This is a genomic window from Exiguobacterium sp. E17S, assembly GCF_057772545.1.
Genome location: NZ_JBYLRU010000003.1, coordinates 162,455 through 261,308 on the forward strand (window position 1 = coordinate 162,455; position 98,854 = coordinate 261,308).

Here is a 98,854-nt window from a genome sequence, read left to right on the forward strand (position 1 = left end):
AAAACGGCGACGATATGTCCGCAAAATGACGTATCCATCGCAAGCGAAGGACAATTGCAGCCGGCGTCGACACCGTGCGCCTTGACGCGAACCGTCACCGTGAATCGTTCTTCACCGTCGACACTCGCTTCGATCAGCTCATCACCCATCCGGTAATTGTGCAATGTGACCTTGCGAGCTGCGACATACTTCTTTCCCCGTCGAAAGGCATAAGCATCAGACATCTGTTTAATTTTGCGTTCACTGAGCCCGTAATTCATGCTATCCCTCCTCCAGTTAACATAATATGATTATCGTTCACCATCAAATAAATCGACGGCGCGCTTTTTCTCGGAATCACCGATATGGGCATAGACTTGCGTCGTCGCGACGGATTCGTGACCGAGTAGCTGCTGGATCGTCAGAACGTCGACCCCACCGGTCGCAAGCCGTGTCGCAAACGTATGCCGCAATTTATGCGGTGTAATTTTTTTGCGCTCTAAAAAGGGTAGGACCGGTTTCAATCGTTCGGTGTGCCGCTGCAAAATATGCTGGACTGCCCGTGGGCTGAGTGGTTTCCCGTGTTTTTGGAAGACAGGCACGGCGCCGCTCGTTGGCATCTGATAATGAATCGCATATTTTCGTAAGGCAATCCGAGCTGGTTTTGCGAGCGGAATCAGCCGCTCTTTGTTGCCTTTTCCGATGACGCGGAGCGTGTTTTCGTGGAAATCGACATCGTTCCAGACCAATTGGGTCATCTCACTCAAACGCATCCCGCTATAGCCGAGTAGTTGGAATAACGTCACGTCGCGGACGCGATCCCGTTCATAATGCGACGCTTCCCGGGCATTCATCTCAACGTTTGACGGTAACAACTGAATCAATTCATCCCATTCGCGTTTCGTCAGGTAAACCGGTTCCCGTTTCGCTTGTTTTGGTCGATTGACTTTTGCAACCGGATTTTCCGACAGTTGACCTGTATCGACTAAATAACGGAACAACGACTGTAATGCTGATAACTTCCGATTGATTACACTTGATGCATTTTGTTTCGTTAAGGCAAGGTACTCAGCGTAAGCTTCGATTCCTGCTGCATCGATCTCGACAAATGCTTCGAGCGGAATATCCCGCGCTGTTACTTCTTCACCTGACGCTACAGCGACAAATTGAAAGAACGCTTCGTAGTCGTAAACGTAGCGACGCATCGTCGCTAACGAGAAATGTTTTGCTGCCAACTGATCCAAATAGGACTGAATGAAGCGTGGCATCCGCTCATAACCCGGAATCGCTGGTGCTGTAGCCGAAACGGTCGTTTTATGTATCGTTTTTCCTAGGTTTTTAAATAAACTCATCCGACAATCACCCCTATAGTGGTAGTATACCAAACGTTGGTACAGCAGACACTTGTTTGCGTGAAATAGTTATTTCACGCAACGTTAAATTGTCAGACAGGGAGCGCTCAGTTGCATCGACAACGCACCAGACGGGTCGTTGATCAACTCGATGCACGTGAGAATTTAACCTATTTTTATCGTTTTTGAGCTACAACATTCTCTTTATTAACAATAATAGTATTATGTCACCTAAATCATCAAAAAAAGAATGAATATTCAATTTCGCTCTCAGTTGCATCGAGAAGTCGTTCGCCGGGTCATTGGTCGACTCATTTGATTTCAAGACGATTTCTGAAAAACGTCGAAAACGTGCTCGATTTCGCATACTTCATCTTGGTTCGGGTATAGAGTGTTAGGTAAGAGTTATTTTCATAAGGGGGAGTTCTAGATGATTACCGATCAACAAGCACGTCAGTATTTGAAGGATGCCAAACGCATTGCCGTCGTCGGTGTCTCGAGTGATTCCGGAAAGACCGCGAACTGGATTGCGGACTACTTAGTCCAACATGGATACGAAGTCATTCCAGTCAATCCGACGTTAAACGAGTGGAACGGTCAAAAAGTCTATCCGAGCGTCGCAAGCATTCCAGGACACATCGATATCGTCGACGTCTTCCGTCGGTCTGAGTTTTTAGCGGATGTCGCCAAAGATGCTGTTGCTCACGGTGACGTCGGGATGATTTGGAATCAGCTTGGTCTCTCGAGTGTCGAAGCAGAAAGTCTTGCACTCGGTGCTGGTATTCCATATATTGAGAATCGTTGCATCAAAATCGAGCATCAATATCTGTGAGTCATCGCACGATTTTAGGCATCTTCACCCGTTCGTGAAGGTGTCTTTTTTCATGCGCTTTACAGGTTATGCTTGTCAGGAAGCAAGAAGATGCCTACAATTAGAGACAGACTACTTGAAATAACGAACGAACGTTTGTAAAAACGACGTCGTAATTTCGAATTTTGAGGTGAAATGAATGGCGACAGACTTAAATAACTACAATGATGATGCCATACAGGTGCTCGAAGGACTCGAAGCAGTCCGGAAGCGCCCAGGTATGTATATCGGTTCAACCGATCACCGTGGACTTCACCATCTCGTCTACGAGATCGTCGATAACGCAATCGATGAGGCACTTGCAGGATTCGGGGAACAAATTGACGTCACGATTCATAAAGATAATGCAATCACCGTCCGTGACCATGGACGTGGAATGCCAACGGGGATGCATGCATCGGGAAAGCCGACTGCTGAAGTCATCTTCACAGTCCTTCACGCTGGCGGTAAGTTCGGTCAAGGTGGATATAAGACGTCCGGTGGCTTACACGGCGTCGGGGCGTCGGTCGTTAACGCCTTATCAACGGATTTGAAAGTAACGATCTTCCGTGACGGGAAACAATATGAGCAAACGTTTGAAAACGGTGGGATGCCGAAGACGACGTTGCTTGAAACGGGTACGACGCGTCAAAAAGGAACGAGCGTTTACTTTAAACCAGATGGCTCGATCTTCAGTACGTTGACATACAACTACGATACGCTCGCAGAACGCTTACGCGAATCAGCTTTCTTGCTGAAAGGTCTGAAGATTACGCTGACGGACGAACGGTCTGATAAACAAGATATCTTCCAGTACCAAGACGGTGTCAGCGAATTCGTCCAGTACTTGAACGATGATAAAGATACGCTTCATCCGACGGTCGCGTTCGAAGGCACGGAAAACGAGATCGAAGTCGATATCGCCTTCCAGTTCACGGATGCGTACTCGGAAAACGTCCTGTCGTTCGTCAACAACGTCCGGACACGCGACGGTGGAACACACGAAGTTGGTGCGAAGACGGCGATGACACGGGTCATGAATGAATATGCCCGAAAGAACACGCTCTTGAAGGAAAAGGATAAGAACCTTGACGGAAATGATATCCGCGAAGGGTTGACCATGATCGTCTCGATCCGAATTCCGGAAGAATTCCTTCAGTTCGAAGGACAAACGAAGTCGAAACTCGGTTCACCGGAAGCGCGGACGAGCTGTGACGCTGTCATCAGTCGTCGTCTCTCGACGTACTTGGAAGAGAACCCGCAAACGGCGACGCTGTTGATCAAAAAAGCGATCCGCGCAGCGCAAGCGCGTGAAGCAGCACGTAAAGCCCGCGAAGAAGCACGAAATGGGAAAAAGAAGAAACGTTCGAGCATCTTGAACGGAAAACTGACACCTGCTGCTTCGAAAAACGCAGACAAGAATGAATTGTTCCTCGTCGAGGGTGATTCTGCCGGTGGTTCTGCGAAACAAGGACGAAACCGAACGTTCCAAGCGATTCTTCCACTCCGTGGTAAGGTCTTGAACACGGAAAAAGCGAAACTCGCTGACATCATGAAGAATGAAGAGATCAACACGATCATTCACGCGATTGGTGGTGGTGTCGGAGCCGATTTTGACTTGTCGGATTGTAATTTCGACAAAGTCATCATCATGACGGATGCCGATACCGATGGCGCGCATATCCAAGTCTTGCTATTGACGTTTTTCTTCCGCTACATGCGTCCGTTGATCGATGCCGGGAAGGTCTTCGTTGCCTTACCACCGCTCTACCGTGTCTCGAAAGGAAAAGGCAAATCGGAGAAGTTCGAATATGTCTGGGACGAAGAGACGCTCAAGAAAACGACGAAGAAGTTCGGTAAAGGTTATATGATCCAGCGGTACAAAGGACTTGGGGAGATGAATGCACCACAGCTCTGGGAAACGACGATGGATCCTGAGACACGGACGTTGATTCGGGTCACGATCGACGATGCTGCTGTTGCCGAAAAACGCGTCTCTGTCCTGATGGGCGATAACGTCGGGCACCGCCGGACGTGGATCGAGGACAATGTCGCCTTCGGTCTCGCGGAAGATCTCTCGATCATCGAGAATGAGCACGTGACGAAAGAGAGTGTGAACGAACATGTCTAATCTACAAAACATCCTGAACCTGTCGCTCGAGCAAGTTGTCGGCGACCGGTTTGGTCGTTATTCGAAATATATCATCCAAGATCGTGCCTTACCGGATGCCCGGGATGGTCTGAAACCGGTTCAACGCCGGATCTTGTATGCGATGCATACGGAAGGCAACCTGTTTGACCGTGCTTACCGGAAATCGGCGAAGACGGTCGGTGTCGTCATCGGTAACTACCACCCGCACGGTGATTCATCGGTCTATGAAGCAATGGTCCGCTTGAGCCAAGAGTGGAAACTGCGTTACCCGTTGATCGATATGCAAGGGAATAATGGATCAATCGACGGCGATAGCGCGGCAGCGATGCGGTATACGGAAGCCCGTTTATCAAAAGTTTCGAGTCTGATTCTCGACGGGATCAACAAACAGACCGTCGATTACACGCTCAACTTCGATGATACGACGGAAGAACCGCTCGTCTTACCGTCACTACTGCCGAACTTGCTGATGAACGGTTCGACGGGGATTTCCGCTGGTTACGCAACCGAGATTCCACCGCACCACGCGGGAGAAGTCCTCGATGCTGCGATTGGTCGGATTTCCGGTACGGTCCAGAACGTCGATGACTTGTTGACGCACATGCAAGGTCCTGATTTCCCGACTGGTGGTGTTGTTCAAGGGCTTGACGGCATCAAGAAGGCGTTCGAGACAGGACGCGGGAAAGTCATCATCCGCTCGCGCTCAACGATTGAGACACTGCGGGGTGGTCGTCAGCAAATCGTCATCACGGAGCTCCCGTATGAGGTCAATAAAGCCAATCTCGTTAAACGGATGGAAGAACTCCGTCTTGATAAAAAGGTCGAAGGTGTCGCTGAAGTCCGTGATGAGACCGACCGCGACGGCTTACGGGTCGTCATCGAGTTGAAGAAGGAAGCGGACGCAGAAGGTGTCTTACACTTCTACCTCAAACAGACTGACTTACAAATTGCCTATAACTACAACATGGTCGCGATCCATGAACGGACACCGCGGCAAATGGGCGTCTTGACACTACTTGATGCGTATCTTGCACACGTCAAGGAAGTCGTCATCCGCCGGACAGCGTTTGATCTCGAACAAGCGAAACGCCGTCAGGAAGTCGTTTCTGCCTTGATGACAGCAATCTCTGTCCTCGATGAGACGCTTGCCTTGATCCGTTCTGCGTCGAACAAAGCGGACGCAAAGGAGAAGCTGATCGCGCGCTTCAACTTCACGGATCGCCAAGCAGAAGCCGTCGTCATGCTCCAGCTGTACCGGTTAACGAATACCGATATCGTCGAGTTGCAGGAAGAAGCAGCGAAACTCGAGAAGGAAATCGCGCGTCTTGAGAAGATCCTCAACGATGAAAAGACACGAAATCGTCTCATCATCAAGGAATTGACGGTCTTGAAGGAACAAGTCGCGGACAAACGTCGCTCGACGATCGAAGCAGAAGTTGAAGAACTGAAGCTGAAGACGGAAGTCATGATCGCTGTCGAAGAAACGATGGTCTTCCTGTCGAAAAATGGTTACGTCAAACGCTCGTCACTCCGTTCATTCGGTGCCTCGAACGACTTGCCGGACTTGAAGGAACAGGATCGTCCGTTGCTCCAAGGGCAAGCGATGACGACCGACCACTTGATCGTCTGGACCGTTCGCGGGAATTACTTGCTGATTCCGGTCCACCAATTACCGGATACGAAATGGAAGGATGGCGGTCAACACGTCGCGAACCTCGTCCCACTCGAACCGGGTGACCGGGTCCTCTCCGCAGATCTCGTTCGTTCGTTCGACGAAGCACAGCATTGCTTGTTCGTGACTCGTCAAGGGATGGTCAAACGCTCGAAACTGAGTGACTACAACGCCCAGCGGAAGTCAAAACCACTTCAAGGTGTCCGTCTGAAGGCAGACGACGAAGTCTTGTATGCTCAGGTCTCAACGGGTCAAACGGAGCTGTTCCTTGCGACACAGAACGGTTTCGGGCTTTGGTTTACGGAAGATGACGTTCCGGTCGTTGGTGTCCGGGCTGCTGGTGTTAAAGCGATTAACCTCAAGGATCAAGATGTCGTCGCGGGTGCGATCGGCTTCAAGGAAGCGCCACAGATCGTCCTCTTGACGCAACGCGGTGCCTTGAAGAAGATGCGTCTCGCGGATCAGTTCCAAGTCTCGAGCCGTGCGCTCCGTGGCTTACAGTTGCTCCGTGATTTGAAATCGAAACCACACCAAGTCGCAGCATTGATCGATGTCACGCAGGCGAAAGAATTAGTCCTTAGCGGCAAAGAACAGGAGAAAACGATCCAAATCGGTTCGTTATCGTTCCTCGACCGCTTATCGAACGGTTCATTTGCCTACGATGAAGAGAAATTTGGTCCCTTACTCGACTGGTATACACGATAAGACGAGGCTCCTCCGGATAACGGGGGAGCTTTTTTAGATCTAGCGGGGCAGGAGAGGGTGATTTTGAGACGAACGCTCCGAACTTTGAGATTTATCGCTATAAATATCGTTTACAAATTGAAACACTGACCAATAACGGCTACAATAGAAGAAATAGTCAGGTCACGATTCGTCACGAACAAGCGTCGGGTCACGCGTCTCCGCAGCTTTGCTTATAGCGTCAATTGATCAAGCAGCTACGGGACCGTCCCTTTAGCTGCTTGTTGTGCAATCTGCCGACCTTGGAGAGGTGATGAAGATGAAATTCAGACGTCGCGAAAAAGTAGCAATCTATATCACTCGGGAAAAACCTAACGGATGGGAACTACTTGTTTTTCATCCACAATCGGCTCCTGAGAGTGATTGGCAGATCCCCGCAGGTACGATCGAAGATGCTGAAATCGCAAAAGAAGCGGCTGTCCGTGAGACGCTTGAGGAAAGTGGTCTCTCGTTAGCATCCGTCCAGTACATCGGCGAAGAAGAGATGCGCTATCCGGAGCGAATGCGGGTGCATTACACGTATTTCTACCATGCGCACATCGAATGCCAAGAAAACCGCTGGACGCATTGTGTGGCTGGTGACGGTCAGGATTGCGGTGATTTCTTTGATTTCGCGTGGTTGCCACTTGATCGGATCACGCAACTTGAACGCCGCCATCATATATTCCTGGATCGTTTGATTCATCGATTGGAACGGACACGTCCGTATGATTGTCGAAAACACGGTTAATTCCGTGTTTTTTGTTTTGTCTCACTATATTAAGTTTACCCTGATTATGAGACAAATTCTTATAACTATTGATAATATATGTTATGTTAACTTGAATAAAAAAATAATCTTTTAGTCAGTGTCATCCATTCCCCCTGTCGTGTAAAAATCGGTCTATCGTCCTGTTGGTCTTCTTCCTCATTCTTTGTTACTCTAATAACAGTAACACCGCGAATGTTACCTTTTTAACGGTAACAAATCAAATGTTTCCATGATTGTGGCAACAAATGAACAGGAGGAATCGTCATGCAAGCTGTTGCCTTGTCGTTTGATGTCAAAGGCTCCCGCGACTATCCGAGCAAAGAAGCATTACTTCAAGCGCTCCGAGAACTCGCGAACAATCTGAATACGGCATTTCCAACGAGTATCGTTCCGTTCCAAATTAAATCCGGTGATAGCTTACTGGCGGTATTTGCGGATTATCCGGTTAGTTATCCGGTCATTCTGCACTTATTGAATCAAGAATTACCAGGTTACATCGGGATCGGATTTGGTCAGTATGAGACGATTTCGACGACCCAAGCTGAAGAAGCCAATGGTAGTGCGATCATTCACGCTTTTGAAGCGCAAGAACAGGCGAAGACGCTTCCGTCACGGATTGCGTTTGCTGGACCGCCCTACTTACCGACCGCCCTGCTGAATGGTTATCTTGAGATGCTCTATCCGGCGTATTTCGGGAAGACGGACCGTCAAATTGAGTTGCACCGGTTGATGGATCAATATCCGGATGATACGTATGAAGAGATCGGTTTAAAGATGGGCTTTAAGGAACAAGATGCCCGCGCGAATGTCGCAAAACTCGTTTCCCGCTCGCAGCGTAAGCAACGGAAGCGTCTTGAAGCTGCCTTGACACAGGCATTGGAGCAATTCCAAGTCTGGGAGGCGATTCGGTGACTGTCTTACTTAGCCTTATCCTTGTCCACTTACTTGCTGATTTTCCATTACAGACGAGACGGATGGCGCAACTGAAACATCGAAATCGACGCATCTTGGTCCAACATCTTGCCGTCCATGCGGCTCTGATGCTACTTGTCCTTGCGTTCTTCGTCGTCCGAGGACAGTTGACCCTCGACATCGCTGGATGGCTTGGAGGCAGCATTCTCGTGTTTCACGCCCTACTCGATGCCTCCCCGCTCAAACGTCGCGTCAAGCAAGCAGCGGCGTACTGGATCGATCAAGCGTTACATATCACTGCCATCATCGCTTTGACATGGGTGTTCGTTCCGATCGATTGGTCGTTGTCGTTCACGCGCCCGGAGCAGGTCCTCTGGATTCTATGTTTTAGTTTAGTGACGACGGAGTTACTCGGTCATGGGATTGCTTTGATGCTCGCACCATTCGCTCCACGCTTGATCGAAGCGCATTTCGAGCGGAAAGTGACACGTAAGGAGCAACTCGACGGCGTTTCACGGACCGTCACACATGAAGTCGAAGATTCTGCCCGCAGTTATACGACGGAATTGAATGGGATCGGGCGTTATATCGGTCTCGTCGAACGGGCGATCATCACCCTGCTCGTCGTCACGAACGCAACCGGAGCGATTGGCTTCATCATTGCTTTGAAGGCGCTGGCCCGTTTTAAACAGTTTGAAGACCGCCGCTTTGCGGAATATTACATCATCGGGAGCTTGCTCAGTATCTTAGGTGCGATTTTATGTGGACTGGCGATTCGCGTCGCATTCTAAACGATGAATGAAAGTGAGGGAGACGGTTTGGACCGTCGCACGAAGTATGAAACAAATTGGATTAGTGAGACATCACCGGGTGACGGAAGGATACCCGACAAAAGGCTGGATCAGCGCCAGTGATATTGAAAAATGGATTGAACGCTATGATACGTCAGACATCGATATTCAACCGGTCGAGCTCGGTCAGATCGACTGGACGGTCTGTTATGCCAGTAGCATGCCACGCGCTGTCCAGACGGCGAAGAGCGTCTACGATCAAGAGATCATCGTGACGGATTTACTGCGGGAAGTACCGTTCCCGACGATTCGCTCGAATCTCCGGTTACCGTTTCTTGGCTGGGCGGTCCTCGGTCGACTGGCAGCCCCGTTCAGCAAACGGATTCAAGCGGAAATCAAGGATGCGAATGAACGGATCGAGGTCCTGTTGAATCAATTGATGTTCGAGGATGACGAACGGGTCTTACTTGTTGGGCACGGCGGCATGATGATTCTGATGCGGGCTGCCTTGAAACGGCGCGGTTATCGTGGACCCCGGTTCGGTCATCCGCGCAACGGTATGCTCTATCTGTTCGAGAAAGAGGAACCGACATGCTGAAATGGGGCTCAACGATTCTGTTAGCACTCTGCCTGATCGTCATCTTCTACACGACCCGGGATGAAGAGCCCCCTGCCCCAACGGCAGGACAGATGGAGGTCTATGGTTTTGACGTCGGTCAAGGAGATAGCACGTTCATCCGGACGAAGGAAGACGCGATCTTGATTGACGGTGGGAATAACGGTAAAGGCGAGGATGTCGTCCGCTACCTGCAAGAACTAGGTGTCAAACGCTTAACAGCGATCATCGCGACACATCCGGACGCCGATCATATCGGTGGACTCGATACCGTCCTCGATGCCTTTCCAGTCGACAGCGTCTATGCCCCGCGTGTCACGCATACGACGGAGACGTACCGCGATTTCCTTCTAGCCGTCAAACGCGAAGGAGTGACGATCAAGTCGGTTAAGGCGGGTCTTAAGATACCGAGTGAAGCCGCACGCTTTACGTTCCTTGCACCCCTAACGGACGGGACACAGGATCTTAACAGTTGGAGTGCCGTCCTGCGGGTCGAACATGGACAGGATCGGTTCCTCTTCATGGGCGACGCACCAATCCGGACGGAACGACAATTGCTTGAGTCGGATGAAGATCTCCGCGCCGATGTCTTGAAGCTTGGGCATCACGGAGCAGACACATCGTCCTCCCTGCCCTTCCTACAAGCCGTTGATCCGAAGCGTGCGTTGATCTCAGCCGGGCAGGATAATGCTTACCGTCACCCGCGTCCCTCCGTCTTACAGGAACTGAAAGCAGAACAGATCACGATTGACCGAACCGATCAAAGTGGAACGATTCAGTATATCTCGACCGGTGACGGTATCAAGGAATCGAACCGGACCGATTTACGACCGGAATAACGAGACGTGGAGGTGCATCAGATGCGATTGACCCTAGCTGATTTTGAAGACGATCTAGCAATTTGCGAAACCGACGACCGCGAGACGATCACATTACCGAAAAGTCGTTTGCCGCGCCAGGCAACGATCGGCGACCGACTTGACTGGACCGGACGCTCGATTCGGATCTTACGCGATGAGACGAAAGCACGTAAAAAAGAGATCACCGCATTGATGGATGACCTCTTTGAGGAATAATGGGACTCCCTCGGTACGCTGAGGGAGCCTTTTTTAACCCAGTAAACTGATGACGAGTCCAGCGATGATGCCTGCTGTGAATAAGGAACCGAGCGTATACGTCAGCAAACGTAATCCGAATGGGAGCCGACGAATCGCGGCAAAGGCTCGACGATTCGGAGGTCCTCCGGCAACAATACGTTGATACTCGTCAATAGGACTGTGAGCAACATCCTGTTGCTGGTTTAGAGTAGAGTTCGATTCGGTAGTGTGTGGTTTCATCTGTCCATCCTCCCTATTCCGATGACTATATCCTTCTATTCGCTAAGTAACTTCATAATCCTGTTTCAATTTTTTTGATATTTCACGAAACTTTTGGATGAAACTGGTAGTATAAAAGATAGACGTATTTCTTTATGCGTGATTCCTGGAAAATCACTAGCGGTTTTTTCTGAATTTTCGTACACTTTAGAAATACGATGCATCTTAAAGGGGGAATCATCCATGTTTCAAACGTTACGTACATCACTCAAACAATCTGTCCTTGGTCAGGACGATGTGATTGATCATTTATTGATGGGCTTGCTCGCAGAAGGTCATGTGTTGCTCGAAGACCGTCCGGGGACCGGTAAGACGACACTAGCAAAAGCACTGGCGCAGACACTCGAAGCAAAGTTCTCACGTGTTCAATGTACAGCGGATACGTTACCGACCGACCTACTTGGGATGGAGCTGTTCAACCCACTGACAGGATCGTTTGAACAACGGTTTGGTCCGCTGTTCGCGAACATCGTCCTCGTCGATGAGATCAACCGGACGACTCCACGGACACAGTCAGCATTGCTCGAGGCAATGGCCGAAGGACAAGTGACGATCGGGGATACATCTTATACGTTACCGCAACACTTTCTTGTCATCGCGACACAAAATCCGTTCGATGGACACGGCACATTCCCACTGCCGCATGCCCAACTCGACCGTTTCTTGTTCAAGTTGTCGTTCGCTCCGCTGACACGTCAGGCGGAGAAGGCATTATTACGTGGAGCACACTTAACCGCGGCCGAACTACAGATTCCGCTCGAACAACTCAATGACTGGAAAGAGGAAGTCGTCGCCGTCTCAATCGAAGATAGCGTCGAAAACTACTTACTCGATGTCTGTGACGCACTCCGCGCCCATCGTGACGTTGAGATCGGACCGAGTCCACGAGCGACGCTCGCACTCTTAAAAGCCGCGAAAGCACGTGCCTGGATGCAGGAGCGGACGTACGTCACACCAGAGGACGTCAAGCACTTGGCGACGCCATTGCTTGCCCACCGTCTCGTCTTGACGCTCGAAGCGACGCTGAAGCTATCGAACGAACGTCTCGTCGAGCAGGTCCTCGATTCACTCACTGTTCCAACTGAGGTGTAATCATGCAATTGATCATACCAAAAGGCTTTAACCTCATCATTCTTACGATGACAGGTGCGAGTGGCGTCATCGTCGGACTCTATGGTCCTGTCTGGATTGCGGCTTTATTACTCGCCTATACATTATATGGCTGGGTGATGCCGTATTATCTCGAATACGTTGCGAAGCGGATTCGCGTCCGCCTCCTTGAGACCGTTCGCGCTTTTCGAGAGGAAACGATCCAGATACCGTTCGAATTGTCGAACCCAACGAAGTTACCACTCGGTCGCATCACGATTTCTGGCTTGCTCGGGGATCAGATCAAGCTTTCTGATGCAAGTAGTCAATTTTGGCGTCAACACTTATATGTCAACAAACAGACGATCGTGCCGTTTTCAATCGATGTCATTGCCGCTCACCGGGGAACGATTCGGATTCAGTCGTTTGACGTCATGATCTCGGATCCGTTTCATTTGATCACAATCTATGTGACGCTTGATATCCAAGAGCTGGGTCACGTCTTCCCTGACTTTGCACCAGCGTCGGTCGAGTGGAATGAACGGATGATTCCCGGTGAGACGATTGATCGCTCGAGTCCGTTCACCGATCGCTCGAGTTTCCACTCCGTCGTCCCCTACTCCGGAGATGCGAAGTCGATCTACTGGTCCGCTTATGCGAAGACGAATGAACTGTACTCGTATCAATATGACCGGAAACGTAACCATGATTATGCCGTCATCGTCGATGGCTTGTCCGCAGACGGACTCGCTCTCCGCTCGGACTTCGAGAAACTATTATCGCGTGCCGCGACGATCATCCGTGAACTCGAGAAACAAGGGGCTTCCTACAGCCTCTGGATTTCGATGGTCAACCGATCCGGGCAGTGGTACCATGTTCCGTCTGGGACGGGAAAACATCAATTCCTACGGACGATGGAATGCCTTGCTCGGATTTCCGAATACGATCTACCGCTCGAACGCCGGTACTTCACGAAACGATTGCAACGTAGTGTACCGTCGACGACGGCGGAGATCCATCTCGGTCACCGGCAGAAAGGAGTGAGCGCATGATTCTCTGGTGGATATTCCTTGCGAGTCTGTTACCGGTTCCGTTCTATCTCGCGCTCGCTCTTCCGGCACTTGCCTTCGTGCCGCATCGTTCGCTGCGCATCGGATTACAGCTACTCGTAGCGGGATCCTTATATTTCCTCTCTCCCATAGCTAGCGTCTTAGCGCTCGTCTTCGTTGCCTGGACCGCGTTTCTTGATACGGTCGATTCGACGTGGCGATACGCTACGAGTACGATGGTCATCGGCGTCGTGATGGTATTGTTCCCAGGAGTGACACCACCGATTGGCGCATTTTTACTTCTGCTCTTCGTCATTGCGTATCCATTCGTCGTCACCTACATGACAGAATGGCGGCGTATCTTCCCGACGATCGCGTTAGTCCTCAGCGCGGGGCTGATCATCGCTGTCGTCTTCCGGCTCACGAAAGAAGCGCTCGTCGGATCCGTCACGAGTGCGATTCGTCCGCTATTTGAAGCATTCGGTTCATTATTCCTTTGGACGGAACCACTTGGTCGGAAAGCGGACACGATGACGAACCGGGCAATGGGGCTAGAGAATATCAAAGGTGTTCAAGACGTGGAGCAAGCTGCCGTCCAGGCAGGAACACCGGATTGGATTTGGATCGCAACGACGCTTCTGACCGTGATCTTAGTTGCGGTTACGCTTTATGTCATCCGGAAGCGAAAAGTCATAGTAATCGAAAGAGAACAAACCGTCAAGCACTCCAAGCAGGTACGGGCGCATGCGCCAAAGCGGCATAGTCATCATCCGCTTCTGAAGATTGCCTCTCAACTCGAGCAAGCCTTCCCAAGACGTCATGAAGAGACGACGCTTGAATGGCTGACACGGATCGAGTTCCCGGATGCGTCACCAAACGCTCGACTGATCGACGGGATTGAGTTCAGTCCAAGTGAACCGGCCTACGACATTCAGACGTTCCGCCGTCAAGTACGAGAACAAATCGAACGCTAACGAAAAGCCCTTGCTCATCGAGCAGGGGCTTCCTCGTCGCATAAGGTGCGCATCAATTGGTTGCGTGGTGTCGTCGCGAGTCCCCAGTCGCAGATCGCATCAAGTAAGGGAATCAAGGAAACACCTTTTGCACTTAACGCATACTCAACACGAGGTGGGATTTCCGGGTAGACGGTCCGCGTAATCAAGCCATCTTGTTCGAGTTGCTTCAGTTGCTGTGTCAGCGTCTTCGGTGAGACGTCCTGGATATAACGCTCCAGTGTATTAAAACGTACCGCACCTTCCTCATGCAGCTCGTACAAGATCATCACTTTCCACTTGCCTTGAATCTGACGCATCGTCGCATCGAACTCATTTAGATACGGCATACCGTTCCCTCCCTTACCAAAAGGTAACCGACTGACCTAAAAGTGCGTACTTCTCGGATTGGTTTCCCTCTGTTATCTTCAATTTATCATATCAAATAAGGAGACGATATCATGAAAACAGGATTCATTGCCATCACAGGTGCCACGTCAGGAATCGGGCATGCGATTGCGCGAACGTTCATTCAGAAAGGGTACCGTGTCTTATTGCTCGGACGACGAATTGATCGTCTGGCGAGCCTTGCTTCAGACGATGTCTTGATTCGCCAAGTCGCAGCCACCGACCGAGTTGCCCTCGATGCTGCTTTAGCAGACGCGACGGAAGCGTTCGGACCGGTCGAAGCCATCATCAATAATGCAGGACGGATGTTACTCGGTCAAATTGAGACACAAGACGCGGAAGAATGGGAAGAGATGTTTGACGTTAATGCGCTCGGTGTCTTACACGGGATGCAAGCCGTCCTTCCCTCGATGGTGGAGCGCAAGACCGGCACGATCATCAATATCAGCTCGATTGCCGGTAAAAAGACGTTCGCAGACCATGCCGCGTACGTCGGTACAAAATTCGCCGTCCACGCGATGAGTGAGAACGTGCGAGGTGAAGTCGCGTCTCACGGTGTCCGCGTCATGACGATCGCACCAGGTGTCGTCGAGACGGAATTACTCGGTCATACAACAAGTGATGCGATCAAGGACGGCTATAACGAATGGAAACAGTCGATTGACGGTGGACTCGATCCGCAAGTCGTCGCGGACACTGTCTTATTCGCCTTTGAGCAGCCGCAACATGTCAATATTCGAGAAATCGTCTTAGCTCCGACGAAACAACTCGATTGACGAATAATAGACCGAAGCGCTCGGAAATGGATGTACTTCCGAGCGCTTCGGTCTGTTTCATTCAAGCGTTACTTTATTAAGTGACTCTGTTCAATCGTTTGAAAGATTGATTGATAGATCTGCAGTTGCTCTGACCGATTCGGTCGTTCGATCCCCTCACCAAATAACCAGGTCGTCTCTTGTGTATCGTCATAGAGCATACCAGCCGCAAACGTCGGATTCGGCACCGAGATGCTTTCCTCATAGGAGAGACTCGGATCAAGAAACGGTTCGACGGATTTTTGAGAGCCGATAAAGAAAAAGGGAATCTGCGCCTTCCGGTAGACGGTAGCATAGTCACGTCCCGCTGCTTGATGTAAGTACTCCGGCATAATCATGACTGCGTCGTATCGTCGTAAATCTCCTTTGATCTCCTGCAGATCAATCGAGTGGAAATCCGGTGATTGCGTAAGAACTGGAGCTGTTCCGACGACGGCGATGGTGAGATCGATGGTACTGGCCTTTGGTGTCAACGTTGGTTTTTTCATCATACATACGGTAAGCAGTAGACTGAGTGCAAGTAAAGTCATGACGGTTCTTTGTCTCATCTGTCCCTCCATGATTTCCTAATATTAGGTCTTTCGCCTAGTTCCTTTATACCATAGAAATGGGTGACATTATGTTTTTGCACAATAGGGAAATCGCGTGAATAAAGTACCAACAGAAGCCAATAAAAAAAGACTCCCTGATTGGAGTCTCCTTACTTTTCAGCATCGATTTTTGAAGCCTTACGTGCAATGACGACAATAAAGACGATGGCACCGACAGGAATCACGAGCGGCATCCAGTCGAGGATATACTGTGCGTTCATCGTATCCCCCCTTACCTAGCAAGCTATAAGCGTAGCATATGCCAATTGCTGGGGAGTTGCAAGTCACAGTCGGGGCAGAAGTTCGTTCACGATCGCGTAATAAATCAAGATACTTGTCGAGAGCGTATATCCGATGAATAAAAGGGGTGTGAATTTAGGTTTCATGCGTCGTTCGATCAAGCGTAACGAGCCGATGGTGACGACAAGAGCGACGACCGGACTGAATCCGAATACGACGATATCTAAGGATGTCACGACATCTTCTGGAAACACGAGATGAAAGACAAAAAGTGAAAATAAGTACCACGATGTATAGGATAGACAAACGAAGAAGAGGAAAGCAGCTAGTTTCCGCATCCCGTTTGATTGGCTTTTTTCCATCTGTTGCATGTCGTTCCTCCTACATAAGTATCAGATACCCTTAATAGTAACTGGAACTATTCGCTTAAAATATTCAAATATGAATATCCGACAAAAAACGACAAAAAGTTTTTTCTCGACAATTTAAAAAAGCAAGATCCACGGTCAAGTGAACCTTGCTTTAGCCCTTAGAGAGCAGGTGTTTCGACTTGGTACATCGTCGCAAGACCTGCCACCTTGTTCTTGAATGTCTCCCGCCGTTCGACAGGCGCGATGATTTCCGCCTGGTTGCCGAACTGAATCAGCCACATCATGAAACCGTCGGAAAAGAGCGCATCGACTTTGACCTCGAACCAGAGGTCATCGAGACGACGGCAGCGGATATCCGTTCCGAATCGGTCGACGACGGTTGGCATCAGACTCTCCTGGAATTTAAGCGTCAATTGCTCGTTCTCTCCCCCGTACATGTTGAACATGTTACTTAAGTAACTCGGCTCGACATGGACCGGTTCTTCCATCGGTTCGAACGCTTTACAATCGACGATTCGGTCGACCCGGTACGTTCGGATCTCTTTGATCCGCTCATCGCGTCCAATCAAATAGTAATTTCCGTTATCCATCAACAGATGAGCCGGAGAAACGAGGTAATGCTCGCCATCCTTCCGTAACTCGAACTTCCGCGTCCGTTCATTAAACTTTCCTTGGTACTGGAAACTGATGACGAACCCATCGCTAATTGCTTTCTGAATCGTATCGATCGAGCGCGACGTCATTCCTTTTGGTTTTTTGACAGTATGTAGCACCGGTTGGAGTGACTCCGCCATCTTGTCACTCGTCAACGACTGAATCGTCTTAACGAGCGACGTCGTCTCACTTTCCGAGATGAACTTCGCACTGGCGATGGCATCGACGAGCAATCGGAGCTGATGATGCTCAAAGGGACGACTGACGAGATGATACGGAATGGCAAGTCCATTCTTCGTCTCTTCCGCCACGACGTCAAAACCTGATTTGGCAAGTGCCGCAATATCATCCTTCAACGATTTTCGGGATAGCTTCTCGATCAGTCCTCGTTTCGAGAGTTCCATGCTCAATTCCTCAAGCGTCAACGTATGGTCTTCATCCGACTGACGTTCGAAGATTTCTCGTACAGCAAGTAAGCGGTCACGGTTCGTTAATTTTTCGTTAGACACTACGCATCCTCATTTCCTAAGTCACAATGGTTTGGTTATACTTTACAGTATACATGAAAATGAATATTAAATTAACAATAAAATGGTAAAAATTAAGAGATAGGAGAATTTGGATGCATTATATCGCAGAATGGAATGGTCAGCGCTTTGATTACCGAGATAGCGGGAGCGGTCCCGTCATTCTTTTGATTCATGGTACGCAGTCGGATTACCGGGAGGTCTACCATGTCGAAAAGTTAATCACGGCAGGATATCGTGTTATCGTACCGTCACGTCCGGGATACGGAAGAACGCCACTTCAGCTCGCAGATAGTCCAGAGGCGCTTGCAACGTTCTACGCTGGGTGGCTTGCTTCCCGCCAGATTGAACAGTACACCGTTTACGGCATCTCTGCCGGCGGACCGACGGCAATTGCACTTGCTGGAATGGATCCAGGCGTTCATGCCCTCGTCTTAGCGTGTGCGATGACGCACCGGATCTCGCTGCCGTATCACCGTCTTTTGATCCAACCGGTCTTACAACGCCCTTTGCAGTTCATCCAGTGGGGGCTTTGGACGTATGTGAAGGATAAGATTCGTAAGTTTCCTGAAGAAGCAGCGGTTCGGATGGTCGAGATGACGAGTCTTTTACCACGCGAAACGATCCGTACCCACATTAGTGAGACGGATGCGTCGTTATTATATGAGGTTGGTCTTCAAAATGGTCCTGGGCGAGGTGTCTTGTTTGATATCACACAAGACTTAGAACGAGAACGGCTTGAAGCCGTCACGTGTCCCGTCTTGATCGTCCATTCGAAGTCAGACCGTGCTGTTCCGTTCGAGCATGCGGAACACGCACGACGGAGCATTCCTCACGCGCAGTTCATTGAATCGAAAAGTCCCGGTCACCTGATTTGGATCGGTCCATCCGCACGTCGGGATGAACGGATGATCGAACGGTTCATCGCCTTCAATCAGATGACTTGAAGGCGGAGCCGCATTTTTAGCTTCTCATCATCCTCCTCGATCGCAATCAGACCACGACGCGTTAGTTCACCAATCGCACGACGCGTCCGGTCTTGATTAAGTCGAGCACAGCGGGCAATCTCAGAGATGCCCATCCGACATGACAGTTGGTTCGCCTTGATCTTTGATGAAGGCTTCGCGACGGAGCGTTGTAAGAGGCGCCAAAAGACATGGCGGGCATCCTCTGATAAAGCATAGGCATTTTTCTCGATCACCGGCGGCATGTAACGAACGTCTTCTCGAATCCGGCGAATCAGATAGAGACTGAGCCATTCTTCGAGCTCCGCTTGAATTCGTGAGAATTCGAACCACCAGAGCTGCTCGAGTGCCTCTTCCTCTTTCGTCGCCAGTTGCCAGCTAGCAGGAATCTCATCAAACTCTTCCTCGAGCCAGTCTTCGTAGTCGAGTGCCGTCTCATACAAGACTTGTGACGGGATCTGCTCGAGTGACGTCCGATGTTTATAGATATCAAAGCTCATCCGTCGAAAATGTTCGACGGATGCAGCCACTTGGCTCAAATGAATCAATTGTTTCGTAATGAGTCGCGCCAGTCCATCCATCTCGAGGTGGATGGCATATAAGTGTTTTTCTAGCGCAATGAGCGTGCTTCTCTCCATTCGACCGTTCCTCCCCTATTTGTTTTTCGTCTTCTTGTCTTTTTCCGCAAAACCCTTATTCAAAACCAATTGTGAGCATATCGGTGTATTGACAGTGCAGTTTGGAATAGAATAGAACAATCGAATTCAAAAGGAGATGCACGATATGTATACGATTTTTGGTAGCTCACGTAAAGGAAACAGTGAATGGCTCGGGGAACAAGCATTGAAAGGAATCCCTCATGTTGCTGTCGATTTGGCGAACGTCTCGATTCAGCCGATTGAAGACCGCCGTCATCATGGAGGCTTTTTGCCGATTGGCGATGACTATCGCCGGATTGTCGAAGAGATGCTTGAACACGATGACATCCTGTTCATCACTCCGATTTACTGGTACTCGATGTCGACGAAGATGAAATTATTCATCGATCGATTCAGCGAGTCACTGCGCGACGAAGAGCTTGACTTCAAAAGCCGGATGGCGGGGAAACGATTCCACTTGATCGCGGTCGGAGGAGACAATCCACGCGTTAAAGGACAAGCGCTCGTCACGCAGTTCGAGCATATCGCATCGTTCCTTGGCGCGACGCTTGAGACAGCGATTCTTGCCGAAGGAAATGCACCAGGTGAGGTCGAGTATGATCAAGAAGCGATTGCCGCAATCGAGGCGTTTCGTGAAAAAATGTCAGGAGCACGTGTTTAAGCACTGTTCGTGAAGGGAAATAACTGAAGCAGAGCGCACGACTATCTAGCGTACGACTCAATTCAGGAGGTGGTCAGCCATGTTCGCATCTAAAAAACGATCGAATCGCAAGTGGAAACAACTGACTTCACGCCAGCATATCCTTCATCTTGAACATCTGTATCAATCACGCGAAGAGACGATTGTTCGTGATCGCCTCTCCTTACAACACATCATGGAACGTGCAGTCCGGACCGGACAGACGGTCCACGTCCGATTAAAACAACTCGATACGGTATCCGGTTCGATCCAAGCGATTTTTCATGACCGCGGAACGATTGAACTCGTCACATCGACAGGTATGCGCCGGATGGTGCGAGCGTCGGACGTCATCGATATCCAGTGGACGACAACCTAACAGCATGTAACCCCTTCTCGACTAGAGGAGGGGTTTTTGGTTTACATGAGTCCTTTGCCACCGAGTGGTTGATCTGTCAGTACAAATCGTAAACGTCGTCCATAACCCATACATTAAGAAGTACCTGATAACGGTCGGACTTCCGCGCGCCACCCGTAAGATTCCCCTTCTGCGACTTGGGTCGTCGGGTGAAGGGAAGCCAGTTCCATCGCATGATCGAAATCACGTGCTTCAAAGACAATCAAACTGCCAATCTGCTCTCCATGCGTTCGATCCGGCTCTACTTTCTTCTGTACGACCCCATCCTGCCAGTAAAATGCTTGTGTTGTAAGACCCGGGTGCCAGTCTGATAGGACATCGACTTGTTCATTGAAGGTGTTCATCAACGCATCACAACGCGACATCAAAGCATCGATCTCTTCCTTCGATAAAGCATCCATCCGCTCAGCATCGTAATAACCGACATATAAGAATTGCATTGTCTCTCCTCCTCTCAACTTTCCCATTCCCTTCCATGAGAAGGCTAAACAAAAGCCTCCTGTCTCTACGCTGAGAAACAGGAGGCTTTTGTATCATTCATCTTTTAACTTGACGTTTTGATCGGCTGGTAACGTCGTCGTCGTTTCCTCGTCTTCAAGTTTTGGTACGCCAGCACCATAATCGGTTGCTTCATCCGTCACGTACGACGCCGCGAACGCTGGATTCAGTAAATCGGATTTCGAACCGACGATGACGATCCGACCGTGTCGGACTTCATCTTCTAGATTCTCAGCGACATCCTTCGTCATGCCAAGCTCGGACAACTGCGCGATCCGGTCATTTCGGTTACTACGGACGGCTGATAATAATGTCTCGAAGAACGACTTCTTCGTCACGCGGTACGGTAACGTCTGTGTGTCATTCGCGATCCGTTCCGCGAGTTCTTCATCTTTAGCAAAAATATAAATCTGTTTATTCGAATAGCCACTTGATTTGAGGCTCGTCACTTCTGCGTCGACAGCGGTCATGTTTCGTACGATGCGTGTTTCAAGCATAAAAATCCCTCTCTTTCATGCAGCAAGCTGCTGATAAGAAGTTATACCCGAAACATAATAGTTGAAACCTGAAATTGAAAAATGGATCAAGCAGCAGTCTGGATTGAAGACGCACGCCGCTTTTGCCAGATCGTAAACAAGGCAATCAGAATCATCAGGACGACTTGCGGGATAAGCGTCTCGAGCGTCGGATAAAAGCCAAGCCACCCGGCAGTTCCGAGTCCATTGAATGGATGAATCGGTAAGATGTTCGTCAGCTGCAACGCGTGCAGACTCGTACCAAGAATCTTGAACGCCATCAGATAGATCAACCACGATGCGACTTGGAACAGACGATGGATCGGTAAACGAACACCGATCTGAATGACTGCGTACGAGACGAGACCGATGATGACGATTGCAAGACCGATTCCGGATAACAAGGCAGTTTTCGTCATCGCTGGTGCCATTCCGATATAGAACAACAACGTCTCGGCGCCTTCTCGGAAGATCGTCAAGAAACTGACGAAGAACAAAGACGTCGTCGAAAGCGTCGACAAAAAGTGTTTTCGTTTGGCGACGGCGCTTTTCGAGTGCAACCAGTAGCCGACGAACAACATGACGACGACGGCGACGATGCCCGTGTAGCCTTCAATTTGTTCCCGACCTGTCGCTGCGAACGAGGCCTGAAAGACCGTCTGCAAGATAAGCGCTAACAGACCGCTTGCGATCAGACCAAGCCCAGCGCCTGCCCAAACCTTTCCTTCTTGTTTCGATCGACTTTTCCGCGCGAAAGCAACAAGCGCGCTGACGATCAATAACGCTTCGAGACCTTCCCGCAGCATGACGAGCATTGCATCAACAAACGTATAATGCGTCTTCGTTTGTAATTGTGCGATAGCATTCTCAAACGACTGGAGTTCTTTTGCCGTCTTTTCCCTCGTTTCCGGCTTCAGGCGGGCAAGTAACAGTGGTACATCGGATTCAAGCTGGATATAGAGACCTTCATTACGTGTCCGAACCTCACCTTCCGCACGTGGCCAAGTCTTCAGAAACGCTTCAATCGCTTCTTTCGCTTGCGGTAAATCATTTGCCGCAAGTGCGGTTTGCGCCTTTTCAAGTGGCGTCAGAAGTGACTGCAGTCCCGTTTTCTTCGCCTGGACCTGCTTTCCGTCGAGGAAGGACTGGACAGCCGTATCGAACTGATCAAGTGCGGCTTTCCAGTCCTTCGTATCCGAAGGTTTTCGCGCTGCCGCGATTCGGATCGACGCAAGTGCCATCTCGATGTTGCCATAGTGACCGACACTGTCATTACGAACAAGACTCTCGTGCGTCGCCCAAGCGGTCAACAACCGTTGCTCCGCTGCCGGACGGTCGCTCGCTTTGACCTGCCGCATCTCTTTCGTCAACGAAAGCAATTGCTTCACCTTTGCTTTTGCGACCGGATCCGTCCTCGGTTTCGTTGCTTCTTCTTGCTTGCGGACGGCAGCAGAGAGTGCTGTCAGTTGCTCGCGGACTTCCGGAAACGTTGCCGACCGTTTCGCATCGACCTGTTTGACGGCTTTCGTGATTGCCGCTTGTTGATCAGGTAAGTCTTGAGCAGCTTGTCTTAGTTCATCAATCGCTTGATTCAGTGCTGCGCGATCTTTACTTGCGACGGCAGACAGGGCTTGTCCGATTGCGACATAGAGATCATCCGTCGATGCAGCATGGACGGGCACCGCGTGTTGACCGGCTATAAGGAGTACAAATAACAGGATAAGATTACGCAAATAACGCATCACCGATGTAGCCTCCTTTCGAGATTCCACCGAAGCAGGCGAAGACGGCACTTCCACGGTGCGTGATGTATTCATTCAATCGGTCCTGTGCGGCAAGACGACGCTGAATCTCGATGAATTGTTTCGGTGAACGCTGATACGATAAAAAGAGTAGTCCAGCATCAAGGGCACCTGTCTTTTCATCGATACCATCCTGATACGAGTAGGAACGGCGTAAGATCGCTGTCTTCCCGTCCCCGTGCGCGACAGCGGTATGCGAGTCAACCGGTAAGGCGGCTTCGCCACGAGCTTGTCGTTTCGCTGGTGTGACGGAAGCGAACTCGTCTGTTGAACCAAGCGGAGCCCCGGAAGCGCGTTCGCGCCCGAAGGTCCGTTCTTGCTCTTTTAGAATCGTCCGGTCCCAGACTTCAAGGTGCATCTGGATGCGACGGACGACGAGGAACGAGCCGTTCGTCAACCATGGTGTTCCGTCTTGCCACTGACAAAAGAGCGATTCTTTCCGGACCTGCTTCTTCGAGACGTCAGGATTCCCCGTACCGTCCTTGAAGCCGAATAGATTACGCGGCGTCCCGCCAGAGGCATCTGCTGCTTTACTGCGCTGGAAACCAGCTTGGGACCAACGCATCGCGACCGTCCCACGTCCGACACGGACGAGGTTACGGATTGCATGGAAGACGACTTGGGCATCATCACCGCACACTTGGACGACGAGGTCGCCTCCGCTCCATTTTTCGTCGAGACGATCGAGATCGAACGTTGGTAACGCTTTAAGAGCATCCGGTCGTTTATGACGGATGCCGAAGCGACCGTCAAACAGACTTGGACCGCATCCGAACGTAAACGTCAAGTGACCCGCCGATAGACCATCCGCTTCCCCCGTATCTTCCGGTGGGACGTAGCGGGAGTCGGAATCACCGTATGGTAATCCGGCAGCAAGTCTGGCACATAACCGCGTCCAGCGTTTTAATAAATCGACCAACTCATCGCGTCGCTCCGTCTTGATATCAAACGCCACGACTTGGACATGATTTTGTGGGGGTGTCAGAATTCCCGCTTGATACGTCCCGTAGAACGGCTCTTGGTCACTGGCTTCAACAGTCAATGTCCGTGGAAGGAACTTTTCAAGACCACTGGCATAAAGGGCAGCTCCGAGACTCGTCAAACCCGCGACCTTCAGGACGTCACGCCGCGTAACACCTTCTTGGATTGGTTTCATGCTTATCCCTCCAGTACGATGCCCATCTTCGAGAGCGGTTCCGCGAGTTCATTGATGGCGACACTCATCTGTTTGACGTCTTGTTTCGAGAGACTCGTATAGAGGACATAGCCGTCACCCTGTTTCTTCGCATCGAGTAACGCGTGGACATCCTTGAAGCGAGCCGCAATCTCTTTTGATAACGCCGCATCTTGTTTTTTCAGCGCTGGGTTCAACAGTTCGTAAATCTTTTCAGCCCCTTCGACGTTTGCTGCGAAGTCATATAAGTCCGTATGCGAATAGCGGTCTTCTTCGCCTGTCACTTTTGAGGTCGAGACTTCGTTTAGCAAATCCGTCGCCCCCGTGACGAGTAATTCTGGTGTCACCTCGACCGTCTCGACCTTCGCCCGCAGTAAATGAACGTCCTTCATCAATTGTTTCGCGTACGCTTCATAACCTTTTGTCGTTCCCTTTTCGAATAACCCTTGCTCAATCCGGTGGTAACCGCCCCACTCCGACGCTTTGACATCGCCTGCTCGGGCATCAATCTTCGGATCGAGGTCACCGAACACTTCCGCGATTGGTTCTGCGCGTTCGTAATACATCCGTGTCGGCGCGTACAACGCTTTCGCTTCTTCAAGCTTTCCCGCTTGTACGGCATTCGTGAACTTTTCTGTCTCACGAACGAATGTATCAATTTCGTTGATCGCGTACGTCCGGTAATCCGCAACGACCTGGTCAAAATTCGTCTTTTTTGGTGCCGGTGTCTCCGCTTGTTTCGCTTCACTGCAACCTGCTAAAACGACGGCGAGCGCCCCTGTCATCAATAATGCTTGTTTCATGTATGGTTCCCCCTGTTACTAATTAAGTCAGTTCCTTAAATAGTATAGACGACAATGATAATCGTTATCAATAAAAATTTTTGAGCAATTAAAAACGCTTGAACCGGTTCATTTCAACCGATTCAAGCGTTTTGTCAGGCTTGTTCTTTACGTTTTTTGAAGTACGTCCGCGAAATGATGAACGTGACGATCCCAAAGCCAATAAAGACGAATGCTTTTTGGAACAAGCTGAGGAACGACAAATCGAATAGCAAAAGCTTGACGGCACTGATTGTCAGTAGCAACAACCCGGACAATCGCCACGTCGACGACGTCCGCATCCGACCGATTGCGACAAGGACGAGTGCGAGGACGATATAGGCAGCGGACAACGTCGTACTACGCGCCGTCTCTTCAAGACCGCGGTAGAATGGTAACTCCATGATGATCAACGTGTAGGTCGTAAAGACACCGATTGCAGCTAAGACGAGGACAAGTTGCCATGACCCTTTCCAAACCGGATCACGATGTGTCTGAACGAGGAGCAAGACGAATGCCGTCGAAGCGATGACCATCGCGAGCACCGTCAAGGCGTAGGAGAGACCTAGGCTTTGATAAGATTCATAATCAACGACGGCTGAAAAGATAAAGACGACATACAAGCCGACGTTAAACAACCGTTGATGCGGCATGCGTGCCTGTGGAACGAACCAAAATGCGGCGATCAACCCGGCAATCAAAAAGTAACGTAGTTGATAGGTCCAGCTGAGGGCATCTGCCGGAATCAAGAGAACGGCGACGAGTAAGGCAACGTGACCGACGCCGTTTTGAGCGGGATCCTTTAATCGATCAGCAAGCACATAAGCAATGCCTGCGAATAGAATTGCGGCAAATGCTCCGAACGACCAATCGAGAATCAGTAACGTCAGTAATACGACACCTCCAGCAAGCCAGCTTGGGACGTTTGGCTGAAACTGGATCCGTCGACCGACGAACGACGTCGCACCGTAACCAAAGAGTGATGCAAGTAAGACCGACCACTCATCAAGTCGTGGTACCTGTTCATCAAGCCAGTAGAGCTCTAACGAGAGTAGACCGAACGCGAGTGCGATCGTAAAGATCACCCAAGCGAAGACAAACGCTTTTTTTGCCTTCAGTCGGTCAACCGCAAAGAAGATCGCTGCGAACAGGACGACTTCGTATAATAAGAAGAGCGGTAAGTTCGGTTCGTCTGATAATTGTAGATATGGTAATAAGAAACCGGTGATGGATACGAGGACGAGCAAGGCTTGCGATCGCATCCAGAGCATCAAACCGTACGCGATGAAGACGACGACGAGCTCAAGTAAGAAAGCTAAAGACGGTGGATAGAATTGATATAAGGCCATCCCGGCGAACAGTGCCGCCAACGCGACGATCGTACCGGTCGCGACGAGTCCGACCCCGAGCTCACGTCGTTTCTTCTCATACTGGTATTCTCCGAGAGCGATGACGAGTAGACCAATCAAGACCCCACTTCCGATGCGGACAGGCGGACTGATCAGACCGGCAACCGAGGCGTAGGAGAAAAGGAATAAAGCCCCGAGTGCAGCGAATATCGCTCCAATCCGAGGTAACCAGACGGTCGCGATGACTTGTTCCCATTCTTCGCGGGAGCGTTTTTCTTTAAATGTTGGTGGAGGAACAACCGGCTTTCGTTTCGTATAAGCAGGGCGCGGAGCTGGGCGAGCGACTGTACTTACTTCTGGTTCGCTCGGTTCAGGTGCGACAGGCGAAGTGTTCTGTCCTTCAAGGGCAGCTACTCGTTGTCGTAACGCCGCAATCTCCTGCTCGAGACGCGTGATCCGTGGATCTTCCATCTCTTCACTTCCTTTCATGGATACATTGTCATTCTTTTACACACCTAGCAGGTGAACTCCTTCATTTTACAGTAGATTTCGTATCGATATGCCTGAAAATGACAAAAATCCGGTCGCGTGGGAGCGACCGGATAAGAGTTTAACGAACAGATAACGCATATTGTCCCGTTTGATTGAAAACGGATGTGAACTGCGAGCGACTGACACTGTACTTGCCGCGGTATGGGTCCGAGACGTAGAACGAACCACTTGAGACACCTGTCACGAGCATGACGTGATAGTTCCGGTAACCTGTGAATGTTTTACCGTCCGGTTTAATCCAAGAGAAGTAGCCATATGGATTCTTGAAATCGACCGTTGCCCAGACGATGACCGGGTTACCGCTGCGGATTTCACGTTCAATCTTCGAGACGCCCATTTTCGAAATATCAACGGCACCACTGCGGTATTTTTTCGCGAGTGGTAGGATCCCTTTCGGATAGATGCCCCAGTTCTTGTAGTAATCAAGCGTTCCGGCTGGATTCCCCGTGAACATTTTTTCTGGATCTGCCCAGTAATACTTCCCGTTCTTATACGTCGCGTTCTTCATGCTTTTCGGCATTTGATTGTAGAGTGACGCAGCAGAGACGGCTTTTTTCTTGTATTCAAGTGCCATCTTCAACGAGACGAACTCACAGCCAGATGGATACCCGAGTGAATATTGGTTGTAGTACGGGACGTTCAGCTTCTTCGTCGTCGTCGATGGTTTCGACTTCGAGACGTATTGTGTCGAGATATAGCGGTAGCTTCCTTTGTAGAGAATCCGTGTCCAGCTCCCTGATGTGCCATATGTCGAAACGGCAACCCCTTTGTTCAGCTGCCCTACGACCTTATACTTCGTTCCAGCACCTGTCCGGACGTTGAGCGTACCGACCGTCGTATACTTCGTCCCAGTCGATGTGTATTTCGACGAGGACGATTTGACGTAGTTCTTGTGTATGTAGCCTGTGCGGGATTTGTAGCTGATTTTATACCAGCTGCCGGACGTTCCCTTTGATGTGTAGACATTCCCTTTGTAGACGTTACCGAGAATCTTACTCGATGTCGACGGTTTCTCGCGGACGCGTAAGACATCCGTCGTCACGGTCAACTTCGTCGCGGCCTCAGCGATCAACGAAGGGCTGAGTACGCCAACGATGACAACCGCTACGAGCAAAGCGGATAAGAATCGTTTCATGATAGACCCCCTATGTTTTGATTTGGTGAGACATTCCCTTATTCCCAACTTTTTGAAAAAATAATCAACATTTCTTTAGAAAAATCTGAAAAATAAGGAATGCACCTGTTCTTTATATCAAAAAAACCGACCATGCCTATGGGCACAGTCGAGTTGTCATCAACCTGCAATCAAATTAAAATTTAATTTTGGATCGTCAAGATATAAGGTGACGGTTGCGCAAAAGCTTGTTCGAGCAGGTGGGCAACAAACAAGGTATCTTCTTCTTTCACGGGAAGCGGTGCATCTTCGACGATACTGCGGTAAAAGGCGCGATACATTTTACCGTAATCACCAACAGGACTCGGGATCCGGACGTCTTGCAGATGACCGTGTTCATCGTGATAGATCAAACGCCCATAATCGTCTTCTGAATCCTCACCGAATCCCTCTTCTCCCGGGAAGTAGTTCGCTTTCAAATCGAGCTCTTGCCGGTCGACGTGTTGTTTGATGAACGTGCCGTTCGTGCCGTGTAACATCCACCGGGGTGCCGGGGCAAGTGCGACATGACTCGTCCGGACGCTGACCTTGAGCTCCGGATAATAGAGATCAATCGCAAACGCGTCGTCTGGATTATGCGGCAGTCGAACACTGCGCACGTCAAAGGCGACCTTGTCCGGTTTTCCGAACAAAGCGATGATTTGATCGAGCGTATGGACGCCGAGTCCGTAAAGCGCACCGTTTTCGTGACGCGCATCAGCCGACGCCGCTTCTGGGCGGAATAGATCAAATTGCGAGACGACCTCGACGAGACGACCAAGTTTCCCGGACCGGATGATTTGCGCGACGACTTGGAAGTCGCTGTCGTAACGTCGGTTTTGATAGGCGAGAATCTTGACGCCTTGCGCATGTGCTTCTGCAAATAGACGCTTCGTCTCCTCTTCCGTCACCGTAAATGGCTTTTCGACGAGAACGTGCTTTTGATGTTGCAGCGCGAGCAACGCGTATTCGAAATGTGTCGCCGGTGGTGTATTGATGACGACGACATCAAGTACCGGGTCAGCGAGCATTTCGGACAGATCCGTCGTAAAACGGGCATCCGGCAGTCGATCCTGATAGGAGGCGAACAGCTCCGGTTTTTCCTTCCGATTGTAAATCCAGGTGACGTGATAGTTGTCCTCGATCATCACGTACGGTAAATGGTAACGGGTCGTACTTTTGCCAAAGCCGATGAAGCCGATATTCAATCGCATCCGATCACTCCTTGAACCGTTCTTTTTCTCTTACCATACCAAACGAAACGACCGTTGTCTTGATTGAACCGCTTCAAGCCGTCGCTTCGATGCGTTCATACTCATAAATCGAGAAGCCGTCCCGTGTTCCTTGATGGACGAATCCGAAGGACGTGTAATACGCGTTGAGAAACTCGTTTGAAGCGACACAGTCGAGTCGTAGGATTTCTCCTTCATCCTCTGTCACTGCAATCGCGTGTTCCAGTAGTTTTCGACCGACACCACGTCCTTTTGCGCGGTCGCTGACGACGATTCGATGGATATACAGACCTTCTACATCATCCCACAAGGATTGATCCCATTCGAGCGAAGGAAGCAGGGCAACGGAACCAAGCAGCTCGTTCTGATCCTCAAAGACATACAGGCGGCCGGCTTCTAAATCTCGCGCGACGAGTTGTTCGATGTCTTGCTCCAGATAAGCAGACCACTGGCTACTACCACTGGCTTTGAGGGAGAGCGCTTTTTGCTCAAGTAGGGTTGCGATGTTTCGAACGTCTTTTGATGTAGCTTGTCGTATCATGTTATTCCTCCTGTTACAAAAAAATTCTTCTCTATCCTAACGAATGTACAGCGAGAAGAAAACCTTTTTGCTTCAAGATTTCATCGTTCCCCATTATTTTGTGATTTTTTTCATATTCCACAATTTTATTTCAATGTAACGTATCCTTTAGGAGTGATCTGACCCCCAGTCGTCACAACGGATAAACGACCGGCTTCCCACGAGCCGGTCGTTTTTTGTCGTTCAGGCGAGTTCAACCCAGCGACGCGACAAATTCCGTGCTTGCGCCCGGTACTCGTCGTCTTCGACAATCGGATTACTGAGTCGTGGAGCGGAATCCGCATAGTAGCCGCCATTATCGAGCGGATCGTCGGTCGTTGCGAGATAGAGTGCCGTCTTCGCGCCGTATTCTGGTGTATAGAGTTTTCCGGTCCAGTATCCGACTTGCGCGACCGGTTTGAGTAACGTCTTCATCACTTTGCCGTACTTGCCGCGATAAAACAAATCCGTATTGACGATCCCCGGGTGGACGCTGACGAACGTGATCCGGTCGCCGTGCTTCTCTGCCAGTTCACGCATATGAATCATTTGCAGGAGCTTCGATTCGCGGTAGGAACGCATCGGGCTATAGTGTTCTTTTTTGACGTGAGCGATCGCCTCGAGTTCGACGTCGGTCCGAATCAAGCCGCCTTCACCTGCGAGCGATGAAATCGAGATGACGCGCGGATCGTTCCCTTTCTCAAGTAACGGCAATAAGCGCTCGATCAAATAGAAATGACTCAAGTAGTTGACCTGGAATTGTGATTCGAAGCCGTCCTTCGTGACATGATACGGCGGTACCATGACACCGGCGTTTAAAATCAAGCGGTCGATGCGACCGACTAAATCAAACAGACGATCCGCGAAGCGACGAACGGAGTCCAGTTGATCGAGTTGGACGATCTCGATTTCGAGGTGCGTATGCGATACACCATGTTCCCGCAGTAGTTGCACGAGTGCCGTCGCTTTTTTCTGCGAACGGACGGTAGCGATGACCCGATCTCCTCGTTCCAATAATTCTTGAATCGTGACCATCCCCATGCCGGAGTTGGCACCCGTGACAATACAGATGTTCATCCCTTTTCCTCCTTGTGTTCCATTTTGAACGCAACTAGTTCTGCTTCTAGTTTTCCTTTTTCTTTTCGTTTGTACACCTCGTTTTGACGTTATTTTTCGAAATTTTCAAAAAGTAACGTATACTAAAAGGAGAACATGTTATCACGAAAGAGGTGGTCGGATGGAAGAAGGGACGATCTTATTCGTCGCAGGAACGTTATTATTGATTGCGATCATCACGACGAAGTTTGCCGTCCGGTTGAATGTACCGACGTTGATCCTGTTCGTCGTCGTCGGGATCGTAGCAGGGTCAGATGTCACAGGAATCATCAACTTTGGTGATTTCGAGCAAGCTCGTCTCTTTGGGACGATGGCGCTCGTCCTGATTCTGTTTGACGGTGGCTTGCATACGAAGTGGACACACTTCCGGAAAATTCTCCCCGCTGCCCTGTCTCTTGCGACCGTCGGGGTCCTTGCAACGACCGGGATCATTGCCATCGTTGCGTATCTATTACTTGATTTTTCTTGGCCGGTCGCGTTATTGATCGGCGCGCTCGTCGGCTCGACTGATGCGGCGGCTGTTTTTTCCCTGCTCAGTGGACGACCGGTCGATGCCAAAGTCAAACATACGCTCGAAGCGGAGTCCGGAACGAATGATCCGATGGCCGTCTTCCTGACGATCTTGTTCACATCGTTTGCGTTAGCGCCGGAGTCGTTCTCGATCGGTGCGGGTATTCTTTCCTTCATCTACGAGATGGGACTCGGGACGCTAGTTGGTCTTGCGATCGGGTATCTCGTCACACAACTGCTGAACCGGATCGAGTTGCCATCGTCCGCCCTTTATCCGACGCTTCTGTTCAGCGGTGCGCTCTTCTCGTATGGTCTTGCGACGATTTTGCACGCCAGTGGGTTTCTCGCCGTCTATCTGACCGGGATTTGGATCAACAATCATGACATGATCTACCGCGAGACGCTCAAACGATTCAGTGGCAGCTTGTCGCATTTAGCAGAGATTGGCATGTTCATCATGCTCGGACTGCTCGTTTTTCCGAAACAATTGCTCGATCCTCGGACCTTGTTCGTCTCGGCCGTCATCGTCCTGACGTTAATCCTGCTCGCTCGTCCACTTGCCGTCGTCTTGTCGCTGCTCCCGTTTCGGTACACGGTCAAAGAACAGAGTGTCATCACGGCAGCCGGATTACGGGGCGCCGTTCCGATCATTCTCGCGACCTATCCGCTTTCGAGTGGTCTTTCTGAAGCGCCGCTTCTTTTCAATATCGTCTTCTTCACCGTCATGACGTCTGCTCTTTTGCAAGGAACGGCCTTGCCGTGGATCGTCCGGCGAATGGGGCTAGAGACACAGCCCGACACGACGGTCGAACCGTTCCTGAAATTCATGACCGTCACCCATCCACAAGCGGAGATCATCGAGGTCCGCGTTTTGCAAGACAGTCATATTGCTGGAAAGACACTACAGGATATCGAGATGCCCCAGGATGTGCTCGTCGTTGCGATCATTCGTGAAGATGAAATTCTGACGCCGCGTGGTCAGACACGTGTCCTCGTAGACGATCAACTGTTGATTTTAACACCTAAACAAGCAGATCAGGACGTGCGACGGTTGATCGCGTCGCTCGGGTTATAGGTCGCTCTTTACACATCCTCCAGTAGGGTGTGTTTTTTGGTGTGGATTGGTATACTCAAACAGGAAAATAAAGGAGGAACTTTAATGTTGAAACGATTACTTGCCGTCATTATGACCACCACGCTCGTTTGCACCGTCCTAGCATACATATCCTATACACCGCTCCGAGATCGGACATCGGATACGATGTATGATTCATTCGGTTCAACATTTTTGTCATACGTCTTATTCGCCTTGCCGATCATCTTGCTGTCCGGCTTCTTACTCGACTTCCTTATCGGCATGATCATCAACCGGTCATCGACGACATTAGCGTATATGCCGACAGTCCTCGGTTACGGAGTGTACGGTATCGTGATCGCGAGTCTTCTGATTCTCTTGACGACGAAGGACGCATTTGACCTGCCGCTTTCTTTTACGATCGCTGCTCTGACAGCAATGATCTATTACAGTCTGTCCGTCGTCTTTAATCGATTGTCACAGCACGCGCACTAAAAAAACGAACAGGCACGTCTGCTTACTCGCGGACGTGCCTGTTCGTGTTATTCTGCTTCCGTTCGTTCAATCGTGACGACACCCGGTGGACGATGCGGGAAGGTCAACGTCAGACCGGCAAAGCGACAAATATCATTTTCGTTCGGTGCCCGGTGCACCCACTCAATCGTCTCTTGTCGTGCTAGCGCGTGACGAATGCGGTTATCGGCTTGTGTACGCGAGATGCCGCGGCAATCGACGTTCGTGATATACGTCGCTTCGTCCGACTCGATCTGTTGCCAAATCCCGAGGATCAGTTGACCAATCGGACTGACGGATTGACCATCCGGTTCTTCACTGCTGACGGCAGCATCGAGCATTTCAATGACAGCGTCACAAGTCTCACCGGAAGCAAGCAATCGCGTCGATCCTTGTTGTAGAATCCGGTATCGCGTCACGCCGTTCTCGAGCCACAAGCGCTGTGCGAATGGATTGACCGGAACACCGTGGAAAAATGTCTGCGTCCCGCGCCAAGCAAAACCAAATGATGGGTCGTACGCCCGAATCGTCGCCATGGCGCGATCATGGAACTTAGCAATCGTCTGTCGTTCCGTTTCCAGTAAGGTCCGGATCGCGTTATCGTCTTCTAACGATACCGTCTTTGGTGTCACGGTGAATAATTCCGATTCCGGTAAGCGGTGTGGGGACAAAATCGTTCCGTCGAAACGATAATCGTTCGCCGGACGTCCAGTACGCCCGACGGATAAGCGCCACGTCCGTTCTTCCGGCATGAAGGCATAACTTTGATGGGCAAAAGGTGGTGCGACGAACAGTCCCGGAAACGGATCGAATGTGTCGACTCGCAGGACGTCACCGTCATACCAGCACTCTTCGATCAGACGGACGAGCCGTCCGACGGGTGCATTACGGTCCGTCAGGTAACGACCGGTATTCGCATGAAATCCGAGCAGGAACTCGCGTTCTTCTTCCTGAAAGGTCACCATCAAGAGTTGGAACAACGACGCAATCTGCTGCTCAACGAGTTGTGGCTCCTCCTCCGTCTCTGCTTCGAAGGCGACCATCTTCCAGCCGGACCGCTCATACAGATGGATCGTCACCGGAAAGAACAGGAAGGCACCATGTGTCGCTTCGAGCTTGACCATATCTTGCGATGCTAATCGTTCCGTCAGTAGGGAAAAGCCCATTCGTTCGAAATGATCTTGCAGCCGTCGTTTCCAATGTGTGAACTCCACGCAATCCTCTCCTCTCGTGAATTATGCGCCGCGCTTTCGTAACGGATTCTTTGACCAGTAAATGTAGAGACCAACGAGTCCCGCGATGCCGATGAGATAAGACGGCGTTCCGCTGACTTGAATCAAGACGTCCGGTGCCGGGAAGACCGTCACGAGCAGTGCCTTGTAGGTTGAAAACAAAATGAAGCTGATGACGAATTGAATCCACACCCGCGGTTTGACTTGTTTAAGCTTTGGTGCCGTGATGACTTGTGACATCGCGTCGATCAAGAATAGAGCGATGATCGAGAAGAATAAGTAGTCAATCAAAGCGAATTGGAACAATCCATCGATCCCTTCGATGAAGATGAACATCAGGATCGACGAGACATAGTTTCGCGTCCAGCGTTTTTGTGTCTCCATCCGGTGTCGTTGTGGTAATTCAGCGATCATCTGATCGAGGCGTGCTTCGACCGGTAGACCGTGAATTTCTTCGAATGGACGCTGTTTTCGCTGGGCTTCATAGATATCTGCCCGCAGACGGTCTTCAATCTCCGTCCGGTCCGGTTCTGCGACATTCAGGTTCAAGCGTGGTAAAACGGTTTCTAATAGACGTGTGTTGGCTTTCGTTAATTTCAATCGATTTCCCCCTTTTTCATGTTTAAGTATACTGGGTTTTTGGGAAAAATACGTAGTGGAAGTAAAAGATTGCTTGACGAAACGATGAAGAATGTTCAGAATTATTAAAATATAGTGTCGGAATCAGACAGAAAGGACGTGTCGGACCATGCGTCAAACATTGACGAGCGCCGCCTTGATCACCTTGCTGACAAGTGCGGGCATCGCCTTCCCGTTGACTGAAGCGAAGCCACCCGTGGACCAAGAACCGGTCGAACTCGATCAGCAACAGGAACAAACGCCTGAAACAGAATAACAATAACCCGCGCTCAAGCAGGAGCGCGGGTTATTTCATGTATCACTAGGTTGGGTGACGCGTTCGTCAATCGTGACTGTCCATGTAACGACCGTCGTACTGTCACGAACACCCTGTGCCTCGATCGTCGAGAGAAGTTCTTTGACACCACCTGATCGTAAAGTTTCCTCGATCTGTATCGCGTCAGCATATGGGGTTCCCGGGCACTCAAGCAAACCATCCGTCGTCACGAACAACTGATTCTCGCCTTGGCGCAATTCGCGGATCCCACGCGCGTAACTCGGGACCGGTAACGCAAACGTGTTCGCGCGTCCAATCCATTCATAGAACTGACGCTGGTTCAAGGCGGCTTGTCCCATCTTCATCAGCTCCGGGTGAAACAGATACAAGACGACGTCACCGACCGAGAACCACCAGATGAAACGCCCTTTCCGGACGGCAATCAGACACGCTGTCTCCCCTTTCAACGTCGCACACGCCGCTAAAAAGTCCGGATCTTGAAATAGATCCAGCACGGTCATCTCGATTCGTTGGAATGCGTCCGTAAGTGGGGCATCAAGATCAGTCCGAATGCGCGACTCGTGTTGTGCTAACTGCTGTAAGACAAGTGCCGCACTATCCGCTGTCTTATGAGCGTCTAAGACGACGGTCATCTCCCAATCGTCGCCGATCAAGATGGCAGCCCCGTCTTCGTTTTTATATTGACCGCTTCTTGAGCAGCCTCCGAATCGCCCGAGCGTTATCCGACCAATCTGGTCAATCTGCTTCGTGTCAACGAATGGTTCGTCGGATCCGACCCAAAAGTAGGATGGATGTGTCGTCTGCATGCATCAGTCTTCCCTTCTTTACATCTCCCGTAAGTACGGTTGCAGGAATAAGCGTAATCGTTTTTCGTAGTTATCCGGGTCCATCGTATACGTCTCGTCATGATCGGCATCTCGAACCGGATACAATTGTTTTAATCCCGTTTTTGCTTGATACAGTTCGTACATCATCCGAACCGGAACGAGTTCGTCCTTCATTCCATGAATGAACATCGTCGGAACCCGACTCTTCGTTGCTTGACGGGTCACCGAGACGTCGCCATAAAAGAAATCTTGCTCGCCTTTGTTCCACATGCTCGCGACCGTCAGAGACGGCAGTGCCGGGTAACGGATCTGTTCGTCCGCAAGTAGACTGAACCAGTCGTCGAGTCGGGCGTAAGCTCCTTCAGCGACGATCGCTCGGACTTGGGTTGGTACGGTCTCGCCAGAAGCGAGTAAGACGGTCGCTGCGCCGACACCGAGTCCGTGATAGACGATTCGTGTATCGTCTCCGTTTTCAGCAAGCAGGCGCTGTGTCCATTGCAAGACATCCAGTCGATCGAGCCAACCGTAGTTCCGGACGCCACCGCTTCGATCCTGCCCACGCCGTTCGATGAGTAGGACATTGAAATCAGCCTCATGGTAATAGCGGGCAAGCGCATAAACACCGGTCTGTGAAAACATCATCTCATCCGGGACGAGGAGGACTGTTTGTTTGCTACCGTCAACCGGTAGATAACGCCCGAAGCGGACGATTCCGTCCTTCGACCATTGCTGCGTCACGCTCGTTTGTTTGAACCATGTCTCGTCGTTCGTCACCTGTCCGTCCGTTCTCGTCGTCTTCAGAATCGGAGAAGCGTCCGACTGACCGATCAATGTTTCTTGCATCCGGTATCCATCATAGACGATGAACAATAGCAGACACGTGACGAGCAATACGATGCCGATTCCCCATTTGCGCATGTACTTCGCTTCCTTTCCGACAGTGAGTCTTTCCTTATTCGTCGTCAGTTTTCACTTCCCCTGCTAACGGGGTCGAAAGGAACGATTGTTTATACCAGCGCTGTAAGGTATCGATATCCGTTCGTTCAAAATAGAGCGCGTTAAAGGCAGTATTGCCCCGCAGTTGAATCTCAATCCGGGCAATCTCCTTTGCTTCGAGCCAGCGGGAGACGGACCAGGTCAGTTCCTCGATCTTCAGTCGTGGCGTATAGACGGTCTCTTTTTGGACCCATTGTTTGCGTAACATCAAGAGATCGTGACCGGTTCCGAAACGGGTCTTTCGGTAACCGCTACGCACAGCGAGATAATAGAACGGTAACCAGATGAACAGAAGCAAGATCAAGAAGCGCCAGGAAGAATCAAGGACGATGATGACGACACTGCTTAGTGCCGTAAACAACAGCGCATAACCGAGTAACGGCCAACGAACCCGGTAGCGAAAGCCGATCGGTGCGACTTCGTGCTGCGGGTGGAACTGACGAAAGCGCGGCAGATATGTCGCTAGGAACGGATCGATTTCGTTCGTCCGGATGAACGGATGGAGCAACAGTCGCTCCTTTTCTCCGGTCGCCGAGATGATGTGCAAGGACAGGCTCGCTCGTCCGATCAACCGCTGAATCCAGCTTTCCTGAATGACGAGGGCTTGAATCTTATCGGCGTGAAACGCGACCTCGGTCCGGTTCAACATTCCGTACCCGATCAATAATCGGTTGTGTTGCAAGACGGCACGGTACGAACCGTACTTCAAGATATAGACGATGATCGAGCCGATATAGATGACGAGTAAGACGATTACGCCAAGTCCCGTCAAGACGAACAGTGATAAATGCGCGAGCTCCGAGAACAGACGGTCGACATAACGTTCAATGAACTGATCGATGAATTGATAGGCGGTCCCGATCCCGACGAGCGCTAGTCCGACGCGTCCCGACAAGGCACCGGCTAATGCTAAATCGCGGACCGGGATCGTATAGGCGACTTCCGCCTGTTGTTCTTCGACGACGGGCTGTCCCTCGTTTTTGATCGACGACTTCAGTTCTTTCGCAAAATCAAGACGGATCCCCTTCAGTTCGACTTCCGGTGTTCCGCTCTCGGACGACGTCTCAACGGTCAACGTCGCAAGACGCAACAGTCGTTCGATGACGTTTTGCTGAATGCCGATCGACTCGATCCGTTTACGTTGCGTCGTCCGTTCACTTTTTTGGAAAATCCCTTTGCGGACCCGGATCGTCTCGGCATCAATCGTGAACGTATAGAAATACCAGGAGGCGATCCCGTATAAGAGAACGAACACAATTCCGACACTGATCCCGATCCACGTATAGGTGTTGATCTCGCCTTTGCGGATTGCATTAAAAATCAAGGCGGCGAATGGAATCAGGAGCGAGCGGATGATCGAGATACTCGACATCACGATGAACAGCGGGTGAACACGCCGGGTCATAACGATTCCTCCTCCCGCTCCTCGAGTTTCGCGAAGCGTTCGACTTGTGTGCGTAGCGCGTCTCCTTGCGCACGATCGAGTCGTGACAACGTGACGAAGCCGGATGCCGTTCGAATATCCAGTGTGATCAAATCATAGCGACGCAGGATCGGTCCCGTTTGGCTATCGATCAATTGCACCTTGACGAGCGGCACGGTGACTTCGCGGCGGAAAAAGATCCCGTTGCGGACGACGAGAAATTCCTCATCGATGCGATAACGCATATACTTCACGCGAAGAACGGGTATGTAGACGATACGGGGAATGAAATAGATCAGCCAAAGCAGACCGACGATGCCCATCCACCAGGGTGTCAGGTCGAGCCACATGACTTGGGTGATTGTCGTTCCGATTAAAATGACGGCGATCAAGCCATGTAACGGCAACAATCCGAGCCGTTCTGCTCGAATCGATCGTTCTGGCAACGTATGCCATTGTACAGTAGACATCAAAAACACTTCCTTTCGTTTCCATTTACGGTTAAAAACGTCGCTTGGTTTCAGACAGCGGTTGACATTTTGTTTGATTTCATCGCATATATAAAAGTGAAGAACTGTAACACCAAGGAGGAACCATGTTAACTTTTGAAGAAAAACTACGAATTATCGAGACCTTCCCACAGCTTGTCCGCAAAGATGTCTCGCTAAAGCGCGTCAATTTCCAATTCCCGGACAGTCAGTATGAGAAGAAGAATCTCGTCTATCATTTGCATCCGAACGGAAACGGCTTCGTCTATGCCGCTGGTCTACCAGGTTATGAAACGGACGAAAAAGGATTCGTCAACATCCGTGAATTCTCAGAGCCTGCTTTAATTCTCTTATTAGAAGATGCAATCAAAGCACTCTCGACGGTCCAATCGGTCGAAACGCTCGAAGAAACATGGGTCAACGATAATCAGTTTGAATTGACGTTGCTCAATGAAGACATCGACACGTGGCTCGTCTACGCTGGTGATCTTTTAGACGGTGCATTCAACTCGTATAAGGAAGCAGCAAACTATCTTGAAGAAGAAGGCTTCCGCCGTAAATAAGACAATGAGCGATCCGGTTAATCCGGGTCGCTCATTTTCATGACGAGACGATTCAGTGCCGCTTTGACGACGCGCAAGTCTTCTTCGTCAACGTCGAGTGTCCGGACGAGATCAAGCGGAACGGTCTCGGCTTGTTTCCGTAATGCACGACCGGCATCCGTCAAAAAGATCTGGATGTGCCGTTCGTCTTCCGGTTTACGGACGCGTCGCAACAGATCTGCCGCTTCGAGTTTCTTCAGTAACGGCGTCAACGTTCCCGAATCAAGATGGAGACGTTCACCGATGGCTTTCAGCGATTGTCCCTCCTCCTCCCAGACGACGAGCATGACGAGATATTGCGGATACGTCAGACCAAGTGGTTCAAGTAACGGACGATAACGACGCGTGATCTCACGCGAAATCGCATAAAACGGAAAACAGAGTTGTTCATCTAAAGCTAATGGGTTCATAAAAAAATTCCTCCTATCGTGAGCAAACGAGTTGCATTTCGATTTAAATTGTATACAATCTAATTGTAAGCTACTTATTTGAATCTAACAACGAAAGGGAGTTACACACATGAAACCAATGTTCACATCATCTGCAACAGCTGTCGGAGGTCGCGACGGACGCGTCGTATCGGAGGACGGAATCCTTGACGTCGCTCTCGCAATGCCGGTACCAGGATCGAAAAAACAAGCAACGAACCCAGAGCAACTCTTTGCTGCAGGATATTCTGCTTGCTTCGACTCTGCCTTGAACATGGTCGCTCGCAAACAAGGAATCAAACACGATGGCAGTGAAGTCACAGCACACGTGACATTAAACGAAGCAGCTGACGGATTCATGCTTTCCGTCGAACTTGACGTTCTCGTCCGCGGAATTTCGGAAGAAGCGGCGGCTGAACTTGCGAAAGTTGCGCATACGGTCTGCCCTTACTCACGTGCAACTGCTGGAAACATCCAAGTCGACGTCTACACACGTACGACTGACGCAGAATAAGTGTAGCATTTTTAGCCAGCCCGAGGTTTACTCTCGGCTGGTTTTTTGTTTTTGATAGTAATTTCGGTAGTTGAAATAATTTTATTCTAGATGATAAACGGTTGCTCTCACGAAAAGAACAACCGCTCTTTTTTATAGTTGATGGACCGATAAGATGACGAGTTCCCCGGACACGGTGACATAATAGGCATCCTCGAACCAATAGCGTTCATTGTGTTCTGCGTCATAGACCGTGACCATTGGTTCCGCGTCGTCTCCGATCGCTTCGTGTAAATAGAAGCGTCCACGTAAGACACGTTCGAACGGCTCCTTATCGAGGAATCGGGCACCGTTACGTAAGTTGATCACTTCATGATGGTGCTCGGACCGGTCATTGACGATGAAGATCGTCGACTCAACGTCATCGTACGTAAAGTCGAGCGGTTCATAGTCACTCCACTGAATCCGGGCAACCTCTTCGACACTCGCTTCCGTGTCGATCCGGTAAAAGATTTCTTCGTTTAGACGATCGGTATAGGCACTAAAGATCAGATGCCCTTCCTGTTCTCCGAGATACTGGACGGTATCCCCTTCCCCTTCTAACTTCAATAAGGTTGCAAACGATAAGTGCTCAACACCGCGTTCGATTTCTTCAATCAAGGTCGGCAGTGGAGCGATCAACAGACTTTCTGAGTGATCGATCGAATCTTCCGGTGAGATGACACCACTCTCAAGGGCGTCATAGAACGAGAACTCATCGAGCCGAGCGTTACAGACGATGTACTCCTTCTCTTCAAGCGTGACGAGAAAGAAATAGAGTTCCCGGTAATTCTCCGTCATTCCGTAGAGCCGTGGATCGCGAATCGTCTGCCGCGATTCATCCTTGACGTCATACAAAAACGCGGACGTCGTATCCGTCGTCTGCAAGAATACTAGATAGTTCTCGTTGAGCACCCAGTAGAGCGTCAAATCCCCTTCGACATAAAACGACGCAATCTGCTCCCGTTTACCGGACAAGAGATCGATGACGAGCACTTCCGTCTCCCCGCCCTGCTCTTGCGTATGTTCATTCAAACAATAGACCCTTCCGTGCCGCACGAACGGTCGGGTTGGTCCGTGATCCGTCAAGGCTTCTGGCGTTAGATCGACCTGTTCTTGATCTTCAAGATCATACCGGCTGATGTGATAACGGGCGTCATCGAGACGACGTCGAAAATAGATCGACGATGGTGTGACATGCAAGACATCCATATGATCGGCGGGTAAAGCACGGGCATCTACTATTTCCATGATTAATCTCCTCCCGGACACGTACTACTTGTCTTTTTCCCACGAATCGTACTGCTTCAAACAGGGTCTTGCTGTGCGTTTAACGAAGCAGAGTGCTACAATATGGCTAGATGACTACAGGATGAGGAAGGTGCGAAACGGTGCAATCACAAGATTTAAATACGATGATGCTCGAATATGTCAACGATAAGGAAGAATATGATGCCTACGCCGACAAGTTGAAGATGCTCTTATCCGAGTTGCTCGACGCGGCAGGCATCAAATACCACTCGATCGTCGCCCGGACGAAGGACTCCGAGAGTCTGTATCAAAAAGTCTTACGGCAACCGAACAAATACCGTTCACTCAAGGACGTCCATGACTTGACCGGGATCCGGATCGTCACTTATTTCCATGACGACGTCCGGGAAGCGGCACGCATCATCGAGAATGAGTTCGCGATCGATCGCGATCAATCGGTCGATAAGTCGACCTTGCTCGATACAACGGAATTCGGTTATCTTTCGGTCCACTTCGTCGCTTCACTGAGCGATCAGCGGCTTGCTCTGAGCGAGTATGGACGTTTTAAGGACTATACGGCTGAGATCCAGATCCGCTCGATCCTGCAACACGCGTGGGCGGAGATCGAACATGATCTTGGATATAAAAACCCGAACAGTGTCCCAGCAGAAGTCCGGCGCAGCTTCAGTCGGGTGGCAGGATTACTCGAGATCGCCGATCAGGAGTTCGTCAACATCAAGAAACAGTTAAAACAATTTGAAGACGAGACCGTTCAACAAATCTTGTCTGACCCCCATCAAGTCCGGATCACGGCAGATAACTTGAACTACTTCATCGATCACTCCCCGGTCATCAACGAGCTCGATAAGCGACTCGTTACATCGCAGATGATGCTCGATTCTGATCAACAGTTGATCAACGAACTGATCCGGATGTTCCATTATGTCGATATCCGGACGTACGGGGAGTTGATTGAAGCCGTGACGACGCACAGTCCGCTCGCCTTACGCTGCGCGAAGGTCATGCCGAATCCGTTCCTGCCTCGTCAAGGAATCGGCATCGCCTATATCTGCATGGCGCTGACGATTGCTGGCGAAGATACACACCGGATCGACTACTTCTTCCGCCGCTTCTACCCGGAACTGCGTAACGTCGAAGAGATCGTCGCTCAAGTCGCCCGCGTCGTCGAAACAGATGATTCAAGAGAAAAATATTGATTAAACTAAAATTTTTCACTATACTAAATCACGAGTGAAAGAAACTACGGTATAGAAAGAGTGAACGATACATGGCAACTACACTAGAAGTAGCACAACGCGATCAGTTGATCGTTGATACGGAAAAAGGATTACGGATGAACTACCGCGCGATCAAGAAGGACGTGCGTAGCATGTTCACGACGTACTTGACACGCAATGAGTTCTTCATCTTGAAGTCCCTTTGTGCGAACAGTCCGCAAATCGCCTCTGCCCTCTCGCAAGAGTTCCAATTCTCAGCGAGCATGATTACGGCATTAGCAGACGAATTGACGAAAAAAGAGTTGATCTCGCGTGAGCGAAGCGAACTCGATCGTCGTGTCGTCGAACTCCGCGCCACTCCAAAAGGCATCGAGCTCTATGAAAAACTCGAATCGATGAAGATGGATTACCTCGCAGACGTCTTCGAGGATTTCTCGGATCAGGAACTCGAACTGTTCCGGACGCTCTTGACGAAGCTTGAAAAAACAATCTAAGCTGTTCAATCGAACGGATCCGGTCAGGACGACCGGGTCCGTTTTTTAGTTTATTCAGGAGGAGGAAACACGATGTTTGATTTCGAATCGGTGCAACAGTTACGACAGACGGGGCAATATGAAGCAGCGAAGGCTGTCGTTCTTCAGTATGTCGAGACGGCACCTAACGACCCGACCGTTCTCTATCAGATGGCGTGGTGTCATGATAGTCTCGGTGAGGAGCAGGCTGCTGTTCCCTATTACGAACAAGCCCTAGCGCTCGGTCTTGCAGGTGAGGATCGCTTGCAGGCATATATCGGGCTCGGCAGTACCTACCGTGTCATCGGTCAGTTCGAAGTTGCGTCAGACGTGTTTCATCGTGCGCTCCGTGAGTTTCCGGACGCCCATGCCCTGCAAGCCTTCCTCGCAATGACGGAGTACAATCTCGGTCAAGCCGATCAGGCAGTCGGTCGGTTGCTGAAGAGTCTTGCTACGACGTCGTCGGACGCCTCGATCCAGACATTTGACCGAGCAATCCGTTATTATGCCGTTCATTTGGACGAGATCGTCAAAGAATGAACGGCAACGGTTGACGAGTGCTCGTTTTGCACAGCATAATGTAACAGCCAAGCGGACTCGCTTTTGGCAGGAAAGGAAGTTAAGAATGTCATCAAAAAAATATGGACAGTAGAAGGTTACGAAGAACAAGGGCAAGAAAAACACGGCAAGGCAAGCAAGTCAGAGACATATACGAATGAAGCCGATGCTAAGAAAGCTGCTAAAAAGATGGCGGATCAGAATGATCATCTCGACGTCTACGTCATTTATACGAGTACGGTAAACGGTAAAACAGAAGAACGATTCTTCAATTCGAACGGCAAGTATAGTGAAGAAGGCTTCGAGTGGTAATCTCTATTTTCATCTTAAGATTCACCGATAAAAACAACGGGTTAGTCTCTTCTTAAAAAGAAACGAACCCGTTGTTTTTTAATCATAAATTTGCCCTTCATACCAAAGCGGGATGTCCCGCTGAAAGCCAGCATGATCCTGAATGATTCGCTGAACGCGTCGTTGCATCGCTTGCATTCCGTCTGCATCGAACCGCTTCGCCCAGACGAGTGCTGAAAAGACGACCATCGCCATGTAAAGACTATACATTCGCCAAAAGTCGGACGGCACTTCGTTCTCGAAATACCCTTCAATCATGTGACGGGCAAATAGCGGACTCTTCTCGACCTGAAACAGACCACATTTGACGAAGTCATGCCACGGATCGCCATAATCATGGTTCCCGTAATCAAGGAAAGCGGAAAGATACCCATCCTCGACAAGGAGATTATCGAGATGAACGTCATCATGTTGCAACCGGTTTGGACGTGTCTGAAGTAACGGAATCCGCTCGCTAATGAATCGATCAAGACGCTCAATCCACGTTGGCTCAAGCAATCCATCAATCGCCGCGCGATAGCGGTCATGTTTCGCCTGACAACGTTCGCTCCAAGACGTCATTTCGCTCGGTGCGGTGACGTCATGAATGCGTCTCAACGCTTGCCCTGTCTCCTGACCAAGCTGAGGCGCAAATTCCGGTGACTCCTCGAGCACGCTTCGAACGGTTTGTCCGGGTAGGTACGGATAGATGCCGTAAGCGGTCGTTGCGGTCCGTCCGGTCGTTAGCGGTAAGGCATGAGACATTCCTGCTTGTTTGGGAATCGCTAAAGCGGCTTCTCGTTCAAATTGACGACTAGACGGATCCGTCACGACCTTGACGATGTAGTGCGCTGTTGCAGTTTTGACGGACCAGACGGCTTGGCGCGATCGACCAGATAACTGTCTTTCACTCACAACGTGCGTGAGTAAGGGATGCAAAGGTAACATGAAGACTCCTTTCTGATATTAAAAAGAGGACGCATCCTGCGTCCTCTTCGTCATGCCTGTGGAATGTAGCCAGCAATGATCTCAAGCAGATCGGCATACGCTGTCTCAAAATCGATGTTTTCAATCATATAATCATAATGATCGCGGTCTTTCCACGCTTCCTCGTAATCGACGAGTCGCGCTTCAAACTCCGGTGTATCCCCGCGCATCAACAGTCGTTCCTTCATCAAGTCGGGTGGGACCGAGACGAAAATCGTGATCACTTGGTCGCCAAATAAACGCTTGAAGTTCGCCGCCCCTTTCGGATCAATGTCCTTAATGACGATTTGATCCTGTTCGAGGACATCGACATACGCTTGACGCGGTGTCCCGTACCACGCCCGGTGGACGTGGGCGTATTCGATGAAGCCGTCGTCTTGGATCAATTGTTGGAACGTCTTGACGTCGACGAAATGATAGCTTGCTCCATCAATCTCCGTCGGTCGTTTCGGTCGGGTCGTCACCGACGGGATGAACCGGACGTGCGCGTATTCCGTTCGCAGACGTTTGATCAGGGAGGACTTTCCGCTGCCCGATCCACCAATCAAGAGAATGATTTTACCTGACATCGTTTTCCCCCTGTTGTTGTGTCGTGAAGTAACCTGTAAAGCGAAGAGCGAACTGTTCCAGTTCACTATCGACGACCGTTCCGTAAATCGGTCGGATGACGATTAAATAGCGTTCGTACGAGATGATCCGGGATGTCTCGTTTCGTGTCATCTGGACTTGTTCTTCCGGATAACTCTCGACGTAATACCAATCGACCGCAATTCGTTCATCGGATGGGGTCTCATAAATCCAGGTCACCGTCGTTCCATCCGCAGGAAGGGTGCTTTTCAAGGTGAAGCGCTGAATCTGCTTCAGTTCCCGTTTCGCTGACGCAAGTCCTGCCTGATAATCCGCAGGGCGCATCTGTGTCGTTGTCACTTGCTTCGGTTTTGGTTCCGGCAAGCGGGCAAAGCCAAGCTGAAGTCCGACGAATAAAGCGACGAGCGACAAACTGATGACGAATACGTATTCCTTGCGCATCCCTTCCTCCTCCTCATCCTTCGAGTGTATCGCGCATCCCTTTTGGATCATTAACGATGACGGCGTCGACGCCGATCCGCTGCATCTGCCGGACATCCTCGACCGTCTTCGGAGTATAAACCCGGACCGTGACATCTTGCGCGTGAGCGAACGCGACGTCCGCTTCCGTCACCCGTCGATAATCGGGATGAATACCGGTCGCACCAATTCGGAGGGCTTGTTCTTCCGGATGATAGATCGGATACGGATAGAGAATCGCCGTCTCAACGCTTGGGTCGAGCTTCCGGATCAAGGCAACCGAATAATGGTTGAACGAACTGAATAACAATCGGTCGGTCGCGATGCCGTGCGCTGCACAGCGTTCAAGGACATACGCCTCGATACCGTCATAGCGGATCGTATCCGTCTTCAGCTCGATGTTAAGCCGCAGGGTCACTGGTGCAAGGATTGCGAGGACTTCGTCAAGCGTCGGAATCTTCGTCTTGATCGGTTCTCCTTTGAATCGTGCTCCAGCATCCAGCGCCTGCAGTTCGGCAACCGTCATGTCGATGACGCGCCCCTTCCCGTTCGTCGTCCGGTTGACGGTCTCATCGTGAATGATGACACCGACACCGTCCTTTGAGAAATGGACATCGAATTCGACCCCATCGACGTCGTCTTCAATCGCAGCAGCGATGGCTTCAAGCGTATTCTCCGGAAAGCGGTCACTGACGCCGCGGTGTGCAAACCACAACATCAGAGTGCCTCGACGACACGCGTGTATTTCTTCGTCAAGTAGTTGACGAGTGGTGCGACCGTGATCGATTGACCCGTTGCTGCTTCAATCAGTTCAGCCGGTGTCTTCGATTTCCCGTGACGGTGGATGTTCTCTTTCAGCCAGCCTTTAATTGGAGCGAGTGTTCCCGCCGCGATTAGACCATCGACGTTATCGACGTCACGGCGAAGCGCTTCGTTTAGCTGTGCCGCATAGACGAGACCGAGCGCATAACTTGGGAAGTAACCGAACGAGCCACCTGACCAATGGACGTCCTGTAAGACGCCTTTTGCGTCACTCGGCACATCCACACCGAGATACTCTTTATAGAGACGGTTCCATTCTTGCGGGAGATCCTTGACTTCGAGCTCTTTCGTCATCAGGCGTTTTTCGAGCTCATAGCGGATGATGATATGAAGCGCATACGTCAATTCATCGGCTTCGATCCGAATCAGTGACGGTTTGACTTCATTGACCGCGGCATAGAAGCGTTCGAACGGAACGTCAGCCAGTGATGGGATCGCTTGTTGTAAGCCATGATAACGTGCGTCGAGGAAGCCTTGATTACGTCCGATGAAGTTCTCAAAGAACAGTGATTGTGATTCGTGAATCCCCATCGAAGCCCCGTCACCAAGACCGAGTGAATCGAGTTCCGGTTCGATCCCTTGCTCATACGTCGCGTGTCCGGCTTCATGCATCGTGCCGAAGACAGAGTTCCGGTAGTCGTTCTCATCGTATTTCGTCGTGATGCGTGCGTCCTTCCGGTTAATCGTCGTCTGGAACGGATGGACCGTCTCATCTAAGCGACCAGACGTGAAGTCGTAACCGATATCGCGGAGCCATTCTTGGTTCAAGGCGATCTGTGTCTCGCGGTCCGCTGACCAATCAAGCGTCGGGAAGTCTTTTCCTTCGAGCTGACCGAGCAAACCGATGATTGCTTGACGAAGTTCTGCGAACAATGGGTCGAGTGTCGCGACCGTCATCCCCGGCTCATAATCATGGAGCAATGCGTCATATGGGTGCGCGTCATAGCCCCAATACTCGACGAACTGGCGCTCCATCGCGACGATTTTCTCGAGGTATGGTTCGAACATCGACCAATCGTTTGCGTCCTTCGCCTTTTCCCAGACGCTCTCTGCCTCAGAGATCAACGTGATGAATGTTTGGTACTCGGCTTCTGGAATCTTCGAGTCGCGATCGAATGCTTCTTTTGCTTTTGCGAACGAGATCGCTTCGATGCCCGTCAGCGTCTCTTGCTCCATCGCTGCTAGTAATTGTTGGTATGTTTCGCCTGTCCGGCGACGGAAGCTCTCCGTCGAGAGGAATCCGATCGACGCGGAACGGTTCGCTGCGCCTTGATCCGGCATGTATGTCCGCATATCCCAGTAAAGTAATGCGACGGCTTCTTCGTACGCGCGAAGACCATCAAAATGGTCGCGCCATTGTTGTGTCGTTGACATGATTAAAAACCCCCTTCAAGTATGTAACAGTGTAGCATTTTTAGCATATCACATAATGTTCAAAACTTTCACACACAAGCGATTTTTGAAACTTTTCCTGTCAGATGAGCGTATAATGGGTATAAGAAATGAAGGAGGAAAGGAAGTGACACCATTGAAAACTGACGCTGAGTTAGCGCAATTGATCCAATTGAAAGAAACAGGCTTCGTTTGTACGATCGAGCATCTTCCGAGTGAACTTGACTTAATCGGGACAGGACGAAGTGCGTTCGTCTTTCGCATCCGCGGCACGGATCGCGTCATCAAGAAATTTTACCCGTCGTTTCGATCGCTCGCTGATCTCGAAGGGAGCATCTACGCACAGTTGACTGATTTTCCGACCTATGCGCAAGTCTACGAATATGGTGCCGATTATATCGTGCTTGAATACATTGAAGGTCAAACGTTATTCGAATGTCTCGTCAGCGGGACGTTCATCCCGGAATCCGTCTTAACGACAGTCGATACGGCTTTAGCACAAGCACGATCCGTCGGTCTGAATCCGTCAGACATCCATTTACGCAATATCCTTTTGACGGCAAACGGAACACGGATCATCGACGTCGCTCGATTCCGTCAAACGGAACCGTGTACACAGTGGGATGATTTGAAGAAGGCATATCACTATGTATATGCAAAACCGTTCTTCCCGAAAAAGTTGAGCGAGACGTTCCTCAATACGATTGCTGACGTCTATAAAGGGCGATTGTTCGAATCGATCCGAAAGACCGGTTAAAAATTTAAAACGCGATGCTCCTCTTTATGAGGAAACATCGCGTTTTTTGACTTGAATTAAAGATTTTTTTTCAAGTCATATGCTTCACGAAGCAGCCCATAGATCGCACAATCCTTATACTCTCCTGCTGCATTGCGGATCATCGCCCGTACCGTTCCCTCTTGAATCATGCCGACCTTCTGCATGATCCGCCCGGAAGCTGGATTGTCGATATTATGGGCGGCTGAAATTTTATGGATATGCATCTCTTGAAAACCAAAGGCAAGGACTGCTGTTAATGCTTCACTACCGTATCCGTTATTCCACCAGTCGTATCCGATACAATAACCGACCTCACAGTGGTCCGTTGTCGCATCGAAAGCAAATAGATCGATGACACCAATCAACGTTCCACTGTGTTTCTCTTCTATCCCCCAATAGCAAAAGGTTTTCTCTTCGTAGGAAGCAAGAATTTCTGTTACGCGTTCTTTCGTCTGCGCGATCGTCTCATGTGGTCCTTTGATCAAATGACGCATGACACGATCGTCCGATAACCAGTTTTGAAACATGGCTTCCGTATCTGACAGTTGAACCTTCCGTAATCGTAGCCGTTCAGTATGTAATGCTGGACTTCCTTGAAATTGAATCATGATGAATTCCTTTCTAAATTAGGTATTTGAAATAAAATCATTTCGAATAAACAAGTCGAAAGACGATCATACTGGCGACGGCTAAGAGACGTTCGTTCGTATCACAGTCAAACACGAGTCGCGCCCCGTGTCGTGACCCCGTCGCGATACAATCCCCGTTTTGATAGACGCCGACTTTTCCCGTAAGCGTCGAGGATCGAATCTGATACTCCTGATCGGCATACGAGACGAGTAACACTTCTTGCAGCTGCAGTTGCTGACGAAGTGCCGCATCGGTGCGAATCGTTCCGACATCGCGTCCGTCTTTGCGAATCACGAAATGTGTCGTATTACGGAGCCACTCTGTTTTCGTCTCTTTAATTTGTAATTGTTCCCCGTCTCCTTCGAATGTTACGTCGAGGAAAAATGATTCGAACTTTTCGAAGCGCGCAAGGATTGCCTGCCACCACGTGGCGTAACGACGTGAGAACGTCAGCCATCGTTCATGCGCGAGAAAGACCGTATTCGTCTTTCGGCTCGATCGGTCCGCTAAGCGAACGGATATCCCCTCTTCTACTCCCCGATAGCGTAAATCGCGCCGGATTTCCCACCATTCAATCCCGCCGGTCAAGAAAGCGACACCCATTAAACCGAGTAAGGCATAGAACTCCCGTGGAGCGAGGTCACCTGCTATCACGTAATTTCCTACAAAAGCGATCATACATACAAAAATCAATCCAAGACTTTTCATCATGAATTCTTCACACCTCCACTTTACATTTTTCCATAAAACGACAAAAAAATCCTCCTTTCCCGTAGAAAGGAGGGATCACTTATAAGGTTGCTGCGACTTCTTGTAAGTCATCCGCCGTCTCAGCAATCGCTTCTGCAATCTTACGCATACCTTCGATCGTCCCGGCGACATCCTTCGTATCGGTCGATAGTTCATGAATTTGCCGCGAGACCGCATCCGTCTGTTCCGAAATACGTGAGAAGGCACGGACGACTTGTTGCATCTCCGTCGTCGTTCGGACAACCGCCGTCTCCGTCGTTCCCATCCGCTCTGAGACGACGAGCATCTTTTGCGTGATTTCTTGGGCGATCCGCGACGTCTCGGCTGCCGACTGTTTACTCTCTTCAGCGAGTTTCCGAATTTCTTGCGCCACGACGGTAAATCCGCGCCCCATCTCCCCGGCACGCGCAGCTTCGATCGAGGCGTTCAAGCTGAGAAGGTTCGTCTGATCAGAAATCGTCGTCACCATCCCGGCGATTCGCTCGATTTCCTGCGACAGACGAGACAGTTCAGCGACTTGTTCGGTCGTCCGTGATAAATCTGCAACGACATGTTCAAAGCGACGTGTCTCCTCTTCGACGAGGACGACACCTGCTTCTGCTTCACTGACCGCTTCCGTCAACTGGATCGAAATTGCGTCTGTCGTCGTCGAGACGTGTTTGGCGTGCCGTTCAATCTCCTGGAAGTTCGCTGACGATTCTTCACTCATCGCAGCAAGTTCTTCCGTTGATTTTTGAACGCCATCTCCGACGTGCCGTTTGGCTGTCGCGATCGCTTGGCGTTCCTCATCGATTTGATCCTCATACATCGTCATGACGATCTGTTGCTCGAGGTTGAAGAGTTTCCCCGCTGCCCGCATGATCCGGACACGTTCTGCTTCCGGCCAATCACTGCCGTCAATCTGTTCACTGAGGACGTTCCAGACTTTTTGAAAGGCGGCGATATACCATTTATTATGCAGCCCGATTTGAACATGCCGTTCAGCGATCCGGCGCCGGGCTTCGATGTAGTCCATCGTCACCTGACCATCGAACATTTGCAGGATGTGCCGAGCGAGAGTGCCTTTCAATCGTTCGAGCGTCGAATGCTGTTCAATCAAATGCCGGAGTGACGGAACACGAACCAGCTCCTCGTAGAACGCGTCGACCATGCTCGGCATCCAACGGGATACATCTTCGCGGATGACCCGGACAATTTGTAAATCGACTGCTTCTAGACCGATTAAACGTAATTGTTCATGTAAGGATGTCGGAACGTTCAACACGACATGAGCGCGTTCGTCTTCGATGCGCGTATCGAAGGACGGTGATGCTGATTTCGCGAACCATTTCATATGCTTCTCTCCCTCATTCATATGTGGACTTCATTCTTTATATCGACTCGATCCTCTGACAATTGAATGGAAAATCACAATAATTAGGACTAAACTAGATTGTTTTATTGAATGAAGGAAACCCTTTCCCGAGCATCTAGTAATATACGTTAGCTTATCGACACATCTTATCGATTCGTGATCTCGTCGGTCAGACTTATCATCAGGCTCATTATTGATCGAATGACACTTTTTTACTTTTTTGATGATTGCCATAAGTCCTCGGTCCATTAAACAAGACCCGTCTGCTTAGTAGATTGAACTACTAAGCAAAACGGGTCTTTCTGTTAGCTTGACGGCAAGGTCAACTTGACATCCTGAATCTGATATTGGGCAGAACGCAAGATCTCAAGCGTAAACGCCTCATCTGTGACGATCGTTCCCTCTTCAAAAGCAGCCGTCCGTGATTGGATATATCCACCGATCGTATCGACCGCCTCTGCTTCAGTGAACCGAAGACCAAATCGTTCTTCGATTTCAACTAATAGGACAGTACCCGCTAAGCGGTACGAGCCGTCCGGTAGCTGTTCGATTTCGGCTTGCTCCGCTTCATCGAATTCATCGCGGATATCACCGACGATTTCCTCCAAAATATCCTCCATCGTAATCAAACCGGATGTCCCACCATACTCGTCGATGACGAGAGCGATGTGTGACCGTGTCTGCTTCATCTTCAAGAGTGTTTCTTGCAGCGGTGTCAATTCCGAGACGACTGGCAACGGTTTAAGGAACGAGGCAAGTTCTCGTTCGTCTTGTACCGCGTGATGGGCGAGCACTTCCTTGACGTTGATATAACCACTGATCCGGTCCTTATCCGTTCCTTCACTGACCGGGTAACGTGTATACGGATTGTCAGACATCGTCTGTAATAGATTTTCCCAACTCATCTCGTCCGAAATGACCATCATGTTCATCCGTGGCACCATGATGTCGCGCGTGACACGCTCATCAAACGCAAAGACGTTTTGCATCAAGGCGAGTTCCGATTGATTGATCTCACCACTTTGAAAACTTTGTGCCATGATGATCTTCAACTCTTCTTCGGAATGGGCTTGTTCGTGACCGGCTGGTTTCACACCGAACATCCGCAAGAGGACACGGGCCGAACCGTTCATGATCCAGATAAACGGATACATGACTTTTCCGAATACATAGAGTGAAGGAGCTAGCAGTAACGTCATCCGTTCCGCATACTGGATCGCGAGCGTCTTCGGTGCAAGTTCTCCGATGACGACGTGGAGAAACGTCACGAAGATGAAAGCGATACTGTATGAGAGAATCGTTGACAGCGCAACGGCGACACCAAGTTCATCAAAGACCGGTGTCAACAATTTCTCGACGGTCGGTTTCCCGAGTGCACCCAGACCAAGTGCAGTAATCGTGATACCGAGCTGACAGGCCGACAAGTAATAATCGAGATCTCCTGCGACCTTCTTCGCAAGTACTGCTCCCTTTTTTCCTTCTTGCACCATCTGGTCGAGACGTGACATCCGGACTTTAACGACAGCAAATTCCGAACCGACGAAAAACGCGGTCAAACCAATCAATACGACGAGCAACAACAAATTCAGTGTTAAGACGATGTCCAACTTGTATCCCCCTAAAAGCGGGGGATCACCTCCTTTTGATTTTAAACTGTACAGTATAACGTGACACTTGATAAGAGTGTACGATGCTTTTTCTTCAAACGCAACCAATATCACTTCGTTGAAGTTCAGACGACCATTAATCATGTACCTGTAATACTAGGTTTCTCTTATTTAGTTACCGGTTATATAAGAGCTATGCGCGTAAGAAACTTGAGATGAAGCTTTTACATTCATGAACATCTCGAACTTGAAAGACCAATTTGGGGAGAGGTAGTGCTTATTATGGAAAAGACAAACAGAGGCTTTTCGTCGCATTTCCGAGCGGAAGCGGACGGAGCAGGTCGTAACATCTCATGGAGCTCGATTTTTGCAGGTGTGGTATCATTTCTATCTTTATTGATCTTATTTAGTTTAATCGGTTCAGCGATCGGACTCGGCGTCACGGACGTCACGTCAAATAACCCATTCGATGGTGTCGGAACTGGCTTGATCATCTGGGCAATCCTTTCATTGCTTATCTCGCTGTTCGTTGCTGGATTCGTCTCCGGTGTGACGTCGGCACGTGCCGGTCTCGTCCACGGTTTCTTGACATGGTCGACGAGCGTCATCTTACTATTCGCTCTCTTGACGTTCACGACGGTCAATACGTTACAATCGGTCGGCTCACTACTCGGTACGGTCGGTGGTGCGGCTGGTAACGGTATCGGATCCGTTGCTTCGACGGCGCAAGACGCTGCGACGAAAGGATTCGATTCGATTACGAAAAACGTGTCACAAGTTGATACGAAAGAACTTGAAGGGAACGTCGATGAAATCTTAAAAGATACTGACATCAAAGAATTGCAACCAGGTTACTTGCAAAACGAACTTGACGCTGTTCAAGAAGACGTCACGGCTGCTGGTAAGGAAGCGATCACGAAACCAGAGAACTTCGATACGATCGTCCAGGATCTCGGTGATTCGTTGACAGCACGAGCTGAAAAAATCGAGAAATCAGTCGATGAAGATAAAATCGCTGATGCTGTTGCGAAAAACACCGATTTGACAGGTGCTGAAGCGGAAGAAGCGACGCAAAACATCGTTGATGGTCTCAACACGGCAACAAAAGAAACGACGCAACAAATTGAGACTGCTAAACAAACGCTTGATGAGACATCCGCTGACCTCAAGAAAACGGTCCAAGATGTCCGCGAGGAAACAGAACAAGCGACACAAACGGCGTCAAAAGTTTCAATCTGGGCGTTCGTCGGACTGCTTCTGACTCTCATCTTTACGTCATTCGCAGGAATCGTCGGCTCACGCGTCGCAACACGCGGTCGTGTCATGAATAAATAATGATTTTTCCTTAACTGATTCCGCCTTCGCGGAGTCAGTTTTTTTGTGCGGTAAGACAATCTGATTGACTACATTTGAAATTTGCTGTTACAGTGTTACCTAACGACCGTTAGGAAGGTGATTCATCTGAAAGCCCAACAATTGTTACAGACGAGCATCCATCATTTTGCTGCGCACGGCTATGAAGGGGCATCGTTGCAAGAGATCGCGACAGAGGTTGGCATAAAAAAGCCATCGATCTATGCGCACTATAAAGGGAAGGACGACCTGTTCCTGCAAGCGACGACGTATGCCCTACAAGAACAAAAGCGCCGCTTTGCGACGTATTTCACGAGTACGCGGCAGCAGCCGCTCGAGCAATCGCTGCACGGCTTCTTCGATTGGTTCATTTCGGAACAGCAAGACGATATCCTGATGCGATTCATCCTTCGGGCTGCCTATTTTCCACCGGAGAAGCTCGAACAAGAAATGACGGACCGCTTCAATCCGTTTTTCGATTCACTGCACGATCTATTGACGCGATTACTACGCGAACGAGACCGAACGGAACAGATTCTCTATTCGACGGATTACAAAAGTGCCGCTCTCGCCTATCTGACGGTTGCGGAAGGTACGCTGACGGAACTCGTCTACAACGGTGTCGACGCGTTTCACGCTCGACAGCAAGCTGTCTGGCCGATCGTCTGGCGCGGTATGTCAAAAACGATATAATTCTATTGAGGTGAACTATGCAAAACAATACATTGATTTTAAGTACACTCCTGCTCAACTTATTCATTGCCTTTTTAGGCATCGGACTCGTCATTCCCGTCACACCGACGATCATGAACGAGTTGAACATCTCCGGGGCGACGGTCGGTTACATGGTTTCCGCCTTCGCCTTTGCGCAACTGATTCTTTCACCACTCGCGGGACGTGCCGTCGATAAGTACGGACGTAAACCGATGATCATCATCGGTTTATTCATCTTCAGTATGTCCGAGCTCTTATTCGGTCTCGGTCAAAGCGTCGAAGTCCTGTTCGCGTCACGGATTCTCGGTGGTGTCAGTGCTGCTTTCATCATGCCAGCCGTCACGGCATTCATCGCTGATATCACGACGAACGAGACTCGTCCGAAAGCGCTCGGATATATGTCTGCTGCCATCTCGACCGGTTTCATCATCGGACCGGGGATCGGTGGGTTTCTCGCTGACCTCGGCTCGCGGACACCGTTCTTCTTTGCTGCTGCGTTCGGTTTGACAGCGATGGTGTTATCCGTCTTTACGCTTAAGGAACCGAAACGTCACTACGAGACAACGACGGTCAAACAACAGACCGGTTTCCGGAAAGTCTTCAGCCCGATCTATTTCATCGCTTTTCTTGTCCTGTTGATCTCGTCGTTCGGTCTCGCCTCATTCGAGTCGTTATTCGCCTTGTTCGTCGACCGGAAGTTCGGCTTCACAGCGAAGGACATTGCGCTCGCAATTTCTCTCGGTGCGATCGTCGGCGTCATCGTCCAAGTTGGACTGTTCGATCGTTTGACACGCTGGTTCGGTGAGATTCGCTTGATCCGGTACAGTTTGATCGGTTCGACACTGCTCGTCGTCTTGATGACGTTCGTGACGAACTATCTCTCGATCATTCTTGTGACGATGGTCGTCTTCGTCGGGTTCGACTTGATGCGACCCGCTGTCACGACCTATCTTTCGAAGATTGCCGGAAATGAACAGGGATTCGTCGGTGGAATGAACTCGATGTTTACGAGCATCGGCAACATTCTCGGACCGATCGTTGGTGGACTACTCTTTGACGTCAATTTGAACTATCCGTTCTATTTCGCGACAGTTATGCTCGCAGTCGGCATTTTACTGACGTATTTCTGGCGTACACCACGCGCTGAAGCAACCGAAGCAGATCGGTTGTCTTCTTAAAAAACAGCCCCGTTTCCATCACTGGAAGCGGGGCTGTTTTTATGTCAGTAACAATTCCTTTAATCGACCGGGCGACGTTATGGTATACGTCGCAACGGTCTGACTCGTATGTTCGCTTATCAAACACGTCTTGATACCGGCACGATGTCCGGCTAAGACATCGAGTTCCCGGTCTCCAATCATGATCGTCTCGTCTCGTGCCATCTGGTGCCGATCGATCAAGTACGTGACAGCTTCCGGATCCGGTTTTCGGGCGAATCCATCCGGTGCCGTCAACACGTCTTGAAAATGATGCGTCAACCCATGTTTTGCAAGCAACGCATGAATCGATGTTCCGCGATGGGTGACGATATGATGCGTCGCACCTCTCGTCGATAACGCCTCTAGCAGTTCACGGATTCCGGGAAACGGTTCAGACTGTTCTTGTTCGATGATCATCTTTTGTTGCTTGTAGTTCAGAATGAACGCTTCGGACACACCAAACGCCTCATACGTCGTTTTTGCCGAGATCGCCATCAGCTCTGCTACTTGCTCGCGTTCAACCGTTCGCCCCTCACGCTCGAGTAATTCCACGAACACATCGACTAACACCGGATATGTATCAAACAAGGTGCCATCAAAATCCCAAATGAAGTGTTTCAACATCTGTCTCTTCCTCTCCCGCTCTCTTGACGCCGACAAAGACGGCTTGCCCGTCCATCTCGACTTTCCATTTGCTGTGATCAAGACCTTCGCCAGAAATACGGATTCCGACCTGACCGGGTCGACCCACCTCGTGTCCTTGTTCGACGATGATCGCTGTTTCCGTTTCAAGTGGCTGGATGAATTTTCGGTAATAGACACCCATCACACCACTCGCCGTTCCCGTAACCGGATCTTCAACGCTCCCTGCTCCCGTTGCTGAGAAGTGACGTCCGTGCATCGTCGCTTGTCGGTCATATGTATCGAGACAAATCGGATGAATCGAGGCTTGTGGGAGATCGGTCAACACGGTGGCAAAACGTTGGTTATCAGGCATCATCTGGTGGAAGTCCTCAAGTCGACGAATCGGGAGGAGCAGTGTCCAGTTCCCAGTACTGCCGTATACGATTGGCCATTGGTCATCGAGATGTGTCAACTCGAGACCAATCGCGGCTAGAACTTGCTTTATGTCACCGTCAAACTGATGTAAACGTGGTTGTCCCTGTTGCAAGCGAAACATGCCGTTCGCTAAACGCATCACAGGCAAGCTGCCTGACTTTGTCTCGATCTGACATGCCGTAGATAAACGGATCTTTGAATCAAGTGCCGTCAATGCAGCGATCGTACCATGGCCGCATAAATCCATTTCCCGTTCCGGTGCAAAGTAGCGCATGCGGTAGTCCGCTTGCTCGGATGACAAGACAAACGTCGTCTCGGTAAAGCCGTTCATCCGAGCAATTCGTTGCATTTCCGACTCAGTCAATTGATCGGCGTCTAAGACGACCCCAGCTGGATTACCGTTTCCTGGCGTCGATGTAAACACATCATAATGTAGCGTCTCGATCATTTTTCTCTTCCTCTCTTTTCTAAATAACGTTCAACGGATTGTAATGCGCCTTCTAAGTGTCCACCATGACTCGGATCGGTCTCTGTCCCAATCAATGAAATCGCTGCCTGCTCCACTCCGAGATTGATGGTATGATACGCCGGGAAATCCACGAGCGGTGCTGCATCGGCTCGTGTTGCTGTCCAACTATCCGTCGACCAGTCTTTATACGCCCAACCAATCGACTGACGTGCTTGTTCACCGAACAGACGAACCAGCTGCGCGAGTACCGTTTCCTTGATTTCCGCCTCGGTCAATAACTGTCGTTCACGTGCCGGCGTCCGGAAAAAACCGAACAACGCTCCCGGTCCATCTTGTGGGGAAGCGTCATGAATCTCTTGCACCATCCCAGTCCAGCTGATTGCCTGACCGGACCAGCCTGAATCACGCCAAAACGGTCTCTCGTAAAGAATAAGGCATTTCGCTTGCTGCGCCATCCAGGTCGGTAATGCTGCAAGTTCACCCAGAACTGCTTCAGGTAAAGCTGGCACAAATGATAGTGTTGCCGCTAGACGCGGTGGTAGTGCGAGAACGATCTCATCGAACGGTTGACTCTTCCTTCCTGAACTGACGACAATTCGGTTCGTGACATCAATCTGGCTGATCGGAGACTTGAGTCGAATCGTTCCCGGTGTGAGTCGTGCAGCAAGTGCCGTAGCAACGGAGCGGATTCCGTCACGAAGGCGAAGCGCCGTCGGTTGATTCATAATCACATGTGACTCGATGCCGTCAGCCCGTTCGAGTCGAAGTGCTCCCGTCGCATATTGTTCCAGTGTCTGTAAATCGAATCGATGGATCAAATCAACCATCAGTGGTTCACTGTCCGACCAAAACCAAGTCGGTCCAAGATCAAACGCATATGATTGTCCTGCTAGGTTGAAATCAATCGTCTCGATTCTACCGCCGATTCGGTCACGTGCTTCATAGATCGTCACGGCGTGTCCAAGTTCCTGCATACGCGTCGCGAGATACAAACCACTGATTCCTGCTCCTATGATGGCAACGTTCATTTCATTTCATCCTCTCGATTTGAGATACTTGTTTTAGTATACCGGAACACGCGAAAAAACAAGGACGAAACGTCCTTGCCTTAGGATGATTGCATTTGCTGCCAGTCGTCTTCTTCATAAATTGATTGAACCCATTCAATCGAAACATATAAAGATCGGGCAATCGCTTCGTCCGTCTTCCCCAGTTTTCGCAACAGATGGACGATCCGAATCCTTCGTTCGAGCTCCCGGTCATCCGGTATCAGTTCAGGCATCATCTTCTCTTCTCCTCTCCACTGAATCGGCGATGGCGTTTTCAAAAGAATACCCGATAATTATCTGAATATTCCGATTGATGTGCAGAAGCAAGGATTTTTGATAAAGTTCAGGGATAGATAACAGAAAGGAATCCCTCGCTTTTTGTAGAAACATATTGAATAGGCGTAACAGTAGGATTTCTTGCGTCAACCAAACAGAATAGGAGCATGCATATGATTAAACGTCAAGCACTATTTCGTCTGTCGATCGGCTTGCTGCTGATGGGTGTCTTTGGCGGTATCCTGTTAGATGCCATCGGCTTCTTTCCGCACACGACAGCTTACTTATTGAGTATCCCGATTGCTTCGAATAGCACGGAGTTTTGGCTAGGATGGATTTTATCCGGTATGACGATCACTGGGCTGGTCACGCTTTTCTTATCCTTACGTCATCATCAGGGATTGACGACGTTCACCTGTCTCATGGCTGTCATTTTGACACCTTACGCATTTTAATGTTCACGTGGGCTTCAGATGACTGCCCCCAAAAATGACGCGTCTTTTCACGCCCTTTCCTCAGGCAAGACACAAGCCCGTTTTCCCGCTCCGTTCGAGCAGGAAAACGGGTCTTGTTTGTCTCTGACAGCGCAAAATCGCGCTTTTCCTGTAGGAGTGGCGTGTAATGCGTCATTTTTTTATATCCGGAAGAAGGATCAAAGAAGCGTTTTGTTCACTCCATATCACTTCCTAGGGAAAACAAGCAAGTGCGACCCTGCAGAGAAGCGATGCTTGTCTCAGGAAAACGATTCGAGATGAACAAAAAAGCGCAAACCTTTTCGTTAAAAAAAATTTACGCTTTGTCTTCAGTCTAAGGAGTTGACTTTTGAGTCAGCTCCATTTTTTACATACATGACGTAAAGTCTACTTTACAAAATGTAAACCTGACTTTACAATGTAAACAACTGGAAAGGAGGTCGTCAGATGAAACTGACGAACCACGTCCGCCTGTATCGTCAACAGCACAAGTGGACACAAGAGCAGTTCGCTGAACGAATCGGTGTGACACGACAAACCGTCATCTCACTTGAAAAAGGAAGCTATACGCCGTCGCTCTTACTCGCGATGCAGATTGGCCGCGTCTTTGATTGCCCGATCGAGGAACTATTTCAATTAGAGGAGGAATCCTGATGAAACGTGTTGTCACTCAATCTTTACTTAATTGTTGTCTCTACTTTTTAGCTGCTTATCTCATTAGTGCCATTCATGCTAATCTGCAGTTATTTCAAGATGATCCTGTATCCGGTACGGGATTGTCGCTGAAATTAGATGTAATGGGTGTCCTTCCAGTGCTAGTGATTGCGATAGTCCTCTCGATCGTCAGCTATTTCTTACGAGAAGATCGTTCGCGTTCGTACGCGACAGCAGAATTTTCCGACTCCGACGAACGTGAGGCACTGATCACCGGTAAAGCGACTCGAGCAGCGTACGTTGCTTTTATGATCAGCCTTCCCGTTCTAATGATTGCCTTTTTGTTTGAGCAACCGTTATTCCAACTGTATCCAGCGTTTCCGTTTTATGCGATTGCTCTTGTCTTATCAATCGGAACACTTACGTACATGACGGCTTGGATCGTGCACGTCCGGCGTTAAAGTCGCTTGACGAAGAAGTATTGAGTTTGTCCAATCGATGGATGATCGGTCAGTCGTCCATACTCTTCATAACCATGCTTGCGGTAAAAGTCTGGTGCTTGAAAATCGAACGTGTCCAAAAGAATTTTCGTACACCTTGCTTCCTTCGCATATCCTTCGATTGCTTGCAGCAGGCGGGTTCCGACACCTGCCTGTCGTGCTGTATCGCTCACCCAAAGGAACTGGACATGAATATGTTGCCAACCGTAAGACGCGGTAATTCCTCCGATGCATTCGCCCTTCTCGTTAGATGCTGTAAAACAAAGTTCTTCCGATTGTTCATATAAGGCTTTAGGAACATGTTGCCGATTGTAGGCAATCAATTGCTCGCGGATGAATGTCCTATCTTCCTTCGTTCCAGTTTGAATTTTTATCTCTTCTCTCCTTAAATTTACAAATGATACCATTCCTGCCATAATGATAGCATATTCCATCTAGAACGGAGGATTACATATGCAGACGATGCACCACTCGTTCGATACACAACGGTACCAGATTCGACCGGCTCGACTCAGTGACGCTGAAGCCCTCGCCGAACTCCGCCAAATACTCGATGCGGAAACGGAATACTTCGACCGAATGCCTGGTGAGGACGTGATGACCGCGACGGATTTCGCAGATCAGTTACGCGATTCCTCGGTTCCGGATCGCATCCTCGTCGTCGAGCGTGATGGACGACTCATCGCCTACGCCCGATGTCGTGGTTTTCATTTAAAACGTTTCGCGCACAAGGCATCATTTGGACTCGGTGTACTTCAATCCGACTGGGGGCAAGGAATCGGTACCCAACTGCTGGAACGAATGATTGCTTGGGCAAAAGCGCAATCCCTGCAAAAAATTCAGCTCGAAGTCGTTGAGACGAACCTCAGCGCCATTCGCCTCTATCAGCGACATGGATTTCAAGAAGAAGGACGACTGCGTCATGACCGGTTACTATCGGATGGTTGCTTTTACGATACGGTGTTGATGGGCTTACAGCTATGAGTCTTTCATTGTCGATTGCGACATATAACATCTGGCATCACCCGCACAAACGACAAGAACGGTTCGAGGCGTTATGCGCGGAGATCAAGCAACACCAACCGGATATTCTCCTCCTGCAAGAAGTCATGTCGACGTTTCATCCGGATGAACCATTCGTCTCGATCGCTGAGCACCTCGCAGAGGCGACCGGTTATCCGTATTGGATGATGGATCCTTACATCGATTCACCGGACGAAGGACTTGCCATCCTGACGAAATTACCGTTTGAACGAACGGATTCGAGTGCCGCTGCGACAGCAAACATCAACCACCACTGTGCGATTCGGATCCCGTTTTCGATTGACGGTATTCGTTTTGCCGTGACGAACATTCATTTCAATTGGCGTGCTTCAGACATTCGACTCGATCAACTTCGCTTCGTCAACGAATGGATTGCCTCACAGACGGATGACACGACGATCGAGTTCTTAGGCGGTGACTTTAATGATGGTCCAAACTCTGCTCTGCATCAAGCTGCGCTTAAGGAATGGGTCGATCTCGCCGGTAGTTTTGCCGCTCGTACAGGACAGATTGCCGCCGCGACGCTTGATTCCGTGATGAATCCGTACGCAAGGAAGAATGACGGCATCACAAGCCTCGTTCGATATGATTGGTTACTCTGTCGGCGTTCGCTTTCACCCGTGACCTTACAGCACGTCCAGCTGATCGGAAATCATCGACTGCAGCATCACCTTGTACCGAGCGATCATTACGGTGTCCTCGCTCACGTGAAGCTACACTAAGACAACAGGTCTACACCCCTTACGGGCGCAGACCTGTTGTTTATTTTTTATATTCTTTTTCGGTTCCATCTGAGAATTCGATTTCAACCTCTAAGCGGGAAGCATCTTGAATCGCAAACACACGCTCAACCTCACTGATGACCTCTTTTTCAGATGTATCCGCATCAATCTTTAAGTTCTTGAACTTCGCGTCGAGTTCCGTCATCGCGTCGTCTCCTTGCTTTTGCTCCCCTTTATAGCGATATTCCGCTTCCGTTCCGTCATTATCCCGATCATAACTAATATCAATGGCATCGTTATCCCCTTCAACGTCCGCTTCAATCGACAGACTGTTGAAGCCATAATCCGTGTCGGCATTTTTCGTTACCGTATCCTTGTCTTGCATCGTATCGTCGGTCGTGTTCGAATTCGTTGATCCTTCTTCGACCTTGTCCGTCGACGCTTCGTCATTTCCGCAACCCGCAAGCATCAAACTCATCGCGAACAACGTTGCGACACCGTATCCTGTTAAACGTTGTTTTTTCATTCCATCACATTCCCTTCTGCTGGAATCGGATGTTCCTTTAACATCTTGGCAAAATGATATAGGTTGGCAGCTAAAAACTGTGCGTGTCGCTTCGTAAAGTCGTTGTTCCGTCCTGCTTCGATGTACGATGGTCCTGGTCCCGCTTCACCGACCCAGTAAGCATCGACGTTCGGCGGAATCGTAAAGCCGATATGCGACAGACCGTACAAGATGGAGGCAGACGCATGTTTAGCTCCATCTTCATTCCCCGTGACAATGACGCCACCGACCTTGTTGTAGTAGATTGCTTGTCCAAGATCGTTCGTCAGGCCGCTCCCTCCGTACAATCGTTCAATGACTTGCGTCGCAACACTACTTTTTTCTCCCAGCCAGAGCGGTGTTCCGATGACAACGATGTCCGCTCGTTTCACCTTTTCGAAAATCACGGGCCATTCATCCCCGTTGCCTTCGTCTTCCGTGACGCCGAACGCCACTTGGTGATCGACGATGCGGACAATTTCTGAAGTGACGTCCTCTTGTTTCCAATATGCAATCACGTCACGGATCAGCGCCTCCGTATTCGATGGTTCACGTGATGCTTTTAAGGTGCAGTTCAAGAATAAGGCGTGCAACATCCATCCATCCTCCTCCGTCATTTTAAGTAACATCATTCGTCTTTAGTACTTTCCTTCTTCCATCAACGGATAAACTAAAAAACCCTCGCTTCAGCGAAGGCAGGTCATGCTAGAAAATTTGAAATGAACAACCAAGCGTGTAAACATCACTTCATTACCTGAGGTCATTTCGTCGCTCCAATAACAACGTGTCTCGCCAGACACCATGATGCTGTGCGATGGCACGTCGTCGACCGACTAGCTCGAACCCAAGTCGCTCATGCAGCCGTCTGCTTGCGATGTTTTCTGGGAACATGTGTGATTGAAGCGTCCATATCCCGTTGGCGTCCGCATAGGTGATCAATGCCTCCATTAAGAATCGTCCACCGCCGAGTCCTCGAGCGGAACGCTCTAGATATATACTGACTTCTCGTACGCCACGGTAGACATGACGTTCAGAAACGCGTCCCAGTTTAGCCCAGCCAATCACTTTTCCACCTTGCTCTAGAATGAATCGTTCAGATTGCGTCAGCGTTGTCCACCACTCTTGCTCATGAATCATCGTTTCGAACGTCGCGTTCCCTTCTTCTACTCCTTGACGATAGATGGCTAACACAGTGCTACGATCTTCCTCTTCCATCGAACGAACAAGCATCCAATTCCCCCTTTCCTTATTTAAAATTGAATATGAGAAAATCATATATTTATTATTTGCAATTTGCAAGTTTATAGCGTATAACTGATTCATAAGCAAAATAGAGAAAGGAGATCTATACATGAATGAAACGCGTGAGTTATTTCAAACGTTCACCCGGCGCTTCGGATTATTGAATAAAAATTGTTGTGCCGTCCTAGATGAAGAGGTATCTCTCGTTCAAAGTCATCTGCTGTATCAGGTTGCCAAACATCCTGACTCCGCAATGCAAGAAATTGCGGATCAACTCGCTCTTGATATCACTACGTTCAGCAGACAAGTACAAACATTGATTAAGCGGGATCTACTCGTAAAGCGTCCCGCGATCAACGATCGGCGAATTCACCTACTTCGCCTGTCCGAGAAAGGGTTACGTGTTGCTCAAGCCATTGACGAAGAGATGAACACGTATCTTGATTCCATCTTCTCATCAATGACTTCCTTCGAAAAAGCACATGTCCTCCAGGCAATCGACTTGCTGAACACGAAGATGGGCGAGAGTGACGTCTGCTGTAAACCATGTCTCTAATACTTGCAACCTACAAATAAAAAGGAGGTTTTATTCATGTCATACGCTTCTTCCCACCCCATCGTCATCATCGGTGCCGGTCCGATCGGTCTTGCAGCTGCAGCTCAACTTGTAGTGGAAGGTCAATCGTTTTTACTATTTGAGAAAGGTCCTTCGATTGCCCACCATATCAAACAATGGGAACACGTCCGGATGTTTTCGACGTGGCAATACAATATTAGTGACGCAGCACGTCACTTGCTCGAGCTGACGGACTGGATTGCACCAGCAAACGATGCTGTGCCGACCGGAACTGAATTGATCAAACAATACCTTGCCCCACTTGCTGCATTACCGGAAATTGCTCCCTCTCTACATTTCCAACATGAGATTCTCTCGATCTCACGGGCAGGTCTAGACAAGATGACAAATGCCTCACGTGAAGTAACGCCGTTCGAATTAGTCATAGATACGCCGAATGGTCGTAAACATATTCTCGCTCGCGCGGTCATCGATGCGTCTGGCGTCCTTGGGCGACCAAATCCTGCAATCAGTTCTGGTCATCGAGTCGAAATTGAGCAGAACTTACCTGTCCGGTATTCGATCGTAGATGCGAAACGTGATACTGTTGTTTTCGCTAATCAATCCGTCGCTGTCATCGGTAGCGGGCACTCGGCTTTGAACTCGCTCCTTGAACTTGTTTCCATTAAAGCACAACATCCTGAAACGGAGATTCATTGGATCCTTCGCAAATCGGACCCAGTTCAAGCTTACGGCGGAGAAGACAAGGATGCACTGGAAGGTCGCGGAGCACTCGGTTCGCGTATCCGTCAGCTCGTTGAACGAGATCAGATTAGGGTTCACTCCAGCTTCAAGACCCAATCCATTGAATCGAAAGGAAAGTCGTTTGACATCACTGCTCAAGATGGTCGGTCCCTTCATCACATTGATCAGTTGATCGTCAATGCAGGAAATCGACCCGACTTTTCGTTCCTCGAGGAAGTACGGCTTGATATCGACCCTGTCACCGAGAGTAGTCGAATACTTGCTCCTCTGATTGATCCGAACCTTCATAGTTGCGGAACTGTCCGTCCACATGGAGAAGTGGAGTTACGTCATCCAGATCTCGGACTTTATCTGGTCGGTGCAAAAAGTTACGGTCGTGCTCCGACCTTCCTGCTTGCGACCGGTTATGAACAAGTTCGATCAGTCGTTGCTTTTCTTGTCGGAGACGAGGCACGTGCGAAGCAGGTCAAGTTATCATTACCGGAGACGGGTGTGTGCAAAGTTTCCCTGCCACAATCATCGACTTTCTGTTGTTCTTAAAAATATACATCGGACCTGTCTTAGATAGGTCCGATTTTTTCTGCCAACTCAATGATCACGCCTTCTGGTCCTCTTACGTAACATAGGCGATACTCATTTTCGTAATTCGCGACGTCGCCAATCGACTGATATCCATTGTCCGCTAAACGTTCGACGAGCGCGGCGAGTGCCGATACTTCAAAACAGAGATGACGCAATCCGCTGGCAGCGAAAAAAAAGTGAATCGCTTCTTCAAAATTCACGACGTTCAGGCTGATATGATCCGTTTATTTACTCGGCATCCGTCACTCCTCCTCAAGTGTGTCAAAATGTTGTCAAACCGTTGATAGACCACACATCAAGAGCGTTTCGACATGGTGTCTGAAGACTGTATCGTCAGTAAAATAAAAGTATGAAAGGTCGTGTCCACTTACGAAAAGGAGTCGAAACAACATGGAAGACGTCAATCTCCTCGTCCTTGCGACCCAGTACATGTTCTGGGTCGGATTCGTCGGAATGGCCGCCGGTACGCTCTATTTTCTCGTCGAACGAAATTCCCTTGCCCCGGAATACCGCTCGACCGCAACAGTCGCTGCACTCGTCACGTTCGTCGCTGCGATTCATTACTATTTCATGAAGCAAGCTGTAGGGGAATCGGGTTTGTTGTCAGAAATCGATGGGTTTCCGACCGAAATCCGCTACATCGACTGGCTTGTGACGACGCCTCTCTTACTGATCAAGTTTCCGCTGTTGCTCGGTTTAAAAGGTGGGAAAGGACGTTCCCTTCTAACGAAACTCGTCATCGCGGACATCATCATGATCATCGGTGGGTATATCGGAGAGTCGTCCATCAATCTAGCGGGTGGCTTCACACAACTCGGTCTTTGGGCATACGTCGTCGGTTGTATCGCATGGTTTTATATCATTTATCTGCTGTTCACGAACGTCACGAAAGCCGCGCAAGATAAACCTGCCCCGATTCGTAAAGCCTTGCTGCAGATGCGCTTGTTCATCTTGATCGGATGGGCGATCTATCCGGTCGGTTACGCGGTCACATTGTTTGCACCCGGCATCGAGGTACAACTCGTCCGCGAATTGATCTATAACTTCGCTGACTTGATCAACAAGGTCGGATTCGGTCTGATTGCCTTCTTCGCTGTCAAAACGATGTCCGCAACGCAAAAATTGAAATCCACTTAATTAAAAGGGGCTGACTCAAAAGTCAGTCTCTACAAAGATAAGGGTGGCAGAATAATGATCTGCCTCCCTTATTTAGTAACAAAAAGAATGACACGTCATTCTTTTTTTGAGTCAGCCTCTTCATTTGAATTCATGCTGTAAATCCTGTGGAAATCCTCCGTTTTTAAAGGTGAAACTTGACAGCCTAATCCGGTTCCCATCCATATCTAGAAAATAAGTTACGTTAGGTTCATTTGCAAATTCGACTTCGATTGAAGCCGGATTCGCAGAAGACTCATACGAAAATTTTTGTGTTTTTGTAGTGTAGACTTCATCAGGGAATTGCCGTGCTAATTCTATCTTAAGCAATTTCTCATCCTCAGCAATCTGCTGATTGACGAGCGTCGGTCGGATGTACCAAAAGGAACTGCACCCGATTGCCACCAACCCAAGTAAAATCAAGCCATACCGCTTCCATCGCTGCGGCAGGAATATCACGCCGCAACCGATTACGAGTAGTGTAAAAACGATCGTCATCCCTTAGATTATGAAATTTGGTACCATCTGAATCGCTCCTTTTCTATGGTTGGATTGAAAACCATGTTATGATCAATTCCTATGACAAAAAATAGGAGGTATTGCATGCGAAAAATCATCTTGATTGGTTCCGGCGGATCCGGTAAATCGACGCTTGCCCGCGAGATGGGCAAAAAATTCAGCTATCCCGTTGATCACCTCGACAGTTTATTATGGCGTCCGAACTGGGAGGCGGTTTCGCGTGAGGAACAACTCCAAATTCAACAAACTCTCATATCGCGCGACACGTGGATCATCGACGGTAATTACGGTGGAACGCTTGATTTACGAATTGATGCCGCCGATACGATCATCTTCCTTGACCTACCACGGACACTCTGTCTGTACCGGGCATTGAAAAGGGCGTGGCGCTATCGCAAGACCGGTCGACCGGATATGGCGGCAGGCTGTCCCGAGAAACTATCGTTTGATTTTCTGAAATGGATTTGGCGTTTCCCAATCGATAAGCGTCCGAATATTCTTTCAACGCTTACAGCGACGTCCGATAAACAAGTCATCCATCTGACGTCCCGTCGTGCTGTCAAACAATTTCTTCAATCACTTTCATAACATCTATCTGCTGCTACTTAACCTGTACATACGACGCCACACGCTTACTCCCCTTCTTGTTTTCCATTCATTACCACAAATAAAAAAAAACGACCATGATGAATTACCTCATGGTCGTCGTTCAATATATTACACGGTGAATCTGCCTGTGACTTGTTTTAAATCATCCGCCATCGTCGCGAGTGACTGCGACGCGGATGAGATTTCTTCCATCGATGCCATCTGCTCCTCCGTCGAAGCGGAGATGTTTTGTGTTCCGGCAGCAGTCCCTTCCGTCACTGCTTGAATCGTTCGCATGACGGAGGCAATCTGCTCACTCGCTGCCGCCATTTCCTGTACGGCACCGGACACTTCTTCGACGTGCCCTGTCACGTCGGTGATCGCTGTCTCGATTTCTGAGAATGAGGCACCGGCTTGATCGACGACGGCAATTCCACTCGTCATCTCGGTTGAGACTTTCTCCATCGAGGCAACCGATGCTTCCGTCTCTTGTTGAATGACCCGAATCAACGACTCGATCTGTTTTGCCGAGACCGCCGACTGCTCCGCGAGCGTCTTGACTTCCGCTGCGACGACGGCGAATCCGCGTCCTTGTTCGCCAGCACGCGCTGCTTCGATTGCTGCGTTTAACGCGAGCAAGTTCGTCTGTGCCGCGACACCTTTGATCGAATCCGTGATTTGTCCGATTTCCTGCGATCGGTTACCAAGACCGTCAATGACGTGGCTCAGTCGAGAAACATCTTCTTGAATCCGTCCCATTTGGGTACCGAGTGTTCCGACGACTTGACCACCGAGTGCGACTTTTTCCATCGCATCCGCTGTGCGTTCCGTCATTTGTTGGGCATTACCGGCGACGTAACGGACCGACGTCGTCAACTCTTCGATCGTCCGTGAGGCATCCGATACTTGATGCAATTGTTGACTAGCACCGCTTGCCATCTCTTCCATCGTCACGGCGACCATTTCCGTTGCTTTCGTCGTCGATTCCGCGTTGACGCTGAGTTCGTCCGACGCAACAGCGACACGGTCAGCCGTACCGGTTAGTTCAAGCACGACTTGTTGCTGTGATGCAATCATTTCATTGAAGGACGTCGTCAACTGTCCAAGCTCGTCTTTTGAGTCGTATGTTCCACGGACGGTCAAGTCCCCGTTCCCTGATTGATCCATCCATCCCTGCAATTGACGAATCGGACGCGTGATGAGACGTGTAATGTACATGGCAAGTCCTGCAAACAAGAGGACCGCGAGTAAAAAGATGCCGAGCATTAAGTAAAAGGCCGTTTGTTTTTCTGCTTGATTCTGAGCGTCTAACGTCTTCGCTTGCTTCGTCATCGAAGCCATCAACGACTTCGCTGAATCCGCGACGTTATCCCGGACTTGTTCCAGACCTTGCGTATACGCCGTATAGGCCTCTTCGGTCTCGTTGCGCGTCGCCGCATCCTGGACGATCGTCATCGAATTATCATAGGCGAGGACGTTATCCTTTAATTCTTCAAGCTGTTTCTTTTCTTTGGCATCGAAATGCCCTGTTTTTTCAACCTTCGTGACCGACGAACGAATCTGCGCTTGACGCGTATCGATGTCAGCTTGCAGTTCCGTGACCCGCGACTCGTCCTTCGTTAACATCATCTCGACTAAAAAAGAATCGAGCGCGCGTGTATCGATCCGGATTTGAGCCACTTCCTGGATCGGTATTAAGTTTTGCTGATACATCGCTCGGGAAGCATTCGACATCTGATTCAAGAAATAGAGTCCTGCTCCCGCAATCAAAAGCATCGCAACGACGGCTGTTGCGATCAAAGCTTGTATCTTCCGTCTGACTGACATATGTTTCATTCCATCCCCTCCCGTTTTTGTTATCGGTTTAAGAATGAAAAAGTTGACTATTTTTTCAATATTCCCATACTTTAGATGTGCTTAAGTAAAGACTTGCCGTACGACTTTCTCCCTCACGTTCGATATAATCAGCATACAGCAGTTGAAGAAAGGATGAATCGTATGCAACGTGTAGCCAATGAGATCACACAATTCCGCGGCAGTCATTATGAGTTCGGTCGCGAACAAGGTCGTTACGTCAAACGAAACCAGTTGCTCCATAACCGGGAGGACAACTGGAAGATCCGTGTTCCGCGCTTTCAAGTCGATCCGGTCGAGACGAAGGAGATGTTTCTCCGCTACGCCCCGCATATTTGGGACGAGTTACTCGGACTTCAGGACGAACTTGAACTATCATTGCCAGATACGTTACTGCATTTCGGGCATTACCGGGTTGAAGGACCGAAAAGCGGTTGTTCGATCATGACCGGTGATAATTTCCTCGTCCGCAACTATGATTACCATCCGATGACGTATGATGGTCGATTTTCTGTCTTTCAACCGAATGATGGCGGATCAGCAATCATCGGTCCGGCATCACGGGTAACAGGTCGGATGGACGGGATGAATGAACATGGGCTTGCAATGGGCTATAACTTCATCAACCGTCGCCGTCCGGGAGACGGGTTCGTCAGTTTCATGATCGGGCGGATCATCCTCGAGATGTGCACGTCGGTCGACGATGCGATCTCACTCGTCAAGGAGATTCCGCATCGCGGATCGTTCACGTACGTCGTCCATGATAAATCCGCGCGTTCGTTCGTCATCGAGGCGACGGCGCGGGATGTGCAAGTGCGCGAGACAAACATGTGCACGAACCACTTTGATTTGCTACAGCATGAAAACCGCTATCACCTGGATGACTCGAAACGTCGGATGATGGAGCTAAAAACGCATCAACATATGATTCAAGATGCGGAGTCCGCTTTTCGACTACTCAACGATACCGATAAAGGCGTCTTCGCTGATTTATATGCCCAGTGGGCAGGAACGATTCATACGTCTGCCTACTTCCCGGAAGAATTGAAGGTCTGGTTCGCGCTTGGTGGTGACCAGGAACCGGTCACGTTCGACTTTGCCGACTGGCTCGCTGGCAATGACTTCACAGCAAGCGAGATCACAGGAGAACTGGAGACGAACATCCAGTTCGCGAATACATTACAGACGTGGCGTTAAACAAAAAGGATTCCTCCTGCTTGCGCAAGAGGAATCTTTTTTAATGGCTGTCATCGAGACGTTTCGACATATAATAATCCGTTTTTTCATACCCAAGCGAGTCATACACATGAATCGCCCGTTCGTTATGCGCGAAGACATGTAAGGAGATTTTCTTGACGTTCATCCGTTTTAATATCACTTCTAGTGATCGGAGCGCTTCCTTGCCGTAGCCTTGGTTCTGCTTGTCGGACGTAATCTTGACGTCGAAGATGAAGGCGGAACGTCCGCGTGATTCTTCTGTCACATGGACCCATACCATTCCAAGATCGTTCCCTGTCTCGTCACGAAACGTAAATAAGTAGTGATCCTTCGTCTTCAGACCTTCTGGCAACAATGTTGCGAACTCTTCAGTCGCCTTCTCGAGCGCCTCGTTCTCTGACCATGTACCGGCACGACACTTCTCTGCCGCATACTCATCGATTGCGACCGGTAAGTAAGCGTCATACGTCGCTTGACTCATTTGCTCGATGCGCATGCTGCCACCTCCTGCGTTTTCGTCCAGTCCCGTCGTAACATCGCATAGACCTGGAGGTCGTGATACGTCTCGTACAATTTTTCAGCGTCCCGTAAGACGCCTTCTTCCGTGAACCCGAGTCGTTCCGGGATTCGTCTGCTCCGGACGTTTCCGGTCGCACACTCGATGACGACACGGTTTAAGCCGAGCGTCTCGAAACAATAGTTCGTGACGAACCGGACGACGTCCGTCATGACGCCTTTTCGTAGTCCCCTTTCTCCTAGATAATAGCCGATCGACGTTTGCCCGAGATGCCGATTAATTTCATGTAAGCTGATCGTTCCGACGAGCTCGTCCTGAAGATAGATGCCACACGTAAAGCCGTTGCCATCGGCGAACTGTTGCAGCCATGCTGGAATGACGATCTCCTGATATGTACTTGCCTCTGTTGCACCATCGACCCAACCGAGCCATTCGCGGAGATGTGCGCGATTAGCATCGACGAGGGCGAATAATCCTTCCGCATGGTGCCGTTCAAACAATTGAAGCGATACGTGATCGGATACTTGTAATCTGAACATGACCTCTCTCCTTTCTAGTACCTGTTGTTTGACATCACGTCGACGTTTCCCTGCTTGACGTCACGTTCCATTCCATTCGTCTCGAGCGGACAGCCATTCCGAGTGCCTCGTAAAAGGCGATCGCTTCCTGATTGGCGTCATCGACGCCGAGTTCGATTTTGTCACAGCCAATCGTTTCCGCGTGCGCGTAAGCGGCTTGCATCAATCGCCTCCCGACGCCTTGTTTTTGATGCGTATCCGCAACGACGAGACTGATGACGCGTAAGTAATGCTTATCGAAGACGAAGCCGCTTCCTTCGACACTGTCTTCCTTTAGGACGATCACACCGGCAAGCCCATCTTGTTCCGCAACGAGTAATGCATAATCCGGATTCTCGAGTTGCGACAGAAATAAGTCTTCCGGAACCGGCATCTCGTGCGGACGGTAATGATCAGGTCGTAAGGCGACGTGTTGATCGTGGATTTGCTGGAACAATGGAATCAATGCCTGAAAATCGTCAGGACGGGCAGTACGGATATTCATTAGAAGTTCGCTCCCTTTTCGTTTTGTAGTATATTAACATATTATTCCAAAGTGTAGGGGGACTTTTTATACAAAAAGGCACTCCGTTTACCGGAATGCCGTCTCTCACTTAAATGGCTTTTGTAAAGTCTCGCGCTGTCTCCGTTAACGTCGATGCCGCACTTTGAACGTCATGGAAGCGATCGACCGTTTCCGCGACGACCGTGACGCTTGCTTGCGCATCCGACGTTGCTTGCGTCATCGCACGGGCAATCCGCTGCAGTTCATCATTCATTCGCTGCGTCGTTTGCCGGACATCGACGACGGCTTGTTCGACGAGCTTTGAGAGATTTCGGACTTCCGTCGCGACGACATTGAATCCTTTGCCGTGTTCGCCAGCTCGCGCTGCCTCGATCGATGCATTGAGTGACAAGAGATTCGTCTGTGACGCAATTGTTTTGATCGTCTCGGTCACTTGAGCGATGTCCTGCGCTTGGTGTTGAAGCCGTTCAATCGTCTGATGGTTATCACGGGTCGTCTCGGCCATCTGTTCGATCGTTCGCCGTAACGCTTCGCTTTCCTGCTCGCCATGCATCGACCGCGTATTTAAATCACTAGCAATCGTGTCAAACGAAGTCGCGAACTTTTGAATCGTCTGCTGACGATCCGTAATATCGGAGGCAATTTTCAAAACACCGGTCACTTCCGTTCCATCGTAAATCGGCATATAGGTTGCTTCTAGCCAAATCGATTGACCATGCGCATCGATGCGTTCAATTTTATCTGCCGTACTGAAGCCACTAAACAGCTTCTGCCAAAATGCTTGGTAACTGTCACTCATTGCAAACTCCGTCGTGCAGAAGAGGTGATGTTGCATCCCGATCATCTCTTCTCGTTTATATTTCATCGTCTTAGCAAATAAACCATTGACGTCGACGACACGACGTTGCCGGTCGAATCGAATCATTGCGACATTATCTCGCAGGGAGGCTAAAATATCTTGGGATCCTAGGTCGGTTGAAAGTTGGGTGGTCATGATTACAAGCTCCTCTCGCCATCTACCTCCTGTTACAGGCTATCCAAGATATTACAAATCGGAATAGTATGAATTAAAGATATATGACTAAAATTTTTTATCTTCTTTTTATATATCCAGACAACGATAGGATGAAACGTTATTTCTCTAAATATTCTTATCCTACACCTCTTTTTTAAACTTGTCTTTTTCTTCCGACCTGCTATACTCAAATCAAAACTTATTAAACTTTTTTAATAAGTGATTTAGATTGGAGGTCTTTGTTTGACTGAACTCATTTCACGTACACGTCACGCTTTTTTAGTCGACCATCTGGATACGATCCCTGCGATTCGTCAAGTCTTGGATGTCAGTTTTCCGACTGCAAGCAAACAGATCGATCAGATGATCGCTGCACAGGAAATTGAAGAGACACCACTTGAATTGGTTCGCGGAGGGCGTCCGGCAAAACGGTATCGCTATCGCGCGGATCGCTTCCACGGACTCGCTCTTTATCTCGAACGCACGTATCTGCAGTATCGCATCCACGACGTCAATGGACATCTGATCGCAACGGATCGCCTGAACTTCGATTCGTCAGATCATGGATCTGTTTTATTGAAAACGCTGACAACATTACTCGACGATCATCCATCTATTCAAACGCTTGCGATTGGTGTCGCCGGTGCCGTTGATACAACCGGCACAATCCTGTTCGCCCCGGATTATCCGTCGCTTGACGGTCGCCCCTTGCAACAAGAACTGACGGAACGGTTCGGGCGACCCGTCATCGTCGAAAATGATATGAATGCAGCGGTTCGTGCCCAAGCTTCTGATAACGAGACGACCGTCTATGTGTATCTCGGAACGAACGGACCGGGAGCCGGTGTCGCCGTTTCAGGTCGTGTCGTCCGCGGAGCGCATCACTTTGCTGGAGAGATCTCGTTCATCCCGTTTGACGACAAGCGAAATGTCGGTCAAGTTCTTGCGATAAGCTCGCCTCACTCTGACGACTGGTATGAGGCGTTGAGCCGGATCATCCTCTCGTTTAGCGTCACCTTGAACCCAGATGTCATCTTGTTTACAGCGTCAGATGTCTCGGATGACGGATTAGCTCGGTTGACGGAACGATGCGCCAAGCGCTTTCCGCTCGATAAATTACCTCAGTTGCGGCAAGGCGACTGGGAAACCGATTATTTAGATGGTTTGATGCAACTGAGCATCCAGTCATTCATTGATCAAATTCCGTTAGGAGGTCTCGCCCAATGACCCGTCTACTATTACCTTTGATTTATCTCGCTTTCATCAGTCTTGGTCTTCCGGATGCGTTACTCGGTACGGCGTGGCCTGTGATGCGGCTCGATCTCGACGCACCGCTCGACATGGCAGGTTGGCTCTTTATGACGATTGCTGCCGGAACGATCGTCTCGAGTCTGTTTAGCGGTCGTCTGATCGAACGTTATTCAACAGGTCCGATCACGGCAGCTTCTGCCGGTTTGACGGCCCTGGCATTGATTGGTTTTTACGTTGCTCCGTCCTTGATTTGGCTCTTCGTCCTTGCGATCCCGCTTGGACTAGGTGCTGGAGTCGTTGACGCCGCACTTAATCATTTTGTCGCCACGCATTATCAAGCGCATCATATGAACTGGCTCCATTGCTTCTGGGGCATCGGTGCGACGGCCGGTCCGCTCATCATGGCTGGTGTATTGCTCGATTCCGGTTGGCGTTTTGGCTACCTCGTCGTCGGCGCATTGCAACTCGTCTTGATGATTGTCTTAATCGTCAGCTTACCCCTCTGGAAGCGGGCTCCAAAACACACGTCTGAACAGGTTCAGACCGTGAACACATCATCCGGAAAACCACGCGGATTGGTCGCCGCTCTCGCAGCGTTTTGCTTTTATTGCGGGGTTGAGGCGGTCGTCGGGCTGTGGGGCAGTAGTTATCTTGTCCAAGTCCGGTCCTTTTCCGTAACATCAGCAGCGACGTGGATTTCCGTCTACTATGGAAGCATCACTGCGGGGCGCTTCATCAGTGGTTTTCTATCGCTACGCTGGTCGAATCGTCGTTTGATTCGTGTCGGTCAATGGACGGCATTCGTCGGAGCCGCCTGTTTCATCCTCGCACCCGCTGCCTGGATGCCGCTTGGTTTCGTACTTGTCGGGCTTGGTCTCGCACCGATTTACCCGGCAATGCTCCATGAGACGCCGGTTCGCTTCGGGGAGGCTGCGGCGCAACGGCTGATGGGGGTACAAATGGCATTCGCCTATACCGGTAGTACCTTCATGCCGCCATTATTCGGATGGCTGGCGACGTCCTATTCCTTATCGTTGTTCCATTGGTTTACGATCAGTCTCATCTTCTTGATGCTGGTCGCTACGGAAGGGTTGAACCGGATGTTATTCAGACAGCGATTGGCAAAAGCGTCTTGAAAAAAGGAGGAATGGAGATGAAGATTGAACATATCGCCCTCTGGGTGGCAGACTTGGAAGGAATGCGTCAATTCTACGAAACACATTTTGATGCAACGGCAGGCGAGCGGTATCATAATCCGACGAAAGGGTTCGCATCGTATTTCCTGACGTTCTCGAGTGGTGCGCGTCTTGAGTTGATGCATCGGACGGATATCACGGAACGGACGATGAATGCGCTCGGGTATGCCCACTTCGCCTTTTCGCTCGGCAGCAAACAAGCGGTCGACGACTGGACGGCTCGGTTACAGGATGCCGGTGTACAACATCTTGACGGTCCCCGGACAACGGGTGACGGGTATTATGAAAGTACGATCACGGACCCGGAAGGTAATGTGATCGAGTTGACGGTCTAATGTTGAAACGAAACAATCCCTCATTCTGATTAGAGTGAGGGATTGTTTGTTGCTCGATGACTGCTCAATGGTTTCCTGCTTGTTGGTATGTTTCGTGACGAGTAGGTGTATGACACGCATTTCAATCAGGCTATCTATAAACGACTTATTAAAAAAACTCTTCCACTGTAAACATTTGTAATGATACGCTTAAAAAAAACTAAATTATTACTATGTGTATTCATTTTACGAGGAGGTAGTTTATGCGAAGGCATTTGGGTTGGATCTCGATCGGCATCGTCGTTTTCACTTTCCTTACTGTCAAGCTCTTACCGTTCAATGGTTTTTGGGGTACGAACTATATGTTAGCTGGACTATTGCCTGCGCTAGTGTGCGCCATCATAAGTCTTAGAAATACGGGAAAAATCCTCTCGTTAACATTGCTCACTTCTCTATTGGTTCTTTTTATTTTTTCAGTGATCGGCTTCTTGGCACTAGCTTGAGTATTTCTAAAAGCGATTAAAATCGATTAGCTGATATCATGACGATATTTCTTCTTGAACATGTCATACGTTGTTGAATCAACGAACAAAAGGAAACAACCGCGATCATCATAAATATTCATGACGATCTTTCGATCCACGTTCACGAAAAAGACTTCCGGATAGTATGTATATGTTTGACGAAATCTTGGTTGCAGCGTCGGGAAATCCTGATGGCAGATCGCTTTGATTAAACGCTTATAATCTAATGCGTTTTTGTTCGGTAATAACACGGCATATTCGGATACCTGCTCTTCTTCATCCATCATTTTCTCTACGAACTTTATGTTGTATTGATCTTCTCTTCTTTTTAAGTGACGGAACACTTTCGACGCTGACTTTTGATACTTACCGCGCTCCCTTCTCACATGCACGACGAAATAAAGAGGCTCCTCTTCTCGGAATAGATCCTTAAACAGTTCGTTCGATTTTTCGTATGCCTGTTTGAAGTATTCCTCATTGATTTCATCTGAATTTTTCTTTAACTGATAAAGATCCTTCACTAAGTCTACGTGAATTACGAAATCCTTCTCGGCAAAGGAACGATTAAATAAGTTCACATTCCCAAAATGTTGTTGTAAGTGTTGTTCTAAGTTCATTCCAAAGCTCCTTTATTCTGATGAGGACAGATGTACTATTTTGAATAACTGTTGCAGGACGAATCGATTTAATGATCGATACAATAAGTGTAGAAAGGAGGATGAGAAGATGATCATTGATACAATATCGAATCATCCTGAACAATTAGAAGTGGTTGCCACAATGATTCATACCGAATTCGTTCAAAAGAAAAAAGGGGCGGCACCCTATGAACAAATAAAAGCATTTTTAGACAAAAAACCAAGTGAACCATATCCTGTGACGTTCGTTGCCTTGGATGATGTCACGTGTACCGGAACCGTCTCCCTCTTTGAAAATGACTTGAACGAACGACCAGCCTATACGCCTTGGCTCGCTTCTTTATTCGTTGAAAAAGTCTATCGGAATCAAGGAATCGCGCAACAACTCATTAATCAATTAATCGTCTACGCCAAATCACGACAGATCACAACAATCTATTTAAAAACAGATAACGCTTCAGCATATTATAAAAAATTAGGATGGACATTAGTCGAAACGATCGAGACGACGGAGTTACCCATACACATTTTTTCATTCACGATTGATGAGGGTTGATATCTTCATATGAACGACGAAAGTCATTTCGATGTTAATCGTCTTAAGGGATTTCTCATTATGGTTTAAATGATGGAGGTCTAGCTGACGTGAACAAAATTATCTCTTTTTCTTGAATCGGTCGCTCGTGTTCGAATAGACGACTGCGAATACAATAAGAAAGAATAGTAGCATGATGCCCAAATTAAACAAAGAGTGATATCCAAACAGCTCGCTCCCAGCGATCAACAGGATGCTAAAACAAATGCCGTACATGATCTTACCCATGAATTGACATAGGGCGACTTCGTCATAATCTTGTTTCTTACTTTCAGACAACGTATTATATCCTGCAAGCAATGATGCGCCTTTTCCTTTCGATAGAACGATAGCAAACACCAGCAGAGGAACAAGGATTACAAAATAAACAATGGATTCGCTCATGACCATCTGCTCCTTTCTCTCGTTTTAATGTATGACGCGTGTCAATTCATTAACGCTTTTACATTCCTTTAAGTTTCATAATCTTTTTGAATTACCCACTGGATAATATGTTTGTCTCTTTTACTATCATTCTTAAGTTGAATGATTAACTCATTTTTCTGATTTTTCTGTTTTTATAACCCGATTTCTCAACTTTCTATTATAATTAGGTAATTATTGGATTTTTTACTTACATATGGAATGAAAAACATTCATTCAAAGGAGGGTTCATCCATGACTGAATCGGTACATATTTTCAGCCAAACTTCACTTCAGTTGATGATTGATGCAAGGTCTATCATAAGACAGTACATCTTACTACGGGAGGGGTTTGCCGATGCTTAAGTTCATCTGGAATTCCTGGTGGCGCAATAAAGAGCGATTCATCCTGCTGCTTGTCGGCGTTCTGATCGTCAGTACTGGACTGAGCTATTTGATCGGAACGACGCAAGCCAATAACGGAACCGTCGTCGATGAACTGCAAAAGCGCTGGGGCTCCTCTTACGATATCGTTGTCCGACCGGAAGGTAGCCGGAGCGTGACGGAAGACTTGAAGTTACTCGAGCCCAACTACATGAGTGGTCTCGATGGTGGCATCACGCGAAAACAATACGAGACGATCAAAAAAATGACTGACGTCGAAGTCGCTGCCCCCATCGCGATGATTGGGTATAACCAAACACTTTCGAGTATCGGTACGCATACGATCGATCAAGAAGGGATTTATAAACTGACGATCAAAGACACGCAAGATACTGGATTACAGAATGAATCCTCGAGTGGCGTCACCTTCTTAGCAGCAGGATGGGAACCTACAGGAGATGCTAAAAAATCAGGTGTGTCGCCCCTCCCACTTGGAAAGCAGCCTCTTTTTGAGTATGGGAGTCAAGTCATGATTGCGGGGGTTGATCCCGAAGCAGAAGCTGCACTCGTCGGCTTGGATCAAGCGACGACCAAAGGAACCTATAGTAACTATTTTTCAAAAGATGATCAAGTCACCTCGTTTGGTGAAGACGGTGTCCAAATTCCGATCCTGTTGAACAATCGTGAATATGTCGATGCGTCGCGCATCTACACGTACGAAAAAGTGGAGCTGCCGTCGAAAGAAACATCCATTAACGATCTGGTACAACAGGTCGAACAAAAAGGCGGAAAAAAATACTTAGACTCCTTACCGACAAGTGGTGCGAAACGTTATACGATCACGACACAAGATGTCCAGAAGAAGCTCGTCAATGATATTTTGAAACATACGTTACCGACCGCTGAAGAGACGAACAGTAATTCCTTTACGTGGATTGCCTTAAAACCGTCTCCGATCGACTACCGCTCAATCAAAAGTCCGTACGCATCACGTTGGCCGTTCACCTACCAAGTCCAACCGAAACAAGTCGAGCAAGATTCCTTACTCGCTAAACGCAGCATGTACCGGGAAGCGCGCATGTTCGGAAAAGAAAGCACGGACTGGCCAAAGGTCAACTTGAACTACATCGGGGTCTTCGATCCGAAAAAATTGAACATCTCGAAAGACCCGCTGACAGAACTGCCGATGGAGACGTACTTCCCGTCAAAAGCCCAGTGGGTGATGGATAAGAATGAACGTCCCGTCAATCCGGTTCGAGACGTTAAACCGACGAATGATCCATATGATTTCCTGACGAAACCACCGTCGATGCTGACGACGCTCGATGCTGCGTTTAAAATTCGTGGTGCCAAAGCGATTTCTGCCATCCGCGTCAACGTCAAAGGTGTCGAGACGATGAATGCTGCTAGCGAGAAAAAGCTCCAACAGGTGGCAACAGAAATCGAACAGAAGACAGGTCTAATCACGGACGTGACCCTCGGCTCGTCACCGCAGCTCGCCTTGACCTATTTACCGGGTCTAAAAGACGAATCAGCGCTCGGCTGGGTTCAACAACCGTGGATTAAGCTCGGCTCGTCGATTGCGATCTTCCAGGAAGCAAAAGTCGGGATGAGCGGCATCATTGCAAGTGTCATCGCTGTCGCCCTCGTCTATGTCTTCAGCTCGAACATCATCCTGCTGTATGCACGAAAGAAAGAATTCGCGATTTTATTATCACTCGGTTGGCGTCCGCGTCAGCTGTCAAAACTACTGTTCCTCGAAGCCACGCTGCTCGGAACACTGGTCGTCTTGATTGCCTGGACGATTCTTGGTTCGTTCTGGGTCACGACGGACAACCCGATTGCAATCAGTCGAATTTTATTGATTGGTCTTGCTGGTTTACTTATTTACTGGGGTGGAACGCTCGTGCCGATGACGCTCATCCGGCGGATCAAACCGTACGAAAGCATGTGTTCCGGTGAAGTCTCAAAAGGTCGCCGTTTCGTTCGTGCACGTAGCGTGCTTGGGATGAGCATCAATCAGCTCGTCACCTACTGGCAACGGACATTTCTTTCGGTCGTCGCGATCGCTTTACCGACGAGTTTGTTCATCTTCTTCCTCTTCATCACGTTCCGACTAAAAGGCGTCTTGTACGCAACGTGGCTCGGCGAATATGTCGCGCTCGAAGTCGGGACGATGCACTACGTCGCGATGGGTGTCGCTCTACTGATTGCCATCCTGACGACGACCGAAATCATGTGGCAAAACGTCAATGAACGGAAAAGTCAGCTCGCCGTCTTTAAAGCAACGGGGTGGCAAGACAAACAAGTTCGTTTACTCGTACTAAGTGAAGGCATGATAACAGGACTCTGCGCTGGTGTGATCGGTCTTCTGACAGCACTTGGAATGATTGGCTTCGTTTACGGACAATTTCCGGTCCAAGAGCTTGGTTTCCTCAGCATCATGCTCTTGATTCCAGTGATCACGGGTCTGTTAGGTGCCTTGCTCCCTGCCGAGCGTGCCGTCCGCATCACACCGAATGCTGCACTCGGCAGTATCGTCGAAAATACGCAAGCGACAGAACGGCGTTTTAAATGGGCACTTGGATCCATCGCCGTTTCCTTGTGTATCGGAGTGGCAAGCCTGTTCTTGTTCGCCTCAACGGAATCCTCAACGACTACAACACAGAGTGCTCCTCAGCAACAGACGAGCGGACAAAAATTAAAGGATTTGACCACTGATCCAAAAACATCTGCTGACAAGAAAACAGGAAATCCAAAAGCACTCAAAAAACTGATGAAGAAAGGGGTCATCCAAACGTATCCGGGCGATCCGGAAGCCACCTCTGAACTGTTCTATGCTAAATCACTCATTCCAACACCGAAAGAACTCGATTTAAAGGAAAAGAGCGGTTATCGGTTCGTTACGGTTCCTGTTGTCATGTACGATCCCGATAATAGAGTAAAAGGCGCTTATGCTATTTACCGACCCGGCACCTTTACATTGACGTCGCTCGACGGAAAAGAATATGAAACCGTTGATTACGTCAATCATAATAAGAAAGCATTCAGAAACAGTTATCAGTATCTCCCACCATATAAGTCAACCGTTGATTTAGTCTATCAAGTTCCTGATGACCAGAAGGTATTCGTTCTCTTTGCGGCGGATGATGCGTTTCCAAAGGATACGACAGTGAAGATTGAACTCGATTAATATGCCGCAATATGAATCTAACCCGAAACACGTAAATGAGAGTCGCCTCGGTTTCATCATCGAAACCGAGGCGACTCTCATTTTTCACTAAAAAACGCTATGTATCGTTGTAACTCACAATGTATCGTGCACGCGCATCCGTTCTAATTCTTTTTCTTGATTCTCTTTAAGCTTCTTTCGACCACGCGACCATTGTTCCCACAGTGAAATCATGCCGACTCCTAAAATCAATACATAGGCTAAAAAACTATTGTATCTACCATCAAAGTAACGCCATGTCAGGAAAATCACTAAAACGATTGGCATGATGATACCGAGATACGGATTATGACGACTCGATAAAAAATATTGTATTCCTAAACAGATGCTGATAATTAGAGCAGAAATGAAAAAGTTCATTCGCTGTTACCCCTCTCAAGTCGATATTTTTCGATGATTTTTTTGGCATCTTCAATCGTGATGCGGTCCTCGATGGCCATTTGTTTAATGTATGCGATGAACGGTTCATTCTCGATTTTCTCATTCACTTCGATTTTCTGAATGATCCGATCGACGCGAATCCGGACTGTGGGATAGGAGACATCATAATGTTTCGCCAGTTCTTTCAAAGAACCCGAGCTTATGATAAATTTTTTAACGAATTCCATCTCTTCCAATTCTAGAGATAAAACCCAATCTGGAACATCATCTTTTCTCATTTACCATTTCCCTCCCATGTCACCATAATAGCATTCATTTAAACAAAGTTAAAGTATTTTTGATATTAATTAAACATTTAACCAATAAACAATTAAAATATATTCATTATTTCGCTTGTCATAGTGATTCGAGTCATGGTAGTTTAGGATTGTCAAATCGGAAAAATAAGGAAAAGGAGTGTTTTACTTGAAAAGAACAACGGAATACATATTTGCTGTCATCGGTATCGTCTTGTTTGGATCATTATGTTTAGGTGGGTTTTTATTGTCTGGATCGATTGCGGATCACGCTGGCATGAAGGAGTTGGTCGATCAATTCATCCAGGATGAGAACATTACGGATGTCACGTCTACCCAAATCCTCACATCCTTCCAACAATTCTTCTTGTACCTTGGTGCCGTCTCTCTCTTATGTACGATTGGCGGAATCGTCTCAGTCGTCCGGATTCGCAAAAACGGTTCAGCTGGAAAGATGTTAATCATCACTGCAATTCTTGGTGGGATCTTCACATTACTCGCCGGTGTCTTTGGTTCAATCGCTTATTTGATCGCCGGTATCACTAACGTCACGAAGAATAAAAAGATAGCACGGCAATACTAAACTCAAACAGAAAGGTGTGTCGATATGTTCGCGATTACACTTCGAGAATTTAAATCGCTTTTCCAAAGTATTCGAGCCATCCTGATCATCGTCGTCTTGTTCGGTGTGTCGATTGGTTCCGCTAAGCTCGTCAGCCAGTTCAAAGGACAACTCAGTGATCTCGGTCTAGGTGACAACGCCTATATCATCGGTTTGATGCTGCTTTTGTTCTTAGCTGCTCCTTTATTCGTGACGAGTATTTCTCATAGTAGCGTCAACAAGGAGATCGAATCAAAGACGATTCGTTTTCTCGCGACGAAAACATCTCGTGAGAACATCATTTTCGGGAAGTTTTTAGGCAACGTATCGTTTTGGGTCCTCTGTCTGACAGTTGCCCTCTTGTTGATCGTCCCGTTTTCAAAATCTTTCCCGATCGTCGATTTGATCCAGAGTATCATCTTCGTCTCTTACTTCATTGGTCTGTCGCTGTTTCTTTCAACAGTCGTCAATAACTCTGCAATGACGATGTTCGTCGGCATCTTCATCTCGATCGCGCTTCCGGTCATCGGGATGTGGAGTCTTATTTCGAAGAATGTCATCGTTGATACGTTGTCTTACTTGACGCCCTATTATTACTACACGCAAGAAAACACTGCTTACACGTACCTTGTCTTGATCCATATCGCCGTCTTCGTCATCGCGAGCTTGATGATCTTTAAAAGGAGAGATTTATGATGCTAGCCCTTCGCGCAACCAATCTAACGAAACAGTACGGCAATAAAACCGTCGTCAACCAGTTGAATCTCGAAATCAAACAAGGGGCCATCTTCGGCTTCCTTGGTCAAAATGGCGCCGGTAAATCAACATTCATCAACATGATCACGGGTCTTGTCCGTCCGACATCGGGAACGTTCGAGTTACTCGGAGCACCGAACGATTCCTTGAAGGACGTCCGAACTCGAATCGGCGTCCTGCCGGATTACTCGACCTTTTACGAGAACTTCACGGCGCTCGATCATTTGAAGTATTTCAGTAAAGTCCTCGGTCTGAAGACGACGACGGACGAGTTAAAACAACTCCTCCGTGATGTCCAACTCGAAGACGCCATCGATGTGAAAACGAAGAACTACTCCTTTGGGATGAAAAAAAAGCTCGGGATCGCCCAAGCCCTGATTAATCGACCGGAAATCCTATTTTTAGATGAACCGACGTCTGGCGTTGATGCCAACTCGATTCTCGGGATTCATACTTTGATTCGTAAGATCGCAGCAGACGGAACGACGATTTTCTTAACGTCTCATAACTTGGACGAGGTCGAAAAACTGTGTACGGAGATTGCGATCATGCAGGACGGAACGATTCAGACGCAAGGCACGATGGAGGAGTTACGGGAACAACATGAGAAGAACATCACCGTTCACGTAAAACATGCGTTGCTCGACAACAATACACAACAACATCTGCAGACCAAGTTGTCGACACTTGCGAAAGACGTCAACGTCTCCTCTACTCACTCGACGTTCATCGTCCAAAGTGAACACGATATTGCTACGATCAATAGCTACCTCGTCTCGCAACAGGTTAACGTGTATCGACTCGAAGTCGAGGAAGCGTCGTTGGAAGAGATCTTCTTGAATCTAGGTTCGGAAGTCCGCTCAGCATAAAGTGAAAACATGCCTCATGATGAGTTAAACAAAAACAATCCCCCTCATTCCAATTACGAAATGAGGGGGATTGTTTTTTTCTGCTATCCGTTCATGAAGCCCGTTCTCTTCGTAAGAGATACAGGAAGTACGGCACACCGATGATCGCCGTGATCAATCCGGCTGGTACTTCAAGCGGCGGATGAATCCCACGACCGAGCGCATCAGCGACGACGAGTACCGCACCGCCGAGTAACAGCGCCATCGGTAAGACGGCGAGATGTTTATGTCCGACGAGACGGCGTGCCATATGCGGGGCAATTAGACCGATGAAGCCGATTGCACCGACTGTTGCGACGGCAACACCGGCTAGAACGACAGCGAGCGCCAAGAAGACGTGCCGCGTCCGCTGAATTGGTAAGCCGAGGCCGATGCTGACTTCCTCACTAAGTGATAAGACATCGAGTTGACGGTGTCGATAGTAGAGAATCGCACCAATCACGACGAGAACCGGCGCTAAGATCAACACTTCCTGCCACCCTTTCCCGAACAGACTTCCAGCAAGCCAGACGAGTGAATCGTTCGTCTGAAGTGGAAATTTAATCAGCAGGTATTCTGTTCCCGATGCACAGATCGCACTAACGGCAATACCAAGTAACGCAAACGAACTGCGGGAGACGTTTCCTCCCCGCTCAAGCATCATCAACGCTAACATGACGAGTGCTGCTCCGATGAAGGCGGCGATCGGTGTCAACAAGAGCGGACCATCCGGCACGAGGGCGATCGTCAAGACAGCGAACAGAGACGCTCCGTTCGTCACTCCGATCACGTCCGGTGAGATCAATGGATTACGGATGACGCTTTGTAAGATGACTCCAGCAAGAGCGAAACTCGCTCCTGCTAAAAAGGCGAGGACCGTTCGCGGCAGACGGTAATTTTGGACGATGAAAGCATCCTTTCCACCAAAGAACGACTGCCATAGTTCCGTTAACGATAACTGAATCGAACCGACCGACAATAAGGCGAAGCTCGTGACAAGAACTAAAACTGCGACAAGTAGAATCCGACGCATCTCTCTCATCGTAATCCCCCTTTCATCTGTCGACGTGCCAAGATAAGGAAGAAAGGTGCCCCGAGCAATGACGTCACGATGCCGACTGGTGATTCATACGGATAGGCAATGAAGCGCGCCAGGACATCGGCGTACGTCAACAACAGACCACCGATGACGGCAGAGACAGGTAAGACGATTCGGTAGTCCTCGCCAACGAGTCGGCGTGTGATATGCGGCACCATCAGACCAATGAAGCCGATTGCTCCGGCAACGGCAACCGTTACCCCTGCGAGTAACACGACACTGATGCCGGCAAGCAGACGGATCCGCGTCACTTTTTGTCCGAGTCCGACCGCGACGTCTTGCCCGAGTTGGAAAACGGCGAGCGACTTCGCGAGACTTGCCGCAAGAATCAAACCGGCGAGCGACCACGGGAGGACGATCCGGAGCTCGAGCCAGCTTGCATCACTGAGCGAACCAGACAACCAGTACAAGACGTTCGTGATTCGATCATTGAACAAGATCAAGCCTTTCGTTAGCGACGTCAACAAGAGATGGATCGCCATCCCGACGAGGGCGAGTTTTAACGCCGTCATCCCGCGAATCGAAGCGAACGAAAAGACGAGCACGCCACCGAGTAAGGCACCAGCAAAAGCGAAGTAAAGCAAGTTCGCCGTTCCGAGTGACGGAAAGATGAGCAGGCTTAAGACAACGAGAAACGACGCACCGGCATTAACCCCAAAGACTTGTGGTGAAGCGAGCGGGTTCCGCGTCACAGCTTGCATGATCGCTCCAGCGACAGCAAGGTTTGCTCCGAGCAACAATCCGAGTAAGAGACGCGGCAAGCGCAGATTCGTCAGGACGAGTCCCGCTTTAGAGGTCGTGCCACTGATCCACTCCTGCACTAAGTGGACCGGATTCATCTGTGTGATACCAAAGAACAAGCTACTATAAACGGCCAAGCAACTGAGTAAGATAAGTACGAAAATCAGACGTTTCCGCTGCACCGGATCTTTCCCCTTTCATCAAGACGAAAAGCCAGATTGCTCCGGCTTTTTGTCGTTCGTTATTTCTGTTTGAGCAATTGAATTGCTTCGTCAACGATTTGTTCAGCAGCGTCCAGTCCACGATAACGCGTCCAGAGGTCACGATTGACTTCGTAGACTTCTCCGTTTTTGACCGCTGTGATCTGATTCCAGAGCGGATTATCCTTCCACTCTTTCAGTAACTTCGGATCGGCTTCCGCCATGAAGATGACGTCCGGATCCCACTTGACCATCTGCTCTAACGTGATCGTCACAGTCGGTTCCGCTGTTTTCGTAACGGCATTCTCGATACCGATCTTCTCGAGCAACTCACCGTCAAACGACGTCTCACCGTGTGCTGTCAGTGAATCGGCGCGGAAGACACCGACCATGACTTTCCGGTCATCTTTTGGATCAACCTTCTTCTTCGCTGCCTGCAAGCGCTCTTCATGAAGCGCAAGGCGATCGTCCATCTGTTTCGTTTTGCCGACCGCTTCCGCAATCGTCTTGAACGAATCGATGTTCTCTTCATACGTCGCATTGCGACTCTTCAAGATGATCGTCGGTGCGATTTTTTGCAATTGCTTGTAAATTCCTTTATGACGGTTGAAGTCGCCGATGATCAAATCCGGTTGCAAGGAACTGATCACTTCAAGATTCGGTTGTTGGCGTGTACCGACTTCCGTGAACTCGATGTCTTTTCCGAGTAATCCAGAGACATCGGTCTTGTTTTCTTGTGCAATCCCGATCGGTGTGATTCCGAGTTCGTCTAACGCATCAACGAACGAGAATTCGAGCGCGACGACCTTCTTCGGCTTTTCCGGTACTTTCGTTTTTCCTGCTTCGTGCGTAATCGTCCGCGTTTTTTCGTTCGATTGCTCTGCTTGACCTGAACAGGCTGCAAGCATCAAACTGCTCAACACGAGGAGCGTCAACGCTGTCATCCAAGTTTTCCGTCTCATGGTGAGACCTCCTTTAATTCGTGATTCGACATTGAGAATCATTCTTAATTAATCCTGTCTCAGCATATCAAAGATTTCCATCGAACAAAAGGGAAATCCTTATTTTCAGATAATATAGGCTAACATTCACATTTTCTGAAGCAATATGGGATAATCAGGTAGTGAACAAAGGAGGGACTAAAGATGGATTGGATGAAAGACTTAGGACAGCGAATTGCGTTTCCGCTCGATGCAATCACGTTTGATCAGTTACCTGACTTACTCGAAGCCTTCGCCTACCAGTTACCGTTCGAGAATACGACCGTCCTTGAGAAGCGAATCCGTCCGTTTAGCGACGAGCGCTTCATCGAGACATTTCTGACAGAGCGACGCGGTGGTGTCTGTTATGACTTAAATGGACTGCTGCACCGGGTCCTGCAGGAACTGAATTGTCCCGTTCGACTCGTTCAAGCGACTGTTTACGATATGAAGTCAGATGCCTGGTCAGCGACCGGACCGACCCATGTCGCGGTCATTTGGAATGAAACACACCTGCTCAATACCGGCTTCGGCGTCAATTTACCGCTCGTTCCTGTTCCGTTGAATGGGGAGACCGTTCATTCCGCTAGCGGCAGTTACCGGATCATCAATAATGACACACTTGAGATGAAGCGAACGGGACAAGCAGAGTTTGTGACTGGATATCGGTTCGACCGCGAGACATCCATTACAACAGATGACTTATCGAAGATGGAACAGATCATCCAGCAGAGCGACGCTTCGCCGTTCAATAAAGGTCGCCTCGTCGCGATGCGGACGCCGCGTGGACAAAAGACGTTGACCGAGCGGACGTTACGGATTGAAGAAGCGACGACGACCGAGTTACCGGTCGCAGGTCCCGCCCAATTCGAGATGCTGTACACACACACTTTTTAGGACGGGAGTCGTAAATCATGGATCGTTATACACTTTGTTTAATCCGCCACGCAGACCACTTTTTACTCGTCAATCGGCAAAAACGTCCGGCGATGGGCATGTGGAATGGTGTCGGTGGTAAGATCGAACCGGGCGAGACACCGGAAGCCGCCGTCATCCGCGAGACGTTTGAAGAGACAGGTATCACGCTCACCTCAGTGACACCGAAAGGCATCGTCCGCTTGCACGGGAAAGAGACATCTGGCATGTACCTCTACCTGGCTGATTTAGAAGATCGTCCATTTCCAACACCGGTCATGACAGTCGAAGGAATCCTCGATTGGAAAGCACTCGACTGGATTTTAAGCGACGATAACATGGGTGTCATCAGCAACCTCCGGCACTACCTACCGATTGCCTTGTCGACCGAACACCCGTTACTGCATGACTTCCATTACGATGCCCATACAATCACGGCATACGAGACACATGAATTAATTGAGACATAACACAACATCCCCGCTCGTCCTTTCGGACAGGCGGGGATGTCTCGTTAGAATAGATGTAATCCCGTCACGATGACAGCAACGATAACGATGCCCGGTAACAAGTTCGCGACGCGGATTTTCGTTATTCCGGCGAGATTGAGACCGATCGCTGCAATCATCACTCCACCGGTCGCCGTCATCTCCAAGATGAATTCTTGCAACGCGGCATCGGGAATGAACTTCGTGATGGCAACGGCACTCAGTGCGATCGCCCCTTGATAGAGGAAAACGGGAATCGCTGAGAACATGACGCCGATCCCGAGCGTTGAACTGAGGACAAGCGCCGTGAAACCGTCAATCAGCCCCTTCGTATAGAGGACGTCGTGATCCTGACGTAAGCCACCATCGAGCGCACCGAGGACCCCCATCGCTCCGATGACGAAAATCAACGTCGCGGTGACGAATCCTTCCGCGATATTCGATGGACGACCGCGACTGATCTTACGTTCGAGCCATGCCCCCATCCGGTCGAGCTTCTCATCGAGACGGAACCATTCCCCGATCGCACCTCCGAGAACAAGACTACCGATGACGATCAAGAAGTTCGTGCTCTTCATCCCCATCTGGATCCCGAGCACGACGACGGCTAGACCAATCGCCTGCAAGACCGTCTCCTTCATCCGTTCCGGAATCCGGTGGAACATCAATCCGAGCAACGTCCCGACGATGATCAGGACGGTATTGACGAGTGTACCTGTTAAAACCATCTGACAGCCTACTTTCTCAATTGATTTTTCTTTTAGCGGGACGGACGACCGTCCGCTCCGCCTGATTCAAGCTATGCAACGTCATCCCGAGCATGACGAGGATGATCCCGAATGTCGCGAGTCCCGTCGGTAGTGCCGCATGGAGAAACAAAATCTCCCCGAGAACGGTAAAGACGATCTCAAACGACTGGGTCGCCTCGATCGCGGCTAACCGGACCGGTTCCGTCCGGACGAGAGACGTCGCGTAGAAAAAGAGCGATGTCGCGATGACGCCTGAGAATAAGGCGACGAAGCCGGACTGGGTTACTTGACTGACACTTGGTAAGCCGACCTGTATGTAAGCAATCACGAAGAGAACGATCCAAAACGGCAGACTGGCGATCGTCATTCCGAGAATCCGCTCAAAAACGTCAAGTTTGTCCCCATACCGTTCCATCATCTTCCGGTTCCCGAGCGGATAGGCAATCGCAGCGACGAGCACCGGCAAGGCACCGAACAGTAAGGATTGTAGCGATAGACTTCCTGCGACGGATAACTGCATGACGACGACCCCAAGGACGATTAAGACGGAATACTTAAGGGCCGACCACGGAATCCGTTGATTGAACAGCGGTGCAAGCAGCGGTCCGGCTAGGATCGTCAATTGCCACGTTCCGGCAATCAACCAGCCTGGCGCATGATCGGCAGCAAGACAGATGCTACCGTAAAACAGTCCGAAACCGATTGTTCCGTACAGTAACCAAAAACCGAAGTCGGTTCGCAGTGCCTGTAAGACGCGACCAATTCCCCGACGCATCAAGACGATGACGACGAAGAACGGCAACATCAAGAAGAAGCGAAGCGACGCACTGTAAATCCAGTGCCCCCCTGCTCCTTGCATCGATTGATTCAAGATGAAGGTGACGGCAAAGAACATCGCCGCCAAGATCCCATAAATGATTGGTCGCATCAGCGCTCCTCCTTTAGTGTCGAGACAAGTAAACGTCCGAGCCCGTTCCAGTTATGTTCCGTCGCCTGGACGAGCTGCTCGACATCCCGTTGTTGACATGCAATCAAAATCGCCGCATGATCGGCAATCGATTGACGACCGAGTCGATCGAACTGGGCGTATTCGAGCCGGCGGATCAGCGGCGTCAATCGGCGAATCGTTTCCCGTAGCTGAGCGTTCTGGCTGCGCTGCACGAAGACATCGTGAAAGGCATCGTCTAGCGTCAGCGCCGTCTCCGTCTCCTGTTGATCGATTGCCATCGTGAACTGTTGGTGAATCGTCTGAAGCTCCGTCAAATCGTCTTCCGTCAAGAGTGGTCCCGCTAGACGCGCTGCTAGTCCGTGCAGCGTCGCGATGATCGGATAGGTTTGCTGTGCCTGTTCAGCGTCAAGCTCCGTCACGATCGTCCGCGAGCCCCGTTTCGCAAAAATCAATCCTTCCTCCTCGAGTCGTTTCAAGGCTTCTCGGACCGGTGTTCGGCTGACTCCGAACATTTCCGCGAGCGCTTGATCGTTCACCTTCTCACCTGGGGAGAGGCGTAAGGTGATGATGTGATGTTGCAAACGTCGATACACTTCCTCACTAAGAGAAAGTCGTGCAATGGCTAAATCATCTGTAGGTTTCATATAAGTAATATATTACATATTAATCATTGATACTACCTTTATTCCAAATAAAAACTCCCCGTCAAAAAACGGAGAGTCAACTATTCAAACGTTACGTGGATTCATCGGTCCATTCAGATGGCTGAGATCATGTCGTTTCAACAAGATTAATTGAATGACGATCGCAACGAGAAGATAGACTTGCGCCAAAAGAACCGTAATTCCTAAATTAACATTCACGACATCCGCAGCGATGCTCGCGAAATCCCACAACGCATGGAAAATGATTAATGGCCAGAGGTTATTCAGCTTCAGTGCGATGATCGCTAAGAACACACCAAAGACGAATGTGTTCGCAAGTTGGAACAACATCGCTGCCGGTGGAATCAAGGCGATTAAATTAAGCAAGTGGAAAGATGAGAACAAAAGCGCACTGATAAGGACGGCACGATACGGATGTTCGTTCGGTTTGAGATAGCGTAAGATGATGCCGCGAAACAAGACTTCTTCATTGAAACCGACGAATAAGGTCGTCAGGAAGACGATTCCGACAAGTTGAAGTGCCGATGATGATATCGAGGACGTGAATAACGCATTGACGATCAATCCGACTTGAACGAGAACGATCAGCAGTAACGGAATGTACCAGATTAGACCCCGCGACTGCAATTTCGAAAACCCAACGGCAGCAAACGTGGCATGACGACGAATGTACCAGACGAGAAAAATCGCTGTTGCGACTTCACCGAAGATCGCGATACGTAACAACTCCGGTTCACCATAACGAATGCCGAAACCAAACGCAGAGACAGCCATGACGATACCCATGATGATGAAGACGACGGTCGCCGAGACAACAGTATTCCGCTTATCCACGATCAATACCTCCCTTTTCTAAACAAGCGACGTATCTACTTTATGATTTGTTTACCTTTTTTTCAGGGAAATGAATCTTTTCCTCCAGCTACCTTGCAATACAAAATAGCTTGGTATATCATTACCTTGTAATACCAAGTAGCGAAAGGATGATGCGGATGTCATCGACGCAAATGTTAAAGGGGATTCTCGACGGTTGTTTACTTGCACTGATCGCGGAAGAAGAGATTTATGGTTATGAACTTGCGACGAAACTGAAAGCATACGGTTTCTCTGACATCAGCGAAGGAACGATCTATCCGTTGTTGATCCGGATGCAAAAACTGGGCTGGATCGAAGCGACTTCACGCGTCTCTCCGTCCGGTCCGAAACGGAAGTATTATTCGATCACGACGAGCGGTGCAGAAGAACTTACCGCATTCAAGGAAAGATGGCAACACCTTTCGACAAGTGTTGAAAGTATTTTAAAGGAGGATGATTGAGATGATTCTATCAACGGAATCAACCCGATTTTTGGAAGACTTGAAGGTCTACCTGCTTGCGTCCGGTAAAAATGAACAAGCGACGAACGAGATCGTCCTTGAACTCGAAGACCATCTGATTGAAGCCGAAGCGGATGGCAAATCGGTTCGTTCCATCACGGGTGACAGTCCGGCTGCCTACATCCAGTCGATCTCACACGAGATGGCATTTGATTCAAAACAAGCCTTTTGGACGATCATGCAAGTGTATCTTGGTGCTTCCAGCTTTCTATACTTACAAAATCTCTTGAATGGCACGACGACTTACAGTATCCTGCTCGTCGGTGGCTTCCTACTGATAAGCGCTGTTTATTTGACGACACTTGCATTGTTGTTCCGCAAAGATGCCTTACGCGATACTGCTCGACCACGCCTCCTGCGTTACGGGATTCATGGGAGTGTTCATCTTCTTCTGATCGTCGGACTGTTGATCGTCAACGGACTCATTGATTCGCCCAAAATCACGTTATCTCCAAGCGTCGGGTGGTTAATTGGCGCCCTTCTAATTGCCTGGATTCTCGTCACGGCATGGAAGACGAAGACATGGATTTTGCCGATTGCATTGCTCGTCTATTTTGTTCCCCAAATCATTCTCCGTTCTGTATTTGATTGGTCGGAATTGACCTCTGTACTCGTCGGATATGTTGTTGCTGCCATTACAATGACAGTCGCTTTTATTCGCGAATCTAAACAAGATCAGTCAAACGTCTCAAAGCACTGAAGAAACGATTTGGTTCTGATACTTAAAATGACCTCAGCGCTAAGATCATTTTTGTATATCATTGAGAAAGAATTGAGGATAGAATTAGAATAAAATATATTAAAAAAGAATAGATGGTTGTAAACGATGAATCAATCTGTGAAAGATATTCAACATTCCATTAAGATCAACAAGTCCATTGAACAGGTATGGGCGAATGTCTCGACGGCTCGCTCTTTATCTAAATGGTTTATGCCAAACGACCTTGTCGCACAAACGGGATGTATGTTTCATATTCAATCTCCTTTTGGTCCGTCTCCTTAAGCGGTATTAAACGTACAACCAGAAAGAGAATTATCGTTTAGTTGGGATGAAGATGGATGGATTGTGACCTTCTCCCTAACTACATTGAACGACCTTACCCTTTTCACTGTGACACACAGCGGATGGAAAAACGCTGATGACCTTGTGCCGAAAGCAAATCAGCCACAAGGTCGTGTCCGTAACTTTATGGACCAAGGTTGGGATGGGATGCTTCAGAAATTAAAAGCAACATTTTAAAGGAAGGCATGTACATTTTTTTACCACAAAATATAGACTGTGATTTTAAAATACATTCTCTTGTAATTTTTTTAGATCATTCAGAGATCAACAAAAATAAAGGGAGTGTCGTTATGTTCAATCGATTTAGTAAAGAACAATAACAAATTATCCAGTCTATTCAAGATTTTTTCTTAGAAGTGCCATCTGAGTTCGTCGCAGAACGTGTTTTTGATTTCATCAAAGAGTCAGTTGCTATTCACTTTTATAATATTGGAAATCAAGACGCTCATGCGGCTGTGTTAAGTCATTCGCGTCACTCGACGATGAATTGTTAACGCTCAAGCGTCCCGTATCTCCATAATATATTTTTAGCAGAGATCTCTTGTCATGCTCTACAAAAAAGTATGCGCCGGCGCATACTTTTTTGCTCTTTAGCGTTCACTTTCAACTATGTTCCATTAAAATGTATCTCATTATTTTTTTATCGAACCATCCATTGTTCATTTTATAGGATGACGGATCATTTCAGTCGAATGTATTGAATCATTTTGTAAATAAAGTATAAAACGACTATAAAAATAAAGACGTTTCCTAGCATACTTATGGCTGCAACCTGATTCATTTTTTCCCACTCTCCTTCTTATTTAGATAAGGACTTTATTTGAATTGAACCGAATTTTAACATACTTCCTTTTCCATACGTAACCCTTGATTTTACATTTTTATGATTCATAAGTAATTTTCATTTTTTTGGTGTTAGCTTCCCGACTTCAAAGTGGTAGCTGTCTTATCGCCGAATAAATTCTTAAAGAAATAGGTCAAAATTACATATTGAATTAGATTTACAACCCATACATATCTAATAAGATAAGGAAAACCACAAAAAGTATGCGCGATGCATACTTTTTTCTTTGGATTTTGATTCAATTCATTACGAAGTACTTTTAAATCTCTCCATAGAACGAATAAATCAATTATACTAAACGTAATTATTTGTATGGAATGACGGTTCAAACTATAGTCGTGCTTAATACAAAGGAGAATTTTTTGAAACTCGAACGATTACTGACTATCATATTTAAGTTACTGCATCGCTCTACGATCTCGGCCGCTCAATTAGCTAGTGAATTAAATGTCTCTCAGAGAACGATTTATCGAGATATTGAAACCATTAGTGCAGCTGGAATTCCCGTTACTTCTTATCATGGAACTAATGGAGGTTTCGGTATTATTGAGAATTATAAATGGGATAAGACCTTTTTAAATGCGTCTTCTATGGTCGATGTTCTATCTTTAATGAAAAGTTTATCAGCGCAATTACATGATCAAGATTTAAAAAATACGCTAGAACGGCTATCGATTCTTACGACAGAAGAACAAAATAACCATTTGCACATTGATTTAGCTGATCAATCCATTGAGCCTACTTTCTTAATTGATCTTCAAAAGAGTATCAAAGAATCAAAAAGAGTTCTGTTTCAATACATCAGTGCTCAAAAGGAACAGACCATTCGAGAAGTAGATCCCATTTTTCTACGATATAAATTTCGTACATGGTACCTTTATGCTTATTGTTATTTAAGAAATGATTACCGCGAATTCAAAGTGTCACATATGCTCAACCTTCAAAGACTTTCAACATCTATTCAGGATAACCATCCCATTCCTGGAGACAGAGCTGTCGTGAAACCCGCACGGGAAAGTATCACGTTAAGAATTCATCCTGAATCCATTCATGTAGTCTTAAATCATTTTCAGCATCAATCGATGGTTTTTGAAGAAGATGGTAGTGTTACGATGACTTTATTGTTACCTTCACCTTTACATGCGGAATGGTTAATCAACATTTTATTAAGCTTCAGATCAGGTGTAGTTGTTATTCATCCCTTGTACTTACAAGACATATTAAGAAATGAAGCCAAAAAAATAGTTAATCTATATGAGGATATATGACACTCAGATGTCATATATCCTTTTTTATAATGAACGTAGTTAGACAGTTCTTACTACAATTAAAGGAGCGATTTGGATGAATGCCGGAAAAACGATGTATGAATATCACAACTGGGCGATGCAGTTGATGTTAGATCATATGGATGCATTACCTGAAAATCTATTAAATAAAGAGGTGAAAAGCTCTTATCCGACAATCGCTAAAACACTTAGTCATATTCTTGCAGTTGATACTATGTGGATTCATGTTTTAGAAAAAGTAGAATTTCAACAAGCGCTACAAGATGCGATGAGTCAATTACCATTAACTGATGCATATACAATTGAAGAATTCAAAACAGCATTCAAAAATATAGCATCAAAGTATCAACTATTTTTAAATCAGAACTCAACTCTTACTATGACGATACATGTGGATAATCCTTGGTCTGGTCCACGGGAAACGACTTTTGAAGAAATTCTTTTACATGTAGCCAATCACGGTACGTATCACCTGGGGAACATTACTACCATGTTAAGGCAGCAAAATGAACCCTCATTGATGATGGATTATTCTCTTTTTTGGTATGAAGATATGAAAGTTAAGCCATAACAGAATGTATTCGTTTTTAATGTCTATTTAGACATCACTATATAAAATAAAAAGCGTGACAGGTGCACGCCTTTTATTTATATTAGTTGATCAATTAC

General features: G+C 48.9%; 115 protein-coding genes and 1 pseudogene (1 of these 116 only partly in view). 55 read left to right on the forward strand and 61 right to left on the reverse strand.

Annotated features, from left to right (window positions below):
* Positions 1–260: the 5' portion of a DEAD/DEAH box helicase gene (locus AC3B4V_RS11830; protein WP_488378542.1), read on the reverse strand. Its footprint begins 2,350 nt before the window's first position; only the first 260 of its 2,610 coding nucleotides appear in the window; its start codon is at positions 258–260; its stop codon lies off the left edge, out of view.
* Between the two features lie 30 nt (positions 261–290).
* Positions 291–1,331 (reverse strand): tyrosine-type recombinase/integrase, encoded by a 1,041-nt coding sequence (locus AC3B4V_RS11835; protein ID WP_055968139.1) that lies wholly within the window; start codon positions 1,329–1,331, stop codon positions 291–293.
* Between the two features lie 430 nt (positions 1,332–1,761).
* Here AC3B4V_RS11835 and AC3B4V_RS11840 point away from each other — a divergent pair, with 430 nt between their 5' ends.
* From AC3B4V_RS11840 to AC3B4V_RS11880, 9 genes are all read left to right on the forward strand, one after another.
* Positions 1,762–2,163 carry a CoA-binding protein gene (locus AC3B4V_RS11840; RefSeq protein WP_023468336.1) on the forward strand — a complete coding sequence of 134 codons (402 nt, stop codon included), beginning with the start codon at positions 1,762–1,764 and terminating at the stop codon, positions 2,161–2,163.
* Positions 2,164–2,341: 178 nt separating this feature from the next.
* A complete protein-coding gene (gene parE, locus AC3B4V_RS11845; RefSeq protein ID WP_023468335.1) occupies positions 2,342–4,312 on the forward strand; it encodes a DNA topoisomerase IV subunit B in 1,971 nt (656 codons plus the stop codon).
* Positions 4,305–6,710 (forward strand): DNA topoisomerase IV subunit A, encoded by a 2,406-nt coding sequence (gene parC / locus AC3B4V_RS11850; protein ID WP_058265960.1) that lies wholly within the window; start codon positions 4,305–4,307, stop codon positions 6,708–6,710. The genes parE and parC overlap by 8 nt, the downstream gene beginning before the upstream one ends.
* Before the next feature lie 298 nt (positions 6,711–7,008).
* Complete coding sequence (locus tag AC3B4V_RS11855) at positions 7,009–7,479, forward strand: NUDIX domain-containing protein (RefSeq protein ID WP_231681758.1); 471 nt, start codon at positions 7,009–7,011, stop codon at positions 7,477–7,479.
* Between the two features lie 285 nt (positions 7,480–7,764).
* A complete protein-coding gene (locus AC3B4V_RS11860) occupies positions 7,765–8,412 on the forward strand; it encodes a hypothetical protein (protein ID WP_050677952.1) in 648 nt (215 codons plus the stop codon).
* Positions 8,409–9,203 carry a DUF3307 domain-containing protein gene (locus AC3B4V_RS11865; RefSeq protein ID WP_488378543.1) on the forward strand — a complete coding sequence of 265 codons (795 nt, stop codon included), beginning with the start codon at positions 8,409–8,411 and terminating at the stop codon, positions 9,201–9,203. The genes AC3B4V_RS11860 and AC3B4V_RS11865 overlap by 4 nt, the downstream gene beginning before the upstream one ends.
* 46 nt (positions 9,204–9,249) lie before the next feature.
* Positions 9,250–9,801 carry a histidine phosphatase family protein gene (locus AC3B4V_RS11870; protein WP_195865045.1) on the forward strand — a complete coding sequence of 184 codons (552 nt, stop codon included), beginning with the start codon at positions 9,250–9,252 and terminating at the stop codon, positions 9,799–9,801.
* Positions 9,798–10,658, forward strand: coding sequence for a ComEC/Rec2 family competence protein (locus tag AC3B4V_RS11875; RefSeq protein WP_488378610.1), 861 nt, complete (start codon positions 9,798–9,800; stop codon positions 10,656–10,658). The genes AC3B4V_RS11870 and AC3B4V_RS11875 overlap by 4 nt, the downstream gene beginning before the upstream one ends.
* Positions 10,659–10,679: 21 nt before the next feature.
* On the forward strand, positions 10,680–10,895 hold the full coding sequence (locus tag AC3B4V_RS11880; protein ID WP_488378544.1) for a DUF3006 domain-containing protein: 216 nt from the start codon (positions 10,680–10,682) through the stop codon (positions 10,893–10,895).
* A gap of 33 nt (positions 10,896–10,928) precedes the next feature.
* Here AC3B4V_RS11880 and AC3B4V_RS11885 read toward each other — a convergent pair whose 3' ends face one another.
* On the reverse strand, positions 10,929–11,156 hold the full coding sequence (locus tag AC3B4V_RS11885; RefSeq protein ID WP_050677949.1) for a hypothetical protein: 228 nt from the start codon (positions 11,154–11,156) through the stop codon (positions 10,929–10,931).
* Positions 11,157–11,378: 222 nt separating this feature from the next.
* Here AC3B4V_RS11885 and AC3B4V_RS11890 point away from each other — a divergent pair, with 222 nt between their 5' ends.
* Genes AC3B4V_RS11890 through AC3B4V_RS11900 form a run of 3 tightly spaced genes read left to right on the forward strand, consistent with a single transcriptional unit; the run spans position 11,379 to position 14,307 of the window.
* On the forward strand, positions 11,379–12,287 hold the full coding sequence (locus AC3B4V_RS11890) for an AAA family ATPase (RefSeq protein ID WP_058265957.1): 909 nt from the start codon (positions 11,379–11,381) through the stop codon (positions 12,285–12,287).
* A 2-nt stretch (positions 12,288–12,289) separates the two neighbouring features.
* Positions 12,290–13,336: a DUF58 domain-containing protein gene (locus tag AC3B4V_RS11895; RefSeq protein ID WP_488378545.1), complete on the forward strand. Its 1,047-nt coding sequence runs from the start codon at positions 12,290–12,292 to the stop codon at positions 13,334–13,336.
* Positions 13,333–14,307 (forward strand): hypothetical protein, encoded by a 975-nt coding sequence (locus AC3B4V_RS11900; protein WP_488378546.1) that lies wholly within the window; start codon positions 13,333–13,335, stop codon positions 14,305–14,307. Before AC3B4V_RS11895 ends, AC3B4V_RS11900 begins: the two co-directional genes overlap by 4 nt.
* 14 nt (positions 14,308–14,321) lie before the next feature.
* On the opposite strand, the gene AC3B4V_RS11905 is transcribed toward AC3B4V_RS11900, so the two are convergent.
* On the reverse strand, positions 14,322–14,675 hold the full coding sequence (locus AC3B4V_RS11905; RefSeq protein WP_488378547.1) for a winged helix-turn-helix transcriptional regulator: 354 nt from the start codon (positions 14,673–14,675) through the stop codon (positions 14,322–14,324).
* Positions 14,676–14,786: 111 nt separating this feature from the next.
* On the opposite strand from AC3B4V_RS11905, the gene AC3B4V_RS11910 reads away from it, so the two are divergent.
* Positions 14,787–15,509 (forward strand): SDR family oxidoreductase, encoded by a 723-nt coding sequence (locus tag AC3B4V_RS11910; RefSeq protein WP_488378548.1) that lies wholly within the window; start codon positions 14,787–14,789, stop codon positions 15,507–15,509.
* Positions 15,510–15,577: 68 nt separating this feature from the next.
* Here the strand turns inward: AC3B4V_RS11910 and AC3B4V_RS11915 are convergent, their stop codons facing one another.
* The 3 genes from AC3B4V_RS11915 to AC3B4V_RS11925 form a co-directional block, all read right to left on the reverse strand.
* The gene (locus tag AC3B4V_RS11915; protein WP_347356194.1) at positions 15,578–16,096 is read right to left on the reverse strand and encodes a hypothetical protein; all 519 of its coding nucleotides are present in this window, start codon (positions 16,094–16,096) and stop codon (positions 15,578–15,580) included.
* 326 nt (positions 16,097–16,422) lie between these two features.
* Entirely contained in the window at positions 16,423–16,749 is a 327-nt protein-coding gene (locus AC3B4V_RS11920) for a hypothetical protein (protein ID WP_050677942.1), read from the reverse strand.
* Between the two features lie 158 nt (positions 16,750–16,907).
* Positions 16,908–17,912 (reverse strand): helix-turn-helix transcriptional regulator, encoded by a 1,005-nt coding sequence (locus AC3B4V_RS11925; RefSeq protein ID WP_050677941.1) that lies wholly within the window; start codon positions 17,910–17,912, stop codon positions 16,908–16,910.
* Between the two features lie 113 nt (positions 17,913–18,025).
* Between AC3B4V_RS11925 and AC3B4V_RS11930 the strand changes: the two genes are divergently transcribed.
* Positions 18,026–18,877: an alpha/beta fold hydrolase gene (locus AC3B4V_RS11930; RefSeq protein ID WP_050677940.1), complete on the forward strand. Its 852-nt coding sequence runs from the start codon at positions 18,026–18,028 to the stop codon at positions 18,875–18,877.
* Here AC3B4V_RS11930 and AC3B4V_RS11935 read toward each other — a convergent pair.
* Positions 18,865–19,533 carry a hypothetical protein gene (locus AC3B4V_RS11935; RefSeq protein WP_064299883.1) on the reverse strand — a complete coding sequence of 223 codons (669 nt, stop codon included), beginning with the start codon at positions 19,531–19,533 and terminating at the stop codon, positions 18,865–18,867. The genes AC3B4V_RS11930 and AC3B4V_RS11935 overlap by 13 nt on opposite strands.
* A gap of 145 nt (positions 19,534–19,678) precedes the next feature.
* Here AC3B4V_RS11935 and AC3B4V_RS11940 point away from each other — a divergent pair, with 145 nt between their 5' ends.
* Complete coding sequence (locus AC3B4V_RS11940; RefSeq protein WP_064299884.1) at positions 19,679–20,215, forward strand: flavodoxin family protein; 537 nt, start codon at positions 19,679–19,681, stop codon at positions 20,213–20,215.
* 79 nt (positions 20,216–20,294) lie between these two features.
* A complete protein-coding gene (locus AC3B4V_RS11945; protein ID WP_029341705.1) occupies positions 20,295–20,612 on the forward strand; it encodes a hypothetical protein in 318 nt (105 codons plus the stop codon).
* 113 nt (positions 20,613–20,725) lie between these two features.
* Here the strand turns inward: AC3B4V_RS11945 and AC3B4V_RS11950 are convergent, their stop codons facing one another.
* The 10 genes from AC3B4V_RS11950 to AC3B4V_RS11995 form a co-directional block, all read right to left on the reverse strand.
* Positions 20,726–21,091 carry a YciI family protein gene (locus AC3B4V_RS11950; protein ID WP_488378549.1) on the reverse strand — a complete coding sequence of 122 codons (366 nt, stop codon included), beginning with the start codon at positions 21,089–21,091 and terminating at the stop codon, positions 20,726–20,728.
* Positions 21,092–21,184: 93 nt separating this feature from the next.
* Entirely contained in the window at positions 21,185–21,646 is a 462-nt protein-coding gene (locus tag AC3B4V_RS11955) for a general stress protein (RefSeq protein ID WP_488378550.1), read from the reverse strand.
* 86 nt (positions 21,647–21,732) lie between these two features.
* Positions 21,733–23,406, reverse strand: a complete 1,674-nt coding sequence (locus AC3B4V_RS11960; protein WP_488378611.1) for an FTR1 family protein — start codon at positions 23,404–23,406, stop codon at positions 21,733–21,735.
* Complete coding sequence (gene efeB, locus AC3B4V_RS11965) at positions 23,390–24,622, reverse strand: iron uptake transporter deferrochelatase/peroxidase subunit (RefSeq protein ID WP_488378551.1); 1,233 nt, start codon at positions 24,620–24,622, stop codon at positions 23,390–23,392. The genes AC3B4V_RS11960 and efeB overlap by 17 nt, the downstream gene beginning before the upstream one ends.
* Before the next feature lie 2 nt (positions 24,623–24,624).
* Positions 24,625–25,443 carry an iron uptake system protein EfeO gene (gene efeO / locus AC3B4V_RS11970; protein WP_488378552.1) on the reverse strand — a complete coding sequence of 273 codons (819 nt, stop codon included), beginning with the start codon at positions 25,441–25,443 and terminating at the stop codon, positions 24,625–24,627.
* Positions 25,444–25,577: 134 nt separating this feature from the next.
* Positions 25,578–27,281 (reverse strand): DUF2339 domain-containing protein, encoded by a 1,704-nt coding sequence (locus AC3B4V_RS11975; protein WP_488378553.1) that lies wholly within the window; start codon positions 27,279–27,281, stop codon positions 25,578–25,580.
* A gap of 139 nt (positions 27,282–27,420) precedes the next feature.
* Positions 27,421–28,497 carry a C39 family peptidase gene (locus tag AC3B4V_RS11980; protein ID WP_488378554.1) on the reverse strand — a complete coding sequence of 359 codons (1,077 nt, stop codon included), beginning with the start codon at positions 28,495–28,497 and terminating at the stop codon, positions 27,421–27,423.
* A 182-nt stretch (positions 28,498–28,679) separates the two neighbouring features.
* Entirely contained in the window at positions 28,680–29,729 is a 1,050-nt protein-coding gene (locus tag AC3B4V_RS11985) for an oxidoreductase (RefSeq protein ID WP_488378555.1), read from the reverse strand.
* Positions 29,730–29,802: 73 nt separating this feature from the next.
* Positions 29,803–30,288 (reverse strand): GNAT family N-acetyltransferase, encoded by a 486-nt coding sequence (locus tag AC3B4V_RS11990; protein WP_023468305.1) that lies wholly within the window; start codon positions 30,286–30,288, stop codon positions 29,803–29,805.
* Positions 30,289–30,510: 222 nt separating this feature from the next.
* Entirely contained in the window at positions 30,511–31,383 is an 873-nt protein-coding gene (locus AC3B4V_RS11995) for an SDR family NAD(P)-dependent oxidoreductase (RefSeq protein WP_023468304.1), read from the reverse strand.
* Between the two features lie 160 nt (positions 31,384–31,543).
* Here AC3B4V_RS11995 and AC3B4V_RS12000 point away from each other — a divergent pair, with 160 nt between their 5' ends.
* Positions 31,544–33,007, forward strand: coding sequence for a potassium/proton antiporter (locus AC3B4V_RS12000; protein ID WP_488378556.1), 1,464 nt, complete (start codon positions 31,544–31,546; stop codon positions 33,005–33,007).
* 84 nt (positions 33,008–33,091) lie between these two features.
* Positions 33,092–33,502, forward strand: coding sequence for a hypothetical protein (locus AC3B4V_RS12005; protein ID WP_488378557.1), 411 nt, complete (start codon positions 33,092–33,094; stop codon positions 33,500–33,502).
* Between the two features lie 47 nt (positions 33,503–33,549).
* Here AC3B4V_RS12005 and AC3B4V_RS12010 read toward each other — a convergent pair whose 3' ends face one another.
* Both AC3B4V_RS12010 and AC3B4V_RS12015 read right to left on the reverse strand, forming a co-directional pair.
* Positions 33,550–34,734 carry a hypothetical protein gene (locus tag AC3B4V_RS12010; RefSeq protein ID WP_488378558.1) on the reverse strand — a complete coding sequence of 395 codons (1,185 nt, stop codon included), beginning with the start codon at positions 34,732–34,734 and terminating at the stop codon, positions 33,550–33,552.
* Positions 34,735–34,755: 21 nt separating this feature from the next.
* Positions 34,756–35,352, reverse strand: a complete 597-nt coding sequence (locus AC3B4V_RS12015) for a hypothetical protein (RefSeq protein WP_488378559.1) — start codon at positions 35,350–35,352, stop codon at positions 34,756–34,758.
* 148 nt (positions 35,353–35,500) lie between these two features.
* Here AC3B4V_RS12015 and AC3B4V_RS12020 point away from each other — a divergent pair, with 148 nt between their 5' ends.
* Entirely contained in the window at positions 35,501–35,647 is a 147-nt protein-coding gene (locus AC3B4V_RS12020; protein ID WP_411211455.1) for a hypothetical protein, read from the forward strand.
* 35 nt (positions 35,648–35,682) lie between these two features.
* Here AC3B4V_RS12020 and AC3B4V_RS12025 read toward each other — a convergent pair whose 3' ends face one another.
* Genes AC3B4V_RS12025 through AC3B4V_RS12040 form a run of 4 tightly spaced genes read right to left on the reverse strand, consistent with a single transcriptional unit; the run spans position 35,683 to position 39,384 of the window.
* A complete protein-coding gene (locus tag AC3B4V_RS12025) occupies positions 35,683–36,474 on the reverse strand; it encodes a PP2C family serine/threonine-protein phosphatase (RefSeq protein WP_488378560.1) in 792 nt (263 codons plus the stop codon).
* A gap of 18 nt (positions 36,475–36,492) precedes the next feature.
* A complete protein-coding gene (locus AC3B4V_RS12030) occupies positions 36,493–37,413 on the reverse strand; it encodes an alpha/beta hydrolase (RefSeq protein WP_488378561.1) in 921 nt (306 codons plus the stop codon).
* Positions 37,414–37,447: 34 nt separating this feature from the next.
* Positions 37,448–38,896, reverse strand: a complete 1,449-nt coding sequence (locus AC3B4V_RS12035) for a PH domain-containing protein (protein ID WP_223040282.1) — start codon at positions 38,894–38,896, stop codon at positions 37,448–37,450.
* Positions 38,893–39,384 (reverse strand): PH domain-containing protein, encoded by a 492-nt coding sequence (locus AC3B4V_RS12040; protein ID WP_290722082.1) that lies wholly within the window; start codon positions 39,382–39,384, stop codon positions 38,893–38,895. Before AC3B4V_RS12040 ends, AC3B4V_RS12035 begins: the two co-directional genes overlap by 4 nt.
* A 125-nt stretch (positions 39,385–39,509) precedes the next feature.
* Here AC3B4V_RS12040 and AC3B4V_RS12045 point away from each other — a divergent pair, with 125 nt between their 5' ends.
* On the forward strand, positions 39,510–39,965 hold the full coding sequence (locus AC3B4V_RS12045) for a hypothetical protein (RefSeq protein WP_023468294.1): 456 nt from the start codon (positions 39,510–39,512) through the stop codon (positions 39,963–39,965).
* A 17-nt stretch (positions 39,966–39,982) separates the two neighbouring features.
* Here the strand turns inward: AC3B4V_RS12045 and AC3B4V_RS12050 are convergent, their stop codons facing one another.
* The gene (locus tag AC3B4V_RS12050; RefSeq protein WP_029341686.1) at positions 39,983–40,414 is read right to left on the reverse strand and encodes a MarR family winged helix-turn-helix transcriptional regulator; all 432 of its coding nucleotides are present in this window, start codon (positions 40,412–40,414) and stop codon (positions 39,983–39,985) included.
* A 109-nt stretch (positions 40,415–40,523) separates the two neighbouring features.
* On the opposite strand from AC3B4V_RS12050, the gene AC3B4V_RS12055 reads away from it, so the two are divergent.
* Positions 40,524–40,946, forward strand: a complete 423-nt coding sequence (locus AC3B4V_RS12055; RefSeq protein WP_023468292.1) for an organic hydroperoxide resistance protein — start codon at positions 40,524–40,526, stop codon at positions 40,944–40,946.
* Positions 40,947–41,078: 132 nt separating this feature from the next.
* Here AC3B4V_RS12055 and AC3B4V_RS12060 read toward each other — a convergent pair whose 3' ends face one another.
* Entirely contained in the window at positions 41,079–42,215 is a 1,137-nt protein-coding gene (locus AC3B4V_RS12060; RefSeq protein ID WP_488378562.1) for a Six-bladed beta-propeller, TolB-like protein, read from the reverse strand.
* A gap of 140 nt (positions 42,216–42,355) precedes the next feature.
* Here AC3B4V_RS12060 and AC3B4V_RS12065 point away from each other — a divergent pair, with 140 nt between their 5' ends.
* From AC3B4V_RS12065 to AC3B4V_RS12080, 4 genes are all read left to right on the forward strand, one after another.
* The gene (locus AC3B4V_RS12065; RefSeq protein WP_231681756.1) at positions 42,356–43,432 is read left to right on the forward strand and encodes a GTP pyrophosphokinase; all 1,077 of its coding nucleotides are present in this window, start codon (positions 42,356–42,358) and stop codon (positions 43,430–43,432) included.
* A gap of 71 nt (positions 43,433–43,503) precedes the next feature.
* A complete protein-coding gene (locus tag AC3B4V_RS12070) occupies positions 43,504–43,947 on the forward strand; it encodes a MarR family winged helix-turn-helix transcriptional regulator (RefSeq protein WP_023468290.1) in 444 nt (147 codons plus the stop codon).
* Between the two features lie 72 nt (positions 43,948–44,019).
* Entirely contained in the window at positions 44,020–44,505 is a 486-nt protein-coding gene (locus AC3B4V_RS12075) for a tetratricopeptide repeat protein (RefSeq protein WP_488378563.1), read from the forward strand.
* Positions 44,506–44,568: 63 nt separating this feature from the next.
* Entirely contained in the window at positions 44,569–44,835 is a 267-nt protein-coding gene (locus AC3B4V_RS12080) for a hypothetical protein (RefSeq protein ID WP_488378564.1), read from the forward strand.
* Between the two features lie 78 nt (positions 44,836–44,913).
* Here AC3B4V_RS12080 and AC3B4V_RS12085 read toward each other — a convergent pair whose 3' ends face one another.
* From AC3B4V_RS12085 to AC3B4V_RS12105, 5 genes are read right to left on the reverse strand one after another with little or no spacing between them, the layout of a single operon-like run.
* Positions 44,914–45,801, reverse strand: coding sequence for a phosphotransferase family protein (locus tag AC3B4V_RS12085; RefSeq protein ID WP_488378565.1), 888 nt, complete (start codon positions 45,799–45,801; stop codon positions 44,914–44,916).
* A 50-nt stretch (positions 45,802–45,851) separates the two neighbouring features.
* On the reverse strand, positions 45,852–46,409 hold the full coding sequence (locus AC3B4V_RS12090; RefSeq protein WP_029341679.1) for a guanylate kinase: 558 nt from the start codon (positions 46,407–46,409) through the stop codon (positions 45,852–45,854).
* Positions 46,399–46,869: a hypothetical protein gene (locus tag AC3B4V_RS12095; RefSeq protein WP_488378566.1), complete on the reverse strand. Its 471-nt coding sequence runs from the start codon at positions 46,867–46,869 to the stop codon at positions 46,399–46,401. The genes AC3B4V_RS12090 and AC3B4V_RS12095 overlap by 11 nt, the downstream gene beginning before the upstream one ends.
* Before the next feature lie 13 nt (positions 46,870–46,882).
* On the reverse strand, positions 46,883–47,605 hold the full coding sequence (locus AC3B4V_RS12100; protein ID WP_251133309.1) for a glycerophosphodiester phosphodiesterase: 723 nt from the start codon (positions 47,603–47,605) through the stop codon (positions 46,883–46,885).
* Complete coding sequence (locus tag AC3B4V_RS12105) at positions 47,605–49,083, reverse strand: carboxypeptidase M32 (protein WP_488378567.1); 1,479 nt, start codon at positions 49,081–49,083, stop codon at positions 47,605–47,607. Before AC3B4V_RS12105 ends, AC3B4V_RS12100 begins: the two co-directional genes overlap by 1 nt.
* Before the next feature lie 145 nt (positions 49,084–49,228).
* Here AC3B4V_RS12105 and AC3B4V_RS12110 point away from each other — a divergent pair, with 145 nt between their 5' ends.
* A complete protein-coding gene (locus AC3B4V_RS12110) occupies positions 49,229–49,858 on the forward strand; it encodes a serine/threonine protein kinase (protein ID WP_244290135.1) in 630 nt (209 codons plus the stop codon).
* A 56-nt stretch (positions 49,859–49,914) separates the two neighbouring features.
* Here AC3B4V_RS12110 and AC3B4V_RS12115 read toward each other — a convergent pair whose 3' ends face one another.
* The 4 genes from AC3B4V_RS12115 to AC3B4V_RS12130 all read right to left on the reverse strand — a co-directional run bounded on the left by AC3B4V_RS12115 (position 49,915) and on the right by AC3B4V_RS12130 (position 54,220).
* Positions 49,915–50,487, reverse strand: a complete 573-nt coding sequence (locus AC3B4V_RS12115; RefSeq protein WP_488378568.1) for a GNAT family N-acetyltransferase — start codon at positions 50,485–50,487, stop codon at positions 49,915–49,917.
* 37 nt (positions 50,488–50,524) lie between these two features.
* The gene (locus tag AC3B4V_RS12120) at positions 50,525–51,187 is read right to left on the reverse strand and encodes a hypothetical protein (protein ID WP_488378569.1); all 663 of its coding nucleotides are present in this window, start codon (positions 51,185–51,187) and stop codon (positions 50,525–50,527) included.
* Between the two features lie 112 nt (positions 51,188–51,299).
* Positions 51,300–52,592, reverse strand: a complete 1,293-nt coding sequence (locus AC3B4V_RS12125; RefSeq protein WP_411211464.1) for a protoglobin domain-containing protein — start codon at positions 52,590–52,592, stop codon at positions 51,300–51,302.
* Between the two features lie 326 nt (positions 52,593–52,918).
* A complete protein-coding gene (locus AC3B4V_RS12130; RefSeq protein ID WP_029341672.1) occupies positions 52,919–54,220 on the reverse strand; it encodes a hemolysin family protein in 1,302 nt (433 codons plus the stop codon).
* A 282-nt stretch (positions 54,221–54,502) separates the two neighbouring features.
* Here AC3B4V_RS12130 and AC3B4V_RS12135 point away from each other — a divergent pair, with 282 nt between their 5' ends.
* The 3 genes from AC3B4V_RS12135 (at position 54,503) to AC3B4V_RS12145 (ending at position 57,465) form a co-directional block, all read left to right on the forward strand.
* Positions 54,503–55,555 carry a YrzE family protein gene (locus AC3B4V_RS12135; RefSeq protein ID WP_488378570.1) on the forward strand — a complete coding sequence of 351 codons (1,053 nt, stop codon included), beginning with the start codon at positions 54,503–54,505 and terminating at the stop codon, positions 55,553–55,555.
* A gap of 117 nt (positions 55,556–55,672) precedes the next feature.
* The gene (locus tag AC3B4V_RS12140) at positions 55,673–56,266 is read left to right on the forward strand and encodes a TetR/AcrR family transcriptional regulator (RefSeq protein ID WP_023468277.1); all 594 of its coding nucleotides are present in this window, start codon (positions 55,673–55,675) and stop codon (positions 56,264–56,266) included.
* Positions 56,267–56,283: 17 nt separating this feature from the next.
* On the forward strand, positions 56,284–57,465 hold the full coding sequence (locus AC3B4V_RS12145) for an MFS transporter (protein WP_488378571.1): 1,182 nt from the start codon (positions 56,284–56,286) through the stop codon (positions 57,463–57,465).
* Between the two features lie 39 nt (positions 57,466–57,504).
* On the opposite strand, the gene AC3B4V_RS12150 is transcribed toward AC3B4V_RS12145, so the two are convergent.
* The 4 genes from AC3B4V_RS12150 to AC3B4V_RS12165 all read right to left on the reverse strand — a co-directional run bounded on the left by AC3B4V_RS12150 (position 57,505) and on the right by AC3B4V_RS12165 (position 60,299).
* Positions 57,505–58,110, reverse strand: coding sequence for an HAD-IA family hydrolase (locus AC3B4V_RS12150; RefSeq protein ID WP_488378572.1), 606 nt, complete (start codon positions 58,108–58,110; stop codon positions 57,505–57,507).
* Positions 58,082–58,993, reverse strand: coding sequence for a PhzF family phenazine biosynthesis protein (locus AC3B4V_RS12155; RefSeq protein WP_488378573.1), 912 nt, complete (start codon positions 58,991–58,993; stop codon positions 58,082–58,084). The genes AC3B4V_RS12150 and AC3B4V_RS12155 overlap by 29 nt, the downstream gene beginning before the upstream one ends.
* Positions 58,990–60,042 (reverse strand): flavin monoamine oxidase family protein, encoded by a 1,053-nt coding sequence (locus AC3B4V_RS12160; protein WP_488378574.1) that lies wholly within the window; start codon positions 60,040–60,042, stop codon positions 58,990–58,992. Before AC3B4V_RS12160 ends, AC3B4V_RS12155 begins: the two co-directional genes overlap by 4 nt.
* Before the next feature lie 80 nt (positions 60,043–60,122).
* Positions 60,123–60,299, reverse strand: a complete 177-nt coding sequence (locus tag AC3B4V_RS12165; RefSeq protein WP_169738094.1) for a hypothetical protein — start codon at positions 60,297–60,299, stop codon at positions 60,123–60,125.
* Between the two features lie 213 nt (positions 60,300–60,512).
* Here AC3B4V_RS12165 and AC3B4V_RS12170 point away from each other — a divergent pair, with 213 nt between their 5' ends.
* The 3 genes from AC3B4V_RS12170 to AC3B4V_RS12180 all read left to right on the forward strand — a co-directional run bounded on the left by AC3B4V_RS12170 (position 60,513) and on the right by AC3B4V_RS12180 (position 61,927).
* Positions 60,513–60,794 carry a hypothetical protein gene (locus AC3B4V_RS12170; protein WP_488378575.1) on the forward strand — a complete coding sequence of 94 codons (282 nt, stop codon included), beginning with the start codon at positions 60,513–60,515 and terminating at the stop codon, positions 60,792–60,794.
* A gap of 465 nt (positions 60,795–61,259) precedes the next feature.
* Positions 61,260–61,466 carry a helix-turn-helix transcriptional regulator gene (locus tag AC3B4V_RS12175; protein ID WP_488378576.1) on the forward strand — a complete coding sequence of 69 codons (207 nt, stop codon included), beginning with the start codon at positions 61,260–61,262 and terminating at the stop codon, positions 61,464–61,466.
* Entirely contained in the window at positions 61,466–61,927 is a 462-nt protein-coding gene (locus AC3B4V_RS12180) for a DUF2178 domain-containing protein (protein ID WP_488378577.1), read from the forward strand. The genes AC3B4V_RS12175 and AC3B4V_RS12180 overlap by 1 nt, the downstream gene beginning before the upstream one ends.
* Here AC3B4V_RS12180 and AC3B4V_RS12185 read toward each other — a convergent pair.
* Positions 61,924–62,373 (reverse strand): GNAT family N-acetyltransferase, encoded by a 450-nt coding sequence (locus AC3B4V_RS12185; RefSeq protein ID WP_488378578.1) that lies wholly within the window; start codon positions 62,371–62,373, stop codon positions 61,924–61,926. The two genes, AC3B4V_RS12180 and AC3B4V_RS12185, sit on opposite strands and share 4 nt — an antisense overlap.
* A 46-nt stretch (positions 62,374–62,419) precedes the next feature.
* On the opposite strand from AC3B4V_RS12185, the gene AC3B4V_RS12190 reads away from it, so the two are divergent.
* Together AC3B4V_RS12190 and AC3B4V_RS12195 are read left to right on the forward strand one after the other, a co-directional pair.
* Entirely contained in the window at positions 62,420–62,950 is a 531-nt protein-coding gene (locus AC3B4V_RS12190) for a GNAT family N-acetyltransferase (protein WP_488378579.1), read from the forward strand.
* On the forward strand, positions 62,947–63,732 hold the full coding sequence (locus tag AC3B4V_RS12195) for an endonuclease/exonuclease/phosphatase family protein (RefSeq protein WP_488378580.1): 786 nt from the start codon (positions 62,947–62,949) through the stop codon (positions 63,730–63,732). The genes AC3B4V_RS12190 and AC3B4V_RS12195 overlap by 4 nt, the downstream gene beginning before the upstream one ends.
* A gap of 40 nt (positions 63,733–63,772) precedes the next feature.
* On the opposite strand, the gene AC3B4V_RS12200 is transcribed toward AC3B4V_RS12195, so the two are convergent.
* The 3 genes from AC3B4V_RS12200 to AC3B4V_RS12210 form a co-directional block, all read right to left on the reverse strand.
* The gene (locus AC3B4V_RS12200; protein ID WP_230088549.1) at positions 63,773–64,258 is read right to left on the reverse strand and encodes a YusW family protein; all 486 of its coding nucleotides are present in this window, start codon (positions 64,256–64,258) and stop codon (positions 63,773–63,775) included.
* Positions 64,255–64,872 (reverse strand): flavodoxin family protein, encoded by a 618-nt coding sequence (locus AC3B4V_RS12205; RefSeq protein ID WP_055968026.1) that lies wholly within the window; start codon positions 64,870–64,872, stop codon positions 64,255–64,257. The genes AC3B4V_RS12200 and AC3B4V_RS12205 overlap by 4 nt, the downstream gene beginning before the upstream one ends.
* Positions 64,873–65,026: 154 nt before the next feature.
* Complete coding sequence (locus AC3B4V_RS12210; RefSeq protein ID WP_488378581.1) at positions 65,027–65,506, reverse strand: GNAT family N-acetyltransferase; 480 nt, start codon at positions 65,504–65,506, stop codon at positions 65,027–65,029.
* A gap of 121 nt (positions 65,507–65,627) precedes the next feature.
* On the opposite strand from AC3B4V_RS12210, the gene AC3B4V_RS12215 reads away from it, so the two are divergent.
* A complete protein-coding gene (locus AC3B4V_RS12215) occupies positions 65,628–66,074 on the forward strand; it encodes a MarR family winged helix-turn-helix transcriptional regulator (RefSeq protein ID WP_058713063.1) in 447 nt (148 codons plus the stop codon).
* 36 nt (positions 66,075–66,110) lie between these two features.
* Positions 66,111–67,379: an NAD(P)-binding domain-containing protein gene (locus AC3B4V_RS12220; protein WP_488378582.1), complete on the forward strand. Its 1,269-nt coding sequence runs from the start codon at positions 66,111–66,113 to the stop codon at positions 67,377–67,379.
* A gap of 20 nt (positions 67,380–67,399) precedes the next feature.
* Here AC3B4V_RS12220 and AC3B4V_RS12225 read toward each other — a convergent pair whose 3' ends face one another.
* A complete protein-coding gene (locus AC3B4V_RS12225; protein WP_488378583.1) occupies positions 67,400–67,621 on the reverse strand; it encodes a VOC family protein in 222 nt (73 codons plus the stop codon).
* Positions 67,622–67,811: 190 nt separating this feature from the next.
* On the opposite strand from AC3B4V_RS12225, the gene AC3B4V_RS12230 reads away from it, so the two are divergent.
* Positions 67,812–68,558: a bacteriorhodopsin gene (locus AC3B4V_RS12230; protein WP_488378584.1), complete on the forward strand. Its 747-nt coding sequence runs from the start codon at positions 67,812–67,814 to the stop codon at positions 68,556–68,558.
* Positions 68,559–68,678: 120 nt separating this feature from the next.
* On the opposite strand, the gene AC3B4V_RS12235 is transcribed toward AC3B4V_RS12230, so the two are convergent.
* Positions 68,679–69,074: a hypothetical protein gene (locus AC3B4V_RS12235; protein ID WP_488378585.1), complete on the reverse strand. Its 396-nt coding sequence runs from the start codon at positions 69,072–69,074 to the stop codon at positions 68,679–68,681.
* A gap of 105 nt (positions 69,075–69,179) precedes the next feature.
* Here AC3B4V_RS12235 and AC3B4V_RS12240 point away from each other — a divergent pair, with 105 nt between their 5' ends.
* A complete protein-coding gene (locus AC3B4V_RS12240; protein ID WP_488378586.1) occupies positions 69,180–69,683 on the forward strand; it encodes a DNA topology modulation protein in 504 nt (167 codons plus the stop codon).
* Positions 69,684–69,812: 129 nt separating this feature from the next.
* Here the strand turns inward: AC3B4V_RS12240 and AC3B4V_RS12245 are convergent, their stop codons facing one another.
* Positions 69,813–71,519 (reverse strand): methyl-accepting chemotaxis protein, encoded by a 1,707-nt coding sequence (locus AC3B4V_RS12245; protein WP_411211483.1) that lies wholly within the window; start codon positions 71,517–71,519, stop codon positions 69,813–69,815.
* Positions 71,520–71,681: 162 nt separating this feature from the next.
* Between AC3B4V_RS12245 and AC3B4V_RS12250 the strand changes: the two genes are divergently transcribed.
* The gene (locus AC3B4V_RS12250) at positions 71,682–72,734 is read left to right on the forward strand and encodes a C45 family autoproteolytic acyltransferase/hydrolase (RefSeq protein ID WP_214723140.1); all 1,053 of its coding nucleotides are present in this window, start codon (positions 71,682–71,684) and stop codon (positions 72,732–72,734) included.
* Positions 72,735–72,774: 40 nt separating this feature from the next.
* On the opposite strand, the gene AC3B4V_RS12255 is transcribed toward AC3B4V_RS12250, so the two are convergent.
* From AC3B4V_RS12255 to AC3B4V_RS12270, 4 genes are all read right to left on the reverse strand, one after another.
* A complete protein-coding gene (locus AC3B4V_RS12255; protein WP_411211484.1) occupies positions 72,775–73,251 on the reverse strand; it encodes a GNAT family N-acetyltransferase in 477 nt (158 codons plus the stop codon).
* Positions 73,233–73,811, reverse strand: a complete 579-nt coding sequence (locus tag AC3B4V_RS12260; protein ID WP_488378587.1) for a GNAT family N-acetyltransferase — start codon at positions 73,809–73,811, stop codon at positions 73,233–73,235. Before AC3B4V_RS12260 ends, AC3B4V_RS12255 begins: the two co-directional genes overlap by 19 nt.
* A 34-nt stretch (positions 73,812–73,845) precedes the next feature.
* Positions 73,846–74,334 carry a GNAT family N-acetyltransferase gene (locus AC3B4V_RS12265; RefSeq protein WP_488378588.1) on the reverse strand — a complete coding sequence of 163 codons (489 nt, stop codon included), beginning with the start codon at positions 74,332–74,334 and terminating at the stop codon, positions 73,846–73,848.
* A gap of 109 nt (positions 74,335–74,443) precedes the next feature.
* Positions 74,444–75,349: a methyl-accepting chemotaxis protein gene (locus AC3B4V_RS12270; protein WP_488378589.1), complete on the reverse strand. Its 906-nt coding sequence runs from the start codon at positions 75,347–75,349 to the stop codon at positions 74,444–74,446.
* Positions 75,350–75,613: 264 nt separating this feature from the next.
* Between AC3B4V_RS12270 and AC3B4V_RS12275 the strand changes: the two genes are divergently transcribed.
* Genes AC3B4V_RS12275 through AC3B4V_RS12285 form a run of 3 tightly spaced genes read left to right on the forward strand, consistent with a single transcriptional unit; the run spans position 75,614 to position 78,152 of the window.
* On the forward strand, positions 75,614–76,597 hold the full coding sequence (locus AC3B4V_RS12275; protein WP_488378590.1) for an ROK family protein: 984 nt from the start codon (positions 75,614–75,616) through the stop codon (positions 76,595–76,597).
* Positions 76,594–77,757: an MFS transporter gene (locus AC3B4V_RS12280; protein ID WP_488378591.1), complete on the forward strand. Its 1,164-nt coding sequence runs from the start codon at positions 76,594–76,596 to the stop codon at positions 77,755–77,757. The genes AC3B4V_RS12275 and AC3B4V_RS12280 overlap by 4 nt, the downstream gene beginning before the upstream one ends.
* A gap of 17 nt (positions 77,758–77,774) precedes the next feature.
* Positions 77,775–78,152 (forward strand): VOC family protein, encoded by a 378-nt coding sequence (locus AC3B4V_RS12285; RefSeq protein ID WP_488378592.1) that lies wholly within the window; start codon positions 77,775–77,777, stop codon positions 78,150–78,152.
* A gap of 508 nt (positions 78,153–78,660) precedes the next feature.
* Here AC3B4V_RS12285 and AC3B4V_RS12290 read toward each other — a convergent pair.
* Positions 78,661–79,272 (reverse strand): DUF3885 domain-containing protein, encoded by a 612-nt coding sequence (locus AC3B4V_RS12290; protein WP_488378593.1) that lies wholly within the window; start codon positions 79,270–79,272, stop codon positions 78,661–78,663.
* A gap of 109 nt (positions 79,273–79,381) precedes the next feature.
* On the opposite strand from AC3B4V_RS12290, the gene AC3B4V_RS12295 reads away from it, so the two are divergent.
* The gene (locus tag AC3B4V_RS12295; protein ID WP_488378594.1) at positions 79,382–79,849 is read left to right on the forward strand and encodes a GNAT family N-acetyltransferase; all 468 of its coding nucleotides are present in this window, start codon (positions 79,382–79,384) and stop codon (positions 79,847–79,849) included.
* 99 nt (positions 79,850–79,948) lie between these two features.
* Here AC3B4V_RS12295 and AC3B4V_RS12300 read toward each other — a convergent pair whose 3' ends face one another.
* Positions 79,949–80,272, reverse strand: coding sequence for a DUF3784 domain-containing protein (locus tag AC3B4V_RS12300; RefSeq protein ID WP_488378595.1), 324 nt, complete (start codon positions 80,270–80,272; stop codon positions 79,949–79,951).
* A 376-nt stretch (positions 80,273–80,648) separates the two neighbouring features.
* On the opposite strand from AC3B4V_RS12300, the gene AC3B4V_RS12305 reads away from it, so the two are divergent.
* Positions 80,649–83,867 (forward strand): ABC transporter permease, encoded by a 3,219-nt coding sequence (locus tag AC3B4V_RS12305; protein ID WP_488378596.1) that lies wholly within the window; start codon positions 80,649–80,651, stop codon positions 83,865–83,867.
* 114 nt (positions 83,868–83,981) lie between these two features.
* Here the strand turns inward: AC3B4V_RS12305 and AC3B4V_RS12310 are convergent, their stop codons facing one another.
* Positions 83,982–84,266 (reverse strand): hypothetical protein, encoded by a 285-nt coding sequence (locus AC3B4V_RS12310; RefSeq protein WP_050677872.1) that lies wholly within the window; start codon positions 84,264–84,266, stop codon positions 83,982–83,984.
* Entirely contained in the window at positions 84,263–84,565 is a 303-nt protein-coding gene (locus AC3B4V_RS12315; RefSeq protein ID WP_488378597.1) for a DUF2089 family protein, read from the reverse strand. Before AC3B4V_RS12315 ends, AC3B4V_RS12310 begins: the two co-directional genes overlap by 4 nt.
* Before the next feature lie 187 nt (positions 84,566–84,752).
* Between AC3B4V_RS12315 and AC3B4V_RS12320 the strand changes: the two genes are divergently transcribed.
* From AC3B4V_RS12320 to AC3B4V_RS12330, 3 genes are read left to right on the forward strand one after another with little or no spacing between them, the layout of a single operon-like run.
* The gene (locus AC3B4V_RS12320; protein WP_488378598.1) at positions 84,753–85,166 is read left to right on the forward strand and encodes a DUF4064 domain-containing protein; all 414 of its coding nucleotides are present in this window, start codon (positions 84,753–84,755) and stop codon (positions 85,164–85,166) included.
* 24 nt (positions 85,167–85,190) lie between these two features.
* Positions 85,191–85,880 carry an ABC transporter permease gene (locus AC3B4V_RS12325; RefSeq protein WP_050677869.1) on the forward strand — a complete coding sequence of 230 codons (690 nt, stop codon included), beginning with the start codon at positions 85,191–85,193 and terminating at the stop codon, positions 85,878–85,880.
* The gene (locus AC3B4V_RS12330) at positions 85,880–86,809 is read left to right on the forward strand and encodes an ABC transporter ATP-binding protein (RefSeq protein ID WP_488378599.1); all 930 of its coding nucleotides are present in this window, start codon (positions 85,880–85,882) and stop codon (positions 86,807–86,809) included. Before AC3B4V_RS12325 ends, AC3B4V_RS12330 begins: the two co-directional genes overlap by 1 nt.
* A gap of 91 nt (positions 86,810–86,900) precedes the next feature.
* On the opposite strand, the gene AC3B4V_RS12335 is transcribed toward AC3B4V_RS12330, so the two are convergent.
* Genes AC3B4V_RS12335 through AC3B4V_RS12345 form a run of 3 tightly spaced genes read right to left on the reverse strand, consistent with a single transcriptional unit; the run spans position 86,901 to position 89,829 of the window.
* Positions 86,901–87,860: a FecCD family ABC transporter permease gene (locus tag AC3B4V_RS12335; RefSeq protein WP_488378612.1), complete on the reverse strand. Its 960-nt coding sequence runs from the start codon at positions 87,858–87,860 to the stop codon at positions 86,901–86,903.
* A gap of 5 nt (positions 87,861–87,865) precedes the next feature.
* Complete coding sequence (locus AC3B4V_RS12340) at positions 87,866–88,849, reverse strand: FecCD family ABC transporter permease (RefSeq protein WP_064300928.1); 984 nt, start codon at positions 88,847–88,849, stop codon at positions 87,866–87,868.
* Between the two features lie 59 nt (positions 88,850–88,908).
* Positions 88,909–89,829, reverse strand: a complete 921-nt coding sequence (locus AC3B4V_RS12345) for an ABC transporter substrate-binding protein (protein ID WP_488378600.1) — start codon at positions 89,827–89,829, stop codon at positions 88,909–88,911.
* Between the two features lie 183 nt (positions 89,830–90,012).
* On the opposite strand from AC3B4V_RS12345, the gene AC3B4V_RS12350 reads away from it, so the two are divergent.
* Together AC3B4V_RS12350 and AC3B4V_RS12355 are read left to right on the forward strand one after the other, a co-directional pair.
* On the forward strand, positions 90,013–90,744 hold the full coding sequence (locus AC3B4V_RS12350) for an arylamine N-acetyltransferase family protein (protein WP_488378601.1): 732 nt from the start codon (positions 90,013–90,015) through the stop codon (positions 90,742–90,744).
* 17 nt (positions 90,745–90,761) lie between these two features.
* Positions 90,762–91,232, forward strand: coding sequence for an NUDIX hydrolase (locus tag AC3B4V_RS12355; RefSeq protein ID WP_488378602.1), 471 nt, complete (start codon positions 90,762–90,764; stop codon positions 91,230–91,232).
* Positions 91,233–91,276: 44 nt separating this feature from the next.
* On the opposite strand, the gene AC3B4V_RS12360 is transcribed toward AC3B4V_RS12355, so the two are convergent.
* From AC3B4V_RS12360 to AC3B4V_RS12375, 4 genes are all read right to left on the reverse strand, one after another.
* A complete protein-coding gene (locus tag AC3B4V_RS12360) occupies positions 91,277–91,978 on the reverse strand; it encodes a DUF554 domain-containing protein (protein ID WP_035397505.1) in 702 nt (233 codons plus the stop codon).
* 16 nt (positions 91,979–91,994) lie between these two features.
* A complete protein-coding gene (locus AC3B4V_RS12365) occupies positions 91,995–92,927 on the reverse strand; it encodes a DMT family transporter (protein ID WP_488378603.1) in 933 nt (310 codons plus the stop codon).
* A complete protein-coding gene (locus AC3B4V_RS12370; protein WP_488378604.1) occupies positions 92,927–93,592 on the reverse strand; it encodes a GntR family transcriptional regulator in 666 nt (221 codons plus the stop codon). Before AC3B4V_RS12370 ends, AC3B4V_RS12365 begins: the two co-directional genes overlap by 1 nt.
* An 84-nt stretch (positions 93,593–93,676) precedes the next feature.
* Entirely contained in the window at positions 93,677–94,447 is a 771-nt protein-coding gene (locus AC3B4V_RS12375; protein WP_195865113.1) for a CPBP family intramembrane glutamic endopeptidase, read from the reverse strand.
* A 158-nt stretch (positions 94,448–94,605) separates the two neighbouring features.
* Here AC3B4V_RS12375 and AC3B4V_RS12380 point away from each other — a divergent pair, with 158 nt between their 5' ends.
* The 6 genes and pseudogenes from AC3B4V_RS12380 (at position 94,606) to AC3B4V_RS12405 (ending at position 98,756) form a co-directional block, all read left to right on the forward strand.
* On the forward strand, positions 94,606–94,929 hold the full coding sequence (locus tag AC3B4V_RS12380) for a PadR family transcriptional regulator (protein ID WP_023468214.1): 324 nt from the start codon (positions 94,606–94,608) through the stop codon (positions 94,927–94,929).
* A gap of 1 nt (position 94,930) precedes the next feature.
* Positions 94,931–95,689, forward strand: a complete 759-nt coding sequence (locus AC3B4V_RS12385; protein WP_488378605.1) for a hypothetical protein — start codon at positions 94,931–94,933, stop codon at positions 95,687–95,689.
* Between the two features lie 318 nt (positions 95,690–96,007).
* Positions 96,008–96,229 (forward strand): annotated as a pseudogene (locus AC3B4V_RS12390) (SRPBCC family protein); the annotation flags it as partial.
* 149 nt (positions 96,230–96,378) lie between these two features.
* A complete protein-coding gene (locus tag AC3B4V_RS12395; RefSeq protein ID WP_488378613.1) occupies positions 96,379–96,546 on the forward strand; it encodes a DUF2164 family protein in 168 nt (55 codons plus the stop codon).
* A 712-nt stretch (positions 96,547–97,258) separates the two neighbouring features.
* Complete coding sequence (locus tag AC3B4V_RS12400) at positions 97,259–98,164, forward strand: helix-turn-helix transcriptional regulator (RefSeq protein WP_488378606.1); 906 nt, start codon at positions 97,259–97,261, stop codon at positions 98,162–98,164.
* 76 nt (positions 98,165–98,240) lie between these two features.
* The gene (locus tag AC3B4V_RS12405) at positions 98,241–98,756 is read left to right on the forward strand and encodes a DinB family protein (RefSeq protein ID WP_064300919.1); all 516 of its coding nucleotides are present in this window, start codon (positions 98,241–98,243) and stop codon (positions 98,754–98,756) included.
* Positions 98,757–98,854: the final 98 nt, after the last annotated feature.

Coding starts and splice junctions, on each gene's coding strand:
- AC3B4V_RS11835 (WP_055968139.1), bottom strand. CDS start 1,331: ATGAGTTTATTTAAAAACCTAGGAAAAACGATACATAAAACGACCGTT.
- AC3B4V_RS11840 (WP_023468336.1), top strand. CDS start 1,762: ATGATTACCGATCAACAAGCACGTCAGTATTTGAAGGATGCCAAACGC.
- parE (WP_023468335.1), top strand. CDS start 2,342: ATGGCGACAGACTTAAATAACTACAATGATGATGCCATACAGGTGCTC.
- parC (WP_058265960.1), top strand. CDS start 4,305: ATGTCTAATCTACAAAACATCCTGAACCTGTCGCTCGAGCAAGTTGTC.
- AC3B4V_RS11855 (WP_231681758.1), top strand. CDS start 7,009: ATGAAATTCAGACGTCGCGAAAAAGTAGCAATCTATATCACTCGGGAA.
- AC3B4V_RS11860 (WP_050677952.1), top strand. CDS start 7,765: ATGCAAGCTGTTGCCTTGTCGTTTGATGTCAAAGGCTCCCGCGACTAT.
- AC3B4V_RS11870 (WP_195865045.1), top strand. CDS start 9,250: ATGAAACAAATTGGATTAGTGAGACATCACCGGGTGACGGAAGGATAC.
- AC3B4V_RS11880 (WP_488378544.1), top strand. CDS start 10,680: ATGCGATTGACCCTAGCTGATTTTGAAGACGATCTAGCAATTTGCGAA.
- AC3B4V_RS11885 (WP_050677949.1), bottom strand. CDS start 11,156: ATGAAACCACACACTACCGAATCGAACTCTACTCTAAACCAGCAACAG.
- AC3B4V_RS11890 (WP_058265957.1), top strand. CDS start 11,379: ATGTTTCAAACGTTACGTACATCACTCAAACAATCTGTCCTTGGTCAG.
- AC3B4V_RS11895 (WP_488378545.1), top strand. CDS start 12,290: ATGCAATTGATCATACCAAAAGGCTTTAACCTCATCATTCTTACGATG.
- AC3B4V_RS11900 (WP_488378546.1), top strand. CDS start 13,333: ATGATTCTCTGGTGGATATTCCTTGCGAGTCTGTTACCGGTTCCGTTC.
- AC3B4V_RS11905 (WP_488378547.1), bottom strand. CDS start 14,675: ATGCCGTATCTAAATGAGTTCGATGCGACGATGCGTCAGATTCAAGGC.
- AC3B4V_RS11910 (WP_488378548.1), top strand. CDS start 14,787: ATGAAAACAGGATTCATTGCCATCACAGGTGCCACGTCAGGAATCGGG.
- AC3B4V_RS11915 (WP_347356194.1), bottom strand. CDS start 16,096: ATGAGACAAAGAACCGTCATGACTTTACTTGCACTCAGTCTACTGCTT.
- AC3B4V_RS11920 (WP_050677942.1), bottom strand. CDS start 16,749: ATGCAACAGATGGAAAAAAGCCAATCAAACGGGATGCGGAAACTAGCT.
- AC3B4V_RS11930 (WP_050677940.1), top strand. CDS start 18,026: ATGCATTATATCGCAGAATGGAATGGTCAGCGCTTTGATTACCGAGAT.
- AC3B4V_RS11935 (WP_064299883.1), bottom strand. CDS start 19,533: ATGGAGAGAAGCACGCTCATTGCGCTAGAAAAACACTTATATGCCATC.
- AC3B4V_RS11940 (WP_064299884.1), top strand. CDS start 19,679: ATGTATACGATTTTTGGTAGCTCACGTAAAGGAAACAGTGAATGGCTC.
- AC3B4V_RS11945 (WP_029341705.1), top strand. CDS start 20,295: ATGTTCGCATCTAAAAAACGATCGAATCGCAAGTGGAAACAACTGACT.
- AC3B4V_RS11950 (WP_488378549.1), bottom strand. CDS start 21,091: ATGCAATTCTTATATGTCGGTTATTACGATGCTGAGCGGATGGATGCT.
- AC3B4V_RS11955 (WP_488378550.1), bottom strand. CDS start 21,646: ATGCTTGAAACACGCATCGTACGAAACATGACCGCTGTCGACGCAGAA.
- AC3B4V_RS11960 (WP_488378611.1), bottom strand. CDS start 23,406: ATGCGTTATTTGCGTAATCTTATCCTGTTATTTGTACTCCTTATAGCC.
- efeB (WP_488378551.1), bottom strand. CDS start 24,622: ATGAAACCAATCCAAGAAGGTGTTACGCGGCGTGACGTCCTGAAGGTC.
- efeO (WP_488378552.1), bottom strand. CDS start 25,443: ATGAAACAAGCATTATTGATGACAGGGGCGCTCGCCGTCGTTTTAGCA.
- AC3B4V_RS11975 (WP_488378553.1), bottom strand. CDS start 27,281: ATGGAAGATCCACGGATCACGCGTCTCGAGCAGGAGATTGCGGCGTTA.
- AC3B4V_RS11980 (WP_488378554.1), bottom strand. CDS start 28,497: ATGAAACGATTCTTATCCGCTTTGCTCGTAGCGGTTGTCATCGTTGGC.
- AC3B4V_RS11985 (WP_488378555.1), bottom strand. CDS start 29,729: ATGCGATTGAATATCGGCTTCATCGGCTTTGGCAAAAGTACGACCCGT.
- AC3B4V_RS11990 (WP_023468305.1), bottom strand. CDS start 30,288: ATGATACGACAAGCTACATCAAAAGACGTTCGAAACATCGCAACCCTA.
- AC3B4V_RS11995 (WP_023468304.1), bottom strand. CDS start 31,383: ATGAACATCTGTATTGTCACGGGTGCCAACTCCGGCATGGGGATGGTC.
- AC3B4V_RS12000 (WP_488378556.1), top strand. CDS start 31,544: ATGGAAGAAGGGACGATCTTATTCGTCGCAGGAACGTTATTATTGATT.
- AC3B4V_RS12005 (WP_488378557.1), top strand. CDS start 33,092: ATGTTGAAACGATTACTTGCCGTCATTATGACCACCACGCTCGTTTGC.
- AC3B4V_RS12020 (WP_411211455.1), top strand. CDS start 35,501: ATGCGTCAAACATTGACGAGCGCCGCCTTGATCACCTTGCTGACAAGT.
- AC3B4V_RS12025 (WP_488378560.1), bottom strand. CDS start 36,474: ATGCAGACGACACATCCATCCTACTTTTGGGTCGGATCCGACGAACCA.
- AC3B4V_RS12030 (WP_488378561.1), bottom strand. CDS start 37,413: ATGCGCAAATGGGGAATCGGCATCGTATTGCTCGTCACGTGTCTGCTA.
- AC3B4V_RS12035 (WP_223040282.1), bottom strand. CDS start 38,896: ATGACCCGGCGTGTTCACCCGCTGTTCATCGTGATGTCGAGTATCTCG.
- AC3B4V_RS12040 (WP_290722082.1), bottom strand. CDS start 39,384: ATGTCTACTGTACAATGGCATACGTTGCCAGAACGATCGATTCGAGCA.
- AC3B4V_RS12045 (WP_023468294.1), top strand. CDS start 39,510: ATGTTAACTTTTGAAGAAAAACTACGAATTATCGAGACCTTCCCACAG.
- AC3B4V_RS12050 (WP_029341686.1), bottom strand. CDS start 40,414: ATGAACCCATTAGCTTTAGATGAACAACTCTGTTTTCCGTTTTATGCG.
- AC3B4V_RS12055 (WP_023468292.1), top strand. CDS start 40,524: ATGAAACCAATGTTCACATCATCTGCAACAGCTGTCGGAGGTCGCGAC.
- AC3B4V_RS12060 (WP_488378562.1), bottom strand. CDS start 42,215: ATGGAAATAGTAGATGCCCGTGCTTTACCCGCCGATCATATGGATGTC.
- AC3B4V_RS12070 (WP_023468290.1), top strand. CDS start 43,504: ATGGCAACTACACTAGAAGTAGCACAACGCGATCAGTTGATCGTTGAT.
- AC3B4V_RS12075 (WP_488378563.1), top strand. CDS start 44,020: ATGTTTGATTTCGAATCGGTGCAACAGTTACGACAGACGGGGCAATAT.
- AC3B4V_RS12085 (WP_488378565.1), bottom strand. CDS start 45,801: ATGTTACCTTTGCATCCCTTACTCACGCACGTTGTGAGTGAAAGACAG.
- AC3B4V_RS12090 (WP_029341679.1), bottom strand. CDS start 46,409: ATGTCAGGTAAAATCATTCTCTTGATTGGTGGATCGGGCAGCGGAAAG.
- AC3B4V_RS12095 (WP_488378566.1), bottom strand. CDS start 46,869: ATGCGCAAGGAATACGTATTCGTCATCAGTTTGTCGCTCGTCGCTTTA.
- AC3B4V_RS12100 (WP_251133309.1), bottom strand. CDS start 47,605: ATGTTGTGGTTTGCACACCGCGGCGTCAGTGACCGCTTTCCGGAGAAT.
- AC3B4V_RS12105 (WP_488378567.1), bottom strand. CDS start 49,083: ATGTCAACGACACAACAATGGCGCGACCATTTTGATGGTCTTCGCGCG.
- AC3B4V_RS12115 (WP_488378568.1), bottom strand. CDS start 50,487: ATGATTCAATTTCAAGGAAGTCCAGCATTACATACTGAACGGCTACGA.
- AC3B4V_RS12120 (WP_488378569.1), bottom strand. CDS start 51,187: ATGATCGCTTTTGTAGGAAATTACGTGATAGCAGGTGACCTCGCTCCA.
- AC3B4V_RS12125 (WP_411211464.1), bottom strand. CDS start 52,592: ATGAAATGGTTCGCGAAATCAGCATCACCGTCCTTCGATACGCGCATC.
- AC3B4V_RS12135 (WP_488378570.1), top strand. CDS start 54,503: ATGGAAAAGACAAACAGAGGCTTTTCGTCGCATTTCCGAGCGGAAGCG.
- AC3B4V_RS12145 (WP_488378571.1), top strand. CDS start 56,284: ATGCAAAACAATACATTGATTTTAAGTACACTCCTGCTCAACTTATTC.
- AC3B4V_RS12150 (WP_488378572.1), bottom strand. CDS start 58,110: ATGTTGAAACACTTCATTTGGGATTTTGATGGCACCTTGTTTGATACA.
- AC3B4V_RS12155 (WP_488378573.1), bottom strand. CDS start 58,993: ATGATCGAGACGCTACATTATGATGTGTTTACATCGACGCCAGGAAAC.
- AC3B4V_RS12160 (WP_488378574.1), bottom strand. CDS start 60,042: ATGAACGTTGCCATCATAGGAGCAGGAATCAGTGGTTTGTATCTCGCG.
- AC3B4V_RS12165 (WP_169738094.1), bottom strand. CDS start 60,299: ATGATGCCTGAACTGATACCGGATGACCGGGAGCTCGAACGAAGGATT.
- AC3B4V_RS12170 (WP_488378575.1), top strand. CDS start 60,513: ATGATTAAACGTCAAGCACTATTTCGTCTGTCGATCGGCTTGCTGCTG.
- AC3B4V_RS12175 (WP_488378576.1), top strand. CDS start 61,260: ATGAAACTGACGAACCACGTCCGCCTGTATCGTCAACAGCACAAGTGG.
- AC3B4V_RS12180 (WP_488378577.1), top strand. CDS start 61,466: ATGAAACGTGTTGTCACTCAATCTTTACTTAATTGTTGTCTCTACTTT.
- AC3B4V_RS12185 (WP_488378578.1), bottom strand. CDS start 62,373: ATGGTATCATTTGTAAATTTAAGGAGAGAAGAGATAAAAATTCAAACT.
- AC3B4V_RS12190 (WP_488378579.1), top strand. CDS start 62,420: ATGCAGACGATGCACCACTCGTTCGATACACAACGGTACCAGATTCGA.
- AC3B4V_RS12195 (WP_488378580.1), top strand. CDS start 62,947: ATGAGTCTTTCATTGTCGATTGCGACATATAACATCTGGCATCACCCG.
- AC3B4V_RS12200 (WP_230088549.1), bottom strand. CDS start 64,258: ATGAAAAAACAACGTTTAACAGGATACGGTGTCGCAACGTTGTTCGCG.
- AC3B4V_RS12205 (WP_055968026.1), bottom strand. CDS start 64,872: ATGTTGCACGCCTTATTCTTGAACTGCACCTTAAAAGCATCACGTGAA.
- AC3B4V_RS12210 (WP_488378581.1), bottom strand. CDS start 65,506: ATGCTTGTTCGTTCGATGGAAGAGGAAGATCGTAGCACTGTGTTAGCC.
- AC3B4V_RS12215 (WP_058713063.1), top strand. CDS start 65,628: ATGAATGAAACGCGTGAGTTATTTCAAACGTTCACCCGGCGCTTCGGA.
- AC3B4V_RS12220 (WP_488378582.1), top strand. CDS start 66,111: ATGTCATACGCTTCTTCCCACCCCATCGTCATCATCGGTGCCGGTCCG.
- AC3B4V_RS12230 (WP_488378584.1), top strand. CDS start 67,812: ATGGAAGACGTCAATCTCCTCGTCCTTGCGACCCAGTACATGTTCTGG.
- AC3B4V_RS12235 (WP_488378585.1), bottom strand. CDS start 69,074: ATGACGATCGTTTTTACACTACTCGTAATCGGTTGCGGCGTGATATTC.
- AC3B4V_RS12240 (WP_488378586.1), top strand. CDS start 69,180: ATGCGAAAAATCATCTTGATTGGTTCCGGCGGATCCGGTAAATCGACG.
- AC3B4V_RS12245 (WP_411211483.1), bottom strand. CDS start 71,519: ATGAAACATATGTCAGTCAGACGGAAGATACAAGCTTTGATCGCAACA.
- AC3B4V_RS12250 (WP_214723140.1), top strand. CDS start 71,682: ATGCAACGTGTAGCCAATGAGATCACACAATTCCGCGGCAGTCATTAT.
- AC3B4V_RS12255 (WP_411211484.1), bottom strand. CDS start 73,251: ATGCGCATCGAGCAAATGAGTCAAGCGACGTATGACGCTTACTTACCG.
- AC3B4V_RS12260 (WP_488378587.1), bottom strand. CDS start 73,811: ATGTTCAGATTACAAGTATCCGATCACGTATCGCTTCAATTGTTTGAA.
- AC3B4V_RS12265 (WP_488378588.1), bottom strand. CDS start 74,334: ATGAATATCCGTACTGCCCGTCCTGACGATTTTCAGGCATTGATTCCA.
- AC3B4V_RS12270 (WP_488378589.1), bottom strand. CDS start 75,349: ATGACCACCCAACTTTCAACCGACCTAGGATCCCAAGATATTTTAGCC.
- AC3B4V_RS12280 (WP_488378591.1), top strand. CDS start 76,594: ATGACCCGTCTACTATTACCTTTGATTTATCTCGCTTTCATCAGTCTT.
- AC3B4V_RS12285 (WP_488378592.1), top strand. CDS start 77,775: ATGAAGATTGAACATATCGCCCTCTGGGTGGCAGACTTGGAAGGAATG.
- AC3B4V_RS12290 (WP_488378593.1), bottom strand. CDS start 79,272: ATGAACTTAGAACAACACTTACAACAACATTTTGGGAATGTGAACTTA.
- AC3B4V_RS12295 (WP_488378594.1), top strand. CDS start 79,382: ATGATCATTGATACAATATCGAATCATCCTGAACAATTAGAAGTGGTT.
- AC3B4V_RS12300 (WP_488378595.1), bottom strand. CDS start 80,272: ATGAGCGAATCCATTGTTTATTTTGTAATCCTTGTTCCTCTGCTGGTG.
- AC3B4V_RS12305 (WP_488378596.1), top strand. CDS start 80,649: ATGCTTAAGTTCATCTGGAATTCCTGGTGGCGCAATAAAGAGCGATTC.
- AC3B4V_RS12310 (WP_050677872.1), bottom strand. CDS start 84,266: ATGAACTTTTTCATTTCTGCTCTAATTATCAGCATCTGTTTAGGAATA.
- AC3B4V_RS12315 (WP_488378597.1), bottom strand. CDS start 84,565: ATGAGAAAAGATGATGTTCCAGATTGGGTTTTATCTCTAGAATTGGAA.
- AC3B4V_RS12325 (WP_050677869.1), top strand. CDS start 85,191: ATGTTCGCGATTACACTTCGAGAATTTAAATCGCTTTTCCAAAGTATT.
- AC3B4V_RS12330 (WP_488378599.1), top strand. CDS start 85,880: ATGCTAGCCCTTCGCGCAACCAATCTAACGAAACAGTACGGCAATAAA.
- AC3B4V_RS12335 (WP_488378612.1), bottom strand. CDS start 87,860: ATGCGTCGGATTCTACTTGTCGCAGTTTTAGTTCTTGTCACGAGCTTC.
- AC3B4V_RS12345 (WP_488378600.1), bottom strand. CDS start 89,829: ATGAGACGGAAAACTTGGATGACAGCGTTGACGCTCCTCGTGTTGAGC.
- AC3B4V_RS12350 (WP_488378601.1), top strand. CDS start 90,013: ATGGATTGGATGAAAGACTTAGGACAGCGAATTGCGTTTCCGCTCGAT.
- AC3B4V_RS12355 (WP_488378602.1), top strand. CDS start 90,762: ATGGATCGTTATACACTTTGTTTAATCCGCCACGCAGACCACTTTTTA.
- AC3B4V_RS12360 (WP_035397505.1), bottom strand. CDS start 91,978: ATGGTTTTAACAGGTACACTCGTCAATACCGTCCTGATCATCGTCGGG.
- AC3B4V_RS12365 (WP_488378603.1), bottom strand. CDS start 92,927: ATGCGACCAATCATTTATGGGATCTTGGCGGCGATGTTCTTTGCCGTC.
- AC3B4V_RS12370 (WP_488378604.1), bottom strand. CDS start 93,592: ATGAAACCTACAGATGATTTAGCCATTGCACGACTTTCTCTTAGTGAG.
- AC3B4V_RS12380 (WP_023468214.1), top strand. CDS start 94,606: ATGTCATCGACGCAAATGTTAAAGGGGATTCTCGACGGTTGTTTACTT.
- AC3B4V_RS12385 (WP_488378605.1), top strand. CDS start 94,931: ATGATTCTATCAACGGAATCAACCCGATTTTTGGAAGACTTGAAGGTC.
- AC3B4V_RS12405 (WP_064300919.1), top strand. CDS start 98,241: ATGAATGCCGGAAAAACGATGTATGAATATCACAACTGGGCGATGCAG.